This is a genomic window from Enterobacter sp. BNK-18, assembly GCF_047456135.1.
GTDB lineage: Bacteria > Pseudomonadota > Gammaproteobacteria > Enterobacterales > Enterobacteriaceae > Enterobacter > Enterobacter ludwigii.
In genome coordinates this window covers 3600617-3715959 of record NZ_CP179899.1, presented here as the reverse complement: position 1 = coordinate 3715959, position 115343 = coordinate 3600617, and the positions used below count along the sequence as shown (strand labels likewise).

Sequence of the window (115343 nt, the reverse complement as noted above, 5' to 3'; positions counted from 1 at the left end):
ACCGGTCTGGCGGACAGGGCCGCACGGGCGCTGTCGGCAAAACTCACGGATTCGTGGGTATTGATGGTGGCAAGCGTGGTGGGGCTGAGCTACGCGCTGGCGTTTGTGATGCCGTCGAATATGGGCCGTATCGCGCTGCTGATGCCGATTGTCGCCGCCATGGCCAAAAGGGCCGCCATCCCCGACGGTTCCCGCGCGTGGTATGGCCTGGCGCTGGCCGTCGGGTTCGGAACCTTCCAGCTCTCGGCGACCATCCTGCCTGCCAACGTGCCGAATCTGGTGATGAGTGGCGCCGCGGAGGGCTCGTACGGGATCCATCTGAACTATGTCCCATATCTGCTGCTGCATACACCCGTCCTCGGGATCCTGAAAGGGGGCATTCTGATCGGCCTGATCTGCTGGTTGTTCCCCGGCAGCCCGAAACCGGCCACCGATCTTACGCCGTCTGAACCGATGGGCCGGGATGAAAAGCGTCTCGCCTGGCTGCTGGCGGTGGTGCTGGGGATGTGGGTGACAGAGAGCTGGCACGGCGTTGGACCGGCGTGGACGGGTCTTGCGGCGTCGGTCATCGTCATGCTGCCACGCGTCGGGTTTATCACCGGTGAAGAGTTTTCTGCGGGAGTGAACATGCGCACCTGCATTTACGTGGCGGGGATTCTCGGGCTGGCGATTGTAGTGACCCAAACGGGTATCGGTTCCGCGGTGGGGGAGGCGTTATTGCGGATTATGCCGCTTGATGCCAACAGACCGTTCACCAGCTTCCTGGCGCTTACCGGTATTACCACGGCGCTCAACTTCATTATGACCGCGAACGGTGTACCGGCGTTGTACACCACGCTGGCACAGAGTTTTTCGGACGCCACCGGTTTCCCGCTGTTGTCGGTGATCATGATTCAGGTACTGGGGTATTCCACGCCGCTGCTGCCGTATCAGGCGTCGCCGATTGTGGTGGCAATGGGTTTAGGGAAGGTGCCTGCAAAGGCGGGGATGTTGCTCTGTCTGGCGCTGGCGATTGCAACGTATCTGGTGCTGCTGCCGCTGGATTATCTGTGGTTTAGCGTGCTGGGGAAAGTGTAATTTCCCTCCCCGGTGGGGGAGGGAAGTCGGTTTTTACGCCTGTTTAGCCGCTTCTGCTGCTTTAACGATCACCGCGAAAGCGTCAGCTTTCAGGGATGCGCCGCCAACCAGCGCGCCATCGATGTCTGGCTGGGTGAACAGCTCAGCAGCGTTGGATGCGTTAACGGAACCGCCGTACTGAATAATTACCTGCTCAGCCACTTTCGCGTCCGCTTTAGCAATGTGGTCACGGATAAATTTGTGAACCGCCTGTGCCTGCGCAGGGGTCGCTGATTTGCCGGTACCGATCGCCCAGACGGGTTCGTACGCGATAACCGCGCCTTCGAATGCGGCAGCACCCTGCGTTTTCAGCACGGCGTCGATCTGACGAGCACACACTTCTTCCGTTTTGCCTGCTTCGTTTTCGGCTTCGGTTTCACCGATGCACAGAACCGGGATCAGACCCTGCTCTTTCAGCACCGCGAATTTCTTCGCGATAAATTCGTCGGATTCTTTGTGGTAAGTGCGACGCTCAGAGTGGCCGATGATGATGTATTTCGCGCCGATATCTTTCAGCATTTCAGCAGAGGTTTCACCGGTGAATGCGCCTGACAGGTTAACGTCAACGTTCTGTGCGCCCAGAATGATGTGGCTGCCATCAGCGGCATGTTTAGCCAGATCCAGGTACATATCCGGCGGAGCGATAGCAACCGCGCAGCCCGTCACGCCCGCCAGCTCTTTACGCAGGTTCGCAACCAGTTCGTTTACCATGTGGCGGCTGCCGTTCAGTTTCCAGTTACCCATCACTAAAGGATGTCGCATTTCAATTCTCCACGCTAAATTAGCGAATTAAGGAATATGGCCGCCCTGTCGGGCAGCATGGTCTGTGAATCAGTATAGAGATTTTCCCTCGAAAGGCTTTGCTTTTTGTCATTAATTCGACCCGCCGAGTGTGTCTGATAGTGCCAGCTTAATCGGTTCAACAGCGAAGGTCAGTCCTTTTTCGCCGTTATCTGCCACCACATAGCGTATGGCCCCTTCGGTATCGGCGTAGTAACGCTTGTTTTTACCGGCGGTGAGAAGTTTTTGCAGCTTTTGCTGGCTTTGCTTTTTGGTCAGTGCGGGCGTAAAAGCCTGCAGTATCGCGCTCATGTACTCGAGCGCTTTTGCCTTAGCGGCTTTCTGCTCTGGCCCCTGAATCGGCAGCCAGGTTATCTGCATGCTTTTGATTTTTAGCGTGCCGCGCTCCAGCGCAGTGGAGGCATATAAATTCTCGTTAATCTTGCTCGCAGCCCGGGTCAGGGTTGGCGTATCCCGGGAGCTGTCAATGGCGCGGAATTCATCCAGCGGTAGCGTGGGGTTGGTTTTATTGAAGGTTTCACGAAACTGGCTGATTGACTGATCGAACGAGGGCGCACCTGCCAGCAGATAGGGGGCTGTCGTCGGGGCAGTGGTTTCGGCGGCGTGCAGGGGGACACCCGCGATGAGCATCGCTAAACACAGGAAAAGAGAACGTGCCGAACTTTTCATCAACATTGCCCCTGGCCGTAAGTGTTCATGATTAAATCGATATCTGATCGGCTTGTCAAAAGGTCACAACTCCAGGGTAAAATGCGCGCTATATGATAATAAGGAACCTTACATGACCATACAGCAGTGGTTGTTTTCATTCAAAGGGCGTATTGGACGCCGTGACTTCTGGATCTGGATGGCGACGTGGATCGTTGCCATGCTGCTTCTGTTTTTCGTGGCCTTCAACGCATGGCTCAGCACACAAACGGCGGCGTTTGCGCTGGTCTGTTTGCTGTGGCCAACCGCGGCCGTGGTGGTGAAACGTCTGCACGATCGCGGCCGTTCCGGCGCGTGGGCTTTTCTGATTATTCTGGCGTGGATGCTGGTGGCCGGGAACTGGTCGATACTTCCGTCCATCCTTCCCTGGGTGGTGGGCAGACTGCTACCAACCATTATTTTTGTCATGATGGTGGTCGATCTGGGCGCGTTTATCGGCACCCAGAGCGAAAACAAATACGGCAAAGACACCCTTGAGGTGAAATACCGCTGATCACCAGTAGTGTTCGGCAGTCATATGGCCCGGCCGGCGGCGAAGATGTTTCGTCATCTGCCGGGTATCCTTCAGAAGCTGCTGCGTGTCGCGAACCATCTGCGGGTTGCCACACAGCATGACGTGGCTGGTTTCAGCGCTCATCGGCAAGCCAATTGCGTCTTCCAGTGCACCACTCTCAATCAATGCCGGTACGCGGCCCGTCAGTGAACCTGCTGCGGTTTCGCGGCTGACCACGGTCTGAATTTTCAGTTTCCCGCCGTACTGCTTTTCCAGCGCCTGCATCTGCGGAAGATAGCTCAAGTCTGCGGCATAGCGCGCGGCGTGAACCAGCACGATGTTTTTAAAGCGCTCAAGGTCTTTGCCGTACTGCAAAATAGAGAGATAGGGGCCAATGGCCGTGCCGGTTGCCAGCATCCAGAGGGTGTCGCAGTCCGGGATTTCGTCCAGCACGAAGAAACCGGCCGCTTCACTCACAATTTGCACATCGTCACCGGGCTTAAGCGCGGCAAGGCGTGGGCTGAGTTTGCCGTCCGGGACGGTAACCAGATAGAACTCGAGATCCGGGTTATCGGGGGCATTAACGTAGGAATAGGCGCGCTGCACGCGCTCGCCGTCAACATCCAGCCCCAGCTTCGCAAATTGCCCGGCCGTAAACGGGTGGACGGGAGCATGCAGGGTGAGACTAAATAGCGCATCGGTCCAGAACTGTATCTTTGTGACTTTACCTGTTACCCAGTCCGCCATGATCTTCTCCTGTGCTTTTTCTCTGTTCTATCTTCCGGACTTGTGGTGAAGATTTCCAGCCCATTTGGGCCGGAAAGCTCTATCGATCAAACGGTTTTACAGAATGTGCGCCTGCACGTCAGGGTCTTTACGATCCAGATAGTGAACAGACCGAATGCGGCGAATGGTGCGCGATTTACCGCGGATCAGCAGGGTTTCGGTGGTGGCCATATTGCCCTTACGGGTGATGCCATCCAGCAGGTCACCTTTGGTGATGCCGGTTGCGGAGAAGACAACGTTGTCGCTGCGCGCCATGTCATCCAGCGCAAGCACCTTGTTGGCTTCAATACCCATCGCTTCGCAGCGTGCCAGCTCTTCTTCCCCAATACGGCGATTCTCTTCGCTGTCGCCTTTGACTTCATGACGGGGCAACAGACGGGCCTGCATGTCGCCATCCAGAGCGCGGATCACCGCGGCGGAGACCACACCTTCCGGCGCGCCGCCAATGCCGTAAAGCACATCCACTTCGCTGTCTGGCATGCAGGTCAGGATAGATGCTGCCACGTCGCCATCCGGGATGGCAAAGACGCGCACGCCGAGCTGTTGCAACTGGGCAATGGTGGCATCGTGGCGCGGTTTCGCCAGAATGGTCACGGTGAGCGCGCTAAGCGGTTTTTCCAGCGCCCTGGCAACGTTACGCAGATTCTCTTCCAGCGGCAGGCTCAGGTCGATAGCCCCTTTGGCGCCGGGGCCGACAATCAGCTTTTCCATGTACATATCCGGTGCGTTGAGGAAACAGCCTTTGTCCCCTACCGCCAGCACGGCCAGCGCGTTGGCCTGGCCCATTGCCGTCATGCGGGTACCCTCAATCGGGTCGACGGCGATATCCACGGCATCACCTTTGCCGGTGCCCACTTTCTCACCGATATAGAGCATTGGCGCTTCGTCGATCTCGCCTTCGCCAATGACGATGGTGCCATCGATATTGACCTGGTTAAGCACAATGCGCATGGCATGGACAGCCGCACCGTCTGCGGTATTTTTGTCGCCACGGCCGAGCCATTTATAGCCCGCCAGTGCGGCAGCTTCGGTGACGCGGGAAAACTCGATAGCCAGTTCACGTTTCATGAGGTTCTCGTGCAATCAAAAGGAATTGCACGAAGTTTATCACAGAGTGAGAGTGGGTGCGGTCGGTCCCCTCTCCCCGGCGGGGAGAGGGGAAGGGTGAGGGGAGAAATTACTGCTCGTGCTCTTCCCACGCCAGGGCGCGTTTCACCGCTTTCTTCCAGCCGCTGTAGCGGTAGTTACGCTCAGTGGTTTCGATGCCAGGGCGGAATTCGCGTTCGATAACCGCTTTTTCCTGCAGTTCATCCAGATTCTGCCAGAAGCCGACAGCCAGACCTGCGAGGTACGCCGCACCCAGCGCGGTGACTTCACGTACTTCCGGGCGCTCTACGCGGGTGCCCAGAATGTCGGACTGGAACTGCATCAGGAAGTTGTTGGCAACGGCGCCGCCGTCCACGCGCAGGGCGTGCAGACGAATGCCGGAGTCAGCCTGCATTGCTTCCAGTACGTCGCGCGTCTGATAAGCGATGGATTCCAGCGTCGCGCGGATAATGTGGTTCGAGTTTACCCCACGGGTCAGGCCGAAAATCGCGCCGCGTGCATACGGGTCCCAGTAGGGGGCACCCAGACCGGTAAAGGCCGGAACCACATACACGCCGTTGGTGTCCTTCACTTTGGTTGCGAAATACTCGGAGTCAAACGCATCGCTGATGAGTTTCATCTCGTCACGCAGCCACTGAATAGACGCGCCTGCCATGAACACCGCACCTTCCAGCGCATAGTTCACTTCACCGCGTGGGCCGCAGGCGATGGTGGTCAGCAAGCCGTTTTCTGATTTCACCGCTTTCTCACCGGTGTTCATCAGCATAAAGCAGCCGGTACCGTAGGTGTTTTTCGCCATCCCTTCCTTAACGCACAGCTGGCCAAACAGCGCCGCCTGCTGGTCACCGGCAATACCGGCGATTGGAATACGCGTGCCGCCTTTGCCGCCGATATTGGTCTGACCGTAAACTTCAGAAGATTTGCGGACTTCTGGCAACATCGCGCGCGGGATATCCAGCGCGTCCAGCATCTTGTCATCCCACTCCAGGGTATTGATGTTGAACAGCATGGTGCGCGAGGCGTTGGTGTAATCAGTGACGTGGACACGCCCCTGGGTCATCTTCCAGATAAGCCAGGTGTCGACGGTACCGAACAGCAGCTCACCGCGTTTTGCACGTTCACGTGAACCCTCAACGTGGTCGAGGATCCATTTCACTTTGGTACCGGAGAAATACGGGTCAACGACCAGACCGGTTGCGCTACGTACATAGTCTTCCATACCGTCGCGCTTCAGCTGTTCGCAGATTTCTGACGTACGGCGGCACTGCCAGACGATGGCATTGTAAATGGGCTTACCGGTTTCGCGCTCCCAGACGATAGTGGTTTCACGCTGGTTGGTAATACCGATAGCGGCAATCTCGTCGGAACTGATATCGGCTTTCGCCAGCACTTCTACCAGCGTGGAGCTTTGTGAAGCCCAGATCTCCATAGGGTCGTGTTCGACCCAGCCTGGACGAGGATAGATTTGCTCAAATTCGCGCTGTGACACGCTGACGATATTCGCGTCATGATCCATTACGACAGCGCGGGAGCTGGTAGTGCCCTGGTCGAGCGCAACGATATATTTTTTTTCGGTCATGGTATGTGTCCCGTAGTCAGATTACAGCGAAGCTTTTTGTTGTGCGGTAGAAGTCGTTTCCTTCTCCTCTTCCACACAGGTGTCGCACGGTAAATGGCGACCAATTAATTTGCGGTAGCTAAATGCACCCAGCGCAGCCCCGACAACCGGTGCAAACAGCGGTACCAGGAAGTAAGGGATATCTTTACCGCCGGTGAAGGCCACGTCGCCCCATCCTGCGATAAAGGCAAAAGCTTTAGGTCCGATATCACGCGCCGGGTTCATCGCAAACCCGGTCAGCGGGCCCATGGATGCACCGATCACCGCAATCAGCAGGCCAATCAGCAGCGGTGCCAGCGGGCCGCGCGGAATGCCGTTTCCGTCGTCGGTCAGCGCCAGGATAACCCCCATCAGAATAGCGGTAATCACCATTTCAACTGCGAACGCCTGCACAAAATTGATATGCGGGTTGGGATAGGTTGAGAAAATGCCTGCCAGATCCAGACTTTCGACACTGCCACGCACCATATGATGTGTCTGTTCGAAGTCGATGAAAAGATTGTAATAAAGCCCGTAAACTAACGCCGCTGCGCAAAACGCGCCGGCAAACTGAGAAAGGATGAAGGGAACAACTTTGCGTCCGTCGAAGCACGCGAACAGCCACAGCGCGATGGTCACCGCCGGGTTAAGATGTGCGCCGGAAACCCCTGCGGTCAGGTAGATGGCCATCGCCACGCCCAGACCCCAGATAATACTGATTTCCCACTGACCGAAACTGGCACCCGCCACTTTCAGTGCAGCAACACAGCCCACTCCGAAGAATATCAACAACCCGGTACCAAGGAACTCGGCAATGCACTGGCCTTTTAAGGTTGATGTCTGACTCATAATCGGAATCCTGAAGAAATTGATGTTTATTGTTAGCATGACCGCCCGTGACAGCCACGATGCCCTGTAGACATAGTGTTAATTTATCGTTAACGAGCAAAAACGAGAAATATCGAAATCAAAATGTGTGGTCTGCGTCAATAAAATGAGCGTTTTCGCGCCATAAAGCGCATTTTTACACCAATAGCAAAATGTGAGCTGAATCATTTCATTAACGAATCAGTTAACAATTTAGGGGTATATGCCGCGAACGCACCAGGACGAGGCCGAAAAGTGTTGCAAACCACGATCTGCGCGGTCTGCCGCTGGACAGGGGCGACGGGGCTTCATACAATCGGCATATCTGTTGTGCGCGTTTACGTTAAAGCGTCGCCTTGCAATTCAGGAGAGGTAGGATCATGTCTTTAGAAGTGTTTGAGAAACTGGAATCGAAAGTACAGCAGGCGATTGACACCATCACGCTGCTGCAGATGGAAATTGAAGAGCTGAAAGAGAAGAACAACAGCCTGGCGCAGGAAGTTCAGAACGCCCAGCACAGCCGTGAAGAACTGGAGCGCGAAAACAACCAGCTGCGTGAACAGCAGAATGGCTGGCAGGATCGTCTGCAGGCGCTGCTGGGGCGTATGGAAGAAGTGTAATTTCTTTCGGGAAATGCAGAACAGGCCGGGTAAGGCGTCGCCGCCACCCGGCTTTTTTTATTACTCGATATCCAGCGGATCTTCGGAAAGGATAATCCCGGTGTTATCGGCATAGAGATGGTCACCGGAGAAGAAGGTCACGCCGCCGAAATTGACGCGCACGTCGCTTTCGCCGATACCTTCACCCGCAGCACCCACCGGAATGGCCGCGATAGCCTGAATGCCAATGTCCAGGTCTTCGAGATCGTCCACCTGGCGCACTGAGCCATACACCACAATGCCTTCCCACTCGTTCTGTACGGCAAGACGGGCGAGTTCAGCATCAATGAGGGCACGACGTACGGAGCCCCCGCCATCAACCAGCAGAACGCGGCCACGGCCGTTCTGTTCGAGCAGATCATAGAGCAACCCGTTATCCTCGAAACATTTCACCGTGACGATTTGTCCGCCAAACGACGACCGCCCACCAAAGTTGGAGAACAGCGGTTCAACGACGTTGACATCTTCCTGGTAGATGTCACAAAGCTCGGAGGTATCGTATTTCATAGGTTTAACGCTCAGTTGCTGCGAATGTGTTCAGTATATCGTGCTAAATGCGTTGTTGGCAAAATCATCAATTGTTAATTGATATTTGTCAGTTAACCCAGCGTCTGACTTAAGACAATCCCGATGACGAACAACAGGTTAGTCAGCAGTGCCCCTTTTACCGTACGCTCCAGCATTGGCGGCATGGCCGCAGGGCTGAGTTCACGCATGACGAATCGCGCCTGCTTAATCAGCAGCGGTGCGGCGAGTACAAACAGCCAGCCCCATATGCTGTGCAGCGAGATAACGTTAAACAGCGCCAGGCACAGCAGAGCGCCCAGCAGCAGACACGCATGATAACGGCGTGCATTAACGGGCCCCAGACGCACGGCCAGCGTGTTTTTGCCGTTCTCACGGTCGTTGTCGATATCGCGCAGGTTGTTGATGTTAAGCACCGCCGTCGCCAGCATGCCGCAGGCGGTTGCCGGCAGGAACAGGGCCGGGATCAGGGTATGTGCCTGTAAGTACCCGCTCCCCATCACGCTCAGCCAGCCGAAGAACACCAGCACGGAGATATCACCCAGCCCAATATACCCGTAAGGGCGGGTACCGACGGTATAGGTAATGGCGGCAATAATGGCGAGCAAACCCAGTACCAGGAAACCAATGAAATCGCTGGGGGTTTTAGACGCGACCGTTACCAGCGCCAGGCCGGAAAGACAAATCAGCGCCACGGTGATGATCAGCGCGCGCTTCATCTGCGCCTGGGTAATGACCCCTTTCTGCATACCGCGCAGTGGCCCGATACGGTCGGGTTTGTCGCTGCCTTTAACCGCATCGCCATAGTCGTTGGCGAGATTGGAGAGAATTTGCAGCAGACCGGCGGTAATCAGTGCCAGCCCGGCAACCAGCGGATCGAAATAGCCTTGCCACCAGGCAAGCGCCGTACCGACGATAATGGCGGCAAAGGCCAGAGGAAGAGTTTTAGGGCGCAGACTTTCGAGCCACGCCTGAGTACGGCTGATGTCAGTCATAGTAATTTAGCCAATAAAAATGGGGGCTTTAGCCCCCATTAAACGTGATGAGAATGCAGTAACCGCGATTATAGGATAAAACGGCTCAGATCTTCATCTGCCACTAACGCATCCAGGTGTTTACCCACATATTCTGCGTCAATGGTAATGCTTTGACCGTTCAGGTCGCTCGCATCATAAGAGATATCTTCCATCAGGCGCTCCAGCACGGTGTGCAGACGACGGGCACCGATGTTCTCGGTGGTTTCGTTGACCTGCCAGGCGGCCTGGGCGATGCGTTTGATACCGTCTTCAGTGAACTCGATGTTCACACCTTCGGTTGCCATCAGCGCTTTGTACTGTACGGTCACAGAGGCATTTGGCTCGGTCAGGATGCGTTCGAAATCTTCAGTGGTCAGCGCCTGCAGCTCCACGCGAATCGGCAGACGACCCTGCAGCTCCGGGATCAGGTCAGACGGTTTCGCCACCTGGAATGCGCCAGAGGCGATAAACAGGATGTGGTCCGTTTTGACCATACCGTGTTTGGTGGAGACGGTGCAGCCTTCAACCAGCGGCAGCAGGTCGCGCTGAACGCCTTCACGGGAGACATCCGGGCCTGAGGATTCGCCACGCTTACAGATTTTGTCGATTTCGTCGATAAACACGATACCGTGCTGCTCAACCGCGTCGATAGCATCCTGCTTCAGCTCTTCCGGGTTCACCAGTTTCGCCGCTTCTTCTTCGATCAGCAGCTTCATGGCGTCTTTGATTTTCAGCTTACGCGCTTTCTGCTTCTGGCCGCCCAGGTTCTGGAACATGGACTGCAGCTGGCTGGTCATCTCTTCCATGCCAGGCGGTGCCATGATTTCCACACCCATAGGGGCAGCAGCAAGATCGATCTCAATCTCTTTGTCGTCCAGCTCGCCTTCACGCAGTTTTTTGCGGAACGCCTGACGTGCCGCTGACGGCTCAGCCTGCTGTTCAGCCTGGCCCCAGTTGTTCTTCGCCGGTGGGATCAGGACGTCAAGAATGCGCTCTTCCGCCATCTCTTCGGCGCGGTAGCGGTTTTTCTCAATCGCCTGGACGCGCACCATTTTGATCGCCGAGTCGGTCAGATCGCGAATGATAGAGTCCACTTCTTTACCCACATAGCCCACTTCGGTGAACTTGGTGGCTTCGACTTTGATAAACGGGGCATTAGCCAGTTTCGCCAGACGACGGGCAATTTCGGTTTTACCGACACCGGTCGGGCCGATCATCAGAATGTTTTTTGGCGTCACTTCATGGCGCAGCTCTTCTTCGAGCTGCATGCGGCGCCAGCGGTTACGCAGGGCAATAGCCACGGAACGCTTGGCGTTGTCCTGGCCGATAATATGTTTGTCCAGTTCGCTGACAATTTCGCGTGGGGTCATTTCAGACATGGGAGATCCTTACGCTTTAGACGGTAATTCTTCGATGGTGTGGTTGTGGTTGGTATAGATGCAGATATCACCTGCAATATCCAACGCCTTCACCGCGATATCGCGCGCATTCATGTCGGTATTTTCCAACAGCGCACGGGCTGCAGCCTGGGCGTACGGGCCACCAGAGCCAATAGCAATCAGGTCGTTTTCAGGCTGAATGACGTCACCGTTACCGGTGATGATAAGCGAAGCGGTTTCATCGGCCACCGCCAGCAGCGCTTCAAGTTTGCGCAGCATGCGATCGGTACGCCAGTCTTTCGCCAGCTCAACGGCGGCTTTCACCAGGTGACCCTGGTGCATTTCCAGTTTGCGTTCAAACAGTTCGAACAGCGTGAAGGCGTCAGCCGTGCCGCCTGCAAAACCGGCGATCACTTTGTCGTTGTATAAACGACGAACTTTCTTCACGTTGCCTTTCATTACGGTATTACCCAGCGTGGCCTGGCCATCACCGGCGATTACCACGTGGCCGTTACGGCGTACACTTACTATTGTTGTCACGAGCAGACCCCCTGGTTACAGAATCGGGAAACAGAAGCCCTGAGCCTGTGCTCAGGGCTGAATAGAATGATAGATGGGGGGGAATTTGGGGGTTTCAACCCCCGGTAGCGAGTCGAATGCAGTTTGTGTGTCCCGCCACTTTCAAACGGGAAATGGTTCCGTCGGCATTTTCTTTGCCTTTGACCGGGCCAATCACCACGCGATTCCAGCCGTTATTGGTGGTAATGCGTGAATCAAACCCTTCAAAAGCCAGCTGTGCGCGCACCGTTTCCGCCTGCTCAGCACCTTTGAATGAACCACATTGAACCATCCAGCGGCGTTCGTCTTTTTTCTCAGCAGTCTGCTTCGGCGCATCGGTCTCTTTGGTTACCGGTGCGGCCTGCTGCGTTTTCGGCTGCTGCGCAGTGGTATGCGCCGGCGTCTGCAGCAGATCCTGATACGGCTGAGCCGCCTGTTTCTGCGGCTGGGCCTTCGGCGGTTGCTGCACTGGCTGGGACTGCGCCGTTCGCGTTTGCTGCTGATACGGCTGTTCCGTCACCCGCGGCTGCGTTTTAGGCTGCTGCACTGGCTGGGTTTGCGCCCACTGCTGTTGTTGCTGCTGTTGCTGTTGGAGCTGCTGCTGCGCCTGACGACGCTGCAGCGTTTGCTGACGCTGTTCCGGCGTCTGCTCGTTCCACGGCACTTCGTTCAGCTGCGTAGGCTGCTGGCGCATATCGGCCTGCATTTGTGCCAGCAACTGACGCTGTTCATCCGTCAACTGGCTGGCATTTTGCACTTCGCCACCCGCTGAAGGTTCGGTCGGCGCACGTACGCCAGGCTGACGGCTTTCCAGCTCTTTGATATAGCGCCAGCGCTCTTCAGGCTTCGGCGGAAGGCCGTTTCCGGCAACCTTGTTGGCCTGAAGCGCCTCGGACTCTTCTTTTTTATGGTGCGTGATAAAGTACAGACCACCAATAAAGGCCACGACTACAGCCGCAGCAATAGCGACCATCGCTGGCGAGACAGCAGGCAGGTTACGTTGCTTTTTCCTTGAGCTACTCTTTTTGCGTCGCGAAGGTGCCGGCTGGCCGCGACGTACATAATCTCGTTGTGCCACTATCGTTTCGCTGTATTTATTCGTTCGTCAGCCCGCCATGTTACTTAAGCGGCGGGGCTTTGACCAGATAAGGGTGTCTGAAAGACATTTACTTTAAGTCAATGCCTGGGTAGAACCGCGCACAATCAATTCACAGTCCAGCAACCGCGAGCCGCTGTTAACTGTTTGACCATGCAGTTGATCCAGCAGAAGAAGCATCGCTTCACGCCCAATATCATAGCGCGGCTGCGCCACGGTCGAGAGTGGAGGATCGCAAAATTCTGACAGCGAAATATTATCGAATCCGATGATCGACAAATCTTTCGGTATGCGCAGGCCGCGGCGCTTCGCATACGATAATGCCCCCAGTGCCATCACATCGCTGTGACAGAACACCGCGGTCGGCGGCTCGGGCAGATCCAGCAGCTTCTCCAGCGCCTGTCCACCAGCTTCAAAGGTGAAATCCCCGCGAGCAATGTAGTGCGGGTCGACGGTGACACCGGTACGGCGCAGTGCCTGAACGTAGCCCTGCAGGCGGTAGTGGCACAATGGCATCTCTTCCGGCCCGGCAATGCAGCCAATACGCTTGTGCCCCAGCTCCTGAAGATAGTTGACGGCGTTGAACGCGGCGGTCAGGTTATCAATATGTACCGTCGGCAGCTCCAGCTCGGGTGCAAACTCGTTGGCCATTACCATCGGCGGTAAATTGCGCTGCTCTTCAATGCTGGCATCAAACGGCAGGCGAGACCCAAGCAGCAACATGCCGTCGATCTGCTTGGTGATAATGAGATCGATAAAGGTTTTTTCCTGCTGGTTCTGGTGAGCACAGTCGCCAATCAGCACCAGATAACCTTGCTCTGCCGCCGTCACTTCGATACCACGAATAATCTCGCTGAAGAAGGGATCGCAGATGTCCGGCACAATCACCAGGATGGTGCGCGACTCATTGCGTTTAACGTTTCGTCCCATCGCCTGCGGGAAATAGCCCACTTCCAGCGCAGCCTGCTCTACCCGGTTACGGGTCGCCTGGGAGACTTTATCCGGGTTCATTAATGCGCGGGACACGGTTGCCGTAGAGACTTGTGCTTTCTGGGCAACGTCTTTCATGGTCGCCGTGGCAACCTCTTTCCTGGACTTCAACGTCTTCTCCTCGCCTGAACACCGAACTTCTGACGCCACCATTTTTACAGATAGTTAATGGAATCGGTTACAGAATTTTCATAAAAAGTGTGAGGAGCGTTAAATTTTTCGATCCGTCTTCAGCCTTCGATAGGATCAACGTCCAGCACCCACTTCACTTTGCGCGCTTCCGGTAGGGTATTGATCAGTACCAGCGCGCCGCTGACGATATGTTGCAGGCGGATGCGCGAAGGGTGCTGGAGCAAAATCTGCCAGCGGAAACGTCCACCACGCTTTGGTGCCAGCGCCGGCACCGGCCCCAGTATCCACAGCGGGTTATCCACCAGCGGACTGGCCTGCAGGAGGTTTCTCAGCTGCTGCAGGAAAAGCGGTGCCTGCTGGTTGTTGTGATCTTCTGCGCGAATGATGACGTGGCTGGTCCACGGCGGAAGCTGCATCGTCTGGCGTTCTGCCAGCGCCTGCTCCGCAAACGCGTCATAGCCTTTATGCAGCAGGGTTTGCAGTAACGGATGTTCAGGATGGTGGGTCTGTAAAACCACCTCACCCTGTTTGCCTGCGCGACCGGCACGTCCGGCAACCTGGGTATAAAGCTGGGCAAAACGTTCTGCTGAGCGAAAATCGGCCGAAAACAGCGCGCCGTCTACGTCCAGCAGGGCGACCAGCGTTACGTCCGGGAAGTGGTGCCCTTTGGCCAGCATCTGCGTGCCAATCAGAATGCGTGCGCCACCGCGATGCACTTCCGCCAGCTGCTGTTCCAGTGCCCCTTTGCGGCTGGTGGTGTCACGGTCGATGCGGGAAAGAGGAACGTCAGGGAAGAAAGGCTTAAGGGCCTCTTCCAGTTGCTCCGTCCCCAGACCGACCGGCACGATATGCGTTGAGCCACATGACGGACACTGGCGTGGTACCGGCCGCTGGCTGTCGCAGTGGTGGCAGCGCAAATGGCGCTGGGCCTGATGGAACGTGTAGTAGTGGTCGCAGCGCGGGCATTCGGCAATCCAGCCGCAGTCGTGACACAGCAGCGCCGGGGCAAACCCGCGGCGGTTAAGGAACAAAATGACCTGATTACCGGCCTGCAAATGCTGGCGCATCCGGGTGATAAGCGCAGGCGCTAACCCCGCCTGCACCTGCTGGCCTTTTAGATCCAGCACATGCTGAATGGCAGGGCGCGCGTTCCCTGCGCGCCGCGTCAGGCGCAGCATGTGGTATTTACGCTGGCGAACGTTATGCAGCGTTTCGAGGGCGGGCGTCGCGGAGCCAAGAATAATCGGGATTTGCTCGCTGTGGGCGCGATAAACGGCCAGATCGCGGGCGTGATAGCGCCAGCCTTCCTGTTGCTTATAGGAGCTGTCATGCTCTTCATCGATGACGATAACGCCGAGGTTTTTAAACGGCGTAAACAGCGAGGAACGGGTGCCAATCACAATCGCCGCTTCGCCGTTTTTGGCTTTCAGCCAGGCGCTGAGGCGCTCGCTGTCGTTCAGGCCCGAATGTAACACTTCAACCGGCGCATTAAACCGCTCGCGAAAACGGGCGATGGTTTGTGGCGTAAGGCCGATTTCCGGAACCATCACCAGCGCCTGTTTACCCTGCGCGAGCACGTTTTCCAGTACGCTGAGATACACTTCTGTTTTGCCGGAGCCGGTGACCCCTGCCAGTAGCCAGGCGGAGAAATGATCGGAGGCGCTGTGAATGGCTCCTACGGCGGTGGCCTGCTCGGTGTTGAGTCGCAGACGATCCCCTGAAACGGAGAAACTGTCCCGCCAGTCATAAAGGGCAGGCGCCTCGCTTGCCAGTTCGCTCAGCCCTTTTTTGCGCAGGGCCTGTAGCGCCGTTTCGCTCACCTCAAGCTCGTCAACCTGATGTCGCCAGATTTTCCCCTGACGCAAGGCCGCCAGCGCCTGCTGCTGTTTCTGCGAGCGTTTCAGGCTATTGATATCGACCGCCTGACCCTCTTCAGTGGCAAACCAGTACCAGAGGGGAGCGTGGCTGGCACTTTTACCCTGACGAAGCATAATAGGCAGGGCGTGGAACAGGACATCGCCGATGGGGTGATGGTAATAATCTGCCGCCCACAGCAGGAGCCGCCAGGTGCTGGTGGAGAACACGGGCTCGCTGTCCAGTACCTCCGCGACGGCTTTCAGCTCATTGAGCGGCAATTCGCTCTTATCGCTCACCGACACCACAATCCCAATACGCTGCTGTTTGCCAAATGGCACGGTCACGCGACAGCCCGCTTTGGCGCTCATGCTGTCAGGCAGCAGATAGTCAAAGGTGCGGGGAAGCGGAACGGGCAGGGCAACGTGAGCGACGGGCATCGAATCTTCCTGACTTGAAAAGTGGCGCGTTAGTATACACATTAGTGAAAGCGGCGTGCGGATCAGTTTGCATACGTTGGTCAAATTCTGTATGATTCGCCGCCTTTGGTGTACTTTACGCCAAAGAACTTACATTCAACATCGCGTGGTGTCTGGCGTTAGGGCTGGAAGAGCGACGCGGCCTTAACTGAGGTTCTCCCATGAAAAAAGATATTCACCCGAAATACGAAATGATTACTGCAAACTGTTCTTGCGGTAACTCTATCCAGATCCGCTCTACCGTGGGTCACGATCTGAACCTGGACGTGTGCGGCAAATGCCACCCGTTCTACACTGGTAAGCAGCGTGATGTTGCAACCGGTGGCCGTGTTGACCGCTTCAACAAGCGTTTCAGCATCCCGGGCGCTAAGTAAGTTTCCCGAAAAAAAGGCACCGCAAGGTGCCTTTTTTGTATCCGCTTCTCAGTATTCCCACGTATCCGGGTCGATACCCAGTTCACGCATGATCACCTTCGCCTCTTCCGGAATTTCATCACTACGCTCTTTGCGCAGATCTTCATCGTTTGGCAACGGTTGACCGGTAAACGCATGCAGAAACGCTTCGCACAGCAGTTCGCTGTTGGTTGCGTGGCGCAGGTTGTTCACCTGACGACGCGTACGTTCATCGGTGAGGATCTTCAACACCTTCAGAGGAATGGAAACCGTAATTTTCTTTACTTGCTCACTCTTCTTACCGTGCTCAGCGTATGGGCTGATATATTCGCCGCTCCATTCAGCCATGAGATACCTTTAATCCTCTCAGTCATTAATCTAAAGGTGCAAAACCCGTCATCGCCAGTTTTGACCGTAATCCAGCGTAGTTTACCGTAGAGACGATACCGTGGCACGGATATTGCCGCTGCAGCGTGCACTAAAGCATATAATTTTAACGGCTATTTGCGCATTGCTCAATCTATACGCAAAGAAGTTTAGATGTCCAGATGTATTGACGTCCATACTTTCAGTGTTTACTCTGGTGCCTGACTTTTCACCTCTTTTAGCCAGGAAGCCTTCACCATGACGCGTAAACAGGCCACCATCGCAGTGCGTAGCGGATTAAATGATGACGAGCAGTACGGCTGTGTTGTCCCGCCAATTCATCTTTCCAGTACTTACAATTTTACCGGTTTTAATGAACCCCGTGCGCATGACTACTCCCGTCGCGGCAATCCGACGCGTGACGTAACCCAGCGCACGCTGGCGGAGCTGGAAGGCGGTGCAGGCGCCGTGTTAACCAACACCGGGATGTCTGCGATTCACCTGGTGACGACGGTATTTCTGAAGCCGGGTGATCTGCTGGTGGCACCGCACGACTGTTACGGTGGTAGCTATCGTCTGTTTGACAGCCTCGCAAAACGCGGGTGCTACCGCGTGCTGTTTGTCGATCAAAACGACGAACAGGCGCTGAAACAGGCGCTGGCAGAGAAACCGAAGCTGGTGCTGGTGGAAAGTCCAAGCAATCCATTGTTGCGCGTCGTCGATATTGCGAAAATTTGTCAGCGCGCAAGGGATGCGGGAGCGATAAGTGTAGTGGATAATACCTTCCTCAGTCCGGCCCTTCAGAACCCGCTTGCGCTGGGTGCCGATCTGGTATTGCATTCATGCACAAAATATCTGAACGGTCATTCTGATGTGGTAGCGGGCGTGGTGATTGCAAAAGATCCCGACGTTGTCACCGAACTGGCATGGTGGGCCAATAACATTGGCGTCACTGCGAGCGCTTTCGACAGCTACCTGTTGTTGCGCGGTATCCGCACGCTGTCGCCGCGCATGGAAGTGGCGCAGCGCAATGCTCAGGCGATTGTCGATTTCCTGAAGACCCAGCCGCTGGTGAAAAAGCTCTATCACCCGTCGCTGCCGGAAAACCAGGGGCACGAGATTGCCGCGCGTCAACAAAAGGGATTTGGCGCGATGTTAAGTTTTGAACTGGACGGTGACGAGCAAACGCTGCGTCGCTTCCTGAGCGGGCTGTCATTGTTTACGCTGGCGGAATCATTAGGTGGGGTTGAAAGCTTGATCTCCCACGCCGCGACCATGACGCACGCAGGTATGGCACCAGAAGCACGTGCCGCCGCCGGTATTTCTGAGACGCTGCTGCGTATCTCGACCGGTATTGAAGATTCTGAAGATTTAATTGCCGATCTGGAAAATGGCTTCCGGGTCGCAGCCAAGGGGTAATCATGAGTGTGATAGCGCAGGCAGGGGCGAAGGGTCGTCAACTGCACAAGTTTGGTGGTAGTAGTCTTGCTGATGTGAAGTGTTACCTGCGTGTCGCAGGGATCATGACAGAGTATTCGCAGCCGGGGGACATGATGGTTGTCTCCGCGGCTGGCAGCACCACCAACCAGTTGATTAGCTGGCTCAAACTGAGTCAGACCGATCGCCTCTCTGCGCATCAGGTGCAACAGTCCTTACGTCGTTACCAGAGTGAGCTGATTGCCGGCTTACTGCCTGCGGACGTCGCGGACGGATTGATTAGCGCCTTTACGCATGACCTTGAGCGTCTGGCTGCCCTGCTGGACAGCGGTATTACCGACGCGGTGTATGCCGAGGTGGTCGGCCACGGTGAAGTGTGGTCTGCGCGCCTGATGGCGGCCGTGCTGCAACACCTGGGCGTGGATGCAGCCTGGCTTGACGCGCGTGACTTCCTGCGCGCCGAACGCGCCGCTCAGCCGCAGGTGGATGAAGGCTTGTCATATCCGCTGCTGCAACAGCTGCTGGTTCAGCATCCGGGCAAACGTATTGTGGTGACCGGCTTTATCAGCCGCAGCAGTGCCGGTGAAACCGTGCTGCTGGGACGTAACGGCTCTGACTACTCAGCGACGCAAATTGGTGCGCTGGCAGGCGTTTCCCGCGTCACCATCTGGAGCGACGTGGCCGGTGTCTACAGTGCTGACCCGCGTAAAGTGAAAGATGCCTGCCTGCTGCCGCTGCTGCGTCTGGACGAGGCCAGCGAGCTGGCACGCCTGGCGGCACCGGTTCTGCATGCGCGTACGCTACAGCCGGTTTCCGGGAGCGACATCGACCTGCAGCTGCGCTGTAGTTACACCCCGGATCAAGGCTCTACCCGCATCGAACGCGTCCTGGCGTCCGGTACGGGGGCGCGAATTGTGACCAGCCATGACGACATCTGCCTGATTGAGTTCCAGGTCCCGGCGGGCCAGGATTTCAAACTGGCACATAAAGACATCGATCTGATCCTCAAACGCGCCCAGGTGCGTCCGCTCGCCGTTGGCGTGCATAACGATCGCCAGCTGCTGCAGTTCTGCTACACGGCCGAAGTGGCGGACAGCGCCCTGAAAATTCTTGATGAAGCGGGCCTGCCGGGCGAGCTTCGCCTGCGTCAGGGTCTGGCGCTGGTGGCGATGGTGGGGGCGGGCGTTACCCGCAACCCGCTGCACTGCCACCGTTTCTGGCAGCAGCTGAAAGGCCAGCCGGTTGAATTCACCTGGCAGTCGGAAGAGGGCATCAGCCTGGTGGCCGTACTGCGTAAAGGACCCACCGAGAGTCTGATTCAGGGGCTGCATACCTCTCTGTTCCGTGCGGAGAAACGCATTGGACTGGTGCTGTTTGGTAAAGGAAACATCGGCTCACGCTGGCTGGAGCTGTTCGCTCGCGAGCAGGTGACCCTCTCAGCGCGTACCGGGTTTGAATTTATTCTCGCGGGCGTGGTGGACAGCCGCCGCAGCCTGCTGAACTACGAAGGGCTGGACGCCAGCCGGGCGCTGGCCTTCTTTAACGATGAAGCGGTTGAACAGGATGAAGAGTCACTGTTCCTCTGGATGCGCGCGCACCCGTATGACGATCTGGTGGTGCTGGACGTGACCGCCAGTGAACAGCTTGCCGATCAGTATCTTGATTTCGCCAGCCACGGTTTCCATGTTATTAGCGCCAATAAGCTGGCGGGGGCGAGCAGCACGGACAAGTACCGTCAAATCCACGACGCGTTTGAAAAGACAGGCCGTCACTGGCTGTATAACGCCACGGTGGGCGCTGGCTTGCCGGTTAACCATACCGTGCGTGATTTGATTGAAAGCGGCGACAGCATTCTGGCGCTGAGTGGCATCTTCTCCGGCACGCTCTCCTGGCTGTTCCTGCAGTTTGATGGCACCGTGCCGTTCACTGACCTGGTGGATCAGGCATGGCAGCAGGGCTTAACGGAACCTGACCCACGCGTTGACCTCTCCGGTAAAGACGTTATGCGTAAGCTGGTGATCCTGGCGCGCGAAGCCGGTTATGACATCGAACCTGATGCCGTCCGCGTTGAGTCGCTGGTGCCTGCTGGCTGTGAGGACGACTCTGTCGACCATTTCTTCGAGAACGGCGAAGAGCTGAACGAGCAGATGGTGCAACGTCTGGAAGCGGCAAACGAGATGGGCCTGGTGCTGCGCTACGTGGCGCGTTTCGAAGCGAACGGAAAAGCACGTGTGGGTGTCGAGGCGGTTCGTCCTGAACATCCGCTGGCGGCACTGCTGCCGTGCGATAATGTTTTCGCCATTGAAAGCCGCTGGTACCGTGATAACCCACTGGTGATCCGTGGCCCGGGCGCGGGGCGCGATGTGACCGCCGGGGCCATCCAGTCCGACATCAACCGTCTGGCTAAACTGCTGTAATCTTTCTTGTTCCCTCTCCCGGTGGGAGAGGGACAGGGTGAGGGCATCAGACCGCACTCACCCGCCATCATGAACTCCCTTCATCTTCCCTGAGCATTCCTCACCATTGCTGGCGATTATTTCTGTTGACGTCCCTCCGCTTTTCCGTCATTTTTACATCTGGACGTCTAAACGTATAGAAGTTCGAAACACAACACACAATGACACGCGATTGATGAGGTAAGGTATGAGCTTTTTTCACGCCAACCAGCGGGAAGCCCTGAATCAGAGCCTGGCCGAAGTAAATGGTCAGATTAACGTCTCTTTTGAATTTTTCCCGCCGCGCACCAGTGAAATGGAGCAAACCCTCTGGAGCTCTATCGATCGCCTGAGCAGCCTGAAACCGAAGTTTGTCTCCGTCACCTACGGTGCCAACTCCGGTGAGCGTGACCGTACGCACAGCATCATTAAAGGCATTAAGGACCGTACGGGTCTGGAAGCGGCTCCGCACCTGACCTGTATCGACGCGACGCGCGATGAGCTGCGTGCCATTGCCCAGGACTACTGGAACAACGGTATTCGCCATATCGTCGCCCTGCGCGGTGACCTGCCGCCGGGGAGCGGTAAACCGGACATGTACGCCACCGATCTGGTCGCGCTGCTGAAAGAGGTCGCAGACTTCGACATTTCCGTTGCCGCTTACCCTGAAGTTCACCCGGAAGCGAAAAGCGCCCAGGCGGATCTGCTTAACCTGAAGCGTAAAGTGGACGCCGGTGCGAACCGCGCCATTACCCAGTTCTTCTTTGATGTGGAAAGCTACCTGCGCTTTCGTGACCGCTGTGTGTCCGCGGGCATCGACGTCGAAATTATCCCGGGAATTTTGCCGGTCTCTAACTTCAAACAGGCGAAGAAATTTGCCGATATGACCAATGTGCGCATTCCACACTGGATGTCTAAAATGTACGAAGGGCTGGACGATGACCCGGAAACACGCAAGCTGGTGGGCGCAAACATCGCGATGGACATGGTGAAGATCTTGAGTCGTGAAGGGGTGAAGGATTTCCACTTCTATACGCTCAACCGCGCGGAAATGAGTTACGCCATTTGCCATACGCTGGGTGTTCGGCCTGACGCATAACAAATAGAAGCCCTTTTCGGAGGGTTTTTTGATTTATAAGGGTTTTATTTCCCCGCCATATCAGCAATGCTGCCTTTGACGTACAGAACGCACATACTTTCAATGGGAAATTAAACGGAATTAACTATCGAATCTGTGGGTTATCTCAACTATACCTTATCAACAAGGGCGTATATCGTAACGGTAACACTGTAAAAGGGAGCATAGCGATGAGCACGTCAGACGACAGCAATAATGCGGCATCAATCGGCAAGTGCCCGTTCCATCAGGGCAGCGTCGATCACAGCGCGGGGGCAGGCACAGGCAGCCGCGACTGGTGGCCAAAACAACTCCGCGTCGATCTTCTTAATCAACATTCCAACCGTTCTAACCCTCTGGGTGAAGACTTTGACTACCGCAAAGAATTCAGCAAACTCGATTACTCAGCGCTCAAGGGCGATCTCAAAGCACTTCTGACCGACTCTCAGCCGTGGTGGCCAGCCGACTGGGGCAGCTATGCGGGCCTGTTTATCCGTATGGCCTGGCACGGCGCAGGTACCTATCGCTCCGTTGACGGTCGCGGTGGCGCAGGGCGCGGTCAACAGCGCTTTGCCCCCCTGAACTCCTGGCCAGATAACGTAAGTCTGGATAAAGCGCGCCGTCTCCTGTGGCCTATCAAGCAAAAATACGGTCAAAAAATTTCCTGGGCTGACCTCTTCATCCTTGCCGGTAACGTGGCGCTGGAGAACTCTGGCTTCCGTACCTTTGGTTTTGGGGCCGGGCGTGAAGATGTCTGGGAACCGGATATGGACGTGAACTGGGGTGATGAAAAAGCCTGGCTCACCCACCGTGACCCGGAAGCACTGGCGAAGCGCCCACTGGCAGCCACCGAAATGGGGCTGATTTACGTTAACCCGGAAGGGCCAAACGCCAGCGGTGAACCATTGTCAGCGGCCGCGGCGATCCGTGCCACCTTTGGCAACATGGGGATGAACGACGAAGAGACCGTTGCGTTGATTGCAGGCGGTCATACCCTCGGTAAAACCCACGGTGCAGGTGAGGCGACCCATGTCGGCGCCGACCCGGAAGCCGCGCCAATTGAAGCGCAGGGTCTGGGCTGGACCAGTACGCACGGTACCGGCGTTGGCGCAGATGCGATCACCTCCGGGCTGGAAGTCATCTGGTCACAAACGCCGACCCAGTGGAGTAACTACTTCTTCGAGAACCTGTTCAAATACGAGTGGGTGCAGACCCGCAGCCCGGCGGGTGCGATTCAGTTCGAAGCCGTGGATGCACCAGACATTATGCCTGATCCGTTCGACCCGTCGAAAAAGCGCAAACCGACGATGCTGGTCACCGATCTGACGCTGCGTTTTGACCCCGAGTTCGAGAAAATCTCCCGCCGCTTCCTGAACGATCCGCAGGCCTTTAACGAAGCCTTTGCGCGCGCGTGGTTCAAGCTGACCCACCGTGATATGGGGCCAAAAGCGCGTTACATTGGTCCGGAAGTGCCGAAAGAAGATCTCATCTGGCAGGATCCACTGCCGCAGGCGGTGTTCAACCCGACCAATGAGGACATCGAGAGTCTGAAAGCGGAAATCATTGCCTCGGGTCTGTCCGTGAGCGACCTGGTTTCCGTTGCCTGGGCGTCTGCATCGACCTTCCGCGGTGGCGATAAGCGTGGCGGCGCCAACGGTGCGCGTCTGGCACTGGCACCCCAGCGCGACTGGGAAGTTAACGCCGCAGCGGTTCGCGCGTTACCCGCCCTGGAAGCTATTCAGCGTACCACGAACAAAGCGTCACTGGCCGATATCATCGTGCTGGCAGGTGTGGTGGGTGTTGAACAGGCGGCGAAAGAGGCCGGCGTTTACGTCAATGTACCGTTCACGCCGGGCCGCGTTGATGCGCGCCAGGATCAGACGGATATCGAGATGTTTAACCTGCTCGAACCGATTGCCGATGGCTTCCGTAACTATCGTGCACAGGTTGATGCCTCCACTACCGAGTCTCTGTTGATTGATAAGGCCCAGCAGCTGACGCTCACTGCACCAGAACTGACGGTGCTGATTGGCGGTCTGCGCGTACTGGGGGCGAACTTCGATGGCAGTCAGAACGGCGTGTTCACCCATCGTGAAGGCGTGCTGAGCAACGATTTCTTCGTGAACCTGCTGGACATGAATACCCAGTGGAAAGCGACCGATGAATCAAACGAGCTGTTTGCCGGCAGCGATCGCGCCAGCGGTGAAGTGAAATACACCGCCACGCGTGCCGATCTGGTATTCGGTTCGAACGCCGTGCTGCGCGCGCTGGCCGAGGTTTACGCCAGCAGTGACGCCCATGAGAAATTCGTCCGCGACTTTGTTGCCGCTTGGGCGAAGGTGATGGATTTGGATCGGTTTGATCTGCAGTAAATACAATCCCCGCTTCGGCGGGGATTTTTTTATTATCCGGCCATACCGGTTACGCCCACTCCCGCAGGAACCGTTGCCCGTACTGATCGGCCACCAGCAGCGCCGCGTAAACCTGATCCGGTGACACCCCGCCTGGCATGTTGTGAATGGTTTCCCCCTCTGCGCAGGCAGCCTCGGCAATCAGCCGCATTTTAAGCGGAATATCCTCTTTAATGTTCAGTTCTGCTAGCGTGATGGGCAAACCTACGCTGTGACACAGCGCCGCGACGGTTTCAATTTCCTCTACCGGGGCATTTTCCAGCACCAGTTGCGTCAGCGTCCCAAACGCCACTTTTTCACCGTGATAGAACGAATGTGCCTCCGGCACGGCGGTCATTCCGTTGTGAATGGCGTGTGCGGCCGCCAGTCCACCGCTTTCAAATCCAACGCCGCTCAGATAGGTATTGGCTTCAATGATGCGCTCCAGCGCCGGTGTGACCACGTGCTGCCCGGCCGCGAGCATCGCTTTCTCACCCTCTTCAATTAACGTGTTGTAGCACAGCTCGGCGAGGGCTAGCGCAGCCTGGGTACATTTTCCGCCCGCCATGGTGATCGCGCCACTACGGGAACAGGCGCGCGCTTCAAACCAGGTGGCAAGGGCATCGCCTATCCCGGCGGCCAGCAGACGCGGCGGAGCGCCAGCTACCACCCGGGTGTCGACAATCACCATGTTCGGGTTATGCGGCAGCATCAGGTAGCGATCGAATTCACCGCTGTCGGTATAAATGACGGAAAGGGCGCTGCACGGGGCGTCGGTGGAGGCGATAGTCGGGGCGATGGCAACGGGCACGTCCATAAAATGCGCCAGCGCTTTGGCGGTATCCAGCGTTTTCCCGCCGCCGATACCGAGCACCGCCATACAGTCGGCGCCGTCGGCCCGTTTTTTCAGGCGATCGATTTCATTTTGCGAACATTCGCCACCGAAGGGCGCGATTTCAGCATAAATTTCCGCTTTTTTGAAACTCTCAAGCAAGGTCTCTTGTGCAAAACCCAGCACAAACTTATCACCCACAACCAGCCAGCGTGTTGCCAGTGGTTTCAGATAGTCGCCGAGACGGGTGAGAACATCAGCGCCCTGGATATATTTCCCCGGCGATTGAATGATACGGTCCATAACAGATCTCCCTTAGAGGTTGAGGTTACCAAACGCGTTTTTCCAGTCGTGCTCAAACTTCTCTATGGCTGACTCTACCGCCGGGGTGCCGAGCATTTGTTGCGCTACATCTAAAGGAAGCGTGATTGCTTCACATCCGGCGAGCAGGCAGTCCAGCGCCTGACGTGGTGTTTTGAAGCTGGCGGCCAGCACGCTGCTTTCTGGGGCGTGGCGTTCGAGCAGGGATTGCAGCTCCTGTACCATACGAATGCCGTCCCCGCCCTGAGCGTCGACGCGATTAACATACGGTGCGACATATTTCGCTCCCGCCAGCGCGGCCAGTAAACCCTGGGCGGCGCTGTAAACGGCCGTGCCCAACGTGGTTATGCCCTCTTTTTTCAGCATTTTTATCGCTATAAGGCCCTGTGCGGTCACCGGGATTTTCACCACGATGTCAGGAATGGCGTTACTCAGGCGTTTGGCTTCTGCCACCATCCCTTCGGCTTCACGGCTCATGGTCTGGGCAAACAGCGTACCCTGTGGCCCGATGGCGTTTTGCAGACGCGGCAGTACGTTCCAGAGGGTTTCGCCGCTGGCGGCTACAATGCTCGGGTTGGTGGTGACGCCGGCAATCGGAAAAATGCGCGCCAGGCGCTCAACCTCTGCCACGTTGGCGGTATCCAGATACAGTTCCATTATTTTTCCTTAAGTCAGAAAGGTTAACCTAAGGATAAGGTGGGGCTGCTGGCCGGGGATACAGGTCAATTTTGCCAAATACTGGACAAATGTAATGTGCTTAGTGAAGTGAGAGGGCGATCACAATGCTAGTTTTTGGCAGTCAGCTGGCTGTGATACTGGCGGCGGTACTCGGAAGGGGAGCGTTCGGTATGTTTACGAAAGAGGCGGCAGAAGTAGTTGCTGTCTGTAAAGCCGCAGCGGGCGGCAATGTCTTTGATTTTTAGATCATAACCCTTGAGCAACTGGCGCGCGTGTTCCAGACGCGTTTGGGTCAGGTATTCATTGAACCCCACGTTCCCGGTCTTCTGAAACAGATGTGAAAGGTAGTTGGGTGAAATATAAAACGCCCGCGCCACGGAATCGCGGGTCAGCGGTGAGGCGTGATGTTCATCGAGATAGCGCCGGATGGCTTCAAACAAAGCACGACTGCGGCTGTCAGTATGAATGTCGCTGCCAAGAAGATCGCGACAGTGGCTGAGCATACTCAGTACCACCAGTCTGGCCGTTTCCTGTTCATCAGGCTGCATCTGCAGCTCGGCCAGCGTTTGCAGGAGAAACGCTCCGGTTCGGGGGCCGCGCCGGGCAACCTGCTGGTGCTGTATAAGCACGTTATCCCGATAAAGACGAAGCGACAGCTGCTGTTTACCGAAGCTGATGCTGAGCGCGTGACCGGTATGAAGTAACCCCTCCGCAGAGGAAGAAAACCACGCTTCGCAGGCATTATCGAGGTTAATGACCAGGCAAGGCGTTGTGCGGGAGTGTGGGTCGGGCGGGGCGACAAACCGTACGTCACGTAGCGCGACGGTGCCATTAATGAGGTCGGTCAGAAGGGTGCTGATGTCGTGGTGCATGGCGTGAATACCGGATATCGCCCGGCAGCGTTAGCGCTGCCGGGCCTGTATGAAGCCAATGGATTAGCCTGTGTTACGCATACCTGCCGCAACGCCTGCAATCGTCACCATCAACGCCTGTTCGACGCGTGGATCCGGCTCTTTACCTTCTTCTTCCGCCAGACGTGAACGGTGCAGCAGCTCCGCCTGCAGGACGTTCAGGGGGTCGGTGTAGATGTTACGCAGCTGGATGGACTCGGCAATCCACGGCAGATCCGCCATCAGGTGCGAGTCGTTAGCAATATCCAGCACCACTTTGATGTCGTCTTCCAGCAGTTCGCGCAGCTCTTTACCCAGCGTCCACAGCTCAGGCTTCACCAGACGCTGATCGTAGTATTCCGCCAGCCACAGGTCTGCTTTCGAGAAGACCATCTCCAGCATACCCAGACGGGTGGAGAAGAATGGCCAGTCGCGGCACATGGTTTCCAGTTCGTTCTGTTTGCCATCTTCCACCACTTTCTGCAGCGCCGCGCCTGCGCCCAGCCAGGCGGGCAGCATCAGACGGTTCTGGGTCCAGGCGAAGATCCACGGGATGGCACGCAGAGACTCTACACCACCGGTCGGGCGGCGTTTAGCCGGGCGTGAACCCAGCGGCAGTTTACCCAGCTCCTGCTCAGGGGTAGCTGAACGGAAGTAAGGCACAAAATCTTTGTTTTCACGCACGTAGCCGCGGTACAGATCGCAGGAGATATCTGACAGCTCGTCCATGATATGGCACCAGGACTCTTTCGGCTCTGGTGGTGGCAGCAGGTTCGCTTCCAGAATTGCACTGGTATAGAGCGACAGGCTGCTGATGGTCACTTCCGGCAGGCCGTACTTGAAGCGGATCATTTCGCCCTGTTCGGTCACACGCAGGCCGCCTTTCAGGCTTCCCGGCGGTTGTGACAGCAGTGCCGCATGCGCTGGCGCACCACCACGGCCAATCGAGCCACCGCGTCCGTGGAACAGCGTCAGTTCGATGCCCGCTTTTTCACAGGTTTTGATCAACGCGTCCTGTGCCTGATATTGCGCCCAGGATGCCGCCATGACGCCCGCGTCTTTTGCGGAGTCGGAATAGCCAATCATCACCATCTGTTTGCCCTGAATAAAGCCGCGGTACCAGTCGATATTCAGCAGCTGCGTCATGACGTCGTTGGCGTTGTTCAGGTCATCAAGGGTTTCAAACAGCGGTGCAACCGGAAGGGCATAGTCGATACCGGCTTCTTTGAGCAGAAGGTGAACGCCCAGCACGTCAGACGGCGTTTTCGCCATGGAGATCACATAGGCAGCCACCGATCCTTTCGGCGCATCAACGATCGCTTTACAGGTGTTGAGCACCTCGCGGGTTTCGTTGCTTGGCTCCCAGTTACGTGGCAGCAGGGGACGCTTGGAGTTCAGTTCGCGGATCAGGAAGGCTTGTTTGTCCGCTTCGGACCAGCTTTCATAGTCGCCGATGCCGAGGTAGCGGGTCAGTTCGCCCAGCGCTTCGGTATGACGGGTGCTTTCCTGACGGACGTCAATACGCACCAGCGGCACGCCGAAGCACTTCACGCGACGCAGGGTGTCGAGCAGTTCGCCATTCGCGATGATGCCCATTCCGCAGGCCTGCAGCGATTTATAGCAGGCATACAGCGGCTCCCAGAGCTGCTCGTTCTGGCTCAGCAGGCCTTCCGGCTTCGGCAGGCGCTGGCCTTTCAGACGCGCTTCCAGCCAGGCCTGCGTCGCCATCAGTTGGCCACGCAGTTTTTTCATCAGGAAACGATACGGCTCGCTGGCACCTTCTTCGCCGGCCAGCGCGCGCAGTTCAGGCGTGGCCTCTACCATCGACAGCTCGGAGATCAATACCTGAATATCTTTCAGGAACAGGTCGGTTGCTTTCCAGCGGCTCAACAGGAGCACGTGGCGGGTAATTTCCGCGGTGACGTTCGGGTTGCCGTCACGGTCGCCGCCCATCCAGGAGGTGAAACGCACCGGCACAAAATCGACCGGCAGGCGGTAATCCAGATTCGCTTCCAGCTGCTCGTTCAGCTCACGCAGGTAGTTCGGCACCCCTTCCCACAGGCTATTTTCCACTACTGCAAAGCCCCATTTGGCTTCGTCGACCGGGCTTGGACGATGCTTACGAATTTCATCGGTGTGCCAGGACTGGGCAATCAGCTGGCGCAGACGGCGCATCAGCTGGTTGCGCTCGTAGTCAGCAATGTCTTTGTTATCCAGCTGCTTGAGGCAGTTGTTCACTTCCACCATTTTGTGGATCAGGGTGCGGCGAGTGATTTCGGTTGGGTGAGCGGTCAGAACCAGCTCCAGCGAAAGGGACTCCACCGCTTTTTTGATGACGTCTTCGTTGAGGTCTGGCTGGTCTTTCAGTTTACGAAGCGTACGGGCAATGACTTCCGGGTTGCTGGCAGCTTCGCCATTCGGCGAAATGCTGTGGTATTGCTCAGCGGTGTTTGCCAGGTTCAGAAACTGGCTGAAGGCGCGGGCAACGGGCAGCAGCTCATCGTTAGAAAGGTTCTGCAAGGTGGTGAGCAGCTCCTGACGACTGGCCTCGTTACCTGCACGGGAAGATTTTGACAGCTTGCGGATGGTTTCAACGCGGTCGAGGATGTTTTCCCCCAACGCATCTTTGATGGTATCTCCAAGCACTTTGCCGAGCATACTGACATTACTACGCAACGCGGAATATTGTTCGTTCATAAAAACCCAGTCACCCCATCATTTTTGTTTATGCCCAATCGAAAATCTTTTGGACAATATTTTGTCATCTCCCTTTATAAAGCCACGTAAAACCCCCGTCGTCAATTGCTGCGAAAACGGTTCAGCAAACGAATAAATGTGGGTAATTTACGAAATTTAATTCGCTTTGCGTCAGATAAGAGATGCTTATGGGAATGTGACGAAGATCGCGGGATTTGTTGCCCTTACCCTGACCCTCTCCCACCGGGAGAGGGAACCCTCAGGGGCATTTTAATGCCAGCAGAAGTGATGCACGACCTGGGTAATCAGTTCACGGGTCGGTTTAATAAAGCGCGTTTCCAGATATTCATCCGGCTGGTGAGCCTGGTTGATGGAACCCGGGCCAAGCACCAGCGTAGGACACAGGGTCTGAATAAACGGTGCTTCGGTGCAATAGTTCACCACGTCGGTTTTCTCGCCGAGCAGCTTTTCCACGACTTCAACCAGTTGATGATCCGGTGGACATTCGTAGCCAGGGATCGGCGGATGAAGCTCGGAGACCGTCAGGCGGCCCGGCCAGCGCTCGCTGACCGGCGCCAGCGCTTCGGTCAACAGGCCGTCGAGATCGCTCAGCGTCATGCCCGGCAGCGGACGGATATCCATATGCAGTTCGCAGCAGGCGCAGATACGGTTGGATGCATCGCCACCGTGCAGGCTGCCGAGGTTCAGCGTCGGGTAAGGCACGGTGAATGCGTCGTAGTGATAACGCTCTTTCAGCGAGTCGCGCAACTGCATGATGCGGCCGATGGCGTCGTGCATCAGTTCGATGGCGTTGACGCCGCGCGCCGGATCGCTGGAGTGGCCTGACTGGCCCAGCACGCGCACCGCCGTGGAGATATGGCCTTTGTGGGCGCGGATTGGCTGCAGTGACGTTGGTTCACCAATAATGGCGCAATCCGGGCGAATCGAGGTGTTTTCAGAGAAGTAGCGCGCCCCGGCCATGCTGGTCTCTTCATCGGCAGTGGCCAGAATGTAGAGCGGTTTCTTCAGCGTTGTCACGTCCACGTCACGCAGCGCATCGAGGATAAAAGCAAAAAAGCCTTTCATGTCGGCGGTGCCCAGACCGTAAAGCTTGTTGTCATGCTCGGTCAGGGTGAACGGATCGCGCGTCCAGCGGCCATCGTCAAAGGGAACGGTATCGGTATGACCGGCCAGCAGCAGGCCGCCGGCACCCTGTCCGGTACTGGCGAGCAGGTTAAATTTATGGCGTGTTCCGGGAACGGGCTGAACCTCAACGTTAAACCCAATATCGCTAAACCAACCTGCCAGCAGATTGATTAAAGACTCATTGCTCTGATCCAGCGCTTCTTCGGTCGCACTGATGGAGGGTGTGGCAATCAGGGCGCGGTAAATCTCGATAAATGGCGGTAAGTTCATTTTCATTGTTGACACACCTTAGGTCGTGATAGTATCAATATTCATGCAATAAATGTGAATAAAAATACATTAACGTTGAGCATAAAGGAACCCGATGTTGAATACGCTGATTGTAGGCGCTAGCGGTTATGCGGGCGCAGAGCTTGTAAGCTACGTGAATCGCCATCCTCATATGACCATAACCGCTTTGACCGTGTCAGCGCAAAGCAATGATGCAGGAAAGTTAATTTCCGATTTGCATCCGCAACTTAAAGGCATTGTTGATCTGCCGCTGCAGCCAATGTCTGACATCCGCGCGTTCACCGACGGCGTCGACGTGGTGTTTTTAGCTACCGCGCACGAAGTCAGCCACGACCTGGTTCCGCAATGTCTGGCGGCCGGCTGTGTGGTGTTCGACCTCTCCGGCGCCTTCCGTGTGAATGACGGCGCGTTCTACGAAAAATATTACGGTTTCACCCATCAACACCCTGAACTGCTGGAAAAAGCGGTATACGGCCTGGCGGAGTGGAGCACAGATAAACTGAAGGAAGCGGATCTGGTTGCCGTGCCGGGCTGTTATCCGACGGCGGCACAGCTTTCTCTGAAGCCGCTGATCGACGCAGACCTGCTGGATTTGAACCAGTGGCCGGTGATCAACGCCACCAGTGGTGTCAGCGGCGCGGGGCGTAAAGCCGCTATCGCTAACAGCTTCTGCGAAGTGAGCCTTCAGCCGTATGGCGTGTTCAATCACCGCCATCACCCTGAAATCACGACGCATCTGGGTGCGGATGTCATCTTCACGCCGCATCTGGGCAGCTTCCCGCGTGGGATCCTCGAAACCATCACCTGCCGCCTGAAACCCGGCGTGACCCACGAACAGGTGAGCGAAGCCTTTACGCAGGCCTATGCGGACAAACCGCTGGTGCGTCTGTACGACAAAGGCGTGCCGGCGCTGAAAAACGTGGTTGGCCTGCCATTCTGCGACATTGGCTTCGCCGTGCAGGGTGAGCACCTGATTGTGGTGGCTGCGGAAGATAACTTACTTAAAGGCGCTGCCGCGCAGGCAATGCAGTGTGCAAATATTCGTTTCGGTTTCCCGGAAACCCAGGCTCTTATTTAAGGTGTGATGATGAACCCATTAATTATCAAACTCGGTGGTGTACTGCTGGACAGCGAAGAAGCGCTGGAGCGTCTTTTTACCGCGCTGGTGAACTATCGCGAATCACACCAACGTCCGCTGGTGATTGTGCACGGCGGCGGCTGCGTGGTTGATGAGCTGATGAAAGGGCTCAACCTGCCGGTGAAAAAGAAAAATGGCCTGCGCGTCACGCCTGCTGACCAGATTGATATTATTACCGGTGCCCTGGCGGGGACGGCGAACAAAACGCTGCTGGCGTGGGCGAAGAAACACCATATCGCCTCAGTCGGTCTGTGCCTGGGGGATGGTGACAGCGTAAAAGTGACCCAGCTCGACGAAGAGCTCGGACACGTTGGACTGGCACAGCCTGGTTCGCCTAAGCTGATTAACATGCTGCTGGAAGGAGGATTCCTGCCGGTGGTGAGCTCTATCGGGGTGACCGAAGAGGGCGAGCTGATGAACGTCAATGCAGACCAGGCGGCAACGGCTCTGGCGGCTACGCTGGGCGCGGACCTGATTCTGCTCTCTGACGTAAGCGGTATTCTCGACGGCAAAGGCCAGCGTATTGCGGAAATGACCGCAGCGAAAGCCGAACAGCTTATCGAGCAGGGCATTATTACCGACGGCATGATCGTCAAAGTCAATGCGGCGCTGGATGCCGCGCGTACGCTTGGACGTCCGGTGGACATCGCGTCCTGGCGCCATGCGGAGCAACTCCCGGCGTTGTTTAACGGCACGCCGATTGGCACGCGTATTCTGGCGTAAGCAATTTACCGATTCTGCAGGCCCGGTCAGCGCAGCGCAGCCGGGCAATGAAATTCAAAGATATTAAGGAAGCATGTTATGGCACTTTGGGGTGGGCGTTTTACACAGGCAGCGGATCAGCGGTTCAAACAGTTCAACGACTCTTTGCGCTTCGACTACCGCCTGGCCGAGCAGGATATCGTCGGCTCTGTGGCCTGGTCCAAAGCGCTGGTCACCGTGGGCGTCCTGACCGCAGACGAACAGCTGCAGCTGGAAGAGGCGCTGAATAACCTGCTGGAAGAGGTGCGTCTGGACCCGCAGCAGATCCTCGCCAGCGATGCGGAAGATATTCACAGCTGGGTGGAAGGGAAACTCATCGATAAAGTCGGCCAGCTGGGTAAAAAACTGCATACCGGGCGTAGCCGTAACGACCAGGTCGCGACTGATCTGAAATTGTGGTGTAAGGATACCGTTGGTGAACTGCTGGCAGCCAACCGTCAGCTGCAGGGTGCGCTGGTGGAAACCGCGCAGAACAATCAGGACGCGGTGATGCCGGGTTATACCCACCTGCAGCGCGCGCAGCCGGTAACCTTTGCGCACTGGTGTCTGGCCTACGTTGAGATGCTGGCGCGTGATGAAAGCCGTCTGCAGGATACCCTGAAGCGTCTGGACGTGAGCCCGCTGGGCAGCGGTGCGCTGGCAGGGACGGCCTATGAAATCGACCGTGACCAGCTGGCAGGCTGGCTGGGCTTTGCTTCAGCCACCCGTAACAGCCTGGACAGCGTCTCTGACCGTGATCACGTGCTGGAGCTGCTTTCCAATGCGTCTATCGGCATGGTGCATCTGTCGCGCTTTGCTGAAGACCTGATTTTCTTCAACTCCGGTGAAGCCGGGTTTGTTGAGCTGTCTGACCGCGTGACGTCAGGCTCCTCCCTGATGCCACAGAAGAAAAACCCGGATGCGCTGGAGCTTATCCGCGGTAAGTGTGGCCGTGTGCAGGGCGCGCTGACCGGCATGATGATGACCCTGAAAGGGCTGCCGCTGGCGTATAACAAAGATATGCAGGAAGACAAAGAAGGGCTGTTCGACGCGCTCGATACCTGGCTGGACTGCCTGCATATGGGCGCGCTGGTGCTGGATGGCATTCAGGTGAAACGCCCGCGTTGTCAGGAAGCGGCGCAGCAGGGCTATGCAAACTCGACCGAGCTTGCCGATTACCTGGTGGCGAAAGGCGTACCGTTCCGTGAAGCGCACCATATTGTCGGTGAAGCGGTGGTTGAAGCCATTCGTCAGGGTAAGGCACTGGAAGCGTTGCCGCTGACCGACCTGCAGAAATTCAGTGCGGTTATCGGTGATGATGTGTATCCGATTCTGGCGTTGCAGTCTTGTCTGGATAAGCGTGCAGCGAAAGGCGGCGTGTCACCGAAGCAGGTCGCGCAGGCGATTGCGGATGCGAAAAACCGGCTGGTTTGATGAGTGCGGGCTGGTGCCCTCACCCCGCCCTCTCCCACGGGGAGAGGGCGTAAACACTATAAATGGCAACTTCGGTTGCCATTTTGCTTTTATCCCCGGGCTTTTTTACGCAAAAAAAAGCGGACCACGGGGTCCGCAAAAGTTCACGTTGGCTTTAGTTGTTCGAGTTTTGAGAGAAACTCGCTGACGGTGCGGGGACGTCAAGGGTCAAACACGTGCCGCCTCGTCTATGTGGTGTATTATTCAACAGAAGGCTTGATAGGGATAATCGTTCGTTGCTATGCTATCTATCGCCATGAACTATCGTGGCGACGGAGGATGAATAATGAATATTCGTGATCTTGAATACCTGGTAGCACTAGCCGAGCACCGCCATTTTCGCCGCGCGGCAGATTCCTGCCACGTCAGCCAGCCTACCCTGAGCGGCCAGATCCGCAAGCTGGAAGACGAGCTGGGCGTGATGCTGCTGGAGCGCACCAGTCGTAAGGTACTGTTCACCCAGGCAGGTCTGCTGCTGGTGGATCAGGCGCGCACCGTGCTGCGCGAGGTCAAAGTGCTCAAGGAAATGGCAAGCCAGCAGGGGGAGGCGATGTCCGGCCCGTTGCATATTGGCCTGATCCCAACCGTTGGCCCGTACCTGTTGCCGCACATCATTCCAATGCTGCATCAGACGTTCCCGAAACTCGAAATGTATCTGCATGAAGCGCAAACCCATCAGCTGCTGGCGCAGTTAGACAGCGGCAAGCTCGACTGTGCCATTCTGGCGCTGGTCAAAGAGAGCGAAGCTTTTATCGAAGTGCCGCTGTTTGATGAGCCCATGATGCTGGCGATCTATGAAGATCACCCGTGGGCGAACCGCGATCGTGTGCCGATGGCCGATCTGGCCGGTGAAAAACTGCTGATGCTGGAAGATGGTCACTGCCTGCGCGATCAGGCGATGGGATTCTGCTTCGAAGCGGGTGCTGACGAGGATACCCATTTCCGCGCAACCAGCCTTGAAACGCTGCGTAATATGGTGGCGGCGGGCAGTGGGATCACATTGCTGCCGGCACTGGCCGTGCCGCGCGTACGTAAACGTGACGGCGTGGTTTATCTGCCATGCATTAAACCAGAGCCACGTCGTACCATTGGTCTGGTTTATCGTCCGGGTTCACCGCTGCGCAGCCGCTATGAGCAGCTGGCAGAGGCCATCCGTGGTTCGATGGATGGCCATTTTGACAATGCGTTAAAACAGGCGGTTTAAGCCGTTCAGTGCCGCGACCCGATAGGCTTCCGCCATGGTCGGGTAGTTGAAGGTGGTGTTAACGAAGTACTCGATGGAGTTACCACCACCTTTTTGCTCCATGATCGCCTGGCCGATATGAATAATCTCCGCCGCGCGTTCACCAAAGCAGTGAATACCGAGGATCTCTTTCGTCTCGCGATGGAACAGGATCTTCAGCGTACCCACGCTCATTCCCACGATTTGTGCCCTCGCCAGATGTTTAAACTGTGCGCGACCCACCTCGTAAGGCACCTTCATTGACGTCAGCTGCTGCTCGGTTTTCCCGACGGAGCTGATTTCCGGGATGGTATAAATACCTGTCGGAATATCTTCGATCAGATGTGCCGTCGCTTCGCCTTTCACCAGCGCCTGCGCCGCGATGCGTCCCTGATCGTATGCTGCAGAAGCCAGGCTTGGATAACCGATAACATCACCGACGGCATACACATGCGGCAGGGCTGTCTGGTACATGCTGTTCACCTTCAGCTGACCGCGGCTGTCGGTTTCGAGCCCGATATTTTCCAGAGCCAGAGAATCGGTGTTACCGGTACGGCCGTTGGCGTACAGCAGGCAGTCTGCTTTCAGCTTCTTACCCGATTTCAGATGCATGATCACACCGTCGTCGCAGCCTTCAATTTTCTCGTACTCTTCGTTGTGGCGAATCACCACGCCGCTGTTCCAGAAGTGGTAAGAGAGCGAGTCTGACATTTCCTGATCGAGGAAGGCCAGCAGGCGGTCGCGGGTGTTGATCAGGTCAACTTTCACGTCCATGCCCCGGAAGATCGACGCATATTCGCAGCCAATCACCCCTGCGCCATAGATAATCACATGACGGGGTTCGTGGTGCAGGCTCAGGATGGAATCGCTGTCGTAAATGCGCGGGTGGGAGAAGTCCACGTCTGCCGGATGGTACGGGCGTGAACCACAGGCGATGACAAATTTTTCCGCCGTGATGGTTTCGACCGACCCGTCGTGGCATTCGAGTGCCAGGGTGTGTTCATCAACAAAGTGCGCATTGCCCTGCAAAATTTCACAGTGGTTACGCTCATAAAACCCCTGGCGCATCCGTGTCTGCTGGTTAATAACGGTATCCGCATGATTCAGGATGTCAGCAAAGGAGGAACGAAGAAGTCGGGAGTGGTCGCTGTAAAGAGGGTTCTGGTTAAATTCAATAATGCGGCTAACGGCATGGCGGAGGGCTTTGGAAGGGATGGTGCCCCAATGGGTGCAACCGCCGCCAACGTTATGGTAGCGCTCTATCACCGCTACTCTGGCTCCCTGTTTCACCAGTCCCATAGCAGCGCCTTCGCCGCCGGGGCCGGAACCTATCACAATTGCGTCGTAATCGTAGGAATGTGGCATGGTAAGGCTTACCTGTTCTTATACATAAAAGCAACAGAATCATAACATCATTGCCTGAGTAACCCAATTATCGTTGTGCTTTTTTCCGGCAGTGGAGCACAAACCGTACGTAAACAATCATTCACAAAGCCAGGCAAACAGATTAATTTTATTCTCTGGTATAGTGCCATCAGGCCTTTGGAAGGATTCAACTATCGTGATGGGCGTAAGAGCACAACAAAAAGAGAAAACCCGGCGTTCGCTGGTGGAAGCCGCATTCAGTCAACTGAGTGCCGAGCGTAGTTTTGCCAGTTTAAGCCTGCGTGAAGTTGCGCGCGAGGCCGGGATTGCGCCAACGTCCTTCTATCGTCATTTCCGTGATGTGGATGAACTGGGTCTGACCATGGTCGACGAGAGCGGTCTGATGCTGCGTCAGCTTATGCGCCAGGCGCGGCAGCGTATCGCTAAAGGGGGGAGCGTGATCCGCACCTCTGTGTCGACCTTTATGGAATTTATTGGCAATAACCCCAACGCGTTTCGCCTGCTGTTGCGGGAACGTTCCGGAACATCAGCCGCGTTCCGTGCCGCTGTGGCGCGTGAAATTCAGCATTTTATCGCGGAACTTGCCGACTATCTTGAACTCGAAAACCATATGCCGCGTGCGTTCACTGAAGCACAGGCTGAGGCGATGGTGACGATTGTTTTCAGCGCGGGTGCCGAAGCGCTGGATGTCAGCATCGAACAACGCAAGCAGCTCGAAGAGCGACTGGTATTACAGCTCAGGATGATCTCCAAAGGCGCGTACTACTGGTATCGCCGTGAACAAGAGAAACTGGCACATCAAACCGAAGAGTGAAGGTGAGTAATGAAACAGTCAGGTCAGGATAAGGGTACGCTGTTGCTGGCATTGATCGCTGGCTTATCAATTAATGGCACGTTTGCGGCTGTGTTCAGCTCGATCGTTCCATTTTCTATTTTCCCGCTCATTGCGCTGGTGCTGACGGTGTACTGTCTGCATCAGCGTTACCTGAACCGCACCATGCCGGTCGGGTTGCCTGGGCTGGCCGCGGCCTGCTTTATTCTTGGCGTGTTGCTGTATAGCACCGTGGTGCGTGCAGAGTATCCGGATATCGGTTCTAACTTCCTGCCGGCGGTACTTTCCGTGGCACTGGTGTTCTGGATTGGCTCGCGCATGCGTAGCCGCAAGCACGAGCTGCCGGAGTAAGAGAGTGGGGTTGCAGGCAGGTTGACCTGCCTGCCATCACGTTACTTCGCGGTGAGAAGTACGCCGCACTCCATATGGTGCGTATACGGGAACTGATCGAAGAGAGCCAGACGTTCAACATTGTGCGTCTGACTTAATGTTTCGAGATTCTTGCACAGCGTTTCCGGGTTACAGGAAATGTACAAAATACGCGGGTACGCCTGCACCATCTTCTCGGTTTCGCTGTCCAGGCCACTGCGCGGCGGATCGACAAAAATCGTCTCACACTGGTAGCTCTTCAGATCGATCCCCTCCAGGCGATTAAACTGTCGTACGCCATTCATGGCCTGCGTGAACTCTTCTGCAGACATACGAATGATCTGCACATTGTCGATGTGATTGGCGGCAATGTTGTACTGTGCAGCGGCAACGGACGGCTTGGCAATCTCCGTCGCCAGGACGCGCTCAAAGTTACGCGCCAGCGCCAGGGAGAAGTTGCCGTTCCCGCAGTACAGCTCTAGCAGATCGCCCTTTGACCCTTCGGTCGCCTTCAGCGCCCAGTCCAGCATCTGTACGTTCATTGCTGCGTTTGGCTGGGTAAAGCTGTTCTCAACCTGGCGGTACACCATCTCTTTTCCCGCCACCGACAGACGTTCGTCGATGAAATCCTGATCCAGCATGATTTTGGTTTTTGTCGCACGACCAATCAGGTGAACGTTGATGTTCTGCGCGCGCAGGGCATCGCGCAGCGCTTCTGCCTGCTCGCGCCATTCGTCATTCAGCGCTTTGTGATACAGCAGAGAGACAATCGCCTGGTTGCTTTGTGTGGTCAGATAATCAATCTGGAACAGCTTGTGGCGCAGCACAGGGTTGTTGCGTACGCCGTCGATCATCAGCGTCATGAGCTGGTTGATGAGTTCACTCGCCGCCGGGAAGCTGTTAACCCGAATGCGGGACTTCGTCTGCTGATCGAAAATGATGTGGTACAGGTCGTCACCGTCGTGCCAGATGCGGAACTCCGCACGCATGCGGTAGTGGCTAACGGGCGAGCGGAACACCTCAGGAACGGGCGCGTTGAAAGGCGTCATCATACTTTGCAGGCGGACAACTTTCTCTGCCAGCTGTGCGTCGTACTGTTCTGTTGGGAGGTGTTCGGGGGTCATGATGCGTCCTGAGTGATAAAGAATTACGCGGGGATTGTAGGGATTGTGCAGTGGATGTCCAGATTTAATGGCCAATAGCTATCTGGACATCTATACGTGTCTAATTGTAGCATTCTGTTTCCGGTCTCCTGAGAGTGAAAAGGGAATCCAGTGAAAATCTGGAGCTGACGCGCAGCGGTAAAGACTGGCGGGATGAGAATTGTAGACACTGTGAAAATGGGAAGTCTTCATCCGCAAAACGCCACCTAGCCCGAAGACCTGCCGGGATCACGTCGCATTTGGTTTCGTCATCGCGTGCTATAGATGAAGCCTGCGGCATCCTTCTTATATTGTGGATGCTTTAACAATGATTAAAAAAGTATCGCTGTTGACGGCGTTGTCCGTCACGGCATTTTCGGGCTGGGCGCAGGATAGCGACGACTCGTTGGTGGTGACAGCAAACCGTTTTGAGCAACCTGTTAATACCGTTCTTGCACCAACGTCTGTGGTGACGCGCGAGGATATTGATCGCTGGCAGGCAAACACCGTCATTGACGTTATGCGTCGCTTGCCTGGCGTGGATACCGCCCAAAACGGCGGAATGGGGCAACTTTCCTCTCTTTTTATTCGGGGAACTAATTCCAGTCATGTTCTTATTCTTGTCGACGGGATCCGTCTTAACCAGGCTGGGGTAACGGGGTCGTCCGATCTCAGTCAGTTCCCGATCGCCCTGGTGCAGCGCATTGAATATATTCGCGGGCCACGCTCTGCAGTCTATGGTTCTGATGCGATTGGTGGCGTAGTGAACATTATTACTACCCGCGCGAAGGACGGCACGACGTTGAATGCGGGCGTAGGCTCGCATGGCTACCAAAATTACGGCGGCAGCACTCAGCAAACCCTGGGTGACAGCACGCGCGTGACGCTGGCGGGTGATTATACCTATACCAAAGGCTTTGACGTGGTTGCGGATGGTAACAACGGTGGTCTGGCCCAGACCGATCGTGACGGCTTTATGAATAAAACCCTCTACGGTGCGCTGGAGCATGCTTTCTCTGATCAGTGGAGCGGGTTCGTTCGCGGCTATGGCTACAGCAACCGTACCGCCTATGACGGCTATTACAGTTCATTTACGCCTGATGTTTTGGTTGATACTCGCCAGCTCTATAGCCAGACCTGGGACGCTGGGCTGCGCTTTAATAATGACGTCGTCCATTCACAACTTCTCACCAGCTACAGCCACAGCAAAGATTATAACTACGACCCGCATCTGGGACGTTATGATTCCAATGCCACGCTGGATGAGATCAAACAGTACAACGTGCAGTGGACCAACTCCGTTGAGGTGGGCCATGGCAATATTGGCGCAGGTGTCGACTGGCAGAAGCAGAGCACCGAACCAGGAACAAGCTATGTCACAAACGGCTATGACCTGCGTAACACCGGCGTCTACCTGACTGCGCTGCAGCAGTTTGGCGACTTTACCCTGGAAGGGGCAGCGCGTAGCGACGATAACTCTCAGTTTGGTCGCCATGGCACCTGGCAGAGCAGTGCGGGCTGGGAGTTCATTGAAGGTTATCGATTCATTGCCTCGTATGGCACTGCCTATAAAGCACCCAACCTCGGGCAGTTGTATGGTTTCTATGGCAACGACCATCTTGATCCTGAGGAGAGTAAACAGTGGGAAGGCGCGTTCGAAGGCCTGACGGCTGGCGTGAACTGGCGCGTATCGGCCTATCGCAATGACGTTGATAACCTGATCGACTTTAATAACAACCTTCAGGAATACTACAACGTAGGCAAGGCGCGTATTAAAGGGGTTGAAGCCACAGCGTCCTTTGATACAGGTCCACTGACTCATACGGTCGGTTACGATTACGTGGATGCACGCAATGCGGCAACAAACCAGCTATTGGATCGCCGGGCTAAGCAGCAGGTGAAGTATCAGCTTGATACGCAGGTCTATGAATTCGACTGGAGCCTGACTTACCACTACCTGGGAACACGTTACGACACTGACTTTGGTACCTACCCGTCTGAAAAGGTGAAAATGGGCGGCGTAAGCCTGTGGGATGTCGCAGTTTCATATCCTGTCACCTCTCACCTTACAGTTCGTGGTAAAATAGCCAACCTGTTCGACAAAGATTACGAGACAGTTTATGGCTACCAAACTGCAGGACGGGAATACACCTTGTCTGGCAGCTACACCTTCTAATCCGCGTCCCACCGTGCTGGTATTTGATTCCGGCGTCGGTGGGCTTTCGGTCTATGATGAGATCCGACATCTCCTGCCGGATCTCCATTATATTTACGCCTTTGATAACGTCGCGTTCCCGTATGGGGAAAAGAGTGAAGACTTTATTGTTGAGCGTGTGGTTGAAATCGTCACCGCGGTACAAAAGCGTTATCCCCTCTCGCTGGCGGTCATCGCCTGTAACACGGCCAGTACAGTATCGCTTCCTGCATTGCGCGAAAAATTCCAGTTCCCGGTTGTGGGCGTTGTTCCTGCAATAAAGCCTGCCGCGCGTCTGACGGCAAACGGCATTGTTGGTTTACTGGCAACGCGAGGCACGGTGAAGCGACCTTATACGCGCGAGTTAATCGACCGCTTTGCCAACGAATGCCAGATTGCGATGCTCGGTTCGGCGGAACTGGTCGAGATCGCCGAAGCGAAGCTACACGGAAAGGCAGTGCCGCTCGAAGAGTTGCGCCGTATTCTCCGCCCGTGGCTGCGGATGCCGGAGCCACCGGACACCGTTGTGCTGGGGTGTACCCATTTCCCTCTATTACAGGAAGAGTTATTAGAAGTTCTGCCTGAGGGCACACGGCTGGTGGATTCGGGGGCGGCTATAGCCCGACGTACAGCCTGGTTGCTGGAACATGAAGCTCCGGATGCTAAATCTGCCGATGCAAACATCGCTTTTTGTATGGCCATCACTAACGAGACCGAGCAACTTTTGCCCGTTTTACGCCGTTATGGCTTTGAAACGCTCGAAAAACTGGCGCTGTAGCACGATTTTGAGCAAAAAAGAGACGGTTGAACGTTTTTTTTAAAAGAGGGGTTGTCAACGTCTGAGAACTCCCTATAATGCGCCTCCACTGACACGGAACAACGGCTTACAAGCCGCCGGGTTAGCGGGGTTCAGAGATGAACACCAACAGAGAAAAGCAAAAATAAATGCTTGACTCTGAATGAGGAAAACGTAATATACGTGACCTCGCGACGGTGAGCTGTAAGCCGCGTCGCAACTGCTCTTTAACAATTTATCAGACAATCTGTGTGGGCACTCAAAGTGACATGGATTCTTAATGTCTTCGGACAAAAAATGAATACCAAAGTCTCTGAGTGAACATACGTAATTCATTACGAAGTTTAATTCACGAGCATCAAACTTAAATTGAAGAGTTTGATCATGGCTCAGATTGAACGCTGGCGGCAGGCCTAACACATGCAAGTCGAACGGTAGCACAGAGAGCTTGCTCTCGGGTGACGAGTGGCGGACGGGTGAGTAATGTCTGGGAAACTGCCTGATGGAGGGGGATAACTACTGGAAACGGTAGCTAATACCGCATAACGTCGCAAGACCAAAGAGGGGGACCTTCGGGCCTCTTGCCATCAGATGTGCCCAGATGGGATTAGCTAGTAGGTGGGGTAACGGCTCACCTAGGCGACGATCCCTAGCTGGTCTGAGAGGATGACCAGCCACACTGGAACTGAGACACGGTCCAGACTCCTACGGGAGGCAGCAGTGGGGAATATTGCACAATGGGCGCAAGCCTGATGCAGCCATGCCGCGTGTATGAAGAAGGCCTTCGGGTTGTAAAGTACTTTCAGCGGGGAGGAAGGTGTTGCGGTTAATAACCGCAGCAATTGACGTTACCCGCAGAAGAAGCACCGGCTAACTCCGTGCCAGCAGCCGCGGTAATACGGAGGGTGCAAGCGTTAATCGGAATTACTGGGCGTAAAGCGCACGCAGGCGGTCTGTCAAGTCGGATGTGAAATCCCCGGGCTCAACCTGGGAACTGCATTCGAAACTGGCAGGCTAGAGTCTTGTAGAGGGGGGTAGAATTCCAGGTGTAGCGGTGAAATGCGTAGAGATCTGGAGGAATACCGGTGGCGAAGGCGGCCCCCTGGACAAAGACTGACGCTCAGGTGCGAAAGCGTGGGGAGCAAACAGGATTAGATACCCTGGTAGTCCACGCCGTAAACGATGTCGACTTGGAGGTTGTGCCCTTGAGGCGTGGCTTCCGGAGCTAACGCGTTAAGTCGACCGCCTGGGGAGTACGGCCGCAAGGTTAAAACTCAAATGAATTGACGGGGGCCCGCACAAGCGGTGGAGCATGTGGTTTAATTCGATGCAACGCGAAGAACCTTACCTACTCTTGACATCCAGAGAACTTTCCAGAGATGGATTGGTGCCTTCGGGAACTCTGAGACAGGTGCTGCATGGCTGTCGTCAGCTCGTGTTGTGAAATGTTGGGTTAAGTCCCGCAACGAGCGCAACCCTTATCCTTTGTTGCCAGCGGTCCGGCCGGGAACTCAAAGGAGACTGCCAGTGATAAACTGGAGGAAGGTGGGGATGACGTCAAGTCATCATGGCCCTTACGAGTAGGGCTACACACGTGCTACAATGGCGCATACAAAGAGAAGCGAACTCGCGAGAGCAAGCGGACCTCATAAAGTGCGTCGTAGTCCGGATTGGAGTCTGCAACTCGACTCCATGAAGTCGGAATCGCTAGTAATCGTAGATCAGAATGCTACGGTGAATACGTTCCCGGGCCTTGTACACACCGCCCGTCACACCATGGGAGTGGGTTGCAAAAGAAGTAGGTAGCTTAACCTTCGGGAGGGCGCTTACCACTTTGTGATTCATGACTGGGGTGAAGTCGTAACAAGGTAACCGTAGGGGAACCTGCGGTTGGATCACCTCCTTACCTTAAAGAACCTGCCTTTGTAGTGCTCACACAGATTGTCTGATGAAAAACAGCAGTAAAAAACCTCTACAGGCTTGTAGCTCAGGTGGTTAGAGCGCACCCCTGATAAGGGTGAGGTCGGTGGTTCAAGTCCACTCAGGCCTACCAAATCTGTCATGCAGATTTGAAGAGGTTGGTCATACGATGGGGCTATAGCTCAGCTGGGAGAGCGCCTGCTTTGCACGCAGGAGGTCTGCGGTTCGATCCCGCATAGCTCCACCATCTTTTACTGCGAAAACAAGAAAACTTCAGAGTGAACCTGAAAAGGTGCACTGCGAAGTTTTGCTCTTTAAAAATCTGGATCAAGCTGAAAATTGAAACGACACACATGTTATGTGTGTTCGAGTCTCTCAAATTTTCGCAAACCGGTGATGAATCGAAAGAAACATCTTCGGGTTGTGAGGTTAAGCGACTAAGCGTACACGGTGGATGCCCTGGCAGTCAGAGGCGATGAAGGACGTGCTAATCTGCGAAAAGCGCCGGCGAGGTGATATGAACCTTTGACCCGGCGATGTCCGAATGGGGAAACCCAGTGTGTTCCGACACACTATCGTTAACTGAATACATAGGTTAACGAGGCGAACCGGGGGAACTGAAACATCTAAGTACCCCGAGGAAAAGAAATCAACCGAGATTCCCCCAGTAGCGGCGAGCGAACGGGGAGCAGCCCAGAGTCTGAATCAGCTTGTGTGTTAGTGGAAGCGTCTGGAAAGTCGCACGGTACAGGGTGACAGTCCCGTACACGAAAGCACACAGGCTGTGAACTCGAAGAGTAGGGCGGGACACGTGGTATCCTGTCTGAATATGGGGGGACCATCCTCCAAGGCTAAATACTCCTGACTGACCGATAGTGAACCAGTACCGTGAGGGAAAGGCGAAAAGAACCCCGGCGAGGGGAGTGAAAAAGAACCTGAAACCGTGTACGTACAAGCAGTGGGAGCCTCTTTTATGGGGTGACTGCGTACCTTTTGTATAATGGGTCAGCGACTTATATTCTGTAGCAAGGTTAACCGTATAGGGGAGCCGAAGGGAAACCGAGTCTTAACTGGGCGTTAAGTTGCAGGGTATAGACCCGAAACCCGGTGATCTAGCCATGGGCAGGTTGAAGGTTGGGTAACACTAACTGGAGGACCGAACCGACTAATGTTGAAAAATTAGCGGATGACTTGTGGCTGGGGGTGAAAGGCCAATCAAACCGGGAGATAGCTGGTTCTCCCCGAAAGCTATTTAGGTAGCGCCTCGTGAACTCATCTTCGGGGGTAGAGCACTGTTTCGGCTAGGGGGCCATCCCGGCTTACCAACCCGATGCAAACTACGAATACCGAAGAATGTTATCACGGGAGACACACGGCGGGTGCTAACGTCCGTCGTGAAGAGGGAAACAACCCAGACCGCCAGCTAAGGTCCCAAAGTCATGGTTAAGTGGGAAACGATGTGGGAAGGCACAGACAGCCAGGATGTTGGCTTAGAAGCAGCCATCATTTAAAGAAAGCGTAATAGCTCACTGGTCGAGTCGGCCTGCGCGGAAGATGTAACGGGGCTAAACCATGCACCGAAGCTGCGGCAGCGACGCTTATGCGTTGTTGGGTAGGGGAGCGTTCTGTAAGCCGTTGAAGGTGTCCTGTGAGGGGTGCTGGAGGTATCAGAAGTGCGAATGCTGACATAAGTAACGATAAAGCGGGTGAAAAGCCCGCTCGCCGGAAGACCAAGGGTTCCTGTCCAACGTTAATCGGGGCAGGGTGAGTCGACCCCTAAGGCGAGGCCGAAAGGCGTAGTCGATGGGAAACAGGTTAATATTCCTGTACTTGGTGTTACTGCGAAGGGGGGACGGAGAAGGCTATGTTAGCCGGGCGACGGTTGTCCCGGTTTAAGCATGTAGGCGGAGGTTCCAGGTAAATCCGGTTCCTTATTAACGCTGAGGTGTGATGACGAGGCACTACGGTGCTGAAGTAACAAATGCCCTGCTTCCAGGAAAAGCCTCTAAGCATCAGGTAACATCAAATCGTACCCCAAACCGACACAGGTGGTCAGGTAGAGAATACCAAGGCGCTTGAGAGAACTCGGGTGAAGGAACTAGGCAAAATGGTGCCGTAACTTCGGGAGAAGGCACGCTGATATGTAGGTGAAGCCCCTGCGGGTGGAGCTGAAATCAGTCGAAGATACCAGCTGGCTGCAACTGTTTATTAAAAACACAGCACTGTGCAAACACGAAAGTGGACGTATACGGTGTGACGCCTGCCCGGTGCCGGAAGGTTAATTGATGGGGTTAGCGGCAACGCGAAGCTCTTGATCGAAGCCCCGGTAAACGGCGGCCGTAACTATAACGGTCCTAAGGTAGCGAAATTCCTTGTCGGGTAAGTTCCGACCTGCACGAATGGCGTAATGATGGCCAGGCTGTCTCCACCCGAGACTCAGTGAAATTGAACTCGCTGTGAAGATGCAGTGTACCCGCGGCAAGACGGAAAGACCCCGTGAACCTTTACTATAGCTTGACACTGAACACTGGTCCTTGATGTGTAGGATAGGTGGGAGGCTTTGAAGCGTGGACGCCAGTCTGCGTGGAGCCAACCTTGAAATACCACCCTTTAATGGCTGGTGTTCTAACGTAGACCCGTGATCCGGGTTGCGGACAGTGTCTGGTGGGTAGTTTGACTGGGGCGGTCTCCTCCCAAAGAGTAACGGAGGAGCACGAAGGTTAGCTAATCCTGGTCGGACATCAGGAGGTTAGTGCAATGGCATAAGCTAGCTTGACTGCGAGAGTGACGGCTCGAGCAGGTGCGAAAGCAGGTCATAGTGATCCGGTGGTTCTGAATGGAAGGGCCATCGCTCAACGGATAAAAGGTACTCCGGGGATAACAGGCTGATACCGCCCAAGAGTTCATATCGACGGCGGTGTTTGGCACCTCGATGTCGGCTCATCACATCCTGGGGCTGAAGTAGGTCCCAAGGGTATGGCTGTTCGCCATTTAAAGTGGTACGCGAGCTGGGTTTAGAACGTCGTGAGACAGTTCGGTCCCTATCTGCCGTGGGCGCTGGAGAATTGAGGGGGGCTGCTCCTAGTACGAGAGGACCGGAGTGGACGCATCACTGGTGTTCGGGTTGTCATGCCAATGGCACTGCCCGGTAGCTAAATGCGGAAGAGATAAGTGCTGAAAGCATCTAAGCACGAAACTTGCCCCGAGATGAGTTCTCCCTGAGACTTTAAGTCTCCTGAAGGAACGTTGAAGACTACGACGTTGATAGGTCGGGTGTGTAAGCGCAGCGATGCGTTGAGCTAACCGATACTAATGAACCGTGAGGCTTAACCTTACAACGCCGAAGATGTTTTGGCGATGAGAGACGATTTTCAGCTGATACAGATTACAGAATTTGCCTGGCGGCTTTAGCGCGGTGGTCCCACCTGACCCCATGCCGAACTCAGAAGTGAAACGCCGTAGCGCCGATGGTAGTGTGGGGTCTCCCCATGTGAGAGTAGGGAACTGCCAGGCATCCAATTACGTAGTAAGCCGGTGCATAAATCCGGTGGTTACAGCAGTCTTCGGTGGAGCGGTAGTTCAGTCGGTTAGAATACCTGCCTGTCACGCAGGGGGTCGCGGGTTCGAGTCCCGTCCGTTCCGCCACTTATTAAGACATTAAGCCTGCCTACCCGGCAGGCTTAATGGCAAAAGACTTTAGGGGCGTAGCTCAGTTGGTAGAGCACCGGTCTCCAAAACCGGGTGTCGCGAGTTCGAGTCTCTCCGCCCCTGCCATATATAATCCTTTGCTTCGGCAAAGGATTTTTTTTTGCCTGAAAGACGCCGAGTCCCCTCATCAGACGTTGCAGCCAGCATTTCTGCTGGCGCATGCATCAATCCATAATGTTGATTTTTAGAAGATCTTTTATCTGCGATTGCTTATCGCTGTTCTGGAGCCAGATGGCATACAGCGGTCTGGAAAGCGTGGTGGAGTCCACAACGGTATGCAACCCGGGTTTCGTGTCTGCCCAGCGAACAGGTAACCAGGTGCACCCCTTCAGCAAGGAGAGCTGCTGACAGGCGATCTCCGCAGAGCTGGTTGTTAATTGTGGCACATCATCCGGAGCAATCAATCCCGCCTCGTGTTGCTGGAAATCTGGCCCCCACTCCAGACGCAGATAGGTCAGGTCGGCTTTCATCATTGAAGGCTCGGAGGCATAAAGCGCAAGGCCAAACTGGCCAACAATCTGGCTGCTAAATTCGTCCATTTTGGGGGCTTCGGTCGTGATCAGAAGATCCAGCTGGCGCTCGTGCAGTTGCTTAACGAGCGACTGACGTTGCGCAATCCGCGCTTCAAATTGCAAATGGTTGTGGGAAGGGTAGAGCCGGGTAAGCCACTGACTGAGCATACATTCCCACAACGATGCGCTGGCCCCAATGGAGAACTCGTTATGCCTCGAGGTATGCGCAACCTCTTTTCGTGCCGCCTGCCAGGTATTCATCAGTGTTTCTGCATACGGCAGCAGTTTTTCACCGGCTGGCGTGAGGCGTATGTTGTTGCGGTGGCGGGTAAAAAGGTTCACACCCAGTTGATTTTCCAGCTGTCGAATACGAAAACTGACCGCTGACTGCGTCAGGTAAAGGGCTTCCGCTGCTCGCCCAAAGTGGCGCGTTCTGCTCACTTCCAGGAAAGTTTTTAGCAATTCCGTATCCACATCTTTCTCCGCAAAATAATTTGTCGTTATGATTTAAATGTTTTGTTTTACACTCTGTCAAGCGTAACTAATACTCCGCGCCATAAATAGCTCGGCCAAAGAATTAGGAGCGTGTAGGATGGCGGAAAGCTTTACGACGACTAATCGTTTTTTCGACAATAAAAATTATCCACGCGGGTTCTCTCGTCACGGCGATTTCACCATCAAAGAGGCGCAGATGCTTGAGCGTCATGGTTATGCCTTTAACGAGCTGGATCTGGGTAAACGTGAGCCTGCAACTGAAGACGAAAAACAGTTTGTCGCAGTCTGCCGTGGCGAGCGTGAGCCACAGTCTGAAGCAGAACGTGTATGGATCAAGTATATGGCACGCATTAAGCGTCCAAAGCGTTTCCATACGCTGTCTGGCGGTAAGCCGCAGATGGAAGGTGCTGAAGACTACACTGAGTCTGACGACTAACAAGAAAAGGGGCTGTGGCCCCTTTTTTTATGCCAGTAACTTTTGCAGGTGCAGGAGCAAGCGATCGATCGCACGATAGCTTAACGCTTCCTGCAGATGCCGCCTCTCAATGTCAGGGCACTTTTCCACATCGGCGATGGTGCGGGCGACTTTTATAAGACGCTGCCATGCGCGAATGGAAAGCCCAAAGCGCGTCAACGTATCCTCCAGCCAGCATGAATCTTCAGTCTTAAGAGGACAAAACTGCCGAATCTCAGCGTTATCCAGACGGGCATTCAGCTTATGTTGACGCATATACTGCCGGGCCTGCGCGGCGATAACCCGCTCGCGAACCTCCACCGTACTCTCTCCTCTGGCGCTGCTCTGGCTGAGCAGGCCGGGAGGAGGCAAGGGGATTTCCAGCGACAAATCGAAACGATCCAGGAAAGGACCAGATAACTTCCCCAGGTAGCGCAGCGTCTGTTCAGGCGTGGAGCGATTGTGGTTTCCCTGATAATGGCCCGATGGGCTGGGGTTCATTGCCGCTACCAGCTGGAACCGCGCGGGATAGCTTATTTTGGCGCGTGCACGGGAGATATGGATCTCACCCGATTCGATGGGCTCCCTCAGCGCATCCAGAACGCGGCGTTCAAATTCAGGCAGTTCATCCAGAAACAGGATGCCGTTGTGCGCCAGAGAGATCTCTCCCGGCCCTGGTATGGTGCCACCGCCGACCATGGCCGCCAGTGAGGCACTGTGGTGCGGAGAGCGAAACGGGCGACGTCGCCACTGTTTTTGCAATGACACTGAACTCACCAGACTAAATATCGCCGCGCTTTCCAGCGCTTCATGGTTATTAAGTGGAGGCAGTAAACCATTCAACCTGCTCGCCAGCATCGTTTTTCCTGTACCCGGTGGGCCAATCAGCAACAGGTTATGTCCGCCGGCAGCGGTGATCTCCAGCGCCCGCTTACCCTGCTCCTGGCCGTAAATATCGCTCAGATCGTCCGGGCTTTCTGCCAGGGGATCGCCTGATTCTTCCGGCTCTGACAGCACATGTTGCCCCTCAAGATACGCGCACACTTCCTGTAAATGCCCGGCTAGCAGACATCCTCTCTCGGCTATCAGGCTCACTTCTGCACCATTTTCATTGGCAACAATGATTTGTCGACCTGCGCGAATGGCCTCCAGCGCACCCGAGATGGCACCAGGAACGCCCCTCAGCGCGCCTGTGAGCGCCAGTTCACCGATGAACTCATATGCGCCTAGTCTGCTGCTGTTAAGCTGCTCAGAGGCGGCGAGGAGCGCTATAGCGATAGGTAAATCATATCGCCCTCCCTCTTTAGGCAAGTCTGCAGGCGCAAGGTTGATGGTGATTTTCTTTGCCGGAAAGGTATAACCGCTATTAATAATCGCACTGCGCACCCGATCTCTGGCTTCCTTTACCGTGGTCTCCGGCAATCCAACCAGCGTCAGCCCGGGCAGCCCGTTGCTGAGATGAACTTCTACCGAAATAAGCGGTGCTTTTACTCCAATGGCCGCACGGGTATAAACAACTGACAGTGACATAAGCACCTCCTCAGGAGATGACTATGCCCGTGACCGATATGCATGTTTAGCCACATTTAGCGGATTTACGCATCCTCTTCCGAGGTTTTAACGTCAAGATGTAACCTTTTCTTTTCTGCGGAACCCTGCTCGCAAAAAAATGTACTGGCGACATACTGCTCTGTCCGTGCTGAAAAAATGAAAAATATTCACTATCAAATTTCTTTATATAAAACAATACGTTCAGAAAATATGATTCGCAGGCTAACGAAACCAGCCATAAATAAATCTTGTGTTTGATTTAAAAACTGTGATACCTCTTTAGGTATTCCTTCGAACAAGATGCAAAAAGAACTGAAAATGACAGCCCTTCTACGAGTGATTAGCCTGGTCGTGATTAGCGTGGTGGTGATTATTATCCCACCGTGCGGGGCTGCACTTGGACGAGGAAAGGCTTAGGAATCAAGCCTTAACGAACTAAGACCCCCGCACCGAAAGGTCCGGGGGTTTTTTTATGACTAAAAAACTTACATGAGGAGCAGAGAATGACTAATAGCACAAAATTCTGTTTCTCCCGATTTATGACGGGGAACTAACTATGAATGGTGCACAGTGGGTAGTACATGCGTTGCGCGCACAGGGAGTCGACACTGTCTTCGGTTATCCGGGGGGCGCAATAATGCCGATTTACGATGCATTGTATGACGGCGGCGTGGAACACCTCTTGTGCCGACACGAGCAGGGCGCTGCGATGGCCGCCATTGGCTATGCACGTGCCACCGGTAAAACCGGTGTCTGCATGGCAACCTCAGGGCCGGGCGCCACAAACCTGATCACCGGCCTGGCGGATGCACTGCTTGATTCCGTTCCCGTTGTCGCCATCACCGGTCAGGTGGCCTCGCCCCTCATTGGTACTGATGCCTTCCAGGAAGTGGACGTGCTCGGCTTGTCACTGGCCTGCACCAAACACAGCTTCCTCGTTCAGTCTCTGGAAGAGCTGCCGCGTGTGATGGCAGAGGCGTTTGAGGTAGCAAACTCTGGTCGCCCTGGACCGGTTCTGGTTGATATCCCGAAAGATATCCAGGTTGCTCTGGGCGATCTGGAACCGCACTTCTCCACCGTTGAAAGCGACGATGCATTCCCGCACGCCGCGGTGGAAGAGGCGCGGCAGATGATTGCCCACGCTAAACAACCGATGTTGTACGTAGGGGGTGGGGTTGGTATGGCACAGGCCGTTCCCGCCCTGCGCGAATTCATCGCGGTTACGCAAATGCCCGCCACCTGTACGCTGAAAGGTCTTGGCGCGGTAGATGCGGACTATCCGTACTATCTGGGCATGCTGGGGATGCACGGTACCAAAGCGGCGAACCTGGCCGTGCAGGCGTGTGACTTGCTGATCGCCGTAGGTGCCCGTTTTGATGATCGTGTCACCGGCAAGCTGAATACCTTCGCGCCGAATGCCAACGTGATCCACATGGATATCGACCCGGCGGAGATGAACAAACTGCGTCAGGCGCATGTGGCCCTGCAGGGCAATCTCAACACGTTATTACCGGCTTTACAGCAGCCTCTGAAAATCGACGCATGGCGTCAGCACACCGCCGATATGCGCGTTGAACATACCTGGCGTTACGACCATCCTGGTGACGCCATCTATGCGCCACTGCTGTTAAAGCAATTGTCCGACCGTAAACCGGCAGACTGTGTGGTCACGACGGATGTAGGCCAACACCAGATGTGGTCAGCACAGCACATGACTTACACGCGCCCGGAAAACTTCATTACCTCCAGCGGCTTAGGGACGATGGGCTTCGGTCTCCCTGCCGCGGTAGGGGCGCAGGTTGCCCGCCCAAACGATACGGTTATCTGTATCTCCGGTGACGGCTCTTTCATGATGAACGTTCAGGAGCTGGGCACCGTTAAGCGCAAGCAGTTACCGTTGAAAATCGTCTTGCTCGATAACCAGCGTTTAGGAATGGTTCGTCAGTGGCAACAGCTGTTTTTCCAGGAACGCTACAGTGAGACTACCCTGACGGATAACCCCGATTTCCTCATTCTGGCCAGCGCCTTTGGTATCCCTGGCCAGCACATCACCCGTAAAGACCAGGTTGAAGCGGCACTCGACACCATGCTGTCAAGCGAAGGGCCGTACCTGCTTCATGTCTCAATCGACGAGCTTGAGAATGTCTGGCCGTTGGTACCGCCAGGTGCCAGTAACTCACAAATGCTGGAGAAATTATCATGATGCAACATCAGGTCGCCGTGCAGGCTCGCTTCAATCCAGAGACATTAGAACGCGTTTTGCGTGTGGTGCGTCACCGTGGCTTTCAGATTTGCTCTATGAATATGGAGACGGCCACTGATGCTCAAAATATCAGTATCGAATTAACCGTTGCCAGCCCGCGGTCGGTCGACTTACTGTTTAGTCAGTTAACAAAACTGGTAGACGTTGCACATGTTGCCATCTGCCAGAGCACAACCACATCACAACAGATCCGTGCTTAAGCGCGACAGGAAGAGAAAATGACGACAAAAAAAGCTGATTACATTTGGTTCAATGGTGAGATGGTTCGCTGGGAGGACGCGAAAGTCCACGTTATGTCCCACGCGCTGCATTACGGTACCTCTGTCTTCGAAGGCATCCGTTGCTACGACTCACACAAAGGGCCAGTGGTGTTCCGTCATCGCGAACACATGCAGCGTCTGCATGACTCAGCCAAAATTTATCGTTTCCCGGTTTCTCAGAGCGTGGATGAGCTGATGGAAGCCTGCCGCGACGTGATTCGTAAGAACAACCTCACCAGTGCCTATATTCGTCCGCTGGTGTTTGTAGGTGATGTGGGCATGGGCGTGAACCCGCCAGCCGGTTATACCACCGATGTGATCATTGCTGCGTTCCCGTGGGGTGCTTATCTGGGGGCTGAAGCCCTGGAGCAGGGGATCGACGCAATGGTTTCTTCCTGGAACCGCGTGGCACCAAACACGATCCCGACGGCGGCAAAAGCGGGCGGTAACTACCTCTCCTCACTGCTGGTCGGTAGCGAAGCGCGCCGTCACGGTTATCAGGAAGGTATCGCGCTGGACGTGAATGGCTATATCTCTGAAGGTGCAGGTGAAAACCTGTTCGAAGTGAAAGACGGCATTCTGTTTACGCCGCCATTTACCTCTTCCGCTCTGCCGGGCATTACCCGTGACGCCATCATCAAGCTGGCAAAAGATTTGGGTATCGAAGTCCGTGAGCAGGTCCTGTCCCGCGAATCCCTGTACCTGGCCGATGAAGTGTTCATGTCCGGTACCGCGGCGGAAATTACGCCGGTTCGTAGCGTAGACGGTATTCAGGTTGGTGCTGGCCGCTGTGGTCCGGTCACCAAACGTATTCAGCAAGCCTTCTTTGGCCTCTTCACCGGTGAAACGGAAGATAATTACGGCTGGCTGGATCAGGTTAATCAATAAGCATAAATATGGGACGGCACGCACCGTCCCATTCAATAGTCAGACGGGAGTAAATAAAGCATGCCTAAGTATCGTTCCGCCACCACCACTCATGGCCGTAACATGGCGGGTGCCCGCGCACTGTGGCGCGCCACCGGGATGACCGACGCCGATTTCGGTAAGCCTATTATCGCCGTGGTGAACTCCTTCACCCAGTTTGTGCCGGGCCACGTGCACCTGCGCGATCTCGGCAAACTCGTTGCCGAGCAAATCGAAGCCTCCGGCGGTGTGGCGAAAGAGTTCAACACCATTGCGGTGGATGACGGTATCGCGATGGGTCACGGGGGTATGCTCTATTCACTGCCGTCGCGTGAGCTGATCGCCGACTCGGTGGAGTATATGGTGAACGCCCATTGCGCGGATGCCATGGTTTGTATCTCCAACTGCGACAAAATTACCCCGGGGATGCTGATGGCTTCCCTGCGTCTGAACATTCCGGTGATCTTCGTCTCCGGCGGTCCAATGGAAGCGGGTAAAACCAAGCTTTCCGATAAAATCATCAAGCTCGACCTGGTCGATGCGATGATTCAGGGCGCGGATCCAAAAGTTTCTGATGAGCAAAGCGATCAGGTTGAACGTTCTGCGTGCCCAACCTGTGGCTCCTGCTCAGGTATGTTCACCGCGAACTCCATGAACTGTCTGACCGAAGCGCTGGGTCTGTCTCAGCCGGGCAACGGCTCGCTGCTGGCGACCCACGCCGACCGTAAACAGCTGTTCCTCAATGCCGGTAAACGCATCGTTGAGCTGACCAAACGCTACTACGAGCAAGATGATGAAAGCGCGCTGCCGCGTAATATCGCCAGCAAAGCCGCGTTTGAAAATGCCATGACGCTGGATATCGCCATGGGCGGTTCCACCAACACCGTTCTCCACCTGCTGGCCGCTGCGCAGGAGGCTGAAATCGACTTCACCATGAGCGATATCGACAAGCTGTCCCGCAAAGTACCGCAGCTCTGTAAAGTTGCGCCGAGTACTCAGAAATACCACATGGAAGATGTCCACCGTGCGGGTGGCGTACTGGGTATTCTCGGTGAGCTGGATCGCGCCGGGCTGCTGAACCGCAACGTCAAAAACGTGCTCGGCCTGACGCTGCCGGAGTCGCTGGACAAATACGACGTCATGCTCACGAAAGACGATGCGGTGAAAAAGATGTTCCGCGCCGGCCCGGCAGGTATTCGTACCACCCAGGCCTTCTCACAGGATTGCCGCTGGGACACGCTGGATGACGATCGTGCAGAAGGCTGTATTCGCTCACTGGAACATGCCTACAGCAAGGACGGCGGTCTGGCCGTGCTCTACGGTAACTTTGCAGAAAACGGCTGTATTGTAAAAACCGCAGGCGTGGATGACAGCATTCTCAAATTCACCGGCCCGGCAAAAGTGTACGAAAGCCAGGACGACGCGGTAGAGGCTATTCTCGGTGGTAAAGTGGTGGAAGGCGACGTGGTTGTCATTCGCTACGAAGGGCCGAAAGGCGGGCCGGGTATGCAGGAGATGCTCTATCCCACTACCTTCCTGAAATCCATGGGCCTCGGTAAAGCCTGTGCGCTGATCACCGACGGACGTTTCTCTGGCGGTACGTCTGGTCTCTCCATTGGCCACGTGTCACCGGAAGCGGCAAGCGGCGGCAACATCGCGATTATTGAAGATGGCGACCTGATCGAAATTGATATCCCGAATCGCGGTATTCAGTTGAAACTGAGCGACCAGGAGATTGCGGCGCGTCGTGAAGCCCAGGAAGCTCGCGGTGACAAAGCCTGGACGCCAAAAGATCGCCAGCGCGACGTCTCCTTCGCCCTGCGCGCCTATGCGAGCCTTGCCACCAGTGCAGATAAAGGCGCGGTGCGCGACAAATCGAAACTTGGGGGCTAATGATGGCCGAGTCGCAACCGTTATCCGCCGCCCCTGAGGGGGCGGAATACCTCAGGGCGGTGCTACGTGCACCGGTCTATGAAGCCGTACAGGTCACGCCGCTGCAGAAGATGGAGAAACTCTCCTCGCGCCTCGACAACGTGATTCTGGTGAAACGCGAAGACCGCCAGCCGGTACACAGCTTCAAGCTGCGTGGCGCCTACGCGATGATGGCCGGGTTGACCGACGAGCAAAAAGCGCGGGGGGTAATTACCGCCTCTGCGGGCAACCACGCGCAGGGCGTCGCGTTCTCCTCAGCGCGCCTGGGGCTGAAAGCGCTGATTGTTATGCCGGTTGCTACTGCCGATATTAAAGTGGATGCCGTACGCGGTTTCGGCGGTGAAGTGTTGCTCCACGGCGCAAACTTTGACGAAGCCAAAGCCAAAGCGATAGAGCTGGCGCAGCAACAGGGGTTTACCTGGGTGCCGCCGTTCGATCATCCGATGGTCATTGCCGGACAGGGGACGCTGGCGCTTGAGCTGCTGCAGCAGGATGCGCATCTCGACCGCGTCTTCGTGCCGGTTGGCGGTGGCGGCCTCGCGGCGGGCGTAGCGGTGCTGATCAAACAGCTGATGCCGCAAATCAAAGTGATTGCCGTTGAAGCGGAAGACTCGGCCTGTCTGAAAGCGGCGCTGGATGCCGGTCATCCGGTGGACTTACCACGCGTCGGGCTGTTTGCTGAAGGCGTGGCGGTTAAACGCATTGGCGATGAAACCTTCCGTCTTTGCCAGGAATATCTCGACGATATTATCACCGTCGACAGCGACGCCATCTGCGCCGCAATGAAAGATCTGTTCGAAGATGTGCGTGCGGTAGCGGAACCTTCCGGCGCGCTGGCGCTGGCGGGGATGAAGAAATACATCGCGCAGCACAACATCCGCGGCGAGCGTCTGGCGCATGTCCTTTCTGGTGCCAACGTGAACTTCCACGGTCTGCGCTATGTTTCCGAACGCTGCGAGCTGGGTGAGCAACGCGAAGCGCTGCTGGCGGTTACCATTCCGGAAGAGAAGGGCAGCTTCCTGAAGTTTTGTCAGCTGCTGGGCGGCCGTTCAGTCACGGAGTTTAACTACCGTTTTGCCGACGCCCGAGATGCCTGCATTTTTGTCGGTGTACGGTTAAGCCGTGGTCTGGAAGAGCGTAAAGAGATCCTCCACCTGCTCCACGAAGGTGGCTACAGCGTCGTGGATCTCTCCGACGATGAGATGGCGAAACTGCACGTGCGTTACATGGTGGGCGGGCGTCCATCGAAGCCGCTGCAGGAACGTCTCTACAGCTTCGAGTTCCCGGAGTCACCGGGCGCGTTGCTCAAATTCCTGCATACGCTGGGCACGCACTGGAACATCTCTCTGTTCCACTACCGCAGCCACGGTACCGATTATGGACGCGTGCTGGCCGCCTTCGAACTGGGCGAGCACGAGCCTGATTTCGAAACGCGGCTGAACGAGCTGGGCTATGAGTGTCACGATGAAACCCATAACCCGGCGTTCAGGTTCTTCCTGGCGGGCTAGTGGTTAGGCAGTATCTGCCAGAAGGCATCAATAAGCGGCTCCTGCAGCCGCTTTTTTTGTGCGCACACGCCAAGCTCAAACGGCGTTTTTTCGTCACTGCGCTCCAGAATCATCACGCGATTACGCACCGGTTCCGGGCTGTTCTCCAGGACCACTTCCGGCAGCAGTGCTACGCCGCAGCCCAGCGCCACCATTGACACCATCGCCTCATGCCCGCCAACCGTCGCGTAAATCGACGGGTTGCTGATCTTCTGGCGACGAAACCAGAGCTCAATACGACGGCGCACCGGCCCCTGATCGGCCATGATAAAAGGCACCGTGGACCAGTCCGGTTTTTCCACCGACACCTGATTACGCACCGGGCAGGGTAACGCGGGGGCAATCAACACGACCGCCAGGTTCTCCAGCATTGAGAACGCGACAGCGCCCGGCAGGGTTTCGGGTTTCCCGGCAATGGCGAGATCCGCCTCGCCTGTCACCACTTTTTCCATTGCGTCGGCGGCATCACCGGTGGTGAGTTTAATTTCCACCGACGGTTGTTCTGCGCGAAAGCGGTCAAGAATCGGCGGCAGATGGCTATAGGCCGCGGTCACGGAGCAGAAAATATGCAGCTCGCCGGACAGCGATGGCCCTTTCTGGTCAATGGTGTGTCGCAGCTGTTGATACTGCAGCAGCGTTTGTTGGGCAAAGACCCGTAACTCCTCACCGGCTTCCGTTAGGGTGACGGTGCGGTTGTCGCGTACAAACAGGGGCTGACCGAGGTCTTCCTCAAGGCGCTGGATCTGGCGCGAAAGCGTGGAGGGACTGACGTGCATCGCCCGGGCGCTGCGCCCAAAGTGACGGCTTTCCGCCAGATGCAGGAACATTTTCAGATCGCGTAAATCCACTGATTTCACTCCCCCTTTTTACATTGCAAATATTGCAACGTGACGTTGTGAATATATCAATTTCCGCAATAAATTTCCTGTCATATAGTAAGTTCATTCTCGCAAAAGCGAACCGAACAATAAGCACAACAACACAACATCACGGAGTCCATTATGGCTAACTACTTTAATACACTGAATTTGCGCCAGCAGCTGGCGCAGCTGGGCAAATGCCGCTTTATGGCGCGCGACGAATTTGCCGATGGCGCGAGCTACCTTCAGGGTAAAAAAGTGGTCATCGTCGGCTGCGGCGCCCAGGGTCTGAACCAGGGCCTGAACATGCGTGACTCCGGTCTGGATATCTCCTACGCCCTGCGTAAAGAAGCGATTGCTGAGAAGCGTGCGTCCTGGCGCAAAGCGACCGAAAACGGTTTTAAAGTTGGTACCTACGAAGAGCTGATCCCCCAGGCAGACCTGGTGGTTAACCTGACGCCAGACAAACAGCACTCTGACGTTGTGCGTTCCGTGCAGCCGCTGATGAAAGACGGTGCGGCGTTGGGTTACTCCCACGGCTTTAACATCGTTGAAGTGGGCGAGCAGATCCGTAAAGACATCACCGTTGTGATGGTGGCGCCGAAGTGCCCGGGTACAGAAGTACGTGAAGAGTACAAACGTGGCTTCGGCGTGCCAACGCTTATCGCCGTTCACCCGGAAAACGATCCGAAAGGCGAAGGTATGGCGATCGCCAAAGCATGGGCTGCAGCAACGGGTGGCCACCGTGCGGGCGTTCTGGAATCGTCTTTCGTCGCGGAAGTTAAATCTGACCTGATGGGTGAGCAAACCATCCTGTGCGGTATGCTGCAGGCGGGCTCTCTGCTGTGCTTCGACAAGCTGGTGGAAGAGGGTACAGACCCGGCATACGCAGAAAAACTGATTCAGTTCGGCTGGGAAACGATCACCGAAGCGCTGAAGCAGGGCGGTATCACGCTGATGATGGACCGTCTGTCCAACCCGGCGAAACTGCGTGCTTACGCGCTGTCTGAACAACTGAAAACGATCATGGCACCGCTGTTCCAGAAACATATGGACGACATTATCTCCGGCGAGTTCTCTTCCGGCATGATGGCGGACTGGGCTAACGACGATAAGAAACTGCTGACCTGGCGTGAAGAGACCGGTAAAACCGCTTTTGAAACCGCCCCACAGTTTGAAGGTAAAATCGGCGAGCAGGAGTACTTCGATAAAGGCGTTCTGATGATTGCGATGGTGAAAGCTGGCGTTGAGCTGGCGTTCGAAACCATGGTGGATTCCGGCATCATCGAAGAGTCTGCCTACTATGAATCACTGCACGAGCTGCCGCTGATTGCGAACACCATCGCCCGTAAGCGTCTGTACGAAATGAACGTGGTTATCTCTGATACCGCCGAGTACGGTAACTACCTGTTCTCTTACGCTTGCGTACCGCTGCTGAAAGAGTTCATGACAACCCTGCAGCCGGGCGATCTGGGCAAAGCGATTGCGGAAGGTGCTGTGGATAACGCGCAGCTGCGCGATGTAAACGAAGCCATTCGCGGCCATGAAATCGAGAAAGTGGGTCAGAAACTGCGTGGCTACATGACCGATATGAAACGTATCGCGGTAGCAGGTTAATACCCGGGCGGGCTGATGCCCTGACCTGACTCAACGTACAAGGCCTTCTCTCAGAGAAGGCCTTGCTGTTATTTGCGGTACAGAACCTTAATAACATGGTAGCCAAACTGCGTGTGCAGTGGGCCTGTGGGTTCCAGCACCGGGCAGGAAAAGACCACTTTATCGAACGCCGGAACCATTTGACCCTGACGGAATTCACCTAAATCACCGCCGCGTTTACCTGACGGACAAATAGAGTGTTTCTTTGCCAGCTTGCCGAAGTCGGCGCCGTTTTTGATCTGCTCGAGAAGATCCAGAGCCAGTTTTTCTTCTTTTACAAGGATATGCAGTGCTGCCGCGGTTTTTGCCATGATCGTGCCTTGAGTGGTATGGATTAGGCTCGCTATACTACCACGCTGTTATTCTCCCCTCCTGACTTTCATTGAGTGATCATTTATGCGTTTAAACCCCGGACAACAACAAGCCGTCGAATTTGTCACTGGACCCTGTCTGGTGCTGGCGGGCGCGGGATCCGGCAAAACGCGCGTCATCACCAATAAGATTGCCCACCTGATCCGCGGCTGCGGGTATCAGGCTCGCCACATCGCGGCGGTGACGTTCACCAACAAAGCAGCGCGCGAGATGAAAGAGCGTGTCGGCCAGACGCTGGGGCGCAAAGAGGCGCGCGGTCTGATGATTTCCACCTTCCATACGCTGGGGCTGGATATCATCAAACGTGAATACGCCGCGCTGGGGATGAAATCCAACTTCTCACTGTTTGACGATACCGACCAGGTGGCCCTGCTCAAGGAGCTCACCGAGGGGCTGATCGAAGATGATAAGGTTCTGCTGCAGCAGCTGATCTCAACGATCTCCAACTGGAAAAACGATCTGATGACCCCGGCCCAGGCCGCGGCGATCGCCAAAGGCGAGCGGGATCGGATCTTCGCCCACTGCTACGGTCTGTACGATGCGCATATGAAAGCCTGTAACGTACTGGATTTCGACGACCTGATCCTGCTTCCCACGCTACTGCTGCAGCGTAATGAAGAGGTGCGTGAGCGCTGGCAGAATAAAATCCGCTACCTGCTGGTGGATGAGTATCAGGACACCAATACCAGCCAGTATGAACTGGTGAAGCTGCTGGTGGGACAGCGCGCGCGTTTCACGGTGGTCGGTGATGACGATCAGTCCATTTACTCCTGGCGCGGTGCGCGTCCGCAAAACCTGGTCCTGCTGAGTAAAGATTTCCCGGCGCTGCAGGTGATCAAACTGGAGCAGAACTACCGTTCCTCCGGGCGTATCCTTAAAGCCGCGAACATCCTGATCGCCAACAACCCGCATGTGTTCGAAAAACGCCTGTTCTCCGAACTGGGTTACGGTACAGAGCTTAAAGTGCTCAGCGCCAACAATGAAGAGCACGAAGCGGAGCGGGTCACAGGCGAACTTATCGCCCACCACTTCGTCAATAAAACCGAATACAAAGATTACGCGATCCTCTATCGCGGCAACCACCAGTCACGCGTCTTTGAAAAGATGCTGATGCAAAACCGCATCCCGTACAAAATTTCGGGCGGAACCTCCTTCTTCTCGCGGCCCGAAATCAAAGATCTTCTGGCCTACCTGCGTGTGCTCACTAACCCGGATGATGACAGCGCGTTTCTGCGTATCGTGAATACCCCGAAACGGGAAATTGGCCCGGCGACGCTACAAAAGCTTGGCGAGTGGGCGATGACGCGTAATAAGAGTCTGTTTACTGCCAGCTTCGATATGGGGCTGAGTCAGACACTCACCGGCCGCGGCTACGATTCATTAACCCGCTTTACCCACTGGCTTGGTGAAGTGCAGCGGCTGGCAGAGCGCGAACCTATCGCCGCCGTGCGCGACCTTATCCACGGTATCGACTACGAGTCCTGGCTGTATGAAACCTCCGCCAGTCCGAAAGCGGCCGAGATGCGCATGAAAAACGTTAACCAGCTGTTCAGCTGGATGACTGAAATGCTGGAAGGCTCGGAGATTGATGAGCCGATGACCCTGACGCAGGTGGTTACCCGCTTTACCCTGCGCGATATGATGGAGCGCGGCGAGAGCGAAGAAGAGGCCGATCAGGTTCAGCTGATGACGCTGCATGCGTCTAAAGGTCTGGAATTCCCGTATGTCTATCTGGTTGGCATGGAAGAGGGGTTACTGCCGCACCAGAGCAGCATTGATGAAGATAACGTCGATGAGGAGCGCCGTCTGGCCTATGTAGGCATCACGCGCGCTCAAAAAGAGCTGACCTTCACGCTGTGCAAAGAGCGTAGACAATATGGTGAACTGGTGCGCCCGGAGCCGAGCCGTTTCCTGCTGGAACTTCCGCAGGACGACCTCATCTGGGAGCAGGAGCGTAAAGTGATTACGGCTGAAGAGCGGATGCATAAGGGGCAGGCGAACGTCGCTAACATCCGCGCCATGCTGGCGAAAGCCAAAGAGAAGGGGTAGGTTGTTACACGCCCGGCAAGCGTAGCATTACCGGGCATGTCCGCCCTGTTATTTCACCTCAAGCACCCAGTGTACGTAGCTCTGCCACTGACACTCCTGCTCGACCATCTCCGCCCCAAGCGGATGATTATCCAGCCAGTTTTCCGGCAACGTCAGCGAAAGTTTTTCGTCATCCGCCACCAGATTGAGTGCCGGCAGCAAATCATCGCGGCGGCGGCTGGCAAACAGAATAGCCAGACGCAGCAGGCGGCACATATGCTCGGCCACGCGCGGCGGTACGGCGTTTTGCTGATGCAAAGAGGAGAGGTCAACGGCGTTCGTCTGGTTCAGCAGCAGCGTTGCCAGCAACTTTTTCTGCGCAGGGGTATAGCCGGGTAAATCGAGGTTACGCACCAGATAAGCGGCATGAGCCGGGGCCTGTTTAAAATCAATGCTCAGCCCGATTTCATGCAGTGCACAGGCACTTAGCAGCAGATCGCGACTCAAAGGGTCCAGATCCCAGGCGTTAGCCACATGATCGGCGAAGCGTGACGCCAGCTGTGCCACGCGGCCTGCCTGATCGATATCAACCAGGAAACGACGCTGCACGTTTCGCAGGGTACGGCTGCGAATGTCCTGATCGACCGACAGGTGCAACATCCCGTAGACCAGACCTTCACGCAGCGCGCCACCCGCCAGCGTCATACATTTGATGTTCAGTTCGGTGAAGATGGCGATCAGGATCGCGAGCCCGCTCGGGAATACCAGCGCGCGTTCAAGCGTCAGGCCTTCAATTTCCAGCTCTTCCAGACGCCCGCACTGAATGGCCCGCTGTTTAAGCTGCTGAAGCTTGGCAAGCGTGATCCGCTCATCCATGCCCTGCGCCATCATAATTTCCTGCAATGCCTGCACGGTACCGGAGGCCCCTACGCAGACTTTCCAGCCGTGGTAGCGCAGTTCGTCCATCACCGGGCGTAACACCTCGCGTGCGGCAGTTTCCGCCTCGTCGAAGTTCTCCTGACCCAGATTGCGGTCAGTAAAGTAGCGCTCAAGCCAGGTTACGCAACCCATCGACAGGCTGAATAGCGACGTTGCCTGCGCACCGGTGCCGGTCACGAGTTCGGTACTGGCGCCCCCGATATCCACAACCAGACGACGATCGTCGCCTCCCGTGGTGTGCGCAACGCCCTGATAAATCAGGCGCGCTTCTTCTTCACCGCTGATAACCTGCACCGGACAACCGAGAATTTCCTGCGCTTTGGCAATAAAATCCACGGCGTTAACCGCCAGGCGGAGTGTCGCTGTGGCGACGACGGTGATTTGGGAATGCGGGATATCCTGCAGACGCTCTGCAAAGAGTCGCAGGCACTGCCAGCCACGTTCCATGGCTTCAGGAGAGAGGTGATTATCGCTGCTCAGGCCCGCCGCGAGGCGGACCTTGCGCTTAATGCGCGTCAGCGTTTGTATGCTTCCCGCCACCTCGCGCACAACCAGCATATGAAAACTATTCGAACCGAGATCAATTGCCGCATAAAGCGAGGTGGAGCTGAGCATAATTTTTTAACCTGAGCGACGACGATTACGCGGCGCGCCAGATCGACGCGGGCCATTGCCGGATCGGGCGCGGGTAAGGCGCTTAGCCGGCGGCAGTTCGCTTAATAGCGCATCCGGGTTGTACTTACTCACCGGAATAGAATGGCCGATGTACGTCTCAATCGCCGGCAGGTTCAGCGCATACTCTTCACACGCGAGGCTGATAGAGTGGCCGCTTGCACCCGCACGACCGGTACGACCGATACGGTGTACATAGTCTTCGCAGTCATCCGGCAGGTCATAGTTAAAGACGTGCGTAACGGCTGGAATGTGCAGGCCGCGCGCTGCGACGTCGGTGGCGACCAGAATATCGAGATCGCCACGGGTGAATTCTTCAAGAATACGCAGGCGTTTTTTCTGCGCAACATCGCCCGTCAGCAGGCCAACACGGTGACCGTCTGCAGCCAGATGGCCCCAGATATCTTCACAGCGGTGCTTGGTGTTCGCGAAGATAATGGCGCGGTCTGGCCACTCTTCTTCGATCAGCGTTTGCAGCAAACGCATTTTCTCTTCATTGGAAGGATAGAAGAGTTCTTCTTTGATACGGTGGCCGGTTTTCTGCTCGGGTTCCACTTCCACATATTCGGCGTTGTTCATCTGCTCGAATGCCAGTTCGCGTACGCGATACGACAGGGTCGCAGAGAACAGCATGTTGAGGCGCTGATTCGCGGGTGGCATGCGGCGGAACAGCCAGCGGATATCTTTAATGAAGCCCAGATCGTACATACGGTCAGCTTCATCCAGCACCACAACCTGGATGGCACCAAGGTTAATGTGGTTCTGTTTTGCGTAGTCGATAAGACGGCCGGTGGTACCGATCAGGATATCCACACCGCTTTCCAGCACTTTCAGCTGCTTATCGTAACCATCGCCGCCATAAGCCAGGCCGATTTTCAGGCCCGTAGCCTGCATCAGGGGTTCAGCGTCTGCGTGGATCTGTACCGCCAGTTCTCGCGTCGGGGCCATAATTAGCGCGCGCGGCTGGTTAACTTTGCGGTCTGCAATCGCTGGATGAGAAAGTAAATAATGAAACGTTGACGTTAAAAACGCCATCGTTTTGCCAGTACCGGTTTGCGCCTGCCCTGCTACGTCACGTCCCGCCAGCGTCAGCGGCAGGGCGAGAGCCTGAATGGGCGTGCAGTTATGAAACCCTTTATTTTCAAGGGCTTCGATCACTTTTGGGTGCAGGGCGAAGTCGGAAAACTTCTGTTCTGTTAAATGTGTTTTGCTCATAGTGTGGTAGAATATCAGCTTACTATTGCTTTACGAAAGCGTATCCGGTGAAATAAAGTCAACCTTTAGTTGGTTAATGCGACATCAACACGTCGTTGATGAGGGCGAAACCAACGCACCAGGCTTATTCCTGTGGAGTTATATATGAGCGATAAAATTATTCACCTGACTGACGACAGTTTTGACACGGACGTACTTAAGGCTGACGGGCTGACACTCGTCGATTTCTGGGCTGAATGGTGTGGTCCTTGCAAAATGATCGCCCCGATTCTGGATGAGATCGCTGACGAATATCAGGGCAAACTGACCGTTGCCAAGCTGAACATCGACCAGAACCCGGGCACCGCACCAAAATACGGTATCCGTGGCATTCCGACCCTGCTGCTGTTCAAAAACGGCGAAGTGGCAGCGACCAAAGTGGGCGCACTGTCCAAAGGTCAACTGAAAGAGTTCCTCGACGCTAACCTGGCGTAAGGTTTCTCCGCTGCGCGTCCAGAGCGCCTAAATTATGTGGAACTCTGGACGCCCGGCTGAAGTCGTGCTAAGTTAGCTATGACTTCGTTTTAAACATATCTTGTTGTTTGAATCTTGTTTTACCCGATACTTCCCGTTGTTGACACAAACAGTGCGTGAAGTTGCTAAATTCCGGGCTTGTCACTCAATCCGTCTTGTCGTTTCAGTTCTGCGTTTTTTCCCTGTGACCAGACAGCGAACAGACATGAGTTGATGGCCGCTAAACAGGCATGGATGACCCTGCCATACCATTCACAACATTAAGTTCGAGTATCACCCCGAGTTTAAGAACCCACACCATTATGAATCTTACCGAATTAAAGAATACGCCGGTTTCTGAGCTGATCACTCTCGGCGAAAATATGGGGCTGGAAAACCAGGCTCGTATGCGCAAGCAGGACATCATTTTCGCCATCCTGAAGCAGCACGCTAAGAGTGGCGAAGATATCTTTGGCGACGGTGTGCTGGAGATATTGCAAGACGGATTTGGTTTCCTCCGCTCTGCAGACAGCTCCTACCTCGCCGGCCCTGACGACATCTACGTATCCCCTAGCCAAATCCGCCGTTTCAACCTCCGCACTGGTGACACCATTTCAGGTAAGATTCGTCCTCCAAAAGAGGGTGAACGCTACTTTGCGCTGTTGAAAGTGAATGAAGTTAACTTCGACAAACCGGAAAACTCCCGTAATAAGATCCTGTTTGAGAACTTAACGCCGCTGCACGCGAACTCTCGCCTGCGCATGGAGCGTGGTAACGGCTCAACTGAAGATTTAACCGCTCGCGTCCTGGATCTGGCATCGCCAATCGGTCGTGGCCAGCGTGGTCTGATCGTCGCACCGCCAAAAGCGGGTAAAACCATGCTGCTGCAGAATATCGCGCAGAGCATCGCTTATAACCACCCAGACTGCGTACTGATGGTACTGCTGATTGACGAACGTCCGGAAGAAGTGACCGAGATGCAGCGTCTGGTTAAAGGTGAAGTGGTTGCTTCTACCTTTGACGAACCCGCATCTCGCCACGTTCAGGTTGCGGAAATGGTTATCGAGAAGGCGAAACGCCTGGTTGAACACAAGAAAGACGTGATCATCCTACTCGACTCCATCACCCGTCTGGCGCGTGCCTACAACACCGTCGTTCCGGCTTCCGGTAAAGTGCTGACGGGGGGTGTGGACGCTAACGCCCTGCATCGTCCAAAACGCTTCTTCGGTGCGGCACGTAACGTGGAAGAGGGCGGCAGCCTGACCATCATCGCTACGGCGCTGATCGATACGGGTTCCAAAATGGACGAAGTTATTTACGAAGAGTTTAAAGGTACAGGTAACATGGAACTGCACCTCTCTCGTAAAATTGCTGAGAAACGCGTCTTCCCGGCTATCGACTACAACCGTTCCGGTACCCGTAAAGAAGAGCTGCTCACCACCCAGGAAGAGCTGCAGAAAATGTGGATCCTGCGCAAAATCATCCATCCAATGGGTGAAATCGACGCAATGGAGTTCCTCATTAACAAACTGGCGATGACCAAAACTAACGACGATTTCTTCGATATGATGAAACGCTCGTAACGCAAATAAAGCCAGCAAGCGCCACGTTTTTACGTGGCGTTTTTCTTTTATGGCTTATACGCTATTAATGCAGACTCCCATTTCAGACCAGTCAGTGCGACAATAAGACTGTTTGTGCAGTTAACGAAATAATTGATTGAAAAATATACAAAGGGAGTTGTAAGAAGCCTTCTTTATTACTTCTGAGGCAGGGGCTTCATGGTTATACTTCCGGGACTAACTTTTGTTGAGAGCAATCCATTGTGAATCTACTCACCGCCGTTACTGAGCTAATCAGTATTTTTTTATTCACAACCTGTTTTTTGTTCATCGCGCGTAAGGTGGCCAAAAGAATAGGGTTGGTGGATAAGCCTAATTTTCGTAAACGTCATCAGGGACTTATTCCTCTGGTTGGAGGGATTTCTGTTTACGCTGGTATCTGTTTCACGTTTGGTATTGCGGATTATTATATTCCACACGCCGCCCTCTACCTTGCCTGCGCCGGTGTCCTGGTGTTAGTCGGGGCGCTGGATGATCGGTTCGATATCGCGGTAAAAATTCGCGCCACCGTCCAGGCCGCCATTGGCGTGATCATGATGGTCGTTGGCGGGCTATACCTGAGAAGCCTCGGTTATGTGTTCGGACCCTGGGAGTTAGTACTGGGGCCCTTTGGCTTCTTCCTGACACTGTTTGCCGTCTGGGCGGCGATAAATGCGTTCAACATGGTGGATGGTATTGACGGCCTGCTCGGTGGATTGTCGTCGGTTTCGTTTGCCGCAATCGGCATCATTTTATGGTTCGATGGTCAGTACAGCCTGTCGATGTGGTGTTTTGCCATGATTGCCGCCATTCTGCCTTATATCCTCTTAAATCTCGGTGCGCTCGGTCGTCGCTATAAAGTGTTTATGGGTGATGCGGGCAGTACGCTGATCGGCTTTACCGTTATCTGGATTTTGCTGGAGACCACACAGGGTAAAACCCACCCGATTAGCCCGGTAACAGCGCTGTGGATTATTGCCATTCCGCTAATGGATATGGTGGCGATTATGTATCGTCGTCTGCGTAAAGGAATGAGTCCTTTCTCTCCCGATCGTCAGCATATTCACCATCTCATCATGCGTGCCGGTTTTACTTCGCGTCAGGCGTTTGTGCTGATTACCCTGGCTGCCGCTATTCTGGCGGCAATTGGGGTGGCTGCGGAATATGCTCATTTCATCCCTGAATGGGTCATGTTGGTATTATTCTTGCTAGCGTTTTTCCTGTACGGCTACTGCATTAAGCGCGCATGGAAAGTGGCGCGGTTTATTAAACGTCTTAAACGCAGGATGCGTCGCAACAGTGGCAACAATACAACATTAACTAAGTAAAACCGGGACTATGATGACTCAACCGTTGGCGGGAGCGAAATCAGTGGTAACTGAGAATGAGCTGGATATTCGGGGTTTGTTTCGCGTGTTGTGGGCAGGCAAACTTTGGATTGCAGGGATCGCGCTGGGGTTTGCATTGTTAGCGCTGGCCTACACCTTCTTTGCAAAACAAGAGTGGAGCGCTACGGCAATCACTGATAAACCAACGGTTAATATGCTCGGGGGGTTCTATTCCCAGCAGCAGTTCCTGCGTAACCTGGATATCAAAGCCAATCTGGCCACCCCAGATCAGGCTTCCGTCATGGATGAGGCCTATAAAGAGTTTGTGATGCAGCTGGCTTCCTGGGATACGCGCCGTGATTTCTGGAGCCAGACGGATTATTACAAGCAACGGATGGTGGGCAACAGTAAAGCCGATGCCGCGCTGCTGGATGACATGATTAACAACATTCAGTTTATGCCGGGAGATGCGCTGCGTAACGTCAACGACAGCGTCAAACTGATTGCCGAAACCGCGCCGGATGCCAATAACCTGTTGCGCCAGTACGTTGCCTTTGCCAGCCAGCGTGCGGCAAGCCACCTTAATGAAGAGCTGAAAGGTGCCTGGGCTGCCCGTACTATCCAGATGAAAGCGCAGGTTAAACGTCAGGAAGAGGTGGCTAAAGCCATCTTCGCCCGCCGTGTACACAATATTGAGCAGGCGCTGAAAATTGCCGAACAGCACAATATTTCCCGCACCGAGACGGACGTGCCGGCAGATGAACTGCCTGATTCAGAAATGTTCCTTCTCGGGCGCCCAATGCTGCAGGCTCGACTGGAAAACCTCCAGGCCGTTGGCCCTGATTTTGACCTCGACTACGATCAAAACCGCGCGATGCTGAACACCCTGAATGTCGGTCCAACAATGGACCCGCGTTTTCAGACCTATCGTTATTTGCGAACGCCTGAAGAACCTGTAAAACGCGATAGTCCGCGCCGCGCATTCCTGATGATCATGTGGGGGATTGTGGGTGCACTGACTGGCGCAGGCGTGGCGTTAACGCGTCGTCGCACTAACTAAGAACGCCGTCTACGATGAAGGCTGCGGCCTTCATCGTTTAATCGAAGAGAATCGATGTGAAAGTACTTACCGTATTTGGCACCAGGCCGGAGGCCATTAAGATGGCACCTCTGGTTCATGCGCTGGCCAGTGATCCTGATATTGAAGCGAAAGTGTGCGTCACTGCCCAACACCGTGAGATGCTCGATCAGGTCTTAACTCTCTTTTCTATCGTCCCGGATTACGATCTCAATATTATGAAACCGGGGCAGGGGTTAACGGAGATAACCTGCCGTATTCTGCAAGAGCTCAAGCCGATTCTGGAGTCCTTCAAACCTGACGTGGTTCTGGTGCATGGCGATACCACCACCACGGTGGCAACCAGCCTGGCTGCGTTTTACCAGCGAATTCCAGTCGGCCATGTTGAGGCGGGTCTGCGTACCGGCAACCTTTATTCGCCGTGGCCCGAAGAGGCCAACCGCACACTCACCGGCCATCTGGCGATGTACCATTTTGCGCCCACCGAAAATTCACGACAGAACCTGCTGCGTGAAAATATTGCCGACAACAAAATCTTTGTCACCGGGAATACGGTGATTGATGCCCTGATTTGGGTTCGTGACCGCGTGCTGTCAAACAACGATCTTCAGAAAGAACTCGCCGCACGCTACCCCTTCCTGAACAATGGCAAAAAAACCATTCTGGTCACCGGCCACCGTCGCGAGAGCTTTGGACGCGGCTTTGAGCAAATCTGTCATGCCCTGGCGGAAATCGCCGCGCAGAATCAGGATGTGCAGATTGTCTACCCGGTGCACCTTAATCCTAACGTCAGCGAGCCGGTCAACCGTATCCTTGGGCATATAGAAAACGTCCTGCTGATTGAACCGCAGGACTATTTGCCGTTTGTCTGGCTGATGAACCACGCCTGGCTGATCCTGACCGATTCCGGTGGTATTCAGGAAGAGGCGCCGTCTCTCGGCAAGCCTGTGCTGGTCATGCGTGAAACGACCGAACGCCCGGAAGCGGTGAAAGCGGGCACGGTACGTCTGGTCGGCACCAATGCACAGCTGATCGTCGAAGAGGTGACGCGCCTGCTGCACGACAACGAAGAGTATCAGGCGATGAGCCGGGCCCATAACCCGTATGGTGATGGGCAGGCTTGTGGCCGTATTTTGCATGCACTTAAACACAATCGGGTATCGCTATGAGTTTTACTACCATCTCTGTCATTGGTCTTGGCTACATTGGCTTGCCCACAGCGGCAGCGTTTGCCTCCCGTCAAAAACAGGTTGTGGGCGTGGATATCAACGCGCGTGCGGTGGAAACCATTAACCGTGGCGAAATTCATATCGTGGAGCCCGATCTCGACCGCGTGGTGAAAGAGGCGGTTGATGGCGGATTCCTGCGTGCCAGCACGACGCCGGTCGAGGCGGATGCATATCTTATTGCGGTGCCAACCCCCTTTAAAGGCGACCATGAGCCCGACATGGCTTACGTCGAAGCGGCGGCAAAATCGATTGCACCGGTCCTGAAAAAAGGGGCTCTGGTGATCCTGGAGTCCACTTCGCCCGTCGGTGCTACCGAACAGATGGCGCAGTGGCTGGCGCAAGCCCGACCTGACTTACGCTTCCCGCAGCAGGCGGGCGAGCAAGCTGATATCAATATTGCTTACTGTCCTGAGCGCGTGCTGCCAGGTCAGGTGATGGTAGAGCTGATTAAAAACGATCGCGTGATCGGCGGCATGACGCCAGCCTGTTCTGCACGCGCCAGCGCGCTTTACAAGATTTTCCTTGAAGGCGAATGTGTGGTGACCAACTCCCGCACCGCCGAAATGTGCAAGCTCACGGAAAACAGTTTCCGGGACGTGAATATCGCCTTCGCGAATGAACTGTCGCTGATTTGCGCCGATCAGGGGATTAACGTCTGGGAGTTGATTAGCCTGGCGAATCGCCATCCGCGCGTGAATATCCTCCAGCCTGGCCCGGGCGTGGGCGGTCACTGTATCGCTGTCGACCCGTGGTTTATTGTGGCGCAAAACCCGGCTCAGGCCCGCCTGATCCGCACCGCGCGTGAAGTGAATGACAGCAAGCCACACTGGGTGCTCAGTCAGGTAAAAGCCACCGTAGCGGACTGTCTGGCTGAGAGCGGCAAACGCGCCAGTGAGCTGAAAATTGCCTGCTTTGGTCTGGCATTCAAACCGAATATTGACGACTTACGCGAAAGCCCGGCGATGGAGATTGCAGAGATGATCGCTGGCTGGCACACCGGCGAAACGCTGGTGGTTGAACCCAATATTCATGAACTGCCGGCAAAACTGGCGGGCCACTGTACGTTGACCGCGCTGGATGAGGCACTGGCGACGGCGGATGTGCTGGTGCTGCTGGTGGATCATAAAGAATTTAAAGCGACGTCCGGTGATGCCGTACGCCAACAGTATGTGGTTGATACGAAAGGTGTCTGGCGTTGAGCCACCTGAAGGGGGTTCTCGAGTCCCTTGAGTGGGAGAGTGCCTTTTTTGGTCTGCCATCAGCCATCGTGCGCCTGCGCGACGATGCGCCGGTTCTGACTGACGCCGACTTCACCGCCTGGCCGCGGGTGCAGGCCCGGATCCCCGCAGACCGTGTCGATCTGCTCGATGCGCTCCAGCAACAAGGTTTTCAGCTGGTTGAAGGCGAGGTTGATCTGTCCATTACGCTCGTCCGTCATGATTCGCCCGGTGCGGAAGTGGCAACGGAGCAGGATATCCCCGCGCTGCGTCTGATGGCGGCGCAGGCGTTTGCCCGGAGCCGTTTTCGCGCACCGTGGTATGCACCGGACGACACTGGGCGTTTCTACGCCCAGTGGGTAGAGAACGCGGTAAAAGGCACCTTTGACCATGTGTGCCTGGTGTTTCGCACTGCAGACGGCCAGATTGAGGGATTTGTCTCGCTTCGTAAGCTCAACGCGAACGAGGGGCGTATTGGTTTATTAGCCGGGCGCGGCATGGGCGAAAAACTCATGCAGGCGGCGCTTCACTGGGCGCAGCAGCAACAGCTTTTGACTCTGCGGGTGGCAACCCAGATGGGCAACACCGCCGCGCTTAAACGTTATATCGCGAGTGGTGCCAACATCGACGCCACCGCTTACTGGTTATACAGGTGACAAGATGATTCCATTTAACGCACCACCCGTCGTGGGCACTGAACTCGACTATATGCAGTCTGCTATGGGCAGCGGCAAACTCTGTGGTGACGGTGGTTTTACCCGTCGCTGCCAGCAGTGGATGGAGCAGCGGTTTCACAGCGCTAAAGTCCTGCTGACCCCGTCCTGTACCGCATCGCTGGAAATGGCGGCGTTGCTGCTGGATATCCAGCCGGGCGATGAAGTGATCATGCCGAGCTATACCTTCGTCTCTACAGCGAATGCCTTTGTCCTGCGTGGTGCGAAAATCGTCTTTGTGGATATTCGCCCGGATACCATGAACATCGATGAGACGCTGATTGAAGCGGCAATCACGGACAAAACGCGCGCGATTGTGCCGGTTCACTACGCGGGTGTGGCGTGTGAGATGGACACCATCATGGCGATCGCCAAAAAACATGACCTGTTCGTGGTTGAAGATGCCGCTCAGGGCGTGATGTCGACCTATAAAGGGCGAGCGCTGGGAACGATCGGCCATATCGGCTGCTTTAGCTTCCACGAAACCAAAAACTATACCGCCGGTGGCGAAGGTGGTGCGACGCTGATTAACGACCGTGCGCTGGTCGAGCGCGCGGAAGTGATCCGTGAAAAAGGCACCAACCGCAGCCAGTTCTTCCGGGGACAGGTAGACAAATATACCTGGCGCGATATTGGCTCAAGCTATCTGATGGCCGATCTGCAGGCGGCATACCTGTGGGCGCAGCTGGAGGCAGCGGACCGCATTAATCTTCAGCGCCTGTCCCTGTGGCAAACTTATTACGACGCGCTGCAACCGCTGGCACAAGCAGGGCGAATAGAGCTGCCGACCCTTCCGGCTGATTGCGTCCATAATGCCCATATGTTCTACATCAAACTGCGCGATAACGACGATCGCAGCAAGTTGATTGCCTGGCTAAAAGAAGCCGAAATTCTGGCGGTGTTCCACTATATCCCGCTGCACTCCAGCCCTGCAGGAGAGGCATTTGGGGTCTTCGCGGGTGAAGATCGCTACACCACGAAAGAAAGTGAGCGTTTGCTTCGTTTGCCACTGTTCTACAACCTCGCGCCTGTTAACCAGCGTACGGTGATTAACACCCTTCTGAGTTATTTCGGCTGATATGTCTCTGGCAAAAGCATCGGTGTGGACCGCCGCGTCCACACTTGTCAAAATTGGCGCTGGGCTACTGGTCGTCAAGCTGCTGGCTGTCTCATTCGGCCCTTCAGGCGTCGGGCTGGCGGGGAATTTCCGTCAGCTTGTGACCGTCCTTGGGGTACTGGCCGGCGCAGGGATTTTCAACGGCGTCACGAAATACGTTGCGCAGTACCATGATGATGCGGCCCAGCTTCGCCGTGTTGTCGGTACATCCTCGGCGATGGTCACCGGCTTTTCGACCCTGATGGCGGTTATTTTCCTGCTGGCAGCGGCACCCATAAGCCAGGGGTTATTTGGTCACACCCATTATCAGGGGCTGGTTCGTCTGGTCGCGCTGGTTCAGCTGGGCATTGCCTGGGCTAACCTGCTGCTGGCGCTGATGAAAGGTTTTCGTGATGCGGCCGGGAACGCACTGGCGTTAATCCTCGGCAGCGTCATCGGCGTGATTACCTACTATTTTTGCTATCGGCTGGGCGGCTATGAAGGCGCGTTGCTGGGGCTGGCGCTGGTACCGGCTTTAGTGGTCGTTCCGGCGGCGTTCATGCTAATGCGTCGGGGCACCATTCCGTTGAGTTACCTGAAACCTCAATGGGACAAGGTGCTGGCAAGCCAGCTGGGAAAATTTACCCTGATGGCGCTCATCACCTCCGTCACGCTCCCTGTCGCCTACGTGATGATGCGAAACCTGCTGGCGGCGCATTACAGCTGGGACGAAGTTGGGATTTGGCAAGGGGTGAGCAGTATTTCCGATGCCTACCTCCAATTTATAACGGCTTCCTTTAGCGTCTATTTGCTGCCAACCTTATCGCGCCTGACCTCCAGGCAGGATATCACGCGCGAAATTTCCCGCTCACTGCGGTTTGTCCTTCCCGCCGTTGCGGCAGCCAGTTTAACCGTATGGCTATTGCGCGATGTCGCCATCTGGCTGCTCTTCTCCGCGAAGTTTACCGCCATGCGCGATCTGTTTGCCTGGCAACTGGTGGGCGACGTACTGAAAGTGGGGGCTTACGTTTTTGGTTATCTGGTGATTGCGAAAGCCTCGCTACGGTTGTATATCCTGGCGGAAATCAGCCAGTTTGCATTACTGACCGCATTCTCACACTGGTTGATCCCGGCACACGGTGCGCTGGGGGCGGCTCAGGCCTATATGGCAACCTATATCGTTTATTTCGCTGCCTGTTGCGGCGTATTTTTACTTTGGCGTAAACGCGCATGACTGCACTGATTCACATACTGGGATCGGATATCCCACACCATAACCAGACCGTGTTACGGTTCTTCAATGATGAACTGGCATCGGGGGATCCCGACGCTCGTGAGTTTATGGTTGCCGGTCAGGATAATGGCCTGAGCGTGGTGTGTCCGGCGCTGACTCTCTCTTTCTGGCCGGACAAGGCTGCGCTGGCGAAGGCGGTTGTTGCCAAAGCCAAAGCGGATCGTGAGCAACGTTTCTTTTTCCATGGGCAGTTTAATACCGGCCTGTGGCTGGCGCTCCTGAGCGGGGGGATCAAACCTTCGCAGTGCAGCTGGCATATCTGGGGAGCCGATCTTTACGAAGTCTCCAGCGGCTGGAAATTCCGTCTTTTCTACCCATTGCGGCGCATGGCGCAGGGGCGTGTGGGATGCGTTTTCGCGACCCGTGGCGATCTCAATTATTTTGCTAAACGCCACCCTGACGTACGCGGTGAGCTACTCTATTTCCCGACCCGAATGAACCCGGCGCTGAACAACATGGCGAATGATACGCCGCGCGAGGGTAAACTGACGATTCTGGTGGGTAATTCAGGCGATCGCAGCAATGAACATCTTGCCGCGCTCAGGGCGGTACATCAGCAGTTTGGCGACACCGTCAACGTGATTGTGCCGATGGGGTATCCGGCCAATAACGATGCCTATATCAATGAGGTCCGCCAGCAGGCACTCGCGTTATTTAGCGCCGGGAATGTGCACATTCTCCACGATAAGCTGGAATTTGATGAGTATCTTGCGCTGCTGCGTCGGTGCGATCTGGGCTATTTCATCTTTGCGCGTCAGCAAGGAATTGGCACGCTGTGTCTGCTGATTCAGGCGGGTGTGCCCTGCGTACTCAATCGCGAAAACCCATTCTGGCAGGACATGGCGGAGCAGCATCTGCCGGTGCTGTTTACTTCCGATGTGCTTAACGAAGAGGTGGTCCGCGAAGCGCAGAGACAACTGGCGCTGGTGGACAAAAGTGCCATCGACTTCTTTAGCCCGAACTACCTCACGCCGTGGCACCGCGCGCTGCGTATCGCTGCAGGAGACAAAGCATGAGCCAGTTGCAATTCAGCGGCTTACTGATCGTTTGGCTTCTGAGCACTTTATTTATCGCCACGCTCACCTGGTTCGAGTTTCGCCGGGTGCGTTTTAACTTTAACGTCTTCTTCTCGTTACTGTTTCTTCTGACCTTCTTTTTCGGATTCCCGCTGACCAGCATTCTGGTCTTCCGGTTTGACGTGAGCGTTGCCCCGCCCGAGATCCTGCTTCAGGCGATCCTGGCAGCGACCTGCTTCTACGCCGTCTACTACGCCACCTATAAAACGCGCCTGCGTTCAGCGCAATCCACCGCGCCGCGCCGGGCGCTCTTCACCATGAACCGGGTGGAGACGCACCTGACATGGGTGATGCTGATGACGATCGCGCTGGTAAGCGTGGGTATCTTCTTCATGCACAATGGTTTTCTGCTGTTCAAGCTCCAGTCCTACAGCCAGATTTTTTCTGCCGAAGTGTCGGGCGTGGCGCTTAAGCGCTTCTTCTACTTCTTCATTCCGGCGATGCTGGTGATCTTTTTCCTGCGTCAGGACAGCAAAGCCTGGCTGTTTTTCCTGGTGAGTACCGTCGCCTTCGGTTTCCTGACCTACATGATTGTGGGAGGGACGCGTGCAAATATCATCATCGCTTTCGCAATCTTCCTGTTTATCGGCATCATCCGCGGGTGGATCTCTTTATGGATGCTGGTGGCTGCTGGGGTGTTTGGCATTGTTGGTATGTTCTGGCTTGCCCTGAAGCGCTACGGGCTCAACGTAGCCGGTGACGAGGCGTTTTACACATTCCTCTATCTCACGCGCGACACCTTCTCACCGTGGGAAAACCTGGCGTTGTTGCTGCAAAACTACGACAAAATCGATTTCCAGGGCCTTGCGCCTATTGTGCGCGACTTTTATGTCTTTATCCCAACCTGGCTGTGGCCAGACCGTCCCGGCGTCGTACTCAACACGGCAAACTATTTTACCTGGGAAGTGCTGAACAACCACTCAGGCCTTGCGATCTCACCTACGTTGATTGGCTCGCTGGTGGTGATGGGGGGAAGCTGGTTTATCCTGCCGGGGGCGGTGGTGGTGGGGCTGATCATCAAGTGGTTTGACTGGCTCTACGTGCGCGGCAACGAAGAAACAAACCGCTATAAGGCGGCTATTTTGCACAGTTTCTGCTTTGGTGCCATTTTCAATATGATCGTTCTGGCGCGTGAAGGGCTGGATTCATTCGTGTCGCGCGTGGTTTTCTTCATGGTCGTTTTTGGCATCTGCCTGTTACTGGCCAAACTGTTGTACTGGTTGTTTGACAGTGCAGGGCTTGTGCATAAGCGCGAGCCGCAGGGCAGCACAACGCTGTCGCAAGTGTGAGTAGGGAAAGTCATGACGGATAAAACTTCTGCACCGCGCTATACGCTGCGCGGTCTGCAGCTTATTGGCTGGCGCGATATGCAACACGCGCTGGATTTTCTGTTCGCTGGTGGTCAGATGAAATCCGGTACGCTGGTCGCCATCAATGCGGAAAAAATGCTGGCGGTGGAAGACAACGCCGAAGTGAGAGGCCTGATAGAAGCGGCTGAATTTAAATATGCCGACGGTATCAGCGTGGTGCGTTCAATCCGCAAAAAGTATCCTGGCGCTAATGTATCTCGCGTGGCAGGGGCCGATCTCTGGGAGCAACTGATGGCACGCGCAGGGGCGGAAGGCACGCCGGTATTCCTGATTGGCGGTAAGCCGGAGGTGCTGGCGCAGACCGAAGCGAAGTTGCGCAGTCAATGGAATGTTAACATCGTGGGCAGCCAGGATGGCTACTTCAAACCAGAGGCCCGGCAGGCGCTGTTTAAACGCGTTCGCGACAGTGGAGCGAAAATCATCACCGTGGCGATGGGCTCCCCACGCCAGGAGATCCTGATGCGTGACTGCCGTCAGGTGTGTCCGGATGCCCTTTATATGGGCGTTGGCGGAACGTATGACGTTTTTACCGGCCACGTTAAGCGCGCGCCCAAAGTCTGGCAAAACCTGGGGCTGGAGTGGCTGTATCGCCTGCTATCTCAGCCGACGCGGATTACACGACAGATCCGTCTGCTTCGCTACCTTACCTGGCACTACACCGGGAAAATGTAATCAAAATGTAGCGCGATATGCTGTTCGCGCTGCAACTCCCCTGCAAAACTGCTGCGAATCTGTGCAATGCATTCATTTTTTTTATGCATCGTTTGCCATTTGCTGCATTTTAAGAAACCATTCGCCCCGTATTTTAGTATCCCTAAAAAACAATACCCGGCCTGAAGTCGGGAAACAGCAAACACAATCGAGGATCTATGGCAGAGAAAAAACCGGAGCTACAGCGTGGGCTGGAGGCTCGTCATATTGAACTGATAGCGCTGGGCGGCACTATCGGCGTGGGCCTGTTTATGGGCTCCGCAAGCACGCTCAAATGGGCAGGACCTTCGGTCTTGCTGGCTTATATCATTGCGGGATTGTTCGTTTTCTTCATCATGCGTTCGATGGGCGAAATGCTCTTCATGGAGCCCGTCACGGGTTCCTTCGCCGTTTACGCGCACCGATATATGAGCCCGTTCTTTGGCTACCTGACGGCATGGTCATACTGGTTTATGTGGATGGCGGTTGGCATCTCTGAAATCACGGCGATAGGGGTCTACGTGCAGTTCTGGTTCCCGGACATGGTCCAGTGGATACCGGCGCTGATTGCCGTGGGGCTGGTGGCACTGGCAAACCTTGCTGCGGTTCGTCTTTATGGTGAAATCGAATTCTGGTTTGCGATGATCAAAGTCACCACTATCATCGTGATGATTGTGGTCGGGCTGGGCGTTATCTTCTTCGGCTTTGGCAACGGCGGGCACGCCATTGGCTTTGGTAACCTGACCGAAAACGGCGGCTTCTTTGCGGGCGGCTGGAAGGGCTTCCTGACGGCACTGTGTATCGTTGTGGCCTCTTATCAGGGGGTCGAGCTTATCGGTATTACCGCGGGTGAAGCGAAAAACCCGCAGGTTACGCTGCGCAGCGCCGTAGGCAAGGTGCTGTGGCGTATCCTGATTTTCTATGTGGGGGCGATCTTCGTTATCGTAACCATCTTCCCGTGGAATGAAATTGGCACGACCGGTAGCCCGTTTGTCTTGACCTTCGCGAAGATTGGCATCACGGCGGCAGCAGGCATCATTAATTTTGTGGTTCTGACGGCGGCGTTGTCAGGCTGCAACAGCGGGATGTACAGCTGCGGACGTATGCTCTACGCGCTGTCCAGAAACAACCAGCTGCCAGCGGCAATGGCGAAAGTTTCGCGTGCGGGCGTACCGGTTGCGGGTGTGGCGGTGTCGATTGTGATCCTGCTGATTGGCTCCTGCCTGAACTACATCATCCCGAATCCGCAGCGCGTGTTCGTTTATGTCTACAGCGCCAGCGTGCTGCCAGGTATGGTGCCCTGGTTTGTTATCCTGATTAGCCAGCTGCGTTTCCGTCAGGCACATAAAAAGGCCATCGCCAGCCATCCGTTCCGTTCCATTCTGTTCCCGTACGCCAACTATTTGACGATGGCGTTCCTGGTTTGCGTATTAATCGGAATGTACTTTAATGAAGATACGCGCATGTCGCTGTTTGTCGGGATGATCTTCCTGGCGGCGGTGACCGCGGCGTATAAGCTTTTTGGTCTGGGCCGCCGCGCTACCTCGCAGAAAGTGGAGGAATAAGCGGCAAAATGTGCAAACCATAACCAAACGCGCATTTTTTTCAAAAAAGCACTAGACAGCGGGGTCGGAGGTACGTAATATCCAGCCCCGCAACGGCGCTAAGCGCCCGTAGCTCAGCTGGATAGAGCGCTGCCCTCCGGAGGCAGAGGTCTCAGGTTCGAATCCTGTCGGGCGCGCCATTTTAGTCCCGGCGCTAGAGCTGCGGTGGTCTGAGAAGTAGTCAGTACCGCGTGAAAGAATACAGTGGTGGCTATAGCTCAGTTGGTAGAGCCCTGGATTGTGATTCCAGTTGTCGTGGGTTCGAATCCCATTAGCCACCCCATTATTGAAAGAGTTGTGAATTGCGAAGGTGGCGGAATTGGTAGACGCGCTAGCTTCAGGTGTTAGTGTTCTTACGGACGTGGGGGTTCAAGTCCCCCCCCTCGCACCACGACTTTTTAATGAATTGAACTAAAAATTCAAAAAGCAGTACATCGGCGAGTAGCGCAGCTTGGTAGCGCAACTGGTTTGGGACCAGTGGGTCGGAGGTTCGAATCCTCTCTCGCCGACCAATTTTGAACCCCGCTTCGGCGGGGTTTTTTGTTTTCTACGCCTTTCTCTCTTCTGTAGTGATTCCACGACAACAGCCGGCTTCCTTGTCGCGATTCAGCGACACATAACACACTGAAAGTAAAAGATATAATAATCTGGCGGCTTTCGTGTCTCCTCCAGACGACATTTCGTCGTGTTTATCAGCAGGTTGTAGGGTCTAAGATACCGCTCAACAACATAATTTCCTTTTATCTTAAAATGTTGCGCGATGTAAAAGTTCTGCGTGTCAAGTTGGCACGTTACGTGCAATAATATACGTGTAGATGCTCATTCCATCTCTTATGTTCGCCTTAGTGCCTCATAAACTCAGGAATGACGCAGAGCCATTTACGGTGCTTATCGTCCACTGACAGATGTCGCTTCGGCCTCATCAGACACCATGGGCATAACGTTGAGTGAAGCACCAAATATGTTGTCTTACAGACCTGTTTTAACGCCTGCTTTTATAGCAGGCGTTTTTTTATGCCTTATTCCCGGTAAACGTACATGATCAGGGCGACAAGTATCAGAGCGGCTGACGAAACGCTGTAAAGCGCTTGTATGGAGCCAAATCCTGCCGCCGCCATCGCGGCAATACCGGTGAAAAGCGAGGCACTGAGCGTTTGCCAGCGCCAGGCTTTACTGCTGGCCGAAGCCATGTGTGTGGTTTGAAAACTGCTGAGTACGGCAAACGTGCCGGCCGCAAAGAGAACATTTGAGGCCAGGTGTGCGACAAATATCATCCCCAGCGCGCATGCCATCCACCCGGACAACAGCGGGAGCATCCCATACGCGGCAAGGAAGATGCCGAGACACAGTAAAATCCGTGGCGTGCGTGCTGCAAAACGCGTCAGGCTGTCTCTTTTTAGCAGCAGGGGACCGCAAAGTTGTCCCATGCTCCTTGCAAAAAGCAGTGGCAAAGCAAGGCTGGCCGCATCCTGAGGATGGATCTGCTGTGCCATTGCCGGAAGAAGCGCCATGGCCGGTGAACCGACGGCGGCCAGCGCAGGCAAAATCAGCAAACTGCGTTTCTGCCGGATGGTCAACATCTGCCAGCGTAAAGCCGCAGGCGCTTTCTCTTCAGTGGGGACTGCCAGTGTGGGCGCTAAAAATACACGACCTGCCAGCCAGAGCATGAACAGCGATCCGAGAAAGCTGATGGCATCAATGGCCAGCAAGGCGAGGATGGCGATCTTCTGGAAAAGTACCATCCCCAACCCGGTGCCTAACAAAACCTGAGCGGCAAAAATCACATTCTCGAGGCAGGTTGCGGCAGGCAGTTCTGCTTCTCTGAGTCCGCGTTTAAAGAGCAGCGTCAGGGCAGGCCAGCTCATTCCGCTAAGCAGTGCTTCGGTGGACTGCACGGCCAGTAACGCAGGGATACTGTGATAGTGCACGCCGAGAAGGGGAAAGAGCAGGGCCAGTAAGCCAAGCCCCTCGGTGAGCATCAACAGGGGTATCGGAGAATAGCGTACACACAGCTTTTCACTGATGAGGCTGCCGATAAAGCCAGGTAGCGTGGCGAAAAGAAAGGCGAGGGTAAGCAGTGCGGGCGGGGCGGACCATGCTAACAGTAAGCCGAAGACCACCACCTGGGTGACGCCATTTCCCAGTGATGTAAAGATAAAGGCACAGGCCAGCAGGCGCAGCCAGCGGTGGCAGCGCAGCGCTTCAATAAGCGCGTACAAAAGGGAGTTCATGACGATTTCCTTTCAAAAACGATTCAGTCCACGCGGCACTCGTCGCGTGTATGGAAAAAAGTTAATGAAAAGACGTCGTTACATTGGCGGGTTCGTTTTCAGATGACGTGGTAAAGAATGTAGCAGGCGAAGGGGAATAAAAAAGGAGGCCGTCTGGCCTCCTTGTTATTTATTGCTGGCTGCCATTATTTTGCAGCGTTAATAACAGCCCATCGCGGCGCATGGCGGCAGCCTCTTCCGGCTTGTGCTGCTTGTCCAGCGAATCGGCAAGCCACGCGTAGTCAAACGCGTCCGGGCGCTGTTTCAGCGCTGCACGGAAGGCGAGACTCGCTTCCTGCCATTCACCGTGCTTCATCAGCGACTGGCCCAGCGTACTCCATAGCAGTGGACGGTCGCCGACGGCTTTAATCTGCTGACGCAGCATTTTTTCAATTTGCTCAGGGTTATTGGTTTTCAGACGTGGGATCACCATAACCAGGCGATCGTCATACTGTCGCTTCAGTCCGTCGAGGAGGATCTCCTGCGCCGTGTCATGATCGTCACATTCAATCAGATGTTCTGCCATCGCAACCTGCAACGGAACCTGCTGACGCGTTTTCCGGCTCTGATTCTTCCACCATGTTTTCAGGCCATCGCTGCCGAGATCGGCACGCGCCTGATCCATCAGGCCAATCCATGCCAGACGCTGAAGTTCATCACGATGCTCATCATCACCGACGTCGGCTTTGGCCATCGACGGAATGATATCCAGCAGTGAACCCCAGGCGCCGGTGCGAATATAGGCCTGCTCGGCAAGACGCAGCACTTCCGGGTGGCGTGGCGAGACTTCCAGCAGACGGTCGATACCGTGACGCGCGGCGTGGTTTTCGTTGCGGGCCAGCTGCAGGCGAACGCGGGTGATCTCAACGGGAATCGGGTCTTTCGGAGAAAGTTCTGACGCGCGTTCCAGATGCTGGTTGGCGCGGGCTTCGTCACCCCGCTGTTGCGCTGCCTCGGCGGCCAGCAGATAGTTCACCACCGGCTGTTCGGCATGGTCAGCATTTTTCGACATCAGCTTTTCAACCTGCTGATAGTCACCCTCGGCCAGCTTAAGCAGTGCCTGCTCAGTCTGCTTACGGGCGCGGCGGCGTTTACGGCCAACGAACCAGCCACGCGTATGCGCACCGGTACGAAAAATTCGGCGCAGGATCCACTCCACCGCAAGGAGCACCACCACACCGAGGATCAGGATGATCACCAGACCCGTTACGCTGGTTTCGATGTTGTAGTTATCGGTCTGGATCAGGACGTAACCCTGATGACCGGCAAGCATCGGCCCCAGCACGATCCCGGCGATCAGCAGGATGAAGAGTAAGAGTACTTTAAGCATCATTACTCTCCTTGTGGCGCGCTTTCAGGCGCTGGCGCTGGCGCGGCGGCAGGGGCCTGGGCGTGAGGTTCTGCCGGAACGCCCGGCTGCGCCAGCAGGTTGCGCACGCGCGTCTGCATCAGCTTCTCCAGAATCGGCTGGCTTTCCAGCTTATCCGGCACGTTCATGGTGATGTTCTGCTGGCTCAGTTTATCAATGTCATCGAGGAAAGCCGTGGTCGTGGCATCATCGGTATTGTAGTAAGCACGTACCCATGTCGAGACGTTATCAAGCGCCTGTTTGTAGGTTTCTTCCTGATGACGCGGCACGGCCTGGGCCGCCACCAGCAGGCGGGAGCGAATGTTTTCGCGCAGATAAATGTCCTGATTCGGCGCTAACAGCGGAACGGCGGTTTCGTCGCGGCGGCGGATAGTAATGAAGCTATCCATAAAGTTCTGCCAGCTTTTTTGCAGGTTCACGCGCCATTCGCTCAGGGAGCTGGAAAGCTCGGTTCCGTCAGAATCCATCGGGGAGTCGTCGTCGTTGTTATCCGCCAGCTGCAGGTTATCAATCTGGTTTGAAAGCTGATTGACCTTCAGGATGATGCCATCGTAGTCCACCTGCGAAACGGCAGAAAGGCTGGCGATATCTTCGGTAATGGCACGACGCGCGGTAATGAGGCTCGGATCGTTCATGTCTGCCAGGCTCGCATCAGCGCTTTTCAGCAGCGCGGCGGCGGTGGTGACGTCCTGATCGCTCCAGAGCTTACGTCCGGCCAGCTTCACCAGGAAATCGGCCTGCGAGAGCAGCCAGGTTTTGGCATCGGTACCGGAAATCGTGGCGACTTTCTGCTGCACGTCGTCCAGCTGTTTGGTCAGCTCTTCCTGTTTGCTGTTCGCCTCAGCGAGCGCCGCGGACTGCTGTTTAATCACCGTTTCCAGTTCAGTTTTCTGCGTCTCCTGCGCTTTTTGCAGGGCGGTAAGCTGATTGACCAGCGTGTCGTTGGTCGCCGTCTGGCTGGAACCTTGCTGTTTCACCAGGCCATAGAGGCCAACGCCTGCGGCCAGCGCAATGGCGATGGCTATCGCGCTCAGCGCGAGGCTGGTTTTATTGCTGCCGTTCTTCTTCTCAACGGTTTTCTCAGTCGTTTCTGACTGCGGCGTGATGTCCACAGTCTCCCTGGTCTCTTCAACCACGGCGGAGGATTTATCGTGTTCCGTCATTATGGCTTCCCATTATGAGAGTTATTGTAATGCGCGCAGCAGCGCATCGTTGTCAGCGTTATCAGCGATCCGAATATCTTGCCAGCCCAGTTCCCGGGCCTGGTTCGCCAGACGCTCACTGACGACCAGAAGCCGGCAGTGGAGTAACCAGTTTTCACGATACCAAAGGGGTACCAGCGACCAGAGCTGCTGCAGCATTTCACCGCTGGTCACCACCAGGGTCGTAATGCCGCGCATATGCCAGCGCATCGCCTCTTCCGCACCATCGTAATGTTTTGCACAACGCTGATAGCATTCGCAGAACGTGACCTCAGCCCCGCGTTCCCGCAGCGTTTCGCCCAACAGTTCGCGCCCGCCGTTACCGCGTAAAATGAGTGCACGCTTTCCGGCAATAGTTTGTAATTCAGGTAATTGTAGCAAGACTTCGCTGATTTCCCGATCTAACGGGTAACGAACGTCTGTTCCGCTTACGGTATGCAACGCCAGTGCCGTTGTACGACCAATCGCAAAATAGTGAGGGGCGGTTGGCCAGTTAAGCCCCTGCTGTTGCAGCTGCGCCTGGGCAAATTCCACCGCATGTTGCGACAGCGCAAACAGCAAGTCGCCCTGCTGGAGGGTATTCATATGGTCGGCAAGCGCGGACAGCTCCCGACCGGGGGAGAATTCAATGAGCGGAAAACTCCAGGCCACCTGCCCCAGTGCGCGCAGACGGCTCACTAATTGCTCTCCTGCGGGAGAAGGGCGGGTGACAAGAATACTCATGCAGGGGGTTCTCCATTATAAACTTCAGCCAGGATCTCACGGGCGCCGTTATCCAGCAGCTCTTCTGCCAGCGACACGCCAAGCTGTTCGGCATCTTGCGCTTTACCGCGACGTTCGCCGCGGACCATCTGTGAACCGTCCGGTGCGCCAACCAGCGCTCGCAGCCACAGTTCACCGTTAATTAATTCAGCATAGCTGCCAATCGGCACCTGACACCCTCCTTCGAGGCGGGTGTTCATGGCGCGCTCGGCGTTAACGCGGATGGCTGTCTCGTCATGGTTCAGCGGGGCAAGCAGCGCGCGGGTACGCTCATCATCCAGACGGCATTCAATGCCGACGGCCCCCTGACCCACAGCCGGCAGCGACAGCTCAGGCGGCAACGCGACGCGAATGCGCGACGTCAGCCCCAGTCGCTTCAGACCCGCAACCGCGAGGATAATGGCATCGTAATCGCCGTTATCCAGCTTGCTCAGACGCGTACCAACGTTACCGCGCAGCGAACGAATGATCAGGTCCGGACGACGTTCTGCCAGCTGACACTGACGACGTAAACTGGACGTGCCAACCACGCTGCCTTCTGGCAACGCATCGAGCGAATCATAGTGATTGGAGACAAACGCATCGCGCGGATCTTCACGCTCGCAAATGGTCACCAGCCCCAGCCCTTCCGGGAACTCGACGGGCACATCTTTCATCGAATGTACGGCGATATCGGCGCGGTTCTCAAGCAATGCCAGTTCCAGTTCTTTGACAAACAGGCCCTTGCCGCCCACTTTAGCCAGTGGCGTATCAAGGATCACGTCACCGCGCGTGACCATAGGCACCAGCTCGACGCACAATCCACTGTGGCAGGCTTCAAGGCGCTGCTTAACATAATGTGCCTGCCAGAGCGCAAGAGGGCTTTGGCGTGTGGCAATTCTCAAAACATTGTCTAACATGCTTGTTACCGTCATTATCAATCGCTAACCATCCTAACATTGTTGACTCTGGGATGGCAGTTTTACGGTGATGAAGAAGAGAGGGACAGGGCGGGGTTCTCGTCAGCCACAGCCGTATTAAGGAATTTACACGTACAGAACGGTGCTACACTGTATGTAGCGCATCTTTCTTTACGGTCAACCGGCAAGGTGTTAAATTGATCACGTTTTAGACCATTTTTTCGTCGGTACCACCATAATGATAAGGGCGAAAAAAGGTAACGGTTCTCTTTTTGTAATACTGCGGGTCCGCTGTTATTTCTGTTTTGAATAGCGTGCGACACCCGGAAACATCAGGCGATACGTCTTGTACCTCTATATTGAGACTCTGAAACAGAGACTGGATGCCATAAACCAACTGCGTGTCGATCGCGCGCTTGCTGCTATGGGCCCTGCTTTCCAGCAGGTATACAGTCTTCTGCCGACATTATTGCACTATCACCATCCGCTGATGCCTGGCTACCTTGACGGTAACGTTCCCAGAGGCATCTGTCTTTTCACGCCTGATGAAACCCAACAACACTACCTGACCGAACTTGAACTCTACCGTGGTATGCCGCCGCAGGAATCACCGAAAGGTGAACTGCCGATTACAGGCGTTTACACCATGGGCAGCACCTCCTCGGTTGGGCAAAGCTGTTCTTCGGACCTGGACATCTGGGTCTGTCATCAGTCCTGGCTCGATAACGACGAGCGTCAGCTGCTGCAACGAAAGTGCAGCCTGCTGGAAAGCTGGGCCGCGTCGCTTGGCGTAGAAGTCAGTTTCTTCCTGATTGATGAAAACCGTTTCCGTCATAACGAAAGTGGCAGTCTGGGTGGTGAAGACTGCGGTTCAACCCAGCACATCTTACTGCTGGACGAGTTTTACCGTACTGCCGTACGCCTGGCCGGTAAGCGTATTCTGTGGAATATGGTGCCGTGCGACGAAGAAGAGCATTACGACGATTACGTAATGTCGTTGTACTCCCAGGGTGTGCTGACACCAAATGAATGGCTGGATCTGGGTGGCCTCAGTTCGCTTTCCGCCGAAGAGTACTTTGGCGCGAGCCTCTGGCAGCTCTATAAAAGCATTGATTCGCCGTATAAGGCCGTGCTGAAAACCCTGCTGCTGGAAGCCTATTCCTGGGAATACCCCACGCCGCGTTTGCTGGCGAAAGATATCAAGCAGCGTCTGCACGACGGAGAAATTGTCTCCTACGGGCTGGATGCTTACTGCATGATGCTTGAACGCGTCACCGAATACCTGAAAGCCATTGATGACACCACGCGTCTCGATCTGGTGCGTCGATGTTTCTATCTCAAAGTCTGTGAAAAACTCAGCCGCGAACGCGCATGCGTGGGCTGGCGTCGTGAAGTGGTCAGTCAGTTGGTGAAAGAGTGGGGATGGGACGAAGAACGTCTGTCGATGCTTGATAACCGCGCCAACTGGAAAATCGATCAGGTGCGTGAAGCGCACAACGAACTGCTCGATGCCATGATGCAAAGCTACCGCAACCTTATCCGCTTTGCGCGTCGTAACAATCTCAGCGTTTCCGCCAGCCCGCAGGATATCGGGGTGTTGACGCGTAAACTGTACGCGGCGTTTGAAGCATTGCCGGGTAAAGTCACGCTGGTTAACCCGCAGATTTCACCGGACCTGTCAGAACCGAACCTGACCTTTATCTATGTGCCGCCGGGCCGCGCAAACCGCACCGGGTGGTACCTGTACAACCGTGCGCCAAGCATGGACTCGATCATCAGCCATCAGCCGCTGGAATATAACCGCTACCTGAACAAGCTGGTGGCCTGGGCCTGGTTCAACGGCCTGCTGACCTCGCGTACCCGGCTGTTTATCAAAGGCAACGAGGTTGTCGATTTAGCCAAACTGCAGGAGATGGTGGCGGATGTCTCCCACCACTTCCCGCTGCGTCTGCCGGCGCCGACGCCAAAAGCGCTCTACAGCCCGTGTGAAATTCGCCATCTGGCGATTATCGTCAACCTGGAATATGACCCGACAGCGGCCTTCCGCAATCAGGTGGTCCATTTTGATTTCCGCAAGCTGGACGTCTTTAGTTTTGGCGAGCAGCAAAACTGCCTGGTGGGCAGCGTAGACCTGCTGTACCGCAACTCGTGGAACGAAGTGCGTACTCTGCACTTCAACGGCGAGCAGGCGATGATCGAAGCGCTGAAAACGATTCTCGGCAAGATGCATCAGGACGCTGCGCCGCCGGACAGCGTTGAGGTGTTCTGCTATAGCCAGCATCTGCGCGGTCTGATCCGTACCCGTGTGCAGCAGCTGGTTTCGGAGTGCATCGAACTGCGCCTCTCCAGTACCCGTCAGGAAACCGGTCGCTTTAAAGCACTGCGCGTCTCCGGACAGACCTGGGGCCTGTTCTTCGAGCGCCTGAATGTTTCAGTACAGAAGCTGGAAAACGCCATCGAGTTCTACGGCGCTATTTCGCACAACAAGCTGCATGGCCTGTCAGTGCAGGTGGAAACCCACCACGTGAAACTGCCACAGGTCGTGGATGGCTTTGCGAGCGAAGGGATTATTCAGTTCTTCTTTGAAGAGTCGGGTGATGATGCCGGTTTCAACATCTACATCCTGGATGAGACGAACCGCGCTGAGGTTTATCACCACTGTGAAGGCAGTAAAGAGGAGCTGGTGCGCGACGTCAGTCGCTTCTATTCGTCCTCACATGACCGCTTTACCTACGGCTCCAGCTTCATCAACTTTAACCTGCCGCAGTTCTACCAGATTGTGAATGTAGACGGACGTTCGCAGGTGATTCCGTTCCGTACGCAGGCCGTTACGCCAGCGGTTCCCGCCAGCCAGGACACTACCCCGCTGTTGCAGCAGTATTTCTCCTGACAGTTTTTGCCCGGTATGCAGCGCACCACCGGGCAAAACAGACTCAACGAAAACGCACGTCTTCGCCTGCCTGCGCGGTCGCCGCCTGTTCCAGCAGATCCCAGAACGTTTCGCCGCTACGGTCACACACCCATTCGCCCTCTTTCAGATCGAAATGGTAGCCACCCTGTTTGGCGGCCAGCCAGACCTGGTGAAGCGGCTCCTGGCGGTTAATAATAATTTTGCTGCCGTTTTCGAAGCTCAGGGTCAGAATGCCGCCGTTGATCTCACAATCGATATCGCTGTCGCCGTCCCAGTCGTCAAGCCGCTCTTCGATGGTCATCCATAAGGTGTCTGCAAGGCGATGGAATTCACTGTCGTTCATGGTTTTGTTCCTGTTTTTCGTGATGCCGGCAGTATAACGCTAAATAATTCCCGTTGCAGGAAAGCGGCAAACTCTTGCTTTTGTGTCTTCTCCTGCGATGATAGAAACAGATTTGAACTTACGGGCAACTTTATAATGAAAAACGTTTTCCGAACGCTTGCCGTTCTCATCACGCTGTTTAGTCTGACGGGCTGTGGACTGAAGGGACCGCTTTACTTCCCGCCAGCGGATAAAACGGCGCCGCCGCCGACGAAACCTGTGCAAAGCGGTATTGAGTCTTCCACGCCAGACACGAACGATCGTGGCAATAATGGTGGTCCGACTCAGGTTAATCTCTGACGATTACGTTCTGTACCCGCGCAATGGAGCGAATGATGCAGTTCTCTAAGATGCATGGCCTTGGCAACGATTTTATGGTCGTCGACGCGGTAACGCAGAATGTCTTTTTCTCCCCGGAACTGATCCGCCGCCTGGCGGATCGGCATCTGGGCGTGGGGTTCGATCAGCTGCTGGTGGTTGAGCCGCCGTACGATCCTGACCTCGATTTCCACTACCGTATTTTTAACGCTGACGGCAGTGAAGTCTCCCAGTGCGGCAACGGTGCGCGCTGTTTTGCCCGCTTTGTCCGCCTGAAAGGGCTGACGAACAAGCGCGATATCCGCGTCAGTACCGCGAATGGTCGCATGGTGCTCAGCGTCACCGATGACGATCTGGTTCGCGTGAATATGGGCGAGCCGAACTTTGAACCTTCCGCCGTGCCGTTTCGCGCAAACAAAGCGGAAAAGACCTATATTATGCGTGCGGCTGAGCAGACAGTATTGTGTGGTGTCGTCTCGATGGGAAACCCACACTGCGTGATTCAGGTTGATGATGTGGAGACCGCCGCCGTTGAAACCCTCGGCCCGGTGCTGGAAAGCCATGAACGCTTCCCGGAACGCGCGAACATTGGTTTTATGCAGGTGGTGAAGCGTGAACACATCCGTCTGCGGGTGTATGAACGCGGCGCGGGCGAAACTCAGGCCTGCGGAAGCGGTGCCTGCGCGGCAGTGGCCGTCGGCATCGCTCAGGGGTTACTGGCAGAAGAGGTTCGCGTGGAGTTACCAGGCGGTCGTCTTGATATCGCCTGGAAAGGACCGGGTCATCCGCTGTTTATGACTGGCCCGGCGGTACATGTCTATGACGGGTTTATCCATCTATGAAGCAACCAGGGGAAGAACTGCAGGAAACGGTGACGGAACTGGACGACAGTGCTGTTGTTGATTATCTGCTGAACAATCCCGCGTTTTTTATTCGCAATGCACGTCTTGTCGAACAGATGCGCGTGCCGCATCCGGTGCGCGGGACCGTGTCGCTGGTCGAATGGCACATGGCTCGCGCGCGCAACCACATCAATCAGCTTGAAGAGAACATGACGCTGCTCATGGAACAGGCGAACAATAACGAAAGCCTGTTCTATCGACTGCTGCATCTGCAGGCGCGTCTGGCCTCGGCCCACAGCCTTGACGAGTTTCTCAGCCGTTTCCACCGCTGGGCGCGAGAACTGGGGCTTGCAGGCGCAACCCTTCGTCTCTTCCCCGACCGCTGGCGCATTGGTGCACCGTCTGGTTTCACCCATCTGGCGCTGAGCCGTCAGGCGTTTGAGCCGCTACGTATTCAGCGCCTGGGTCATCAACATCATTATCTGGGGCCGCTGAACGGACCAGAATTGCTGGTGGTATTGCCAGAAGCCAAAGCGATTGGTTCGGTGGCCATGTCACTGATGGGGCGCGATGGCGACTTAGGCGTAATGTTATTTACCAGCCGCGACGCGCATCACTATGAGCAGGGGCAAGGTACGCACCTGTTGCAGGAGATCGCCCTGATGCTGCCTGAGCTGCTGGAGCGCTGGATTGAGCGCGTATGACGGACGGACTTCTTGCCACTGACGTCGCGCGCTTTCTGCGCTACCTGGGGGTTGAACGTCAGCTTAGCCCCATTACCCTGCTGAACTATCAGCGTCAGCTTGATGCCATCATGCAGATTGCCGATGAAATCGGCCTGAAAAGCTGGCAACAATGTGACGCTGCGACGGTTCGTGGAGTCGTCGTGCGTAGCCGCAGGAAAGGGTTAGGCCCGGCGAGTCTGGCGCTCAGGCTCTCTGCCCTGCGCAGTTTCTTCGACTGGCTGGTGAGCCAGGGCAGCCTTAAAGCCAACCCGGCGAAAGGCATTGCCACGCCAAAAGCACCGCGTCATCTGCCTAAAAATATCGACGTCGATGATGTCAATCGCCTGCTGGATATCGATCTTAACGATCCGCTGGCGGTGCGTGACCGCGCGATGCTGGAGGTGATGTACGGTGCCGGACTGCGTCTGTCTGAACTGGTCAATCTCGATATAAAACATCTCGCTCTGGACACCGGCGAAGTGTGGGTGATGGGCAAGGGCAGCAAAGAGCGCCGCCTGCCGATTGGTCGCAACGCTGTCGCCTGGATTGAGCACTGGCTTGACCTGCGCGGGCTGTTTGGCGCTGAAGAAGAGGCGCTGTTCCTGTCGAAACTCGGCAAGCGGATCTCGGCGCGTAACGTGCAGAAGCGTTTTGCGGAGTGGGGCATTAAACAGGGGCTGAACAGCCATGTTCACCCGCACAAGCTGCGCCACTCTTTTGCGACCCACATGCTTGAATCAAGCGGCGATCTGCGCGGCGTGCAGGAACTGCTCGGCCACGCGAATTTGTCCACCACCCAAATTTATACCCACTTAGACTTCCAGCACCTTGCCTCGGTGTATGACGCGGCGCATCCACGCGCCAAACGGGGGAAATAATGCGTTTTTACCGCCCACTGGGTCAGATTTCAGCCCTTACCTTTGACCTTGATGACACCCTTTATGATAACCGCCAGGTGATCCTGCGTACCGAGCAGGAGTCGCTGGCGTTTGTGCAGAACTATCACCCGGCGCTGAAGACGATGCAGAACAAGGACTTCCAGCAGCTGCGTCAGTCCCTGCGGGAGACCGAGCCGGACATTTACCATGACGTGACCGAATGGCGTCGACGTGCGGTTGAACAGGCGATGCTGAATGTTGGCATGAGCGCGCGTGATGCGGCGATAGGGGCTGAAGCGTCCATGGAAAACTTCGCCAAATGGCGCAGCCGTATTGATGTGCCACAGGAGACCCACGATACGCTGGCCGCGCTGGCAGAGAAGTGGCCGCTGGTGGCGATTACCAATGGCAATGCTCAGCCTGAGCTGTTTGGTCTTGGCGATTATTTTGAGTTTGTGCTGCGCGCGGGCCCGCACGGGCGCTCGAAACCGTTTAACGATATGTATCACCTGGCGGCGGAAAAACTGAACCTGCCGCTCGGCGAAATGTTGCATGTGGGTGATGACCTGACCACGGACGTGGCCGGGGCGATCCGCTGCGGCATGCAGGCCTGCTGGATCAAGCCGGAAAACGCTGACCTGATGACAACGCCGGACAGCCGTCTTCTGCCGCACGTGGAAATTTCACGGTTGGCATCCCTCACGACGCTGATATAATCATCAATTGTTCTGTATAAATTAACAGGGTTTTGGCGAAGGAATCACATTCGCCTGCCTGACATTACGTGACGGTGCCAATGGACGTTTCTTACCTGCTCGACAGCCTTAATGACAAACAGCGTGACGCGGTTGCCGCTTCGCGCACCAACATGCTGGTGCTGGCTGGGGCGGGCAGTGGTAAGACACGCGTGCTGGTACACCGCATTGCGTGGCTGCAGAGCGTGGAAAACTGCTCACCGTATTCCATTATGGCGGTGACGTTTACCAACAAGGCGGCGGCAGAGATGCGCCACCGAATCGCACAGCTGATGGGCACCAGCCAGGGCGGCATGTGGGTGGGGACTTTCCACGGTCTGGCGCATCGCCTGCTGCGGGCGCACCACATGGACGCTAACCTGCCGCAGGATTTCCAGATCCTCGACAGCGAAGATCAGCTGCGTCTGCTGAAGCGTCTTATTAAGGCGATGAATCTCGACGAGAAGCAGTGGCCGCCGCGTCAGGCAATGTGGTACATCAACGGCCAGAAAGACGAAGGGCTGCGTCCGCACCATATTCAGAGCTTCGGCAACCCGGTCGAGCAAACCTGGCAGAACGTTTATAAAGCCTATCAGGAGGCGTGCGATCGCGCAGGTCTGGTGGACTTTGCTGAGCTGCTGCTGCGTGCGCATGAGCTGTGGCTCAACAAACCGCATATCCTGCAGCACTATCGTGAACGCTTCACCAATATTCTGGTGGACGAATTCCAGGATACCAACAACATCCAGTATGCATGGATCCGCCTGCTGGCCGGTGATACCGGCAAGGTGATGATCGTCGGTGATGACGATCAGTCCATCTATGGCTGGCGTGGGGCGCAGGTGGAAAACATTCAGCGCTTCCTCAATGATTTCCCCGGTGCTCAGACCATCCGTCTGGAGCAGAACTACCGTTCGACCAGCAACATTCTGAGCGCCGCCAACGCCCTGATTGAGAACAACAACGGGCGTCTGGGTAAAAAGCTGTGGACCGATGGCGTTGACGGTGAACCGATCTCTATCTACTGCGCATTCAACGAACTTGATGAAGCGCGCTTTGTGGTGAACCGTATTAAAACCTGGCAGGACAACGGTGGCGCGCTGGAGCAGTGTGCCATTCTCTATCGCAGCAACGCCCAGTCGCGCGTGCTGGAAGAGGCGTTGCTGCAGGTGAGTATGCCGTACCGCATTTACGGCGGCATGCGCTTCTTTGAACGTCAGGAGATCAAAGACGCGCTCTCGTATCTGCGTCTGATCGCAAACCGTAATGACGATGCGGCGTTTGAGCGCGTGGTGAACACCCCAACTCGCGGCATCGGTGACCGTACCCTGGACGTGGTGCGTCAGGCCTCCCGCGATCGCCAGCTGACACTCTGGCAGGCGTGCCGCGAGCTGTTGCAGGAGAAAGCGCTCGCCGGACGTGCAGCCAGCGCCTTACAACGCTTCCTGGAGCTGATTGATGCCCTGGCACAGGAAACGGCCGATATGCCTCTGCACGTACAGACCGACCGGGTGATTAAAGACTCCGGCCTGCGCACCATGTATGAGCAGGAGAAAGGCGAAAAGGGCCAGACCCGTATTGAGAACTTAGAGGAACTGGTGACGGCAACGCGCCAGTTCAGCTACAACGAAGAAGACGAAGATTTGATGCCGCTACAGGCGTTCCTCTCCCACGCGGCGCTGGAAGCGGGCGAAGGGCAGGCAGACACCTGGCAGGATGCGGTTCAACTTATGACCCTGCACTCCGCCAAAGGTCTGGAGTTCCCGCAGGTGTTTATCGTCGGGATGGAAGAGGGGATGTTCCCGAGCCAGATGTCGCTGGATGAAGGTGGGCGTCTGGAGGAGGAGCGTCGTCTGGCCTATGTTGGCGTGACGCGCGCGATGCAAAAGCTGACGCTGACCTATGCCGAAACCCGACGCCTTTACGGCAAAGAGGTGTATCACCGTCCGTCGCGCTTTATCGGCGAACTGCCGGAAGAGTGCGTGGAAGAGGTGCGCCTGCGCGCCAGTATCAGCCGCCCGGTCAGCCATCAGCGTATGGGCTCGCCGATTGCTGAAACGGACACCGGCTACAAGCTGGGTCAGCGCGTGCGTCATGCTAAGTTTGGTGAAGGCACTATCGTCAATCTGGAAGGTAGCGGCGAGCACAGCCGCCTGCAGGTGGCGTTCCAGGGGCAAGGTATCAAATGGCTGGTGGCAGCCTACGCCAGGCTGGAAACTGTGTAACTTTCAGAAAAATATCATTATTTTGTAATAATCTGCTAGCCTTATACGTTGAAGGTCAATTAATGCCCTTCAGCGTTCCGTTGCGTGTTGACGCCACTATTACTGCTGGCGTAACATGCGCGCACGATTACGCTAAGAGGACATTCGCCTTGGACACACCCAGTAGATACTGGCTCAATTCCCTGTCATCCAGGAACAACTCCTAAGGCTATCTCCTCTTGCTGATGGCCTTAGTGGTTGTCAGCGACCTGCATTATTCCCGTCGCGCTGAGTCAGGCTGTTTAATGGTCTGAAACCCAATTTGTTTCTGTGTGCCCACCGAACTGTCCGATATTTTTTGCATTGGGAGTCCCGGTCATGTTGAGCGCATTTCAACTCGAAAATAACCGACTGACTCGGCTTGAAGCCGAAGAGTCACAGCCCCTCATTGATGCCGTATGGGTGGATCTGGTCGAGCCGGACGACGATGAGCGCCTTCGCGTACAATCTGAGCTGGGGCAAAGCCTGGCAACCCGCCCGGAACTGGAAGACATCGAAGCATCTGCTCGTTTTTTTGAAGATGAAGACGGTCTGCATATTCACTCCTTCTTCTTCTTTGAAGACGCCGACGATCACGCGGGTAACTCCACCGTGGCGTTTACCATTCGTGACGGTCGCCTGTTTACCCTGCGCGAGCGTGAGCTGCCCGCGTTTCGTCTCTACCGCATGCGCGCCCGTAGCCAGGCGATGGTCGACGGCAATGCCTACGAACTGCTGCTGGACCTGTTTGAAACCAAAATCGAACAGCTGGCGGATGAAATTGAAAACATCTACAGCGACCTGGAAAAGCTGAGCCGCGTCATTATGGAAGGGCATCAGGGCGATGAATACGACGAAGCGCTCTCGACGCTGGCAGAGCTGGAAGATATCGGCTGGAAGGTGCGTTTGTGTCTGATGGATACCCAGCGCGCGCTGAACTTCCTGGTGCGTAAGGCGCGTCTGCCGGGCGGTCAGCTGGAGCAGGCGCGTGAGATCCTGCGCGATATCGAATCCCTGCTGCCGCACAATGAATCGTTGTTCCAGAAGGTCAACTTCCTGATGCAGGCGGCGATGGGCTTTATCAATATCGAGCAGAACCGCATCATCAAGATCTTCTCGGTGGTCTCGGTGGTCTTCCTGCCACCAACGCTGGTGGCCTCGAGCTACGGGATGAACTTTGAGTTTATGCCGGAGCTTAAGTGGAGCTTTGGCTACCCTGGCGCGATTATCTTTATGATCCTCGCCGGGCTGGCGCCGTACCTCTACTTCAAGCGCCGTAACTGGCTGTAAACATCAGGCGGGTGGCATTGTGCCTGCCCGCCTCATTACCGCTTACAATCCTTTGCGTGTTCTGCGCTGGGTATAAAGGGCGTCTGCAACAAAAATCGCCAGCGCCACCCAGATAAAGGCAAACGTCACCATCTTATCTGCACCCGGTACTTCGCCGTAAAACACCACTGCCAGCAGGAACATCAGCGTCGGACCGATGTACTGAAAGAAGCCCAGCGTGGAGAGACGCAGGCGCGTTGCTGCACCGGTGAAGCACAGCAGAGGAATGGTGGTTACCACACCGGCCGCCATCAGCATCAGATTCAACGACAACGGGTTACTGCCCATATGGCTGGTTGCGCTGTCGGCAATACCAAACAGGTATATCGCCGCGACCGGCAATAGCCACAGGGTTTCAAACAGCATCCCGGTCTGCGCTTCAACGGCTATTTTCTTCCGGACCAGCCCGTAAAACGCAAAGCTGAACGCCAGGCCCAGAGCGATCACGGGCAGCGAACCGAAGGTCCACAGTTGAACCAGCACGCCGCAAAAAGCGAGGATGACCGCCAGCCACTGCATGCGACGGAAACGCTCGCCCAGGAAAATCATGCCCAGAACAATGTTGACCAGGGGATTAATAAAATAGCCCAGGCTTGCTTCGAGCATGTGATGGTTATTGACTGCCCAGATAAAGAGCAGCCAGTTGCCGCCTATCAGCACGGCTGAGAGGGCCAGCAGGAACACCTTTTTCGGCGTTTTCAGCAGCGTTTTGACGCCAGACCACTGACGGCTAACGCTCATCAGCGCGATCATAAAGAAAAACGACCAAATCACACGGTGTGTGAGGATCTCGTCAGCGGGTACGTAAGCGATAAACTTGAAGTACGCCGGTGCGATACCCCAAATAAAATAAGCGGCAAGGGCGAGTAGTACGCCCTGCCGCGTTTGTTTAGCATCCATCGGGATAATCCGTTACAAAAAAGTGAATTAATTTTACCCGATTTTAGGGTTTCAACCCACCATATAAGTGGCAGTTGCGCTGGCGATATAGACCTGCTCTTCGTTATGCAATTCAACGCGTGCGACGGCGACCTTATTCCCGGCGCGCAGCAGGCTGCTGGTGGCGGTAAAACGGTTTCCGCGCCCGGGACGCAGGTAATCGACGCGTAAATCGATGGTGCCCATACGCGACAAACGCTGGCGCAACTCGTCTTCATTGATGGTGTCATGGCGCGTCAGCGTACTGCCCACACAAACCAGGCCCGCCGCCACATCCAGCGCTGAGGCAATCACCCCGCCGTGCAAAATACTCTGCGCCCAGTTGCCTACCATCATCGGCTGGTTGTTGAAGCTGAGCTGGGCAAACGCTTTTTCGTAGCGCTCGAGTTCCAGACCCAGTGCACGGTTAAACGGCATATGGTAAACAAAAATCTCGCCCACGAGTTTTAACGCTTCTTCGGCGGTAAGCATGGCTGACATGAGGCATCACATCCTTATTGTTAATAAAATGTTGATTTTATGCTTCAGCAATAAGGAATTCCACTTTCAGAAACGAGGATGCAGCAGTTGTCGCAGAAGTATGTAGAATATCCGCCACATAACAATTCAACTAATTAACTCTTTGCAGGAGAACACCACCGATGCGGACGTATCTGGCCTGGTTACTGGCGGCGGTTGCGCTGCCCCTCACAGCATATGCCCAGGAAGCGACGATTAAAGAAGTTCACGATCAACCTGCCGTGCAGGGCAGCATTATCGCGAACCTTCTTCAGGAACATGATAATCCGTTCACGCTGTATCCGTATGACACCAACTACGTGATATACACGCAGACCAGCGATCTCAACAAAGAGGCGATAAGCTCCTATAACTGGTCCGATAATGCGCGTAAAGACGAAGTGAAGTTCCAGTTAAGTCTCGCGTTCCCGTTCTGGCGCGGCATTCTGGGACCGAATTCGGTGCTCGGCGCCTCTTACACGCAGAAATCCTGGTGGCAGCTTTCCAACAGTGGCGAATCTTCACCGTTCCGTGAAACCAACTATGAGCCGCAGCTGTTCCTCGGTTTTGCGACCGATTATGAATTCGCGGGCTGGACGCTGCGTGACATTGAGGTGGGCTTTAACCACGATTCAAACGGACGCTCCGACCCTACCTCGCGCAGCTGGAACCGTGCCTATACGCGACTGATGGCGCAAAACGGCAACTGGATGGCGGAAGTGAAGCCGTGGTTTGTGGTGGGCGATACCGACGACAATCCGGATATCACCAAATATATGGGTTACTATCAGCTCAAAATCGGCTATCAGTTGGGTGACGCGGTGCTGAGCGCCAAAGGCCAGTACAACTGGAACACCGGTTACGGTGGCGCGGAACTGGGCCTCAGTTATCCGGTGAGCAAGCACGTTCGCCTCTATACTCAGGTTTACAGCGGTTACGGCGAGTCGCTTATCGATTACAACTTCAACCAGACCCGTGTAGGTGTGGGCGTGATGCTGAACGATATTTTCTAGGCAGCTCGAATGTTTTTTCGTTAAACGTTGAAGTTTCTCTCTCAGGCGCTGAAAATAGCGCCTGTTTTATTTCTGGCAAATGGGGTTAACGTGGCGCAGGCGGAAGTATTGAATCAGGAATCGCTGGCTAAACAGGTTTTGCATGAAACCTTTGGCTACCAGCAGTTCCGCCCTGGCCAGGAAACCATCATTGAAACCGTGCTGGAAGGCCGCGATTGTCTGGTGGTCATGCCTACCGGCGGCGGTAAATCCCTCTGCTATCAGGTGCCCGCGCTGGTGCTCAACGGCCTGACGGTCGTGGTATCGCCTCTTATTTCTCTGATGAAAGATCAGGTCGATCAGCTCCTTGCCAATGGCGTGGCGGCGGCCTGTCTTAACTCCAGCCAGACCCGCGAGCAGCAGCAAGAGGTCATGGCCGGTTGCCGTACCGGGCAGGTTCGCCTGCTGTATATCGCGCCGGAACGTCTGATGCTGGATAACTTCCTCGATCATCTGTCGCACTGGAATCCGGTCCTGCTGGCGGTGGATGAAGCCCACTGTATCTCCCAGTGGGGACATGATTTCCGCCCGGAATATGCGGCGCTCGGCCAGCTCCGTCAGCGTTTTCCCGAACTGCCGTTTATGGCGCTCACCGCGACGGCAGATGACACCACGCGTCAGGATATCGTCCGGCTGCTGGGGCTGAACGATCCGCTGATTCAGGTCAGCAGCTTCGACCGCCCGAACATCCGCTACATGCTGATGGAAAAATTCAAGCCGCTGGATCAGCTTCTGCGCTACGTGCAGGAGCAGCGCGGGAAGTCCGGCATCATCTACTGCAACAGCCGCGCGAAGGTGGAAGACACGGCCGCGCGCCTGCAGAACCGTGGTTTTAGCGCCGCCGCCTACCATGCCGGGCTGGAAAACGCGGTTCGCGCCGATGTGCAGGAGAAATTCCAGCGCGATGACCTGCAGATTGTGGTGGCGACGGTGGCGTTCGGAATGGGGATCAACAAGCCGAACGTGCGCTTCGTCGTACACTTCGACATTCCGCGCAATATCGAATCGTACTACCAGGAAACTGGCCGCGCCGGGCGTGATGGGCTGCCTGCAGAAGCCATGCTGTTTTACGATCCGGCCGACATGGCGTGGCTGCGCCGTTGTCTGGAAGAGAAACCGCAGGGCCAACTGCAGGATATCGAACGCCACAAGCTCAACGCGATGGGCGCGTTTGCCGAAGCGCAAACCTGCCGCCGTCTGGTGCTGCTCAACTACTTTGGCGAGGGGCGTCAGGAGCCGTGCGGCAACTGCGATATCTGTCTTGACCCACCAAAGCAATACGATGGCCTGATGGATGCGCGCAAAGCGCTCTCGACCATCTATCGTGTGAACCAGCGCTTCGGCATGGGCTACGTGGTGGAAGTGTTGCGTGGGGCGAATAATCAGCGTATCCGCGACATGGGACACGATAAGCTGCCCGTCTACGGTATCGGCAAAGACCAGAGTCACGAGCATTGGGTGAGCATCATCCGTCAGCTGATTCACCTGGGCTTTGCCACGCAAAACATTGCCCAACACTCCGCGCTTCAGCTTACCGAAGCGGCACGTCCGGTGCTGCGCGGGGATATCGAACTGAAGCTCGCGGTTCCGCGCGTTGTCGCCCTGAAGCCGCGGGTGATGCAAAAATCGTACGGCGGCAATTACGACCGCAAGCTGTTTGCCAAACTGCGCAAGCTGCGTAAAGCCATTGCTGATGAAGAGAACATTCCGCCCTACGTGGTCTTCAACGATGCGACGCTTATCGAGATGGCAGAGCAGACGCCGCTCAGCGCCAGCGAAATGCTCAGCGTCAACGGTGTTGGTACGCGCAAGCTGGAACGCTTTGGCAAAGAGTTTATGGCGCTTATCCGTGCTCATGTCGACGGTGACGATGAGGAGTAGTCAGCCAGCCTAAAAAATGTCAGGATGGTGACTCACTTAATTATTTCCCTGCGAGTTAATTATGTTAATGCTATTTCTTACCGTGGCGTTAGTGCACATCGTTGCGCTCATGAGCCCGGGCCCTGACTTTTTCTTCGTGTCACAAACCGCCGTCAGCCGCTCCCGCAAAGAAGCGATGATGGGGGTGCTGGGTATCACCATGGGCGTTATGGTCTGGGCGGCTGTGGCGCTGCTTGGTCTGAACCTGATTCTGGCGAAGATGGCCTGGTTGCACAACATCATCATGGTTGGCGGGGGGCTTTACCTTTGCTGGATGGGCTACCAGATGCTGCGCGGGGCGTTGAAGAAAGAAGAGAAAAAGCCGGAAGAGCCGAAAGTTGAGCTGGCAACGGGCGGCCGGAGTTTTATTAAAGGGCTGCTCACCAACCTGGCGAACCCAAAAGCGATTATCTATTTCGGCTCCGTGTTCTCCCTGTTTGTGGGTGACAACGTGGGTGCGGGTGCGCGTTGGGGCATCTTCCTGCTGATCGTGGTGGAAACTTTTGCGTGGTTTACCGTGGTTGCCAGCCTGTTTGCCTTACCGGCGATGCGCCGCGGTTACCAGCGTATTGCGAAGTGGATTGACGGCTTCGCCGGCGCGTTGTTCGCCGGCTTTGGCATTCATCTCATTATTTCTCGCTAAGCATGACGCGCTGACGCAAGCAGCGCGCCTACCAGCATAAACAGCGAACCAAAGATTTTGTTCAGGGCCTTCATCTGCTTAGGCCCTTTAATCCACACCGCAATCCGCTGCGCCAGCGTCGCGTAACCAATCATCACGATGATATCAACAACAATGGTGGTCGCACCCAGCACCACGTACTGCATAACCTGTGGCTGATGCGGGACGATAAACTGCGGGAACAGCGCGGCAAGGAAAACAATACTTTTCGGGTTGGTCAGGTTCACAAACACCGCGCGTTTAAACAGGCGTCCGCGTGTTTGCGTCTGGGCGAGCGTATTAAGATCAATTGAGCCTGCCGCACGCCACTGCTGAATACCGAGCCAAATCAGGTACGCGGCACCGGCCCATTTCAGCACGTCAAAGGCCAGTACCGAGCGGGAGAACAGCGTACCCAGACCAATGCCCACCAGCACGATATGAATGCCCAGACCGGTCTGCAAACCGGCAATGGACGCCGCGGCACCGCGATAGCCGTGGTTGATGGAGGTGGTCATGGTGTTAATGGCGCCTGAACCTGGGGAAAGGCTAAGGATGATGGATGTCAGCAGATAAGCGAACCACCACTCGAAGGTCATTTGAAACTCCCGAATTGTCTGTTTTTATGCCACAATACGCTATTGTTACGTCATTTTGTGACCGGTGACGAAAAAACGATATTCCTTGGCTTACGGGGGTGGAAACCCGATGTTTCAGCAGAAAAAGGACTGGGAAACACGAGAAAACGCATTTGCTGCTTTCTCTATGGGGCCGCTGACCGATTTCTGGCGTCAGCGTGAGGAAGATGAGTTTACGGGTGTTGGCGATGTTCCGGTACGCTTTGTGCGTTTCCATGATGAGAAAAACGATCGGGTGATCGTGGTCTGTCCGGGACGTATTGAGAGCTACATCAAATACGCTGAACTGGCCTATGACCTGTTCCATCTGGGCTTCGATGTGTTGATTATCGACCATCGCGGGCAGGGGCTTTCTGGCCGCTTATTGTCGGACACGCATCGCGGTCATGTGGATAACTTCAGCGATTACGTCGACGATCTTGCCGCCTTCTGGCAGCAGGAGGTTCAGCCGGGCCCGTGGCGTAAGCGCTATATTCTGGCGCACTCCATGGGTGGGGCGATTTCGACGCTGTTTTTACAGCGCTATGACCACCAGTGTGATGCCATTGCGCTTACCGCGCCAATGTATGGCATCGTCATGCGTTTTCCGGACTGGATGGTGCGCCATATTCTCGACTGGGCTGAGGGCCATCAGCGCATTCGTGAAGGGTATGCCATCGGGACAGGGCGCTGGCGCGCGCTGCCGTTTGCCCTCAACGTATTGACCCATAGCCGGCAGCGTTATCGCCGTAACCTGCGTTTTTATGCCGATGAACCGCGCCTGCGCGTCGGTGGCCCGACATATCACTGGGTGCGGGAAGGGATCCTTGCCGGTGAACAGGTGCTTGCTGGTGTTGGTAAAGATGATACGCCGACACTTCTGATTCAGGCTGAAGAAGAGCGTGTGGTGGATAACCGCATGCATGACCGCTTTTGTGAACTCCGCGCTGCGGCCGGTCACCCTTGCGAAGGGGGTAAACCGCTGGTCATCAACGGCGCGTACCATGAGATCCTTTTTGAAAAGGACGCTATGCGCTCAGTCGCGCTCAACGCCATTGTTGAATTTTTCGACAGGCATAATTGATTGTTGTTTTACCACCAGAGGTTGAAATCCCTATGTACCAGGTTGTTGCATCTGATTTAGATGGCACGCTGCTTTCGCCCGATCATACCCTGTCGCCTTACGCGAAAGAGACCTTAAAGCTTCTGACCGCCCGCGGAGTGAACTTCGTGTTTGCCACCGGCCGCCACCACGTGGACGTGGGGCAGATCCGCGATAATCTTGAGATCAAATCGTACATGATCACCTCCAACGGTGCGCGCGTGCACGATACCGATGGCAACCTGATCTTTACGCATAACCTGGATCGCGACATTGCCGCCGATCTGTTCGGCGTAGTGCATAACAACCCGGACATTATCACTAACGTTTATCGCGATGACGACTGGTTCATGAATCGCCATCGCCCGGATGAAATGCGTTTCTTCAAGGAAGCGGTATTTAACTATTCCCTGTACGAGCCAGGCCTGCTGGAGCCGGAAGGGATCAGCAAGGTGTTCTTTACCTGCGAAAGCCACGAAGCGTTGCTGCCGCTGGAACAGGCGATTAATGCGCGTTGGGGTGACCGCGTCAACGTGAGTTTCTCGACCCTGACCTGTCTGGAAGTTATGGCGGGGGGTGTTTCCAAAGGGCACGCGCTGGAAGCCGTGGCGAAACGTCTTGGCTTCGAACTGAAAGACTGTATCGCCTTCGGTGATGGCATGAACGACGCCGAGATGCTCTCTATGGCGGGCAAAGGCTGCATTATGCAGAATGCACACCAGCGTCTGAAAGACCTGCACCCGGAACTGGAAGTGATTGGGTCTAACGCTGACAACGCGGTACCAAAATACCTTCGCAAACTGTTCCTTGAATAATCTTCATTTGATTGTTTATTGCTCAGTTGTCAACTAAAGAGTTCGCTACAATGCCTGTCCTTCTTTCTGAGAGACAAGCATTGTGGCGCTACTCATTATTACCACTATCCTGTGGGCCTTCTCTTTTAGCCTGATTGGCGAGTACCTCGCCGGGCACGTCGACAGCTACTTCTCAGTGCTGATGCGCGTGGGGCTGGCGGTGCTGGTATTCCTGCCCTTCCTGCGTACACGCGGGCAATCGCTGAAGACTATTTTGCTGTACATGCTGGTGGGGGCGATGCAGCTCGGCATCATGTACCTGTTCAGCTTCCGGGCTTACGTCTACCTGTCTGTCTCTGAATTTCTGCTTTTCACCGTGCTTACGCCGCTCTATATCACGCTGATTTACGATTTGCTCAGCAAACGTCGTTTGCGCTGGGGATATCTGTTGAGCGCGGCGCTGGCGGTGATCGGGGCGGCGATTATTCGCTACGACAAAGTGAGCGACCACTTCTGGACCGGGCTGATGTTCGTGCAGCTGGCGAACCTCAGTTTTGCCATCGGTATGGTCGGGTACAAGCGCCTGATGGAAACCCGCCCGATGCCACAGCATAACGCGTTCGCCTGGTTCTATATGGGGGCGGCTATCGTCGCGGTGGCGGCATGGTTTATGCTCGGCAACCCGCAAAAGCTCCCGACGACAACCCTGCAGTGGGGCGTTCTGGTCTGGCTGGGCGTGGTGGCATCGGGGCTGGGTTACTTCATGTGGAACTACGGCGCTACGCAGGTAGACGCCGGTACGCTGGGGATCATGAACAACGTGCATGTGCCTGCAGGGCTGCTGGTGAACCTTGCCATCTGGCAGCAGCAGCCTCACTGGCCGAGCTTCCTTATTGGGGGAGCAGTGATTCTGGCTTCGCTGTGGGTCCATCGCCGTTGGGTCGCTCCGCGCTCCGCACAAACGGAAGATGGTCGCACGCGTGGTTCCGCGCAGAGCGAATAAACGCTTCCGTAATCGGCTGACGCTGCTCGCCATCGCGCACGGCGGCGTACAGCCGGCTCCATAGTCCCTCACCCAGGGTTTTAGTGACAACCAGACCCTGGCGTTCAAAACTCTCCACAACCCAGTGTGGTAGCGCCGCGATGCCCATTCTGGCAGCAACCATCTGAATTAACAGCAGGGTGTTATCCACGCTTTTGAGCTGCGGGCTAATGCCGGCCGGCTGCAGGAAGTGACGCCAGATATCCAGCCGACTGCGCTGTACCGGGTAAATCAGCAGCGTTTCACTGGCTAAATCTTCCGGGGTGATACGCGTTTTACTGGCCAGCGGATGATCCGGAGCCAGCACCAGACGTACCTCATAATCAAACATTGGTGAATAGTGCAGGCCGCTGCGGGGCAGAATGTCTGAGGTCATCACCAGATCCAGTTCGCCTTGCTGGAGCGACGGCTGCGGGTCGAACGTCACGCCGGATTTGAAATCCATCTCCACCTGCGGCCACCTCTGGCGGAAGTTCTCAAGCGCGGGTGTCAGCCATTGAATACAGCTGTGACACTCAATGGCGATACGCAGCCTGGTTTGCTGCGGCTCGTTACAGGACTGCAGCGCGCTGGCTATTTGCGGCAGCACCTGATTAGCCAGCTGCAGCAGGATCTCGCCCTGAGGCGTAAAGCGTAGCGGCTGGCTCTTACGCACAAAAAGACGAAAGCCGAGGCGTTGTTCCAGATCGCTGAACTGGTGAGAAAGGGCGGACTGGGTCTGGTGCAGCGTGGCTGCCGCCGCCGCGAGAGAACCGCAATTTCGCAACGCTTGTAGCGTTTTCAGGTGTTTAATCTCGATCATGAAAGTCCTTCACTTCGCCATGAACATTTTGCGCTTGAGGAATATACAGTAACTGCCAATTATGGATGTGTAAACATCTGGATGGCTAAATACGAAAAATTCACAGGGGACACACCATGACAATTCGCAATCACACTCTCGGTTTCCCTCGCGTTGGCCTTCGCCGCGAGCTGAAAAAAGCGCAGGAAAGTTACTGGGCAGGTACCTCTGGCCGTGAAGAATTGCTGGCAGTGGGCCGCGAACTGCGTGCGCGCCACTGGGAACAGCAAAAGCAGGCGGGCATTGACCTGCTGCCCGTGGGCGATTTCGCCTGGTACGACCATGTTCTGACCACCAGCCTGCTGCTTGGCAACGTGCCGGCTCGTCATCAGAACAAAGATGGATCGGTAGATATCGACACCCTGTTCCGCATTGGCCGTGGCCGTGCGCCAACAGGAGAGCCTGCGGCAGCGGCGGAAATGACCAAGTGGTTTAACACCAACTATCACTATATGGTGCCGGAATTTGTGAAAGGCCAGCAGTTCAAACTGAGCTGGACCCAGTTGCTCGACGAAGTCGATGAAGCGCTGGCGCTGGGCCACCAGGTGAAACCGGTACTGCTGGGGCCGGTAACGTATTTGTGGCTGGGTAAAGTGAAAGGCGAGCAGTTTGACCGTCTCAGCCTGCTGAACGATATTCTGCCGGTCTACAAACAGGTGCTGATTGAACTGGGTAAACGCGGAATTCAGTGGGTGCAAATTGATGAGCCTGCACTGGTGCTGGAGCTGCCGCAGGCGTGGCTGAAAGCGTTTAAACCCGCTTACGATGCCCTTACTGGTCAGGTGAAGCTATTGCTGACCACCTATTTTGAAGGCGTGACGCCGAATCTGAGTACCATTACTGCGCTGCCGGTTCAGGGTCTTCATGTTGACCTGGTCCACGGCAAAGATGACGTGGCCGAACTGCACAAACGTCTGCCTGAAGAGTGGTTGCTTTCGGCCGGACTGGTGAATGGCCGTAACGTCTGGCGCGCCGATCTGAGCGAGAAATATGCACAGATTAAAGATCTCGTCGGCAAACGTGAGCTGTGGGTCGCCTCCTCCTGCTCTCTGCTGCACAGCCCAATCGATCTGAGTGTGGAAACCCGCCTTGATCCCGAGGTGAAGAGCTGGTTTGCCTTTGCGCTGCAAAAATGTGAAGAGCTGGCGCTGCTGCGTGATGCGTTAAATAGCGGTGACACCACGGCCATTACCGACTGGAGCGCCCCCATTCAGGCGCGTCGTCATTCGGCACGCGTCCACAACCCGGCGGTCGAAAAACGTCTGGCGGCCATTACCGCGCAGGACAGCCAGCGTCAGAGCCCCTATGAGGTGCGTGCCGAAGCCCAGCGTGCCCGCTTAAACCTGCCAGCGTGGCCAACCACCACCATCGGCTCCTTCCCGCAGACGACGGAGATCCGCGGCCTGCGTCTGGATTTCAAAAAAGGCAACCTCGATGCGAATCACTACCGCACCGGCATCGCTGAGCACATCAGACAGGCGATTGTTGAGCAGGAACGTTTAGGTCTGGACGTGCTGGTACACGGTGAAGCCGAGCGTAACGACATGGTGGAATACTTCGGCGAACATCTGGACGGTTTCGTCTTTACGCAGAACGGTTGGGTGCAGAGTTATGGCTCCCGCTGTGTGAAGCCACCGGTGGTGATTGGTGACATCAGCCGCCCGCAAGCGATCACCGTAGAGTGGGCAAAATTCGCCCAGTCCCTGACCGACAAACCGGTGAAAGGGATGCTGACCGGCCCGGTGACGATCCTCTGCTGGTCCTTCCCGCGTGAAGATGTGACCCGTGAAACCATCGCCAAACAGATTGCGCTCGCGCTGCGTGATGAAGTGGCCGATCTGGAAGCGGCGGGTATTGGCATCATCCAGATTGATGAACCGGCGCTACGCGAAGGTTTGCCGCTGCGTCGCAGTGACTGGGATGCTTATCTGAAGTGGGGTGTGGAGGCTTTCCGCCTCAACGCCGCGGTCGCGAAAGACGACACGCAGATCCACACCCACATGTGTTACTGTGAATTTAACGACATTATGGATTCGATTGCCGCGCTGGATGCCGACGTGATCACCATCGAAACGTCGCGTTCAGACATGGAACTGCTGGAGTCCTTCGAAGCGTTCGAGTATCCAAACGAAATTGGGCCGGGTGTCTACGACATCCACTCCCCGAACGTACCGAGCGTGGAGTGGATTGAGAGCCTGCTGAAAAAAGCCGCCCAGCGGATCCCGGCTGAGCGCCTGTGGGTCAACCCGGACTGCGGACTGAAAACCCGCGGCTGGCCGGAGACCCGCGCGGCACTCGCGAACATGGTCAGGGCGGCGCAGAATTTGCGTCAGGCCTGATAAATCCGAAGCCCGGCAAGGCGTAGCCGCGACCGGGCTTTTGTTTTACGCTTTTTTCCCGCCGTACTGGCTGAACCATGCCAGCATCCGCTGCCAGCCATCTTTAGCCGATTCTGCGTGATAGCTCGGACGATAGTCGGCATTAAAGGCGTGGCCGGCATCCGGATAAACAATGATTTCAGCTTTTGCATTGGCTGCGCGGAGCGCATGGCGCATGGTCTCTACCGTATCAAGCGGGATCCCGGTGTCCTGGCCGCCATAAAGCCCTAAAACTGGGGCATTTAACTCGGTGGCGATATCAACGGGATGCTTCGGCGAGTTCAGCGTTTTCTCCCCCACCAGTTTGCCGTACCAGGCAACGGCGGCTTTAAGCTGCGGATTATGTGCGGCATACAGCCAGCTGATACGTCCTCCCCAGCAGAAACCCGTCACCATCAGACGATGTGCGTCGCCGCCATTGCGCGCAGCCCAGCTGGCCACGTGGTCCAGATCGGCCAGTACCTGTGCATCCGGCACTTTGCTGACCAGGTTGCTGAACAGTGTCGGTATATCACTGTAGTCGTTCGGATCGCCCTGACGGAAATAGAGCTCTGGCGCAACGGCCAGATAACCTTCCAGCGCCAGACGGCGGCAAAGGTCGCGAATATGTTCGTGAACGCCGAAAATTTCCTGAACCACAATCACGATGGGCAGCGGGCCGTCGGCCGATTTTGGCCGCGCGTGGTAAGCAGGCATATTCTCCCCCTGCGAGGGGATGGAGGTCTCACCTGCCGTAATGGCCTCTTCAGGTGTTGAGACGATGGTTGATGCATGAGGGGCCGCTGCAGGTGCAAAACCGGTTTTTTCAGTCATGGCATTCTCCGTACCAATGAGTTAGCGCAAAGGTAAATATAGTCACCAGGTTAACAATTCACAGTGCCTTAAACGGTCTATCTTTTGTGCAGCACCTGACGATATAACTTGTTAATGTGATGTGAATCACTATTTCATGGAAATTTACTGCAATCATTTTCATTCATGGTGAGATGTGTCACGTAATTCTGCTTACTGCTTCTGTAAAGTACCTTTTTACTTCTTCTGACTAACCGACCCACAGAGGAGTCACCTATGTCTAAGTCTGATGTTTTTCATCTCGGCCTCACTAAAAACGATTTACAAGGGGCTACGCTGGCTATCGTCCCGGGCGATCCTGAGCGTGTGGAAAAGATCGCCGCGCTGATGGATAAGCCGGTTAAGCTTGCTGCCCATCGTGAATTCACCACCTGGCGCGCTGAGCTGGATGGCAAAGCGGTGATCGTCTGTTCTACCGGTATCGGTGGCCCGTCCACCTCAATTGCTGTTGAAGAGCTGGCGCAGCTGGGCATTCGTACTTTCCTGCGTATCGGGACTACCGGTGCCATTCAGCCGCATATCAACGTTGGCGACGTGCTGGTGACAACCGCTTCCGTGCGTCTGGACGGCGCGAGTCTGCACTTTGCCCCTATGGAATTCCCGGCGGTGGCGGATTTCGAATGCACCACTGCACTGGTTGAAGCCGCGAAATCCGTTGGCGCAACCACCCACGTAGGCGTGACCGCCTCTTCTGATACCTTCTACCCAGGCCAGGAGCGTTATGACACCTTCTCCGGCCGCGTGGTAAGCCGTTTCAAAGGTTCTATGGAAGAGTGGCAGTCTATGGGCGTAATGAACTACGAAATGGAATCTGCAACCTTGCTGACCATGTGCGCAAGCCAGGGTCTGCGTGCCGGTATGGTGGCGGGCGTTATCGTCAACCGTACCCAGCAGGAGATCCCGAACGCGGAAACCATGAAGCAGACCGAAAGTCATGCGGTGAAAATCGTGGTTGAAGCAGCGCGTCGCCTGATCTAATCCCTTCTTATACGAAAAAAGGCCGACCCGTTCGGCCTTTTTTTTGCGTAGCGCCTCGCAGGAAAACCCTTTCAAACTGGACGTTTATACAGCACAATTCTATTTTGTGCAGGTAATACGTTGATGCAGGGGGCATTGTGGATATCTCAATCCTGATTTATGCAGTGATTGCGCTGGTGGGCGTGGGGGCAGGCTGGCTGATTTCCAGCTACCAGCACGCGCAACAAAAGGCCGATCAGCTGGCCGAGCGCGAAGAGATAGTCGCCGATTTAAGCGCGGCAAAACAGCAGGTTGCGCTGAGCGAACACTGGCGTGACGAATGCGAACTGCTCAACAACGAGCTGCGCAATCTTCGCGATATCAACACCTCGCTGGAGGCCGATCTCCGCGAAGTGACTACCCGCCTCGAATCCACCCAGCTGCATGCGGAAGATAAAATCCGCCAGATGATGAACAGCGAGCAACGCCTCAGCGAGCAGTTCGAGAACCTCGCGAACCGCATTTTTGAACACAGCAACCGCCGCGTAGACGAACAAAACCGCCAAAGCCTGAATAGCCTGCTAACGCCCCTGCGTGAACAGCTGGACGGCTTTCGTCGTCAGGTACAGGACAGCTTTGGGCAGGAGGCTCGCGAGCGGCACACGCTGGCGCATGAAATTCGCAATCTTCAGCAGCTGAATGCGCAAATGGCGCAGGAAGCGGTCAACCTGACCCGTGCGCTGAAGGGCGATAACAAAACCCAGGGCAACTGGGGGGAAGTGGTGCTGACCCGCGTGCTGGAGGCCTCTGGCCTGCGGGAAGGGTATGAATACGAAACGCAGGTGAGTATCGAGAACGATGCCCGCTCGCGTATGCAGCCTGATGTGATTGTGCGGCTCCCGCAGGGCAAAGATGTGGTGATAGACGCCAAAATGACGCTGGTGGCTTATGAGCGCTATTTCAATGCGGAAGATGACTACACCCGCGAGTCGGCGCTGCAGGAGCACATCGCCTCCGTGCGTAACCACATTCGTCTGCTGGGCAGAAAAGACTACCAGCAGTTACCCGGCCTGCGCTCGCTGGATTACGTCCTGATGTTTATTCCGGTTGAACCCGCGTTCTTGCTGGCGCTCGACAGACAGCCTGAACTGATTACCGAAGCCCTAAAAAATAACATTATGCTGGTGAGCCCCACCACGCTGCTGGTGGCATTGCGCACCATTGCCAACCTGTGGCGCTATGAACATCAGAGCCGTAATGCGCAGCAGATTGCCGATCGCGCCAGCAAGCTTTACGACAAAATGCGCCTTTTTGTGGATGATATGTCCTCGGTCGGGCAAAGCCTTGACCGCGCCCAGGATAACTATCGCCAGGCGATGAAAAAACTCTCTTCCGGGCGTGGCAACTTACTGGCGCAGGCCGAAGCGTTTCGTTCCCTGGGTGTGGAGGTGAAGCGCGAGATTAATCCGGAATTAGTTGAGCAGGCCACCGCCCAGGATGAAGAGTTTCGCCTGCGCGAAGGCGCTGGCGAACAAAAGGCAAACAGTGAAGACAATACGTTAGCGACAGATTTAACGTCAGACGAGCGTCCGGCACGTTTCTTTCGCGAAGGTTGAAACGTAGGGCAAACGCGCCCAATCTGTTACACTTCACGAACATTTTACTGATAAGCAGGCTCTGAGATGGTTGACGATTCACAAGACACGACGCACTTTGGCTTTCAGACTGTCGCCAAAGCGCAGAAAGCTGATATGGTGGCCCACGTATTTCATTCCGTGGCGGCGAAGTACGATGTGATGAATGACTTGATGTCGTTCGGCATTCATCGCTTGTGGAAGCGCTTCACCATCGACTGTAGCGGTGTGCGTCGTGGACAAACGGTACTGGATTTAGCCGGCGGTACAGGCGATTTGACAGCAAAATTCTCCCGTCTGGTGGGCGAAACCGGTCGCGTTGTTCTGGCAGATATTAACGACTCAATGCTCAAAATGGGACGTGAGAAGCTGCGTAATATCGGCGTGGTAGGTAATGTCGAGTATGTGCAGGCGAACGCCGAAGCGCTGCCTTTCCCGGATAATACCTTTGACTGCATCACTATCTCCTTCGGCCTGCGTAACGTCACCGATAAAGAAAAAGCGCTGCGCTCCATGTACCGCGTGCTAAAGCCGGGTGGACGCCTGCTGGTGCTCGAATTCTCCAAACCGATTCTTGAGCCGTTAAGCAAAGCTTACGACGCATACTCATTCCATGTGCTGCCGCGAATTGGTGAGCTGGTGGCAAACGACGCGGAAAGCTACAGGTACCTGGCGGAATCTATCCGTATGCACCCGGATCAGGACACCTTAAAGGCCATGATGCAGGATGCGGAATTCGAGAACGTTGAGTATTTCAACATGACGGCAGGTGTCGTCGCGCTGCATCGCGGTTATAAGTTCTGAGTGGAGGTTTCCCGTGCCCTTTAAACCCTTAGTCACCGCAGGCATCGAGAATGTCCTGAATGCCTTTCTTTACCGCGCACCGGCGCTAAAAGCCGCACGTCAGCGGCTTAACGGCAAGGTGCTGCGTGTTGTTCTGAAAGAGTTCTCGACGCCGCTTGTGCTGGTTTTCAGTGAACGCCAGCTTGACGTTCTGGGTGAGTGGGAAGGTGAAGCCGACTGCTCCGTGATTACGCACATGAGTGTGCTGCCAAAATTACGTGACCGTCAGCAGCTTACGGCGCTTATCCGCAGCGGTGAGCTGGAAGTGGAAGGCGACATTCAGGTCGTACAGAATTTCGTTGCGCTCAGCGATCTGGCCGAGTTTGACCCGGCAGAGCTGCTTGCGCCTTTCATTGGCGACATTGCTGCCGAAGGGATCGGTAAAGCCATTCATGGCGGTACGGCTTTTCTTCGCAAGAGTCTACAACGACAGCAACGCTATGCGGCGGAAGTGCTGACTGAAGAGTGGCGTATGGCCCCTGGCGCGCTTGAAGTTGCATGGTTTGCGGAAGAGACCGCAGCGGTTGAACGCGCGGTGGATGCCTTAACCAAACGGCTGGAAAAACTGGAGGGCAAATGACGCCTGGTGAAATTCGGCGCCTCTATTTTATCGTCCACACCTTTTTGAGTTACGGGCTCGACGAGCTTATCCCCAAAATGCGTATCACGCTGCTGCTTCGCATCTGGCGGCGGATGTTGTTCTGGATGCCTAATCGTCATAAAGATCAGCCGCTGGGTGAACGTCTTCGTCTGGCGCTCCAGGAACTGGGCCCGGTATGGATTAAGTTCGGGCAAATGCTCTCGACTCGCCGCGATCTTTTCCCGCCGCAGATTGCCGATGAACTGGCACTGCTGCAGGACCGCGTTGCACCGTTTGACGGTGTGAGAGCGAAAAAACAGATCGAAGAGGCGATGGGCAATATTCCTGTCGAGACCTGGTTTGACGATTTCGAAATAGAACCTCTTGCTTCAGCCTCTATCGCCCAGGTGCATACAGCACGTCTGAAAGAGAACGGCAAAGAGGTGGTTATCAAAGTGATCCGCCCGGACATCCTGCCGGTAATCCGAGCGGACATGAAGCTTATCTATCGGCTTGCACGCTGGGTTCCGCGCCTGCTCCCCGACGGACGCCGTCTGCGCCCAATGGAAGTTGTGCGGGAGTATGAAAAAACGCTGATTGATGAATTAAACCTGCTGCGCGAATCGGCAAATGCTATCCAGCTGCGCCGGAACTTTGAAAACAGCCCGATGCTCTATGTGCCGGAAGTGTATTCGGACTACTGCAGCCAGAACATGATGGTAATGGAGCGGATTTACGGTATTCCGGTCTCGGATGTGGCAGCCCTGGAAAAGCAGGGAACCAACATGAAGCTGCTGGCCGAGCGTGGCGTACAGGTCTTCTTTACCCAGGTATTCCGCGACAGCTTTTTCCACGCGGACATGCACCCGGGGAATATCTTCGTCAGTTATGAGCACCCGGAAGACCCGAAATATATCGGTATTGACTGCGGTATTGTGGGCTCGCTGAACAAAGAAGATAAGCGCTATCTCGCTGAGAACTTCATCGCCTTCTTTAACCGTGATTACCGCAAGGTGGCCGAGCTGCACGTTGATTCTGGCTGGGTTCCGCCGGACACCAACGTCGAAGAGTTTGAGTTTGCTATCCGTACCGTCTGCGAGCCGATTTTTGAAAAGCCGCTGGCAGAAATTTCCTTCGGACACGTATTGCTGAACCTGTTTAACACGGCACGCCGCTTCAACATGGAAGTGCAGCCACAGTTAGTTTTACTTCAGAAAACATTACTTTACGTTGAAGGTGTAGG

General features: G+C 55.4%; 98 protein-coding genes, 8 tRNA genes, 3 rRNA genes and 1 riboswitch (2 of these 110 running past the window's edge). Of the genes, 71 read left to right on the top strand and 38 right to left on the bottom strand.

The window, feature by feature from the left end:
* Window positions 1–1077, top strand: partial view of an SLC13 family permease gene (locus ACMGG3_RS17905; RefSeq protein ID WP_025202752.1) — the 3' portion only. It extends 228 nt beyond the left edge of the window; the window shows 1077 of its 1305 coding nt (coding positions 229–1305); its start codon lies beyond the left edge, outside the window; its stop codon occupies window positions 1075–1077.
* 33 nt (window positions 1078–1110) lie between these two features.
* Here the strand turns inward: ACMGG3_RS17905 and tpiA are convergent, their stop codons facing one another.
* Together tpiA and ACMGG3_RS17895 are read right to left on the bottom strand one after the other, a co-directional pair.
* Window positions 1111–1878 carry a triose-phosphate isomerase gene (gene tpiA / locus ACMGG3_RS17900; protein ID WP_014172206.1) on the bottom strand — a complete coding sequence of 256 codons (768 nt, stop codon included), beginning with the start codon at window positions 1876–1878 and terminating at the stop codon, window positions 1111–1113.
* Window positions 1879–1989: 111 nt separating this feature from the next.
* The gene (locus ACMGG3_RS17895) at window positions 1990–2586 is read right to left on the bottom strand and encodes a DUF1454 family protein (protein ID WP_041162910.1); all 597 of its coding nucleotides are present in this window, start codon (window positions 2584–2586) and stop codon (window positions 1990–1992) included.
* A gap of 112 nt (window positions 2587–2698) precedes the next feature.
* Between ACMGG3_RS17895 and ACMGG3_RS17890 the strand changes: the two genes are divergently transcribed.
* Window positions 2699–3118: a DUF805 domain-containing protein gene (locus ACMGG3_RS17890; RefSeq protein ID WP_025202755.1), complete on the top strand. Its 420-nt coding sequence runs from the start codon at window positions 2699–2701 to the stop codon at window positions 3116–3118.
* Here ACMGG3_RS17890 and fpr read toward each other — a convergent pair whose 3' ends face one another.
* From fpr to ACMGG3_RS17870, 4 genes are all read right to left on the bottom strand, one after another.
* A complete protein-coding gene (gene fpr / locus ACMGG3_RS17885; RefSeq protein WP_014172203.1) occupies window positions 3119–3865 on the bottom strand; it encodes a ferredoxin--NADP(+) reductase in 747 nt (248 codons plus the stop codon). It abuts the gene before it with no gap.
* Window positions 3866–3961: 96 nt separating this feature from the next.
* Window positions 3962–4972 (bottom strand): class II fructose-bisphosphatase, encoded by a 1011-nt coding sequence (glpX, locus tag ACMGG3_RS17880; RefSeq protein WP_032680075.1) that lies wholly within the window; start codon window positions 4970–4972, stop codon window positions 3962–3964.
* Window positions 4973–5081: 109 nt separating this feature from the next.
* On the bottom strand, window positions 5082–6590 hold the full coding sequence (glpK, locus tag ACMGG3_RS17875; protein ID WP_014172201.1) for a glycerol kinase GlpK: 1509 nt from the start codon (window positions 6588–6590) through the stop codon (window positions 5082–5084).
* Between the two features lie 21 nt (window positions 6591–6611).
* On the bottom strand, window positions 6612–7457 hold the full coding sequence (locus ACMGG3_RS17870; protein ID WP_014885705.1) for an MIP/aquaporin family protein: 846 nt from the start codon (window positions 7455–7457) through the stop codon (window positions 6612–6614).
* A gap of 398 nt (window positions 7458–7855) precedes the next feature.
* Between ACMGG3_RS17870 and zapB the strand changes: the two genes are divergently transcribed.
* The gene (zapB, locus tag ACMGG3_RS17865) at window positions 7856–8095 is read left to right on the top strand and encodes a septal ring assembly protein ZapB (protein WP_008501806.1); all 240 of its coding nucleotides are present in this window, start codon (window positions 7856–7858) and stop codon (window positions 8093–8095) included.
* A gap of 60 nt (window positions 8096–8155) precedes the next feature.
* Here zapB and rraA read toward each other — a convergent pair whose 3' ends face one another.
* The 7 genes from rraA to priA form a co-directional block, all read right to left on the bottom strand.
* Window positions 8156–8641 (bottom strand): ribonuclease E activity regulator RraA, encoded by a 486-nt coding sequence (gene rraA / locus ACMGG3_RS17860; protein WP_014172197.1) that lies wholly within the window; start codon window positions 8639–8641, stop codon window positions 8156–8158.
* Window positions 8642–8733: 92 nt separating this feature from the next.
* Window positions 8734–9654 carry a 1,4-dihydroxy-2-naphthoate polyprenyltransferase gene (gene menA / locus ACMGG3_RS17855; RefSeq protein ID WP_414149349.1) on the bottom strand — a complete coding sequence of 307 codons (921 nt, stop codon included), beginning with the start codon at window positions 9652–9654 and terminating at the stop codon, window positions 8734–8736.
* Between the two features lie 68 nt (window positions 9655–9722).
* On the bottom strand, window positions 9723–11054 hold the full coding sequence (gene hslU, locus ACMGG3_RS17850) for an HslU--HslV peptidase ATPase subunit (protein ID WP_014172195.1): 1332 nt from the start codon (window positions 11052–11054) through the stop codon (window positions 9723–9725).
* Between the two features lie 9 nt (window positions 11055–11063).
* On the bottom strand, window positions 11064–11594 hold the full coding sequence (gene hslV / locus ACMGG3_RS17845; protein WP_014172194.1) for an ATP-dependent protease subunit HslV: 531 nt from the start codon (window positions 11592–11594) through the stop codon (window positions 11064–11066).
* A gap of 94 nt (window positions 11595–11688) precedes the next feature.
* On the bottom strand, window positions 11689–12690 hold the full coding sequence (ftsN, locus tag ACMGG3_RS17840) for a cell division protein FtsN (protein WP_414149348.1): 1002 nt from the start codon (window positions 12688–12690) through the stop codon (window positions 11689–11691).
* A gap of 93 nt (window positions 12691–12783) precedes the next feature.
* On the bottom strand, window positions 12784–13809 hold the full coding sequence (gene cytR, locus ACMGG3_RS17835; RefSeq protein WP_020883949.1) for a DNA-binding transcriptional regulator CytR: 1026 nt from the start codon (window positions 13807–13809) through the stop codon (window positions 12784–12786).
* Window positions 13810–13928: 119 nt separating this feature from the next.
* Complete coding sequence (gene priA / locus ACMGG3_RS17830) at window positions 13929–16124, bottom strand: primosomal protein N' (protein ID WP_047742291.1); 2196 nt, start codon at window positions 16122–16124, stop codon at window positions 13929–13931.
* Between the two features lie 200 nt (window positions 16125–16324).
* On the opposite strand from priA, the gene rpmE reads away from it, so the two are divergent.
* On the top strand, window positions 16325–16537 hold the full coding sequence (rpmE, locus tag ACMGG3_RS17825; protein ID WP_003862040.1) for a 50S ribosomal protein L31: 213 nt from the start codon (window positions 16325–16327) through the stop codon (window positions 16535–16537).
* A 48-nt stretch (window positions 16538–16585) separates the two neighbouring features.
* On the opposite strand, the gene metJ is transcribed toward rpmE, so the two are convergent.
* Entirely contained in the window at window positions 16586–16903 is a 318-nt protein-coding gene (metJ, locus tag ACMGG3_RS17820) for a met regulon transcriptional regulator MetJ (protein WP_007369220.1), read from the bottom strand.
* A gap of 276 nt (window positions 16904–17179) precedes the next feature.
* On the opposite strand from metJ, the gene metB reads away from it, so the two are divergent.
* The 4 genes from metB (at window position 17180) to katG (ending at window position 24282) form a co-directional block, all read left to right on the top strand.
* Window positions 17180–18340, top strand: a complete 1161-nt coding sequence (gene metB, locus ACMGG3_RS17815) for a cystathionine gamma-synthase (RefSeq protein ID WP_014172189.1) — start codon at window positions 17180–17182, stop codon at window positions 18338–18340.
* Between the two features lie 2 nt (window positions 18341–18342).
* Window positions 18343–20775 carry a bifunctional aspartate kinase/homoserine dehydrogenase II gene (locus ACMGG3_RS17810; RefSeq protein ID WP_020883947.1) on the top strand — a complete coding sequence of 811 codons (2433 nt, stop codon included), beginning with the start codon at window positions 18343–18345 and terminating at the stop codon, window positions 20773–20775.
* Window positions 20776–21001: 226 nt separating this feature from the next.
* A complete protein-coding gene (metF, locus tag ACMGG3_RS17805) occupies window positions 21002–21892 on the top strand; it encodes a methylenetetrahydrofolate reductase (RefSeq protein WP_181239937.1) in 891 nt (296 codons plus the stop codon).
* Between the two features lie 209 nt (window positions 21893–22101).
* Window positions 22102–24282: a catalase/peroxidase HPI gene (gene katG / locus ACMGG3_RS17800; RefSeq protein ID WP_020883946.1), complete on the top strand. Its 2181-nt coding sequence runs from the start codon at window positions 22102–22104 to the stop codon at window positions 24280–24282.
* 49 nt (window positions 24283–24331) lie between these two features.
* On the opposite strand, the gene gldA is transcribed toward katG, so the two are convergent.
* The 5 genes from gldA to argE all read right to left on the bottom strand — a co-directional run bounded on the left by gldA (window position 24332) and on the right by argE (window position 31140).
* On the bottom strand, window positions 24332–25435 hold the full coding sequence (gldA, locus tag ACMGG3_RS17795; RefSeq protein ID WP_414149347.1) for a bifunctional L-1,2-propanediol dehydrogenase/glycerol dehydrogenase: 1104 nt from the start codon (window positions 25433–25435) through the stop codon (window positions 24332–24334).
* A gap of 12 nt (window positions 25436–25447) precedes the next feature.
* Window positions 25448–26110 carry a fructose-6-phosphate aldolase gene (gene fsa / locus ACMGG3_RS17790; protein WP_032679238.1) on the bottom strand — a complete coding sequence of 221 codons (663 nt, stop codon included), beginning with the start codon at window positions 26108–26110 and terminating at the stop codon, window positions 25448–25450.
* Between the two features lie 128 nt (window positions 26111–26238).
* Window positions 26239–27003 carry a helix-turn-helix transcriptional regulator gene (locus ACMGG3_RS17785; protein WP_040018280.1) on the bottom strand — a complete coding sequence of 255 codons (765 nt, stop codon included), beginning with the start codon at window positions 27001–27003 and terminating at the stop codon, window positions 26239–26241.
* A gap of 63 nt (window positions 27004–27066) precedes the next feature.
* Complete coding sequence (gene ppc / locus ACMGG3_RS17780; protein ID WP_414149346.1) at window positions 27067–29718, bottom strand: phosphoenolpyruvate carboxylase; 2652 nt, start codon at window positions 29716–29718, stop codon at window positions 27067–27069.
* Between the two features lie 270 nt (window positions 29719–29988).
* Window positions 29989–31140, bottom strand: coding sequence for an acetylornithine deacetylase (gene argE / locus ACMGG3_RS17775; protein ID WP_020883942.1), 1152 nt, complete (start codon window positions 31138–31140; stop codon window positions 29989–29991).
* 88 nt (window positions 31141–31228) lie between these two features.
* Here argE and argC point away from each other — a divergent pair, with 88 nt between their 5' ends.
* The 4 genes from argC to oxyR all read left to right on the top strand — a co-directional run bounded on the left by argC (window position 31229) and on the right by oxyR (window position 35711).
* A complete protein-coding gene (argC, locus tag ACMGG3_RS17770; RefSeq protein ID WP_020883941.1) occupies window positions 31229–32233 on the top strand; it encodes an N-acetyl-gamma-glutamyl-phosphate reductase in 1005 nt (334 codons plus the stop codon).
* Between the two features lie 6 nt (window positions 32234–32239).
* Window positions 32240–33016, top strand: a complete 777-nt coding sequence (argB, locus tag ACMGG3_RS17765; protein ID WP_086462987.1) for an acetylglutamate kinase — start codon at window positions 32240–32242, stop codon at window positions 33014–33016.
* Window positions 33017–33094: 78 nt separating this feature from the next.
* A complete protein-coding gene (gene argH / locus ACMGG3_RS17760; protein WP_014172177.1) occupies window positions 33095–34468 on the top strand; it encodes an argininosuccinate lyase in 1374 nt (457 codons plus the stop codon).
* A gap of 325 nt (window positions 34469–34793) precedes the next feature.
* Window positions 34794–35711, top strand: coding sequence for a DNA-binding transcriptional regulator OxyR (gene oxyR / locus ACMGG3_RS17755; RefSeq protein WP_414149345.1), 918 nt, complete (start codon window positions 34794–34796; stop codon window positions 35709–35711).
* On the opposite strand, the gene sthA is transcribed toward oxyR, so the two are convergent.
* Entirely contained in the window at window positions 35694–37094 is a 1401-nt protein-coding gene (gene sthA / locus ACMGG3_RS17750) for a Si-specific NAD(P)(+) transhydrogenase (protein WP_414149344.1), read from the bottom strand. The two genes, oxyR and sthA, sit on opposite strands and share 18 nt — an antisense overlap.
* Window positions 37095–37290: 196 nt before the next feature.
* Here sthA and fabR point away from each other — a divergent pair, with 196 nt between their 5' ends.
* Window positions 37291–37929, top strand: coding sequence for an HTH-type transcriptional repressor FabR (fabR, locus tag ACMGG3_RS17745; RefSeq protein WP_008501784.1), 639 nt, complete (start codon window positions 37291–37293; stop codon window positions 37927–37929).
* A gap of 9 nt (window positions 37930–37938) precedes the next feature.
* Window positions 37939–38298: a YijD family membrane protein gene (locus ACMGG3_RS17740; protein ID WP_020883939.1), complete on the top strand. Its 360-nt coding sequence runs from the start codon at window positions 37939–37941 to the stop codon at window positions 38296–38298.
* Window positions 38299–38339: 41 nt separating this feature from the next.
* Here ACMGG3_RS17740 and trmA read toward each other — a convergent pair whose 3' ends face one another.
* On the bottom strand, window positions 38340–39440 hold the full coding sequence (gene trmA / locus ACMGG3_RS17735; protein ID WP_041162909.1) for a tRNA (uridine(54)-C5)-methyltransferase TrmA: 1101 nt from the start codon (window positions 39438–39440) through the stop codon (window positions 38340–38342).
* A 104-nt stretch (window positions 39441–39544) separates the two neighbouring features.
* A riboswitch (cobalamin riboswitch) is annotated at window positions 39545–39721 on the top strand.
* Between the two features lie 65 nt (window positions 39722–39786).
* On the opposite strand from trmA, the gene btuB reads away from it, so the two are divergent.
* From btuB to ACMGG3_RS17690, 9 genes are all read left to right on the top strand, one after another.
* On the top strand, window positions 39787–41634 hold the full coding sequence (gene btuB / locus ACMGG3_RS17730) for a TonB-dependent vitamin B12 receptor BtuB (RefSeq protein WP_371006798.1): 1848 nt from the start codon (window positions 39787–39789) through the stop codon (window positions 41632–41634).
* Window positions 41579–42430 (top strand): glutamate racemase, encoded by an 852-nt coding sequence (gene murI / locus ACMGG3_RS17725; protein ID WP_020883936.1) that lies wholly within the window; start codon window positions 41579–41581, stop codon window positions 42428–42430. The genes btuB and murI overlap by 56 nt, the downstream gene beginning before the upstream one ends.
* 384 nt (window positions 42431–42814) lie before the next feature.
* Window positions 42815–44354, top strand: a 16S ribosomal RNA gene (locus tag ACMGG3_RS17720).
* 70 nt (window positions 44355–44424) lie between these two features.
* Window positions 44425–44501: transfer RNA gene (locus ACMGG3_RS17715), tRNA-Ile, on the top strand.
* A gap of 38 nt (window positions 44502–44539) precedes the next feature.
* A tRNA-Ala gene (locus tag ACMGG3_RS17710) sits at window positions 44540–44615 on the top strand.
* 180 nt (window positions 44616–44795) lie between these two features.
* Window positions 44796–47702, top strand: a 23S ribosomal RNA gene (locus tag ACMGG3_RS17705).
* A gap of 63 nt (window positions 47703–47765) precedes the next feature.
* Window positions 47766–47881 (top strand): 5S ribosomal RNA (gene rrf / locus ACMGG3_RS17700).
* Together the 16S, 23S and 5S rRNA genes with 4 tRNA genes alongside form the textbook arrangement of a ribosomal RNA operon.
* A gap of 55 nt (window positions 47882–47936) precedes the next feature.
* Window positions 47937–48013: transfer RNA gene (locus tag ACMGG3_RS17695), tRNA-Asp, on the top strand.
* Window positions 48014–48066: 53 nt separating this feature from the next.
* Window positions 48067–48142 (top strand) — tRNA-Trp (locus tag ACMGG3_RS17690).
* 98 nt (window positions 48143–48240) lie between these two features.
* Here the strand turns inward: ACMGG3_RS17690 and hdfR are convergent.
* Complete coding sequence (gene hdfR / locus ACMGG3_RS17685; RefSeq protein ID WP_014172169.1) at window positions 48241–49062, bottom strand: HTH-type transcriptional regulator HdfR; 822 nt, start codon at window positions 49060–49062, stop codon at window positions 48241–48243.
* Between the two features lie 118 nt (window positions 49063–49180).
* Here hdfR and ACMGG3_RS17680 point away from each other — a divergent pair, with 118 nt between their 5' ends.
* The gene (locus ACMGG3_RS17680) at window positions 49181–49519 is read left to right on the top strand and encodes a DUF413 domain-containing protein (protein WP_014172168.1); all 339 of its coding nucleotides are present in this window, start codon (window positions 49181–49183) and stop codon (window positions 49517–49519) included.
* A gap of 27 nt (window positions 49520–49546) precedes the next feature.
* Here ACMGG3_RS17680 and ACMGG3_RS17675 read toward each other — a convergent pair whose 3' ends face one another.
* Window positions 49547–51067, bottom strand: coding sequence for a YifB family Mg chelatase-like AAA ATPase (locus tag ACMGG3_RS17675; protein ID WP_049023041.1), 1521 nt, complete (start codon window positions 51065–51067; stop codon window positions 49547–49549).
* Between the two features lie 339 nt (window positions 51068–51406).
* On the opposite strand from ACMGG3_RS17675, the gene ilvL reads away from it, so the two are divergent.
* The 7 genes from ilvL (at window position 51407) to ilvA (ending at window position 57957) form a co-directional block, all read left to right on the top strand.
* The gene (gene ilvL, locus ACMGG3_RS17670; RefSeq protein ID WP_001311244.1) at window positions 51407–51505 is read left to right on the top strand and encodes an ilv operon leader peptide; all 99 of its coding nucleotides are present in this window, start codon (window positions 51407–51409) and stop codon (window positions 51503–51505) included.
* An 86-nt stretch (window positions 51506–51591) separates the two neighbouring features.
* Window positions 51592–51642, top strand: a complete 51-nt coding sequence (gene ilvX, locus ACMGG3_RS17665; RefSeq protein ID WP_102046757.1) for a peptide IlvX — start codon at window positions 51592–51594, stop codon at window positions 51640–51642.
* Between the two features lie 2 nt (window positions 51643–51644).
* The gene (gene ilvG, locus ACMGG3_RS17660; protein WP_047954816.1) at window positions 51645–53291 is read left to right on the top strand and encodes an acetolactate synthase 2 catalytic subunit; all 1647 of its coding nucleotides are present in this window, start codon (window positions 51645–51647) and stop codon (window positions 53289–53291) included.
* On the top strand, window positions 53288–53551 hold the full coding sequence (gene ilvM / locus ACMGG3_RS17655; protein ID WP_014172166.1) for an acetolactate synthase 2 small subunit: 264 nt from the start codon (window positions 53288–53290) through the stop codon (window positions 53549–53551). Before ilvG ends, ilvM begins: the two co-directional genes overlap by 4 nt.
* Before the next feature lie 18 nt (window positions 53552–53569).
* Entirely contained in the window at window positions 53570–54499 is a 930-nt protein-coding gene (gene ilvE, locus ACMGG3_RS17650) for a branched-chain-amino-acid transaminase (RefSeq protein ID WP_333180121.1), read from the top strand.
* 60 nt (window positions 54500–54559) lie between these two features.
* Complete coding sequence (gene ilvD / locus ACMGG3_RS17645) at window positions 54560–56410, top strand: dihydroxy-acid dehydratase (RefSeq protein WP_020882897.1); 1851 nt, start codon at window positions 54560–54562, stop codon at window positions 56408–56410.
* Between the two features lie 2 nt (window positions 56411–56412).
* Entirely contained in the window at window positions 56413–57957 is a 1545-nt protein-coding gene (ilvA, locus tag ACMGG3_RS17640) for a threonine ammonia-lyase, biosynthetic (RefSeq protein ID WP_025202773.1), read from the top strand.
* Here the strand turns inward: ilvA and ilvY are convergent.
* On the bottom strand, window positions 57954–58844 hold the full coding sequence (gene ilvY, locus ACMGG3_RS17635) for an HTH-type transcriptional activator IlvY (protein ID WP_020882896.1): 891 nt from the start codon (window positions 58842–58844) through the stop codon (window positions 57954–57956). The genes ilvA and ilvY overlap by 4 nt on opposite strands.
* A 153-nt stretch (window positions 58845–58997) precedes the next feature.
* On the opposite strand from ilvY, the gene ilvC reads away from it, so the two are divergent.
* Entirely contained in the window at window positions 58998–60473 is a 1476-nt protein-coding gene (gene ilvC / locus ACMGG3_RS17630; RefSeq protein ID WP_014172161.1) for a ketol-acid reductoisomerase, read from the top strand.
* A 68-nt stretch (window positions 60474–60541) separates the two neighbouring features.
* Here ilvC and ppiC read toward each other — a convergent pair whose 3' ends face one another.
* Window positions 60542–60823, bottom strand: a complete 282-nt coding sequence (gene ppiC, locus ACMGG3_RS17625) for a peptidylprolyl isomerase PpiC (RefSeq protein ID WP_008501570.1) — start codon at window positions 60821–60823, stop codon at window positions 60542–60544.
* 85 nt (window positions 60824–60908) lie between these two features.
* On the opposite strand from ppiC, the gene rep reads away from it, so the two are divergent.
* Window positions 60909–62933 carry a DNA helicase Rep gene (rep, locus tag ACMGG3_RS17620; RefSeq protein WP_014172160.1) on the top strand — a complete coding sequence of 675 codons (2025 nt, stop codon included), beginning with the start codon at window positions 60909–60911 and terminating at the stop codon, window positions 62931–62933.
* 48 nt (window positions 62934–62981) lie between these two features.
* Here the strand turns inward: rep and gppA are convergent, their stop codons facing one another.
* Together gppA and rhlB are read right to left on the bottom strand one after the other, a co-directional pair.
* Entirely contained in the window at window positions 62982–64466 is a 1485-nt protein-coding gene (gene gppA, locus ACMGG3_RS17615; RefSeq protein ID WP_014172159.1) for a guanosine-5'-triphosphate,3'-diphosphate diphosphatase, read from the bottom strand.
* A gap of 6 nt (window positions 64467–64472) precedes the next feature.
* Window positions 64473–65738, bottom strand: a complete 1266-nt coding sequence (gene rhlB / locus ACMGG3_RS17610) for an ATP-dependent RNA helicase RhlB (protein WP_014172158.1) — start codon at window positions 65736–65738, stop codon at window positions 64473–64475.
* A 144-nt stretch (window positions 65739–65882) separates the two neighbouring features.
* Here rhlB and trxA point away from each other — a divergent pair, with 144 nt between their 5' ends.
* From trxA to ACMGG3_RS17525, 17 genes are all read left to right on the top strand, one after another.
* A complete protein-coding gene (trxA, locus tag ACMGG3_RS17605; protein WP_004386384.1) occupies window positions 65883–66212 on the top strand; it encodes a thioredoxin TrxA in 330 nt (109 codons plus the stop codon).
* Window positions 66213–66553: 341 nt separating this feature from the next.
* Window positions 66554–67813 (top strand): transcription termination factor Rho, encoded by a 1260-nt coding sequence (gene rho / locus ACMGG3_RS17600; RefSeq protein WP_008501566.1) that lies wholly within the window; start codon window positions 66554–66556, stop codon window positions 67811–67813.
* A gap of 242 nt (window positions 67814–68055) precedes the next feature.
* A complete protein-coding gene (gene wecA, locus ACMGG3_RS17595; RefSeq protein ID WP_014172155.1) occupies window positions 68056–69159 on the top strand; it encodes a UDP-N-acetylglucosamine--undecaprenyl-phosphate N-acetylglucosaminephosphotransferase in 1104 nt (367 codons plus the stop codon).
* Between the two features lie 13 nt (window positions 69160–69172).
* The gene (wzzE, locus tag ACMGG3_RS17590) at window positions 69173–70219 is read left to right on the top strand and encodes an ECA polysaccharide chain length modulation protein (protein ID WP_020882894.1); all 1047 of its coding nucleotides are present in this window, start codon (window positions 69173–69175) and stop codon (window positions 70217–70219) included.
* Between the two features lie 56 nt (window positions 70220–70275).
* Window positions 70276–71406 (top strand): non-hydrolyzing UDP-N-acetylglucosamine 2-epimerase, encoded by a 1131-nt coding sequence (gene wecB, locus ACMGG3_RS17585; protein WP_414149343.1) that lies wholly within the window; start codon window positions 70276–70278, stop codon window positions 71404–71406.
* Window positions 71403–72665, top strand: a complete 1263-nt coding sequence (gene wecC / locus ACMGG3_RS17580; RefSeq protein ID WP_153853098.1) for a UDP-N-acetyl-D-mannosamine dehydrogenase — start codon at window positions 71403–71405, stop codon at window positions 72663–72665. The genes wecB and wecC overlap by 4 nt, the downstream gene beginning before the upstream one ends.
* On the top strand, window positions 72662–73339 hold the full coding sequence (gene rffC, locus ACMGG3_RS17575) for a dTDP-4-amino-4,6-dideoxy-D-galactose acyltransferase (RefSeq protein WP_414149342.1): 678 nt from the start codon (window positions 72662–72664) through the stop codon (window positions 73337–73339). The genes wecC and rffC overlap by 4 nt, the downstream gene beginning before the upstream one ends.
* 4 nt (window positions 73340–73343) lie before the next feature.
* Window positions 73344–74474, top strand: a complete 1131-nt coding sequence (gene rffA / locus ACMGG3_RS17570) for a dTDP-4-amino-4,6-dideoxygalactose transaminase (RefSeq protein ID WP_020882890.1) — start codon at window positions 73344–73346, stop codon at window positions 74472–74474.
* 1 nt (window position 74475) lies between these two features.
* On the top strand, window positions 74476–75726 hold the full coding sequence (wzxE, locus tag ACMGG3_RS17565; RefSeq protein ID WP_414149341.1) for a lipid III flippase WzxE: 1251 nt from the start codon (window positions 74476–74478) through the stop codon (window positions 75724–75726).
* Complete coding sequence (locus ACMGG3_RS17560; RefSeq protein ID WP_414149340.1) at window positions 75723–76802, top strand: TDP-N-acetylfucosamine:lipid II N-acetylfucosaminyltransferase; 1080 nt, start codon at window positions 75723–75725, stop codon at window positions 76800–76802. Before wzxE ends, ACMGG3_RS17560 begins: the two co-directional genes overlap by 4 nt.
* A complete protein-coding gene (gene wzyE / locus ACMGG3_RS17555) occupies window positions 76799–78151 on the top strand; it encodes an ECA oligosaccharide polymerase (RefSeq protein WP_020882888.1) in 1353 nt (450 codons plus the stop codon). The genes ACMGG3_RS17560 and wzyE overlap by 4 nt, the downstream gene beginning before the upstream one ends.
* A gap of 12 nt (window positions 78152–78163) precedes the next feature.
* On the top strand, window positions 78164–78904 hold the full coding sequence (wecG, locus tag ACMGG3_RS17550) for a lipopolysaccharide N-acetylmannosaminouronosyltransferase (RefSeq protein WP_063858724.1): 741 nt from the start codon (window positions 78164–78166) through the stop codon (window positions 78902–78904).
* Between the two features lie 197 nt (window positions 78905–79101).
* Window positions 79102–80487, top strand: a complete 1386-nt coding sequence (thrP, locus tag ACMGG3_RS17545) for a bifunctional threonine/serine APC transporter ThrP (protein ID WP_014172144.1) — start codon at window positions 79102–79104, stop codon at window positions 80485–80487.
* 102 nt (window positions 80488–80589) lie between these two features.
* A tRNA-Arg gene (locus tag ACMGG3_RS17540) sits at window positions 80590–80666 on the top strand.
* Between the two features lie 67 nt (window positions 80667–80733).
* Window positions 80734–80809: transfer RNA gene (locus ACMGG3_RS17535), tRNA-His, on the top strand.
* 21 nt (window positions 80810–80830) lie between these two features.
* Window positions 80831–80917: transfer RNA gene (locus tag ACMGG3_RS17530), tRNA-Leu, on the top strand.
* A gap of 44 nt (window positions 80918–80961) precedes the next feature.
* Window positions 80962–81038: transfer RNA gene (locus ACMGG3_RS17525), tRNA-Pro, on the top strand.
* Window positions 81039–81545: 507 nt separating this feature from the next.
* Here the strand turns inward: ACMGG3_RS17525 and ACMGG3_RS17520 are convergent.
* The 5 genes from ACMGG3_RS17520 to hemC all read right to left on the bottom strand — a co-directional run bounded on the left by ACMGG3_RS17520 (window position 81546) and on the right by hemC (window position 87028).
* Entirely contained in the window at window positions 81546–82757 is a 1212-nt protein-coding gene (locus ACMGG3_RS17520) for an MFS transporter (RefSeq protein ID WP_073397806.1), read from the bottom strand.
* 169 nt (window positions 82758–82926) lie between these two features.
* Window positions 82927–84126 carry a protoheme IX biogenesis protein HemY gene (gene hemY / locus ACMGG3_RS17515; protein ID WP_032680089.1) on the bottom strand — a complete coding sequence of 400 codons (1200 nt, stop codon included), beginning with the start codon at window positions 84124–84126 and terminating at the stop codon, window positions 82927–82929.
* A gap of 2 nt (window positions 84127–84128) precedes the next feature.
* Window positions 84129–85328: a uroporphyrinogen-III C-methyltransferase gene (gene hemX / locus ACMGG3_RS17510; RefSeq protein WP_032679217.1), complete on the bottom strand. Its 1200-nt coding sequence runs from the start codon at window positions 85326–85328 to the stop codon at window positions 84129–84131.
* Between the two features lie 21 nt (window positions 85329–85349).
* Entirely contained in the window at window positions 85350–86090 is a 741-nt protein-coding gene (gene hemD, locus ACMGG3_RS17505; protein ID WP_014172140.1) for a uroporphyrinogen-III synthase, read from the bottom strand.
* Window positions 86087–87028, bottom strand: coding sequence for a hydroxymethylbilane synthase (gene hemC / locus ACMGG3_RS17500; RefSeq protein WP_032669623.1), 942 nt, complete (start codon window positions 87026–87028; stop codon window positions 86087–86089). Before hemC ends, hemD begins: the two co-directional genes overlap by 4 nt.
* A 346-nt stretch (window positions 87029–87374) precedes the next feature.
* Here hemC and cyaA point away from each other — a divergent pair, with 346 nt between their 5' ends.
* Window positions 87375–89918 carry a class I adenylate cyclase gene (gene cyaA, locus ACMGG3_RS17495; protein WP_394246974.1) on the top strand — a complete coding sequence of 848 codons (2544 nt, stop codon included), beginning with the start codon at window positions 87375–87377 and terminating at the stop codon, window positions 89916–89918.
* Between the two features lie 43 nt (window positions 89919–89961).
* Here cyaA and cyaY read toward each other — a convergent pair whose 3' ends face one another.
* Window positions 89962–90282, bottom strand: coding sequence for an iron donor protein CyaY (gene cyaY / locus ACMGG3_RS17490; RefSeq protein WP_014172137.1), 321 nt, complete (start codon window positions 90280–90282; stop codon window positions 89962–89964).
* Between the two features lie 135 nt (window positions 90283–90417).
* Here cyaY and lptM point away from each other — a divergent pair, with 135 nt between their 5' ends.
* The 8 genes from lptM (at window position 90418) to corA (ending at window position 97351) form a co-directional block, all read left to right on the top strand.
* Window positions 90418–90621 carry an LPS translocon maturation chaperone LptM gene (gene lptM / locus ACMGG3_RS17485; protein WP_025202779.1) on the top strand — a complete coding sequence of 68 codons (204 nt, stop codon included), beginning with the start codon at window positions 90418–90420 and terminating at the stop codon, window positions 90619–90621.
* A 35-nt stretch (window positions 90622–90656) separates the two neighbouring features.
* Complete coding sequence (gene dapF, locus ACMGG3_RS17480; protein ID WP_020882883.1) at window positions 90657–91481, top strand: diaminopimelate epimerase; 825 nt, start codon at window positions 90657–90659, stop codon at window positions 91479–91481.
* Complete coding sequence (locus tag ACMGG3_RS17475) at window positions 91478–92185, top strand: DUF484 domain-containing protein (protein ID WP_014172135.1); 708 nt, start codon at window positions 91478–91480, stop codon at window positions 92183–92185. The genes dapF and ACMGG3_RS17475 overlap by 4 nt, the downstream gene beginning before the upstream one ends.
* Window positions 92182–93084 (top strand): tyrosine recombinase XerC, encoded by a 903-nt coding sequence (xerC, locus tag ACMGG3_RS17470; protein ID WP_414149339.1) that lies wholly within the window; start codon window positions 92182–92184, stop codon window positions 93082–93084. Before ACMGG3_RS17475 ends, xerC begins: the two co-directional genes overlap by 4 nt.
* A complete protein-coding gene (gene yigB / locus ACMGG3_RS17465; protein ID WP_014172133.1) occupies window positions 93084–93800 on the top strand; it encodes a 5-amino-6-(5-phospho-D-ribitylamino)uracil phosphatase YigB in 717 nt (238 codons plus the stop codon). The genes xerC and yigB overlap by 1 nt, the downstream gene beginning before the upstream one ends.
* Before the next feature lie 80 nt (window positions 93801–93880).
* Complete coding sequence (gene uvrD / locus ACMGG3_RS17460; RefSeq protein WP_020882882.1) at window positions 93881–96043, top strand: DNA helicase II; 2163 nt, start codon at window positions 93881–93883, stop codon at window positions 96041–96043.
* A gap of 149 nt (window positions 96044–96192) precedes the next feature.
* Window positions 96193–96249, top strand: coding sequence for a YsgD/CorL family protein (gene ysgD / locus ACMGG3_RS17455; RefSeq protein ID WP_212743980.1), 57 nt, complete (start codon window positions 96193–96195; stop codon window positions 96247–96249).
* 151 nt (window positions 96250–96400) lie between these two features.
* The gene (gene corA / locus ACMGG3_RS17450) at window positions 96401–97351 is read left to right on the top strand and encodes a magnesium/cobalt transporter CorA (RefSeq protein WP_020882881.1); all 951 of its coding nucleotides are present in this window, start codon (window positions 96401–96403) and stop codon (window positions 97349–97351) included.
* 42 nt (window positions 97352–97393) lie between these two features.
* Here the strand turns inward: corA and rarD are convergent, their stop codons facing one another.
* Window positions 97394–98290 carry an EamA family transporter RarD gene (gene rarD, locus ACMGG3_RS17445; RefSeq protein WP_014172130.1) on the bottom strand — a complete coding sequence of 299 codons (897 nt, stop codon included), beginning with the start codon at window positions 98288–98290 and terminating at the stop codon, window positions 97394–97396.
* Window positions 98291–98341: 51 nt separating this feature from the next.
* Entirely contained in the window at window positions 98342–98809 is a 468-nt protein-coding gene (gene yigI, locus ACMGG3_RS17440) for an acyl-CoA thioesterase YigI (RefSeq protein ID WP_014172129.1), read from the bottom strand.
* Between the two features lie 161 nt (window positions 98810–98970).
* Between yigI and pldA the strand changes: the two genes are divergently transcribed.
* The 3 genes from pldA to rhtC all read left to right on the top strand — a co-directional run bounded on the left by pldA (window position 98971) and on the right by rhtC (window position 102442).
* A complete protein-coding gene (pldA, locus tag ACMGG3_RS17435; protein ID WP_020882880.1) occupies window positions 98971–99840 on the top strand; it encodes a phospholipase A in 870 nt (289 codons plus the stop codon).
* 90 nt (window positions 99841–99930) lie between these two features.
* The gene (gene recQ, locus ACMGG3_RS17430; protein WP_025202782.1) at window positions 99931–101760 is read left to right on the top strand and encodes an ATP-dependent DNA helicase RecQ; all 1830 of its coding nucleotides are present in this window, start codon (window positions 99931–99933) and stop codon (window positions 101758–101760) included.
* A gap of 61 nt (window positions 101761–101821) precedes the next feature.
* Complete coding sequence (gene rhtC, locus ACMGG3_RS17425; RefSeq protein ID WP_014172126.1) at window positions 101822–102442, top strand: threonine export protein RhtC; 621 nt, start codon at window positions 101822–101824, stop codon at window positions 102440–102442.
* Here rhtC and rhtB read toward each other — a convergent pair.
* Complete coding sequence (gene rhtB / locus ACMGG3_RS17420) at window positions 102439–103059, bottom strand: homoserine/homoserine lactone efflux protein (protein ID WP_014172125.1); 621 nt, start codon at window positions 103057–103059, stop codon at window positions 102439–102441. The genes rhtC and rhtB overlap by 4 nt on opposite strands.
* 109 nt (window positions 103060–103168) lie before the next feature.
* Here rhtB and pldB point away from each other — a divergent pair, with 109 nt between their 5' ends.
* From pldB to ACMGG3_RS17405, 3 genes are all read left to right on the top strand, one after another.
* The gene (gene pldB, locus ACMGG3_RS17415; RefSeq protein ID WP_020882879.1) at window positions 103169–104161 is read left to right on the top strand and encodes a lysophospholipase L2; all 993 of its coding nucleotides are present in this window, start codon (window positions 103169–103171) and stop codon (window positions 104159–104161) included.
* A gap of 32 nt (window positions 104162–104193) precedes the next feature.
* Entirely contained in the window at window positions 104194–104994 is an 801-nt protein-coding gene (gene yigL, locus ACMGG3_RS17410) for a sugar/pyridoxal phosphate phosphatase YigL (protein ID WP_020882878.1), read from the top strand.
* A gap of 82 nt (window positions 104995–105076) precedes the next feature.
* The gene (locus tag ACMGG3_RS17405) at window positions 105077–105976 is read left to right on the top strand and encodes a carboxylate/amino acid/amine transporter (protein ID WP_414149338.1); all 900 of its coding nucleotides are present in this window, start codon (window positions 105077–105079) and stop codon (window positions 105974–105976) included.
* Here the strand turns inward: ACMGG3_RS17405 and metR are convergent.
* Window positions 105864–106817: an HTH-type transcriptional regulator MetR gene (metR, locus tag ACMGG3_RS17400; protein WP_014172120.1), complete on the bottom strand. Its 954-nt coding sequence runs from the start codon at window positions 106815–106817 to the stop codon at window positions 105864–105866. The two genes, ACMGG3_RS17405 and metR, sit on opposite strands and share 113 nt — an antisense overlap.
* A 116-nt stretch (window positions 106818–106933) precedes the next feature.
* Between metR and metE the strand changes: the two genes are divergently transcribed.
* Window positions 106934–109195 (top strand): 5-methyltetrahydropteroyltriglutamate--homocysteine S-methyltransferase, encoded by a 2262-nt coding sequence (gene metE / locus ACMGG3_RS17395; RefSeq protein WP_414149337.1) that lies wholly within the window; start codon window positions 106934–106936, stop codon window positions 109193–109195.
* Window positions 109196–109240: 45 nt separating this feature from the next.
* Here the strand turns inward: metE and ACMGG3_RS17390 are convergent, their stop codons facing one another.
* Window positions 109241–110047 carry a dienelactone hydrolase family protein gene (locus ACMGG3_RS17390; RefSeq protein WP_014172118.1) on the bottom strand — a complete coding sequence of 269 codons (807 nt, stop codon included), beginning with the start codon at window positions 110045–110047 and terminating at the stop codon, window positions 109241–109243.
* Window positions 110048–110302: 255 nt separating this feature from the next.
* On the opposite strand from ACMGG3_RS17390, the gene udp reads away from it, so the two are divergent.
* From udp to ubiB, 5 genes are all read left to right on the top strand, one after another.
* The gene (gene udp, locus ACMGG3_RS17385; RefSeq protein WP_003860792.1) at window positions 110303–111064 is read left to right on the top strand and encodes a uridine phosphorylase; all 762 of its coding nucleotides are present in this window, start codon (window positions 110303–110305) and stop codon (window positions 111062–111064) included.
* A 137-nt stretch (window positions 111065–111201) separates the two neighbouring features.
* Window positions 111202–112659 carry a DNA recombination protein RmuC gene (gene rmuC / locus ACMGG3_RS17380; protein WP_414149336.1) on the top strand — a complete coding sequence of 486 codons (1458 nt, stop codon included), beginning with the start codon at window positions 111202–111204 and terminating at the stop codon, window positions 112657–112659.
* A 66-nt stretch (window positions 112660–112725) separates the two neighbouring features.
* Complete coding sequence (gene ubiE / locus ACMGG3_RS17375; protein ID WP_014172115.1) at window positions 112726–113481, top strand: bifunctional demethylmenaquinone methyltransferase/2-methoxy-6-polyprenyl-1,4-benzoquinol methylase UbiE; 756 nt, start codon at window positions 112726–112728, stop codon at window positions 113479–113481.
* A 13-nt stretch (window positions 113482–113494) separates the two neighbouring features.
* Window positions 113495–114100, top strand: a complete 606-nt coding sequence (ubiJ, locus tag ACMGG3_RS17370; protein ID WP_032680095.1) for a ubiquinone biosynthesis protein UbiJ — start codon at window positions 113495–113497, stop codon at window positions 114098–114100.
* On the top strand, window positions 114097–115343 hold the 5' portion of the coding sequence (gene ubiB / locus ACMGG3_RS17365) for a ubiquinone biosynthesis regulatory protein kinase UbiB (RefSeq protein ID WP_014172113.1). It continues 394 nt past the right edge of the window; only the first 1247 of its 1641 coding nucleotides appear in the window; the start codon lies at window positions 114097–114099; the stop codon falls past the right edge of the window. Before ubiJ ends, ubiB begins: the two co-directional genes overlap by 4 nt.

Excerpts from the sequence above, each read along its gene's own strand:
- tpiA (WP_014172206.1), bottom strand. The coding sequence starts at position 1,878 with ATGCGACATCCTTTAGTGATGGGTAACTGGAAACTGAACGGCAGCCGC.
- ACMGG3_RS17895 (WP_041162910.1), bottom strand. The coding sequence starts at position 2,586 with ATGAAAAGTTCGGCACGTTCTCTTTTCCTGTGTTTAGCGATGCTCATC.
- ACMGG3_RS17890 (WP_025202755.1), top strand. The coding sequence starts at position 2,699 with ATGACCATACAGCAGTGGTTGTTTTCATTCAAAGGGCGTATTGGACGC.
- fpr (WP_014172203.1), bottom strand. The coding sequence starts at position 3,865 with ATGGCGGACTGGGTAACAGGTAAAGTCACAAAGATACAGTTCTGGACC.
- glpX (WP_032680075.1), bottom strand. The coding sequence starts at position 4,972 with ATGAAACGTGAACTGGCTATCGAGTTTTCCCGCGTCACCGAAGCTGCC.
- glpK (WP_014172201.1), bottom strand. The coding sequence starts at position 6,590 with ATGACCGAAAAAAAATATATCGTTGCGCTCGACCAGGGCACTACCAGC.
- ACMGG3_RS17870 (WP_014885705.1), bottom strand. The coding sequence starts at position 7,457 with ATGAGTCAGACATCAACCTTAAAAGGCCAGTGCATTGCCGAGTTCCTT.
- zapB (WP_008501806.1), top strand. The coding sequence starts at position 7,856 with ATGTCTTTAGAAGTGTTTGAGAAACTGGAATCGAAAGTACAGCAGGCG.
- rraA (WP_014172197.1), bottom strand. The coding sequence starts at position 8,641 with ATGAAATACGATACCTCCGAGCTTTGTGACATCTACCAGGAAGATGTC.
- menA (WP_414149349.1), bottom strand. The coding sequence starts at position 9,654 with ATGACTGACATCAGCCGTACTCAGGCGTGGCTCGAAAGTCTGCGCCCT.
- hslU (WP_014172195.1), bottom strand. The coding sequence starts at position 11,054 with ATGTCTGAAATGACCCCACGCGAAATTGTCAGCGAACTGGACAAACAT.
- priA (WP_047742291.1), bottom strand. The coding sequence starts at position 16,124 with ATGCCCGTCGCTCACGTTGCCCTGCCCGTTCCGCTTCCCCGCACCTTT.
- rpmE (WP_003862040.1), top strand. The coding sequence starts at position 16,325 with ATGAAAAAAGATATTCACCCGAAATACGAAATGATTACTGCAAACTGT.
- metJ (WP_007369220.1), bottom strand. The coding sequence starts at position 16,903 with ATGGCTGAATGGAGCGGCGAATATATCAGCCCATACGCTGAGCACGGT.
- metB (WP_014172189.1), top strand. The coding sequence starts at position 17,180 with ATGACGCGTAAACAGGCCACCATCGCAGTGCGTAGCGGATTAAATGAT.
- ACMGG3_RS17810 (WP_020883947.1), top strand. The coding sequence starts at position 18,343 with ATGAGTGTGATAGCGCAGGCAGGGGCGAAGGGTCGTCAACTGCACAAG.
- metF (WP_181239937.1), top strand. The coding sequence starts at position 21,002 with ATGAGCTTTTTTCACGCCAACCAGCGGGAAGCCCTGAATCAGAGCCTG.
- katG (WP_020883946.1), top strand. The coding sequence starts at position 22,102 with ATGAGCACGTCAGACGACAGCAATAATGCGGCATCAATCGGCAAGTGC.
- gldA (WP_414149347.1), bottom strand. The coding sequence starts at position 25,435 with ATGGACCGTATCATTCAATCGCCGGGGAAATATATCCAGGGCGCTGAT.
- fsa (WP_032679238.1), bottom strand. The coding sequence starts at position 26,110 with ATGGAACTGTATCTGGATACCGCCAACGTGGCAGAGGTTGAGCGCCTG.
- ACMGG3_RS17785 (WP_040018280.1), bottom strand. The coding sequence starts at position 27,003 with ATGCACCACGACATCAGCACCCTTCTGACCGACCTCATTAATGGCACC.
- ppc (WP_414149346.1), bottom strand. The coding sequence starts at position 29,718 with ATGAACGAACAATATTCCGCGTTGCGTAGTAATGTCAGTATGCTCGGC.
- argE (WP_020883942.1), bottom strand. The coding sequence starts at position 31,140 with ATGAAAATGAACTTACCGCCATTTATCGAGATTTACCGCGCCCTGATT.
- argC (WP_020883941.1), top strand. The coding sequence starts at position 31,229 with ATGTTGAATACGCTGATTGTAGGCGCTAGCGGTTATGCGGGCGCAGAG.
- argB (WP_086462987.1), top strand. The coding sequence starts at position 32,240 with ATGATGAACCCATTAATTATCAAACTCGGTGGTGTACTGCTGGACAGC.
- argH (WP_014172177.1), top strand. The coding sequence starts at position 33,095 with ATGGCACTTTGGGGTGGGCGTTTTACACAGGCAGCGGATCAGCGGTTC.
- oxyR (WP_414149345.1), top strand. The coding sequence starts at position 34,794 with ATGAATATTCGTGATCTTGAATACCTGGTAGCACTAGCCGAGCACCGC.
- sthA (WP_414149344.1), bottom strand. The coding sequence starts at position 37,094 with ATGCCACATTCCTACGATTACGACGCAATTGTGATAGGTTCCGGCCCC.
- ACMGG3_RS17740 (WP_020883939.1), top strand. The coding sequence starts at position 37,939 with ATGAAACAGTCAGGTCAGGATAAGGGTACGCTGTTGCTGGCATTGATC.
- trmA (WP_041162909.1), bottom strand. The coding sequence starts at position 39,440 with ATGACCCCCGAACACCTCCCAACAGAACAGTACGACGCACAGCTGGCA.
- btuB (WP_371006798.1), top strand. The coding sequence starts at position 39,787 with ATGATTAAAAAAGTATCGCTGTTGACGGCGTTGTCCGTCACGGCATTT.
- murI (WP_020883936.1), top strand. The coding sequence starts at position 41,579 with ATGGCTACCAAACTGCAGGACGGGAATACACCTTGTCTGGCAGCTACA.
- ACMGG3_RS17680 (WP_014172168.1), top strand. The coding sequence starts at position 49,181 with ATGGCGGAAAGCTTTACGACGACTAATCGTTTTTTCGACAATAAAAAT.
- ACMGG3_RS17675 (WP_049023041.1), bottom strand. The coding sequence starts at position 51,067 with ATGTCACTGTCAGTTGTTTATACCCGTGCGGCCATTGGAGTAAAAGCA.
- ilvL (WP_001311244.1), top strand. The coding sequence starts at position 51,407 with ATGACAGCCCTTCTACGAGTGATTAGCCTGGTCGTGATTAGCGTGGTG.
- ilvG (WP_047954816.1), top strand. The coding sequence starts at position 51,645 with ATGAATGGTGCACAGTGGGTAGTACATGCGTTGCGCGCACAGGGAGTC.
- ilvM (WP_014172166.1), top strand. The coding sequence starts at position 53,288 with ATGATGCAACATCAGGTCGCCGTGCAGGCTCGCTTCAATCCAGAGACA.
- ilvE (WP_333180121.1), top strand. The coding sequence starts at position 53,570 with ATGACGACAAAAAAAGCTGATTACATTTGGTTCAATGGTGAGATGGTT.
- ilvD (WP_020882897.1), top strand. The coding sequence starts at position 54,560 with ATGCCTAAGTATCGTTCCGCCACCACCACTCATGGCCGTAACATGGCG.
- ilvA (WP_025202773.1), top strand. The coding sequence starts at position 56,413 with ATGGCCGAGTCGCAACCGTTATCCGCCGCCCCTGAGGGGGCGGAATAC.
- ilvC (WP_014172161.1), top strand. The coding sequence starts at position 58,998 with ATGGCTAACTACTTTAATACACTGAATTTGCGCCAGCAGCTGGCGCAG.
- ppiC (WP_008501570.1), bottom strand. The coding sequence starts at position 60,823 with ATGGCAAAAACCGCGGCAGCACTGCATATCCTTGTAAAAGAAGAAAAA.
- rep (WP_014172160.1), top strand. The coding sequence starts at position 60,909 with ATGCGTTTAAACCCCGGACAACAACAAGCCGTCGAATTTGTCACTGGA.
- gppA (WP_014172159.1), bottom strand. The coding sequence starts at position 64,466 with ATGCTCAGCTCCACCTCGCTTTATGCGGCAATTGATCTCGGTTCGAAT.
- rhlB (WP_014172158.1), bottom strand. The coding sequence starts at position 65,738 with ATGAGCAAAACACATTTAACAGAACAGAAGTTTTCCGACTTCGCCCTG.
- trxA (WP_004386384.1), top strand. The coding sequence starts at position 65,883 with ATGAGCGATAAAATTATTCACCTGACTGACGACAGTTTTGACACGGAC.
- rho (WP_008501566.1), top strand. The coding sequence starts at position 66,554 with ATGAATCTTACCGAATTAAAGAATACGCCGGTTTCTGAGCTGATCACT.
- wzzE (WP_020882894.1), top strand. The coding sequence starts at position 69,173 with ATGACTCAACCGTTGGCGGGAGCGAAATCAGTGGTAACTGAGAATGAG.
- wecC (WP_153853098.1), top strand. The coding sequence starts at position 71,403 with ATGAGTTTTACTACCATCTCTGTCATTGGTCTTGGCTACATTGGCTTG.
- rffA (WP_020882890.1), top strand. The coding sequence starts at position 73,344 with ATGATTCCATTTAACGCACCACCCGTCGTGGGCACTGAACTCGACTAT.
- wzxE (WP_414149341.1), top strand. The coding sequence starts at position 74,476 with ATGTCTCTGGCAAAAGCATCGGTGTGGACCGCCGCGTCCACACTTGTC.
- ACMGG3_RS17560 (WP_414149340.1), top strand. The coding sequence starts at position 75,723 with ATGACTGCACTGATTCACATACTGGGATCGGATATCCCACACCATAAC.
- wzyE (WP_020882888.1), top strand. The coding sequence starts at position 76,799 with ATGAGCCAGTTGCAATTCAGCGGCTTACTGATCGTTTGGCTTCTGAGC.
- wecG (WP_063858724.1), top strand. The coding sequence starts at position 78,164 with ATGACGGATAAAACTTCTGCACCGCGCTATACGCTGCGCGGTCTGCAG.
- thrP (WP_014172144.1), top strand. The coding sequence starts at position 79,102 with ATGGCAGAGAAAAAACCGGAGCTACAGCGTGGGCTGGAGGCTCGTCAT.
- ACMGG3_RS17520 (WP_073397806.1), bottom strand. The coding sequence starts at position 82,757 with ATGAACTCCCTTTTGTACGCGCTTATTGAAGCGCTGCGCTGCCACCGC.
- hemY (WP_032680089.1), bottom strand. The coding sequence starts at position 84,126 with ATGCTTAAAGTACTCTTACTCTTCATCCTGCTGATCGCCGGGATCGTG.
- hemX (WP_032679217.1), bottom strand. The coding sequence starts at position 85,328 with ATGACGGAACACGATAAATCCTCCGCCGTGGTTGAAGAGACCAGGGAG.
- hemD (WP_014172140.1), bottom strand. The coding sequence starts at position 86,090 with ATGAGTATTCTTGTCACCCGCCCTTCTCCCGCAGGAGAGCAATTAGTG.
- hemC (WP_032669623.1), bottom strand. The coding sequence starts at position 87,028 with ATGTTAGACAATGTTTTGAGAATTGCCACACGCCAAAGCCCTCTTGCG.
- cyaY (WP_014172137.1), bottom strand. The coding sequence starts at position 90,282 with ATGAACGACAGTGAATTCCATCGCCTTGCAGACACCTTATGGATGACC.
- lptM (WP_025202779.1), top strand. The coding sequence starts at position 90,418 with ATGAAAAACGTTTTCCGAACGCTTGCCGTTCTCATCACGCTGTTTAGT.
- dapF (WP_020882883.1), top strand. The coding sequence starts at position 90,657 with ATGCAGTTCTCTAAGATGCATGGCCTTGGCAACGATTTTATGGTCGTC.
- ACMGG3_RS17475 (WP_014172135.1), top strand. The coding sequence starts at position 91,478 with ATGAAGCAACCAGGGGAAGAACTGCAGGAAACGGTGACGGAACTGGAC.
- xerC (WP_414149339.1), top strand. The coding sequence starts at position 92,182 with ATGACGGACGGACTTCTTGCCACTGACGTCGCGCGCTTTCTGCGCTAC.
- yigB (WP_014172133.1), top strand. The coding sequence starts at position 93,084 with ATGCGTTTTTACCGCCCACTGGGTCAGATTTCAGCCCTTACCTTTGAC.
- uvrD (WP_020882882.1), top strand. The coding sequence starts at position 93,881 with ATGGACGTTTCTTACCTGCTCGACAGCCTTAATGACAAACAGCGTGAC.
- corA (WP_020882881.1), top strand. The coding sequence starts at position 96,401 with ATGTTGAGCGCATTTCAACTCGAAAATAACCGACTGACTCGGCTTGAA.
- rarD (WP_014172130.1), bottom strand. The coding sequence starts at position 98,290 with ATGGATGCTAAACAAACGCGGCAGGGCGTACTACTCGCCCTTGCCGCT.
- yigI (WP_014172129.1), bottom strand. The coding sequence starts at position 98,809 with ATGTCAGCCATGCTTACCGCCGAAGAAGCGTTAAAACTCGTGGGCGAG.
- pldA (WP_020882880.1), top strand. The coding sequence starts at position 98,971 with ATGCGGACGTATCTGGCCTGGTTACTGGCGGCGGTTGCGCTGCCCCTC.
- rhtC (WP_014172126.1), top strand. The coding sequence starts at position 101,822 with ATGTTAATGCTATTTCTTACCGTGGCGTTAGTGCACATCGTTGCGCTC.
- rhtB (WP_014172125.1), bottom strand. The coding sequence starts at position 103,059 with ATGACCTTCGAGTGGTGGTTCGCTTATCTGCTGACATCCATCATCCTT.
- pldB (WP_020882879.1), top strand. The coding sequence starts at position 103,169 with ATGTTTCAGCAGAAAAAGGACTGGGAAACACGAGAAAACGCATTTGCT.
- yigL (WP_020882878.1), top strand. The coding sequence starts at position 104,194 with ATGTACCAGGTTGTTGCATCTGATTTAGATGGCACGCTGCTTTCGCCC.
- metR (WP_014172120.1), bottom strand. The coding sequence starts at position 106,817 with ATGATCGAGATTAAACACCTGAAAACGCTACAAGCGTTGCGAAATTGC.
- metE (WP_414149337.1), top strand. The coding sequence starts at position 106,934 with ATGACAATTCGCAATCACACTCTCGGTTTCCCTCGCGTTGGCCTTCGC.
- ACMGG3_RS17390 (WP_014172118.1), bottom strand. The coding sequence starts at position 110,047 with ATGACTGAAAAAACCGGTTTTGCACCTGCAGCGGCCCCTCATGCATCA.
- udp (WP_003860792.1), top strand. The coding sequence starts at position 110,303 with ATGTCTAAGTCTGATGTTTTTCATCTCGGCCTCACTAAAAACGATTTA.
- ubiE (WP_014172115.1), top strand. The coding sequence starts at position 112,726 with ATGGTTGACGATTCACAAGACACGACGCACTTTGGCTTTCAGACTGTC.